The sequence below is a fragment of the Phenylobacterium glaciei genome, assembly GCF_016772415.1.
In the GTDB taxonomy this organism is placed as follows: domain Bacteria; phylum Pseudomonadota; class Alphaproteobacteria; order Caulobacterales; family Caulobacteraceae; genus Phenylobacterium; species Phenylobacterium glaciei.
The window spans coordinates 3,629,699-3,740,078 of sequence record NZ_JAGSGD010000001.1 but is presented as its reverse complement, the minus strand read 5'-3'; the positions used below and the strand labels follow the sequence as shown (position 1 = coordinate 3,740,078).

The following is a 110,380-nucleotide window of genomic DNA, read 5'->3' as shown; positions in this document are numbered from 1 at the left end:
TCGCTCAGGCCCTCCTCGGCGTCGATCAGCCCCACCTCTCGGATGCCTGGGGTGTCGAGCAGCAGGGCGCCGCCGGGCAGCAGGACCAGTTGCCGGCTGCTGGTGGTGTGGCGGCCCTGGTCGTCAGCTTCGCGGATCGCCGCGATGGTCATGCGGTCTTCGCCCAGGAAGGCGTTGACCAGGGTGGACTTGCCGACCCCCGACGAGCCGATCAGCACGCAGACCTCGCCCGGCGCGACCTGGGCCAGCAGGGGCTCGAGGCCCAGGCCGTCGCGCGCCGAAACCAGCAGCACCGGGGCGCCGGCCGCCAGGGCGATGATGTCGGCGGCGTCACCTTGCGGATCGGTGGAGAGGTCGGACTTGGTGAGCACCACCACCGGCCGAGCCCCGCTCTGCCAGGCGGCGGCGAGGTAGCGTTCGATCCGGCGGGGATTGAGGTCAGCGTTCATCGAGCTGACCACGAAGACCACGTCGATATTGGCGGCGATGACCTGCAGCCTGCCCAGGCTGTCGGCGGCGCGGCGGGTGAGCACCGTGCGCCGGGGCAGGACCGCCTCGATGACAGCCGCGCCCTCGGCGGGGTTGAGGGCGAGCGCCACCCAGTCGCCGACGGCGGGCGGCTGCGCCTCCTGGGCCTCGTGGTGCAGGCGGCCCGAGAGGTTGGCGCGCAGCTCGCCGTCGTCGGTGGCGACCAGGTAGCCGTCGCGGTGCTGGGCGATGACGCGGGCCGGGGTGAGGCCGGCCTGGGCATGGGCTGCGAAGGCCTGGGCCAGCGCGTCGGTCCATCCATATTGCGCGATCACGTCAGGGCTTTCCAAGCATCAGAGGCATGTACCGCCTTTCGGGCCTTAATTCCTCCCTCTTCGGGGGAGGGGGACCGCGTCGCGGTGGAGGGGGCTTGGGATGTGCAGGCGGCAAGGGCATAACCCCCTCCGTCTCGCAGGCCTTGCCTGCGATCCACCTCCCCCGATCCGGCCTGCGGCCTGGGGGAGGAATTGAAGGGTCCAACCCGGCTTCCCGCCACGTTACCAATCGACAAGCGGGCCAACCTCGGGTTTGCTGCACCGCCCTCGTTTTGGAGGGCCAAGACTCACCGAATTTGATTGGGGACGATTTTTCATATGGCTCGAATGTTGCCCGAACCCACGCCGGAGACCCGGCATTTCTGGGAGGGTTGCAAGGATGGCGAGCTGCGTCTGCAGCGCTGCACCGAATGCACCCACAGCTACTTCCCGCCCCGCCCGTTCTGCCCGAAGTGCGGATCGCGCGATGTCGAGGTCTATGCCGCCAGCGGCAAGGGCTTCCTCTACTCCTACGTCATCAACCACCGTCCGCGCCCCGACATGGGGACCGAACCGCACTCCATCGCGGTGGTGGAGCTGGATGAAGGTCCTCGCCTGATGACCAACATCGTGGGCTGCCCGCAGACGCCGGAAGCCCTGCAGCTGGACATGAAGGTCCAGGTGAAGTTCGAGAAGCAGACCGACGACATTTCCCTTCCCCTGTTCGAACCGGCGAAGGGCTGAGAGCGCATATGAAACCGAAATCCGTCGCGGTCGTCGGGGCCGCAGAAACCACCAAGATGGGCAAGATTCCGGACGTTTCCGTCCTGGGTCTGCACGCCGACGCCGCTCTCAACGCCATGAAGGACGCGGGGCTCAAGCCCTCGGACATCGATGGCGTCGCCACCGCCGGGGTCAGCCCCGTCGAACTGGCCCAGTATCTCGGCATCACGCCGACCTATGCCGACGGCACCAGTGTCGGCGGCTGCTCCTTCATGCTGCACGTCCGCCATGCGGCCGCCGCCATCAATGAAGGCCTGTGCAAGACCGTCCTGATCACCCACGGGGAATCGGGCCGTTCGCGCGTGGGCGCCGGCGGCTTTGGCCGCAACGCCACCTCGCTGATGGGCCAGTTCGAGATGCCCTATGGCGTCACCAGCCCGCCCACCATGTTCACGATCCCGGTGCTTCGCTACATGAAGACCTACGGCGTGACCGAGGAAGACCTGGCCATGGTCGCCGTGATCCAGCGGGAATGGGCGGCGCTGAACCCGCGCTCGTCCTTCAAGGACCCGATCACCGTCGACGACGTGCTGAACTCGCCGATGATCGCCTGGCCGTTCCGGATGCTGATGTGCTGCCTGGTCACCGACGGTGGCGGGGCCCTGATCCTCACCAGCGCCGACCGCGCCAAGGACTTCCCCAACAAGCCGGTCTTCGTGCTGGGCACCGGGGAAAGCGTCGAGACCCCGATGGTCAGCCAGATGGAGGACTTCAACTCCTCCAAGGCGTTCCGCGTCTCGGGCAAGAAGGCCTTCGAGGAAGCCGGCATCAAGCATGCCGACGTCGATCACTTGATGATCTACGACGCCTTTGCGCACCTGCCGCTCTACGGCCTGGAAGACCTGGGCTTTGTGAAGCCCGGCGAGGCCAAGGACTTCGTGCGTGAACGCAACACCGCCATCGGCGGCAAGCTGCCCATGAACACCAACGGCGGCGGCCTGTCGTACATGCACTCGGGCATGTACGGGATGTACGCCCTGATGGAGAGCGTCAAGCAGATGCGCGGCACGGCGGCGGCCCAGGTGGAGGGCGCCAAGATCAGCGTCTGCCAGGGCGTCGGCGGCATGTTCGCCGCGGCCGGCACGGTGATCTTCGGCAACGAAGGCTAGATCGTTTTCAACGACTTACCGCACCCCATGCTGCGCAGCATGGGGTGCAGCAATTTCGCCCTTCCCGGGAGACCGGGGAGGGCGTTTTTACGGACGGCGCGGGACTCCGCCCTGTCCCTGGGAGTCACCCAGCAGGCGCAGGACGGTCTCGGAAATGGATTGCTCCATCAGGGGGCGGTCGGTTCAGCCAGGGGGGTGTTGGCCGTGGTCGGCGGCGCGGCAGGCGGATCAGGATCATGGCCGAAGCTGGAGAGGCGCTGCGCGGCGACCTGGCGACGGATCTCGGCGTGGGCCTCCCGGGTGATCCGGTAGCCCATGCCCACCAGCAGTGGCGCGACATAGGCCAGGGGCACGAGGACGCCGGCCACCAGGCCCAGGCGGAAGACGATGTCGGGGTCGATAACGCCGGTGGTCTTGCCCACCGGCCATTGGATCACGTTCTGCAGCAGCAGGCCGCCGGCCAGGACCCCCACACCCGCCGTGGCCTTGGTGGAGAACGACAGGGCCGCGGCGAACATGCCCTCCTGGCGCTTGCCATTGCGGAGCTCCTGGGCGTCCAGGGAGTCGGCCAGCATGGAGATGAACATCACCCCCAGAACGGTGCCCAGGAAGGTCCGGAAGATCGTATTGGCCAGCAGCAGAATCAGCAGCGCTGGCTCGCCATTGGCCGGGAGCACCTCCAGCAGCCGCAGGCTGATCATGGTCACCCCGTCCAGCAGCAGCAGGCCAAAGCAGCCCAACATCAGGATCTTCTTGTCCAAGATCCGTTGCATGCGGGGGAGCAGGACGAAGGCGGCCGCTGCGCCGAAGAAGGCCAGGCTGAACCAACGCAGTTCCGCCGATCCCAGGCCCCAGAAGTAGGTCGACATGTAGATTTCGAGCGCGCTGGTGGTGCCCCCGATGCAGGCGCTGAGCAGTGCGCCCATGAAGAGGACCAGGAAGTCGCGGTTGCTCAGCATGCTGAACAGCTCGTCGATCATCCGGCGCAGGCTGAAGCTGCTGGCCGCCGCCGGCTGGACCAGGAACGGGATCTCCCGGCGGGTCAGTTGGGTGGCCACGAGGGCGGCGAGGCCGACGCAGACCGCCAGAACCGGGGCGAAGAGCACATAGTTGTCGGCGTTGAGCTGTCCCCTCGGAAAGGCCGGGGTGGCGGGGAAGATGAAGGTCCAGACCGAGAAGGTGAACGCCAGGCCGCCAATCCATCCCACGGCGTAGCGCCAGACCACAATCTCGGTGCGCTCGGCATAGTCGTCGGAGAGTTCGGCCATCAGCGCCGTCCAGGGCACGCTGAACAGGCTGATGGCGATGCCGACCAGGGCGGTGGTGGCGAAGATCCAGGCAAACAGGCCGTTGTGGTCGAGGCCGGTGGGGGGTGAGAACACCAGGTAGAGGCCCAGGACCAGGGGCAGGACCGAGGCGTACATCAGAGGGTGCCGCCGCCCGAGCCGGGACTTCAGATTGTCGGAGAACGACCCGATCAAGGGATCGACCGCGCCGTCCAGCACGGTGGTCAAGGCGATGGCGGTGGCCACCAGGACCGGCGGCGCGCCCAGCACCTGACTGTAGAAGAACAGCAGGAAGGTGTTGAACCCAAAGCCCTTGAACACGTCGGGCAGGGCGCCCAGGCCTTGAAAAAACTTGGTGGAGAGCGAAATGGGCCCGACTCGTGACGTCTTCCGAACGTAGATTGCGCCGACCATGCCGTCTCCCAGCGCAGACTTTGAACCCGCGTTCGCCGCGTAGCCAAGACAGCGTTGGCGCAAACCTCTCATGGGTGGCAGGCTCCGGCAAGACGGCGCCTTGGGTCTTCGTCTCCCCTGCCGTGGCGCCCTGTCGCACCCCGTGGAAGGTGTTCTTAACCCTCTCTGCGCACACTGGAAGCTGTCACGCGCCATGAGCGGAAGGACGGACCGGGGCTTCCCGGCTTGAAGGATAGCAATGGGTCTCAGCCCCGATTCCCGCGCCCGGTTCAACCTCGAGCGAGCCTCCGTGCTGCTACTGGAGGAATCGACGATGGGCATGAGCATCCTGGTGCAGATTCTCAGCGGATTCGGCGCCAAGGTCCTGCACCGCGCCGAGAACGTCGAGGAAGCCCAAAGCCTGGTGGGCAAGGTCGAACTGGACCTGGTGGTGGCCGACGCCCTGGGCGCGGGTGGTGCGGGTTATGACTTCGTGAGCTGGCTGCGCCGCTCGCGGATCGAACCCAACTGTTACGTGCCGGTGCTGCTGACCGCGGGACATACCCCGGGCGGCGCCGTGCAGAAGGCCCGCGACTGCGGCGCCCATTTCGTCATGACCAAGCCGCTGACCCCCATCGCCGTCCTGGAGCGCGTGCTCTGGATCGCCCGAGAGGGCCGGCGGTTCGTGGAATGCGACAGCTATATGGGCCCCGATCGCCGCTTCAAGAACGAGGGCGTTCCCGCCGGCCAGGTCGGACGGCGGCGCGATGACCTCGCCGGCGATGTCGGCGAGGCCAGCGAGCCCAACATGGAACAGGACAGCATCGACGGTATGCTGAAGACACGGCGGGTGCAGCTTTGAGCTCGGTAAAGATTCACGTTCCCGTTGTGCGGCTGGCCAAGCTGCTGCGCACCCCCGGCGGCCTGCCCGTCGCCGACGCCGTCAAACGGGCGGGGGCGGGGCTGGAGAGCCTGCGCGCCGAGTGCCTGGACGAACTGCGGGTGACCTTGGACCAGGCCGAGCTGTGCGCCAACCGCGCCAACGGCGAGTATGACGCCGCCGTCGCCGACGAGCTCTACGCCATCGCCAGCGCCGCCATCGGGGTGCCCACCGCCTGCGGGCTCGCGCCGATCGACACCGCCCTGGTCAGCCTGGCCGACCTCACCGATTATCTGAAGACCCGCAAGACCTGGGACGCCAACGCCGTGGCCGTCCACCTGCGCGCCTTCCGCCTGCTGCTGCACACCGAGGCGGGCAAGGACAGCAACGGCACCAAGGCGATCCTGGAAGGCCTGCGCCGGGTCAGCCAGCGCTACGCCAAGACCGCGGCGGACGCGCCGAGCGCCGCGGCGGGGTAGACCCTTTACGCCGGCCCCCGCAGCCGCTTCACTGCGGGCATGGCTGAAGACGATATCCGCGAACGCTCCCGCCGCACCCTGGAGCGCGCCCGATCGAACTATGAGCGAGATCCCTCCCTGCCCAACACCGTCTGGTACGGCCGGGTGCTGGGGTTCCGCTATCGGATAGACGAGGCCATCGCGGTGTTCAGCGAGGGGTTGGGGCGGTTCCCCGACTCGTTCGAACTCCTGCGTCAGCGCGGTCACCGCTATCTCTCGACCCGGAGGTTCGCCGAAGGCCTCGCCGACCTGACGCGGGCGGCGGAGCTGCTGGAAGGCCTGCTGGAGTGGATCGAGCCCGACGGCGAGGGCAGCGAGTTGCCGGTGCCGGCCACCAGCATCCAGTTCAACACCTGGTACCATCTGGCCCTGGCCCACTATCTGCTGGGGGACTGGGACGCCGCGGAGGCCGCCTACCGGCGCTGCCTTGAGTGGGTGCGCGCCGACGACCCCGACGGGCTCACCGCCTGCAGCGACTGGCTCTACATGACCCTGCGCCGCAAGGGCGACGAGGCGGCGGCCGATGAGGTGCTGGCGGCGATCCCGGCAGGGCTACCCGACACGGCCTTCGTCGAGGGGCCGTCCTACTATCGCCGCCTGCGGATGTACCGGGGCGAGTTTGCGCCGGAGGACCTGCTGACCCCGGACCTGGGCTCCCAGGTAATCCACGACCTGGAGACCCTTTACGCGACGCAGGGCTACGGGGTCGGCAACTGGCATCTCTACAATGGCGAGACGCAGCGGGCCCGCGAGGTGTTCGAGCAGATCCTCCGCGGCCGCAGCAAGTACGCCTTCGGCTACATCGCCGCCGAGCGCGACCTGCGGGAGATGGGGGCCGGCCCAGGGGCCTGAAACGGCCAGTCCGCGCTCGCTGGCCACACCGGCCCCCGCGGTTGACCCGCAAGGCCGGTGGGAGGCGGGGCAAGCCGTCGCGCTAGGCGGCGTACCCGAAGCATCCGCCTTAGGTAGATGGGCTCAGCACACGGGCGAGGAACTCACCGCCCAGGCGCAGGCCTGCGTCGTCGATGCTATGGGGGCGCCTGCTCTAGCGGGCAGCGGCGCCTACGGCCGTGTCGGCTTCCATGCGCTCGCCAGCCGCTGCGCCTCGGCTATCTCGGCCGGGGTCATCGAGGTGGTGATGACATCGCGAGCCTTGCCAGCGCTGGTGTCGCCCTGCGCCGCGGCGAGGTTGAGCCACATACGGGCCAGGACATAGTCCTGAGCCACGCCCTGGCCTGTGGCGTACGCAATGCCGAGGTTGGTCTGCGCCTCGGCGTCGCCCTGGTCGGCGGCTTTGCGGTACCAGGCGGCGGCGGCGGCATGGTCCTGGGGCGCGCCTTGGCCATTGTCGTAGAGTAGCCCGAGGTTGAACTGTGCGTCGGAGTGCCCCTGATCGGCGGCTTTGCGGTACCAGGCGGCGGCGGCGGCATAGTCCTGCGGCACGCCCTGGCCGGTGTCGTAGAGCAGCCCGAGATGGTACTGCGCGACGGCATTCCCCTGGTCAGCAAGCGGCCTCACGAGCTGAAGCGCTGTCATATAGTCGCCGCGAGCGAACGCGTCGTCCGCGTCCTCAGCCGGACCGGCCCATGCCACCCCACAGAGGCGCAGGGCAAGCACGGCGGCGGTGATGAACACTTTGGTCAGTCGCAGCATGGCAACGCCCGGCAGTTCAGGGCGCCAAGATGGTGGGCTACAGCCCGGGAGTCCAGCGCAGCGACTCTGCCATATCGTCTGTTATTTTATGTTTGCCGCAGGCGGTCTCCAGCCGACCTTTCGGCGCTGTTCTCGCGTGAGGTTACAGATCGTCAGATCGGCGGGCAGATGACGGGCGGCGCGACGTTGCGGAACAGGCCATGCGCCTCTGCACGCGACCCGTCGCGGCCAAACCGTCGTCACGCTCAGCGGGAAACGCCGTCCCGAATGCGCCCCCGCGACTAGCCTGCTTTCGGCCAATTCAAGCTCGCACCGAAGCCCAGCGGGAGGGCCGAAGGTGGGGCCGAAATGCTGAAAGTGGAATTTTTCCAATAAAATCAGGGATATTGGCGGTGAGAGAGGGATTCGAACCCTCGTTGGGCTTTCACCCAAACACGCTTTCCAAGCGTGCGCGATCGACCACTCCGCCACCTCACCGGCCGTCGCGAACCGCCCGGAGGCCGTTCGCGAAGGCGCGCAATATACTCAGGAAGGTTGGCGGGGCAAGCGGTGTCCGGCCGCCGCGGCAAGATGGTTGGGATCGAACAGGGAGCGGGCCTCGCGGCGGGTGAGGGCGGCCTCCAGTTTCATGCTGTCGGCGGACCATCTGGCGAGGTTTTCCCGCGCGTCGGGGCGGTCCTCGCGCAGGGCCTGGGCGATCCCGGCGAGGCGGGTGTCGGCGGCGCGCAGGCGGTGGCGGTCACCACGCAGGGCGGCGTAGCGCTCGTCGATCAGGCCCAGCCGGGCGCGGGCGGCGGCGATCATGACCCCGGCGGCGGGACGGTCGCCGCGGGCGGCCAGGGCGTCGGCGGCGGCCAGGGCCCGGCGGGCGTCGGACATCAGGGCCTTGACGGTGACGGGTTCGGCGCCCGCGCGGGGGCAGGCGGTGGGCGACAGGGCGCGAACATAGTCGATCAGGCCCGCCAGCACGGCGGGCGGCGGCTCGGGTCCATCGAACTCCTGGGTGACCAGGCCGTGGATGAAGGGGGGCAGGTCGGCGGGGGCGACCTTGAGGCCGGCGCGGGGGCCGCTCAGGTCGGGGATGGGGACCGGGTCGTCGATGCCGTCGCCACGGTGGGAGCTGAACAGGGACGAGGTGACGTCGGCGCTGCCCGGCGGCCCGGAGACGCCGGGGAACAGGAAGTCGGGATTACTCCGCCCCGAGCGGTGGCAGGTCTCGCAGGCGACCCCGGCGCGGGCCGCCTGGCCCCCCAGCACGGTCGGCGTGCGGAAGGCGGCGCGGCCGATCTCGACCGACAGACGGGCGTGCGGGTCGGGCTGCGGCGACAGGCATTCCGTCGGGGCGGTGGTGAGCACGCGCACCACGTCGGCCTGGGGCGCCAGCCAGCGCTGGGCGCGCAGGGGCGCGTCGGCGGCCGGCGCCGCCGCGATCCCGAGCAGGGCGAAAGCGACCGCTAGCTGGACGGTTCGTGGCCGGCGTCGACCCAACGGCGCAGCTCCTCGGCCTCGGCGCAGCCATAGGCGCAGATGCGGTCAAGCCTCGCCAGCATGACCCGGGCGCCCTTCAGGTCGCCGCGCTCCACCTTCAGCTCGCCGTAGTATTCGGTCGCGCCGCGATGCTCGGGCGCGATGACCAGGGCCTGGCGGTAGTAGGTCTCGGCCCGGTCGAACTGACCCTTCTTGCGCCAGGTGTAGCCCTGGTAGGTGAGGATGTCGGGGTGGGGGCCGAGCGCCTCGCGGGCGGCGGCCAGCGAGGTCAGGGCCTCGTCATAACGGTGCTCGTTGATCAGGCTGACGGCGGCGACATAGGCGCGGTCTCCGGCGGCGGGGCCGGCGAACAGCAGCGGGCCCGAGGCGGCGACCGCCGATCCGGCGATGGCGCTCTCGACGGCCTTGACCGCCGTGGCCAGGGCCGGGGCGTCGCCGCAGGTTCCGCAGGCGGTGGCGCGGGCCTTGAGCCAGTCCAGCTGCTCTTGCGCCTTGGCGTCCTTCAGGCCGCCCAGCGCCACGCCCAGGCCGCGGTGGGCCTCGATGTTGTCGGGTTCGAGCTTCACGGCCTTGTCGTAGGCGCGCTTGGCGCCCTTCAGGTCGTTCTGGCCGGCGTTGGCGGTCCCCAGCAGGCGCCAGGCCTCGGCGTTCTTGGGCACGGCGTCGACCACGTGGACCAGGGCGCGCTCGGCGGCCTTGTAGTCCTTGTCGTTGAGGGCCTGGATCGCCTTCACATATTCGGCGGCCGGATCGTATGACGGAGCCGACATCGACGGCATGTCGCCGCCGCCGCCTCCACCGCCGCCGGAACTCCAGGCCGCGCCCGTGAGGGTGAGGCTGAGCATCGCCCCCAGGAGCAGCGTCCCGCGCAGTCTGTCACCCATCATCGCCTCCCTGACGTTTGGCGTAACATTGTCATGCTTCGCGTCCGGCGTCAGCGGGTCTGGTGGGCAAAGGGCGCGCGCTCACCGTATGTTGAGGTCCGCAGCGACAAGGACCCTCATGACCCCCGGAGAGATCGACACCGCCTGCCTGGCCCTGACGGGCGCGACCAAGGTCGTGCAGTGGGGCGGCAGCGAGGTCTACAAGGTGGGCGGCAGGATCTTCGCCATCGCGGGTCTGGCGGGCGGCCTGATGTTCAAGGTCACGGACCTGGCCTACGAGGTGATGACGCAGAGCGGGATGGCCAGGCCGGCGCCCTATCTGGCGCGCGCCAAGTGGGTTTCCTTCGACGACCCGGCGGCGCTGGACCCCGATGAGGTGGTCGATTGGCTGAAGACCGCCCACGGCCTGATCGCCGCCAAGCTGACGCGGAAGCAGAGGGCCGAGCTGGGGCTCTAGAATTCCTCCCCCTTCCGGGGGAGGGGGACCGCGTAGCGGTGGAGGGGGCTTGGGCGTATCCAATCCAACGGGCTTAGCCCCCTCCGTCTCGCAGGCGCTGCCTGCGATCCACCTCCCCCGAAACGGCCTGTGGCCTGGGGGAGGAATTTGAGGAGGCTAGCCGCCCAGCAGCGCGCGGATGTCGCGGATCGCGCCGGCGGCCTTGGAGTGGCGCTGGCGCCAGATCAGCAGGCTGACGGCGCCAAGCGTGGTGACCAGGAAGGGGATGGGCCCGAACAGCCAGGCTGCCGCCGCGAGCGAGAAGTAGTAGCCCCGCACCCCGGCGTTGAAGGCCGAGAGCGCCGGGTTCAGCAGCTTCGCGGCCGCCGCGCCGTAGCGGTCCTTGAAGGCCTGGTCTTCGGTGTCGGGCGCCGCGCCCACCACGGCGATGCAGTAGTTCATCTGGCGGATGGCCCAGATGAAATCCAGCAGGCCGCGGGCCAGCGCGATCAGGACGAGCGCGATCTGGAACTCGAACAGGATGCGGGTGGAGGTCTTGATCACCACCAGGCTGGAGGCCGAGCGAAAGGTGCTCTCGCCGCCGAACAGCACGCTGGCCGCGCCGGCGATCAGGATCAGGTTGGAGGAGGCGAAGAAGGAGGCGGAGTTCAGCACGTGGCCGAACAGCTGGCCGTCCATGAACTTGTTCTCGCGGCCGGCCATGTTCTTCATCCAGGCCAGCCGGATGACGGTCATGTCGGTATTGATGGCGCCCTTGCCCCAGGCGGCGGCCTTCAGCAGCGGCTCATAGGCCAGCCACACCAGCAGGAAGACGACGAGGGCCGCCAGGTCCAGGGGCGAGAGCAGCAGGCGCAAGCTAGACCCTTTCCAGCTTAGAGCATGTCCGGGCGGCGAACCGGATCCCACTTGCGCCTGACATGCTCTAGTCCTCCGTGATCAGGCTGTGCTTGTTGGTGTTGCGCAGGGTGAGCGCCACCAGGAAGGCCAGGCCCATGGCCGTGGCGACATAGACGTAGAAGCCGCTCTCCATGCCCTCCTTCTTGAACCACAGGGCGACGTATTCCGCCGTGCCGCCGAAGACCGCGTTGGCGGTGGCGTAGGGCAGGGCGACCCCCAGGGCGCGGACGTGGGCCGGGAACAGCTCGGCCTTCAGCACCGCGTTGACGGCGGTGTAGCCCGACAGGATGAGGACCAGGGCGCACATCAGGGCGAAGGCCATCATCGGGTCCTTGGTCACCGCGATTTGGCTGAAGATCGGATAGGTGAAGATGGTCCCCAGCAGGAAGGCCAGGGTCAGGGTGGTCTTGCGGCCCACCTTGTCCGACAGCAGACCAAACAGCGGCTGGGCGAACATGTAGACCCCCAGCGCCGCGGCGGTGATGGCGGTGGCCGAGTCCTTGGTGAAGCCCGAGGTGTTGACCAGGAACTTCTGCATGTAGGTCGTGTAGGCGTAGAAGGCCAAGGAGCCCGCCGAGGTCAGGGCGAAGATGGTCGCCGTCTCCCTGGGGAACTTGGCGAACAGCAGCATGGTCCGGGAGCGCTCGGCGCCCTCGGCCTGGGCGGTCAGGTAGGACTGGCTCTCCTCCAGGCCGGTGCGGATCCAGAACACCACGATGGCCAGGACCCCGCCGATGGCGAAGGGAATCCGCCAGCCCCATTCCTCGAGGTCGGCCTGGGACAGCACGTTCTGCAACAGGATGAGCACCCCCAGTGCCGTGAGCTGGCCGAGGATCAGGGTCACGAACAGGAAGCTGGACCAGAAGCCGCGGCGCTGCTTGCCGGACATCTCGGACATGTAGGTGGCGCTGGCGCCGTACTCGCCGCCGAGGGAGAGGCCCTGGACCAGACGGGCGAGGACCAGGGCCACCGGAGCCGCGGACCCGATCATGCCGTAGTCGGGGATGATGGCGATGGCGAAGGAGCCGGCGCACATCATCGAGACCGAGACGGTCAGGGCCTTCTTGCGGCCGGCGCGGTCGGCGTAGAGGCCCATGAACCAGGCCCCGATGGGGCGGGCCAGGAAGCCCACGGCGAACACCGCGGCGGCCTGCAGCAACTGGGCGGTCTCATCGCCCTTGGGGAAGAAGTGCTTGGCGAAATAGAGGGTGAAGGAGGAGTAGGCGAACCAGTCGTACCATTCGACGAAGTTGCCGGCCGACCCGCCCAGGATGGCCTTGGCGCGCTGGATCGGGGTGAGGCCGGGTTTCACCGCCTCGGGCGGAAGTTCGCCGCCGCTTTCCGTAACCGTCATGCATCCCCCCGAACGATATTCGGGGGGATGCTAAAGGGTCTTGGCCCTTACGCGAAGGGCGCTTGCGCTATATCCGGCCCATCAGGACCAGGATCAGGACGATCACCAGGACCAGGCCCAGGCCGCCGGAAGGCAGGTAGCCCCAGGAGCGCGAGTGGCCCCAGGTGGGCAGGGCGCCCACGAGGGCGAGGACGAGGATGATCAGCAGAATCAAGCCGAGCGACATGGGTTAGCCTCCCTTGAGCCCGACGATCTGCCAGGCGTTAAGGCCGGAAAACGAGCGTCGCAGGGGAAGGTTGCGCGAGACCTTTCCCATGAGGAAAAGTCTCTTAGTTATTGGTGGTCGCGTGACGGCCGCCTGAACCGGTAGCCACTTCAGGCTGTCACGCTACCTGCCCTAGTCGGCCATGTCGGCGGTGTGCAGGTGGGCGTCCGAAGCCTTCACCTTGAGCGCGTAGAGCAGGCCGATGAAGGCGCCCTTCACCCGGGGCAGGATGACCAGCGTCGCCACCGCCAGGGGGATCAGGGTGGCGGGCAGCATGATCGCCGCCGGGGCCTGCCAGATGATCGGGAAGAACAGCAGCGGCGCCACCAGCAGGTGGCCGACGATCAGGATGGTGAAATAGGCCGGGCCGTCGTCGGCGGGGTACTGGGCGATGTCGTGGCCGCAGACCTGGCAGCGCGGCTCGACCTTCAGGTACTTCCAATAGAGCGAGCCCCGATCGCAATTGGGGCAGCGCCCGCGGAGACCGCGGATCATGGCCTGGACGAGGGTGGGACGTTCATGACGAGACATGATCGACATATGGGTATCGGGGCCTTGGGAGTCCAAGGTGACGGGCGGTCGCATAGGGAACATGGTCTTCGAAATCCCAGGCGGGGCTTGGAGTTCCCCAGGCAGGGCGCGTCGTTAGGTCCCACCGCGCCTACGGGAACGTATCCCCCGCGCAACCCATTGATGAGAAGACCCGGAGAAGATTCATGAATTCCGATCCTGCCACGCCCGTCCCCGGCAAGCCGGCGCCTGACACGGCGGCCTCCGGCAAACCGGTCCACGGCCATACCGGCCCCACCACCCTGGCCGAGGACAAGATGCGCGACGCCGGCCCGGCGGCCGCGCCACCGGGGGACAAGGCCAAGATCGCGGAGGCGGCCTCCCGGGAGGAGGACGCCTGACCTTCCGCCTAGCGCTTGGCGTCGTCAGCGGCGCCGCTGACCGCGCGGCCGGCGGCCGAGACGTCACGGCCCGCGCCGGAGATGGTGTTGCAGGCGGCGGTGAGCATCGCGGCGGCGGCGATGGCGAGAACCAGGGTCTTGCGCATTGGAGAACTCCTCAAGGACAGACCGGCGTCATAGCCAAGCTTGAGGGCGATTTCTAGGCGAGGGCGCGGGCCCCCGGCAAGGGGCTGGCATGTGGCGGTGCGCAGCTGGATGGATAGGCCCACCACCCACCGCTCGTCCCGGCGAAGGCCGGGATCCAGATCGTAGGTCCCGACCTCAACCAGGAACCCGAGAGCGGCAGATGTATCTGGGTCCCGGCCTTCGCCGGGATGAGTGGTTTGAGCCCTAGTCCGCGTCCATCTTCAGCGCGGCGATGAAGGCTTCCTGCGGGATCTCGACCTTGCCGAACTGGCGCATGCGCTTCTTGCCGGCCTTCTGCTTGTCCAGCAGCTTGCGCTTGCGGCTCATGTCGCCGCCGTAGCACTTGGCGGTGACGTCCTTGCGCAGGGCGCGCACGGTTTCCCGGGCGATGATGCGGCCGCCGATGGCCGCCTGGATCGGGATTTGGAACATGTGGGGACTGATGAGGTCCTTCATCTTCTCCACCATGCCGCGGCCCCGGGCCTCGGCGCGGTCGGCGTGGACCAGCATGGAGAGCGCGTCGACGGGCTCGGAGTTCACGAGGATCGACATCTTCACCAGGTTGCCGACCCGGTAGTCCTCGATGGCGTAGTCGAAGGAGGCGTAGCCCTTGGAGACGCTCTTCAGCCGGTCATAGAAGTCGAAGACCACCTCGTTGAGGGGCAGGTCGTAGACCACCAGGGCGCGGCTGCCGACGTAGCTCAGCTCCCGCTGCTCGCCGCGGCGGTCCTGGCAGAGCTTGATCACCGAGCCGAGATACTCGTCGGGCGTCAGGATGGTGGCCTTGATCCAGGGTTCGGCGATGGTGGCGATCTTCACCGGATCGGGCAGGTCGGCCGGGTTATGCAGCTCCATCTCCGAGCCGTCGTTGAGGCCGATCTTGTAGACCACGGACGGCGCGGTCGCGATCAGGTCGAGGTCGAACTCGCGCGACAGGCGCTCCTGGATGATCTCCAGGTGGAGAAGCCCCAAGAACCCGCAGCGGAAGCCAAAGCCGAGCGCGGCGCTGGTCTCCATCTCGTAGGTGAAGGAGGCGTCGTTCAGGCGCAGGCGGCCGATGGCGGCGCGCAGGTCCTCGAAGTCGGCGGCGTCCACCGGGAAGAGGCCGCAGAACACCACCGACTGGGCGACGCGGAAGCCGGGCAGGGCCGTGGCCGTCTGGCGCTTCTCGTCGGTGATGGTGTCGCCGACGGCGGCGTCGGCCACCTGCTTGATCTGGGCGGTGATGTAGCCGATCTCGCCGGGGCCAAGCTCGCTGGTCTCGGTCTGCTTGGGGGTGAAGACGCCGATGCGGTCGATCTGGTGGGTGACGCCCGCATTCATCATGCGCACCTTCATCCCGGCCTTCAGCACCCCGTCGAGGACGCGGACCAGCACGACGACGCCCAGATAGGGGTCGTACCAGGCGTCCACCAGCAGGGCCTTCAGCGGGGCGTCGCGGTCGCCCTTGGGCGCCGGCAGGCGGGTGACCACGGCCTCCAGGACGTCGGCGATGCCTTCGCCGGTCTTGGCCGAGCAGAGCACGGCGTCCGACGCGTCGATGCCGATGACGTCCTCGATCTGCTGGCGCACGCGCTCGGGCTCGGCGGCGGGCAGGTCGATCTTGTTGAGGACCGGGACGATCTCGTGATCGTTGTCGATCGCCTGGTAGACGTTGGCCAGCGTCTGGGCCTCGACGCCCTGGCTGCTATCGACCACCAGGATCGAGCCCTCGCAGGCGGCCAGGCTGCGGCTGACCTCATAGGCGAAGTCGACGTGGCCCGGCGTGTCCATCAGGTTCAGGACATAGGTCTCGCCGTCGCGGGCCTTGTATTCCAGGCGGACGGTCTGGGCCTTGATGGTGATGCCTCGTTCGCGCTCGATCTCCATGTTGTCCAGCACCTGCTCGGTCATCTCACGCTTGGTGAGGCCACCGGTCTCCTGGATCAGGCGATCGGACAGGGTCGACTTGCCGTGGTCGATGTGGGCGACGATGGAGAAGTTGCGGATGTGGGAAAGAGGCGTGCTCATGGTGGCGCAGCGTCTAGCACATTCCGGCGCGCCTGCGAGGGTCCCCCGGCCATCATGCTTAATCGGACGTTAAGCCGGACCGCCGCATTGATGGCGCCAGGGGATGGGAGGCTGCTTTCGCCTTCATTCGGGGACGTTCCATGGACCGCCGCACACTGATCGTTTCGGGACTCGCCGCGCTGGGCGCCGCCGAGGCCGCCAAGGCCCAGCCGCAGGGCCAGCCGGGGCCGTACCAGACGCCGAACTATCCGGCCGCGCCGCCGCCTTATCAGGGCCAGAACCCCAACTCTCAGGGTCAAAACCCCAACTATCCGGGCCAGCCCCCTCCGGCCGAGCCCTTCACCCGCGAGGAGATGGTCAACAACGTCTCCGACTTCCTGGGCGTGACGGCGGAAGCCGCCGGCGGCGCCATCGAGCGGGTGTTCCGCGACAACGGCCGTCCCACCGCCTATATCGCCGGCCAGGAGGCCTCAGGCGCGATCTCGATCGGCGCCCGCTACGGCAAGGGCCTGCTCTATATGAAGAACCGCGAGCCGATGGAGGTCTTCTGGCAGGGCCCCTCGGTGGGCTGGGACCTGGGCGGCAACGCGTCGCGCGTCTTCACTCTCTGCTACAATCTCCAGTACCCGGAGATCCTCTTCCAGCGCTTCCCGGGGGTCGAGGGTTCGGCCTATCTGGTGGGCGGCGTGGGGGTGAACTACCTGCAGTCCGACGAGGTGATCCTGGCCCCGATCCGCGCCGGCGTCGGCCTGCGCCTGGGGGCCAATATCGGCTATCTCGGCTTCAGCCGGAAGCGCAGGGCCTGGCCGTTCTAGGGGCGGTCCTCGGTTCGGACTGAACTCTCCCTGTCCGTCATCCTCGGGCTTGTCCCGAGGATCCATAAACACCGTGACGAAGACGGCCTTCCGCGGAGAGGTTCGCGTGACTTCCGGACAGGCGGAGATCATGGATCCTCGGGACAAGCCCGAGGAAGACGATCTTGCTGATCGGCCCGCGTTGGCCCAGCCGCCTAGTGCTTGTCGGTCTTGGACGCCAGCAGGTCCATCAGGGCCAGCATGACGCCGGAGACCACGAAGGTCAGATGGATGCCTACCATCCAGCCGAGCGTGCGGTCGCCGATCGGTTCGCCCTCGGACAGCCGCATGAAGGCCCGCAGCAGGGCGATGCCGGAGATCGCCACGATGGAGGCGATCAGCTTCATCTTCAGGCCCGAGAAGTCCACCGTGCCCATCCAAGCGGGGCGGTCCTCGTCGTCGCCGGTGTCGATCTTCGAGACGAAGTTCTCGTAGCCCGAGAAGATCACGATCAGCAGCAGGTTACCCGCCAGGGACAGGTCGATGAGCGACAGGACCATGAGGATGGCCTGCTCGGGGTTCATCCCGCCGATGTGGCTGAGCTCGTGCCAGGCCTCGTTGAAGAACACCACCACCAGCCCGGCCAGCGCCAGGACCAGACCCACATAGAAGGGCGCCATCAGCCAGCGGGACCGGAACAGTCCGGTCTCCAGCCAGCGTTCCAGGACGGGCTTGGGGGCGTGCGGTTTGGCGGGGTTCGGGACGGGCGTGCTCATGCCTGTTTTATGGGGCGGCGCAGGAGGGGTTTCAAGCAATCCTCCTGTGTCACCCCGCCCGAGGCCTTGCTGCGCAGCTTGGCCCCGGCCGCCACCTCGGCCCCCACCACGAAGGCGAAGTCGCGGCGAAGCGGCATCAGGGCTGATAGCTCCAGGGCCGGCTTGGTCTTGGTGGACTTCTTCTTGCCCTCTGGGAGGGCGTCGAGGTTGAGCTCGAAGGCCACCAGCGGGCCGTCGGCGCGCCCAGGCCGGAAGCGCCGCCGGTGATCACGGCGGAAATGCTGCTGTCGGGTTTCATGGCCTGGTTCCGTCCGATGCGCGACTTCGCCGGACCCCACAACCGTTTCCAGCCGCCGCCAAGATTCACCTGGCGGCAGGGGTTTGCAGGGAGCTCCGCGGGTTCAGCGCCCGCCCTTGCCGTCGGGGTCCCCGCAGCGCAGACGCCAGATATAGAGGTCGCGCTCATCCTCAGGCAGGAGCGGCGTCGCCGTCGAAGGCTTGCGATAGGGCAAGTGGGCGACCTCGTCCTGGCGCCAGACGGTCAGGGGCGCAGCGCGATATTGCGTCAGGTTCGGCCGCAACAGGGCGATGGCCCGCTGCTGATAGACTCCGATATCGTGCTCATAGCTGATGATGTAGCTGACGCCGCGGCGGCACAGCAGAGTCCGAGGGTCGGCTTCACCCAGCAGAACCTCGAGATAGGCCTTGTCACCGACCAGCCCCTCCAGCTGGGTGACGGGTCCCTGGTACTCTGCGGCGAACGAGCCGGCCCGGTCCCCCATCGCCACCCGGGCGCCCTTCAGCAGACCGCCGTACAACTGAACCGCCTGATGGCTCGACGCCGCAAAGTCGTTGTCGTGGCGGAACGGCTTGAGATAGGCCGCGATGGACCCCAGGGCTAGCAGGCCAAGCCCGCCGATCGCCAAGGCGAGGCCGGCCCGCTCCAACCCCGCCCTTGTGACATGGCTCGACAGGCGTATCGCCGCCGCGTCCATGTAAGGGGGCAGGATCAACAGGCCGGCGGCCATCGGCAACAGGATCGCGAAATTGTACCAGGGCCAGAGGATCCACGACGACAGGAACAGCAGCTTGGCCAGGTAGAGCGCCCCGCCGAGCGTGGAGGCGATCGCCAGGGCCCGGCCGATCGTCCCCGGTCTGGATAGGGCCACCAGCAAGGGAGAAGCGAGGAGCGCCAGAAGGGTCAGTCCGTAGAACCGGGCATGCTGGCGCGGATCAAAGGGCGACAATTGGGCCAGCATCGGGTGGTTGATCTGCAGGCCGCCCAAGGACTTGATCGAGCTCGAGATCGGCATGGCCACCCCAAAGGTCTTCAGGTTGTAGAGGGCGTAAGCCAAGCCCAGGACGCTCAGCACAGCGAACGCGGAGGCGCGCGCCGGGCGTCCGGTCGGCAGAGCAACGACCAGGGGAACCACGAAGAATGCCGAATCTATACGCGCTCCGATGCAGACTGCGGCCGCGAGGCCGATCCAGACCCCACGCCTGGGCTCGGGCGCGGCCCACGCGGCCACCGTGAGCAGCACCGCGAAGCAGAGGGACCAGAGTGCGACTTCCATGCCTTTCAGGCCGATGCTGCCGATCAACAGGGCGAAAACCCCGGTGAATCCGACTTGCGCCAAGCCATGCTCGCGGGGGGCCAGCCGCAGGAGCAGATAGAGCGCGCCGGCCAGCATCAGCGCCTGCAGGACCAAGATGGCGAACAGCGAGGTTCCAATCGTGAGGTGCTGCATAACCAGCGCGGCCAACCACAGGGGGTGATAGCCATTGGTCAGGGACTGGTGATCGAAGGTGCTCGCGCCGGTGGCCGCGAAATTCCTGGCCACGATGAGGTAGTAGTAGGCGTCGTCCTCAATATAGAGGCCGCCCGAGTGGCGTTTTCCAAGGATGGTGGCCAGGAAGAAGCCCAGGGCGACCAGGGCGCACAGGGTTGGCCAGCGACAGATGGCGGTCGTCCACCAGGGGCGGGGCGGATGTGCTGATCCAAGACGCATACTAGCTCAACCTATACGGGCTCGGTGCAGCGGTAAGGCGAAAGTCGTCTCGCCCCTTTGGACGCCACGCTACTCTAACCGGCAAGTCTATTGAACGGGACACCGTGATCGGGACACACCCGCAGGTGTGGATCGGCTGTTTTTCGCGCATGCGCCAGTCTGACTGTCTTTCAGCCTGGACACGTCGCCCGGACGTTGCAGGGTCCGGCGCCCCGCGGAGCCCTAGCCCCGCAGCTTGGCGCCCACCGCCTTTTCCGCCGCCGCCACGATCCTGGCCGAGAGGGCCTCGATCTCCGGCTCGGTCAGCGTCTTTTCGCGGGGCTGGACCAGGACCTCGATCGCTACCGACTTGGAGCCCTCCGGCACGCCAGGACCCGAATAGACGTCGAAGACGCGGGCGTCGGCGATCAGGGCCTTGTCGGCGCCGAGGATTGGGCGGACCAGGTCGCCGGCCGCCACCTCGGCCCCCACCACGAAGGCGAAGTCGCGGCTGAGCGGCATGAGGGCCGACAGCTCCAGGGCGGGGCGGGACTTGGTCGCCTTCTTCTTGCCCTCGGGGAGGGCATCGAGGTTCAGCTCGAAGGCTACCAGCGGGCCGTCTGCGTCCAGCGCCTTGAGGATGCGCGGGTGCAGTTCGCCGAACTCGGCCACCACGGTCTTGGGGCCAAGTTGCAGGCGGGCCGAGCGGCCCGGATGCCACCAGTCGGAGGTCGACCCCTGGACCAGCTGCAGGTTCGGCGCGCCGATCTCCTCCAGGATGGCCATCAGGTCGGCCTTGAGGTCGAACAGCGGGTCGGACTTTGCGCCGTCCCAGCGCCGGGGCGGGTGCGGGGCCATCAGGGCGGCCAGTACGGTGATCTGGTCCTGCGGTTCGTCGCCCCGATAGAGCGGGCCGATCTCGAAGGTCGCCAGGTCAGGGAAGCCGCGCCGGGCGTTGCGGCCTGCCGCCTCGATCAGGTTGGGCAGGATGGACGGACGCATGCAGTCCAGGTCCGAGGCAATAGGATTGGTGAGCACCAGCCTGGCGTCGCCGCCGCCGAACAGTTTCGCCGTCGCCTGGGCCGTGAAGCTCCAGGTGATGGTCTCGGCATAGCCGCGGGCGGCCATGGCGCGCCGCGCCACGCGGACGCGGCCCTGGCGGACGGTGAGCACGCCGCCGGCTGGGGGCGCGATCTGCGGCAGCGGGGTGGCGGGCAGGGCGTCGTAGCCCTGGATACGGGCGACCTCCTCGACGAGGTCGGCCTTGCCTTCCACGTCGCGACGCCAGGACGGCGGGGTGACCTGGTCGCCGGCGATCGCGAAGCCCAGCTTGGTGAGAATCTCGTCGATCCGGGAGTTTCCGATATCCAGGCCCGACAGCTGCTTCACATAGGTCCGGTCGAAGCTCATGGCCACGGGCGGGGCGGGCGCCTCGCCGGCCAGGGTCACCTCGGAGGCCTCGCCCCCGCAGAGTTCCAGAATCAGCTTCGTCGCCAGCTCCAGGCCGGGGACCAGGGACTGCGGGTCGACGGTGCGGGCGAAGCGGTACTGGGCGTCGGAATTGATCCCGGTCGAGCGGCCGGTCTGGGCCGTCAGGATCGGGTCGAACCAGGCGCTTTCCACGAAGACGTCGGTGGTGGTCTCCGAACAGCCGGTGCTCTCGCCGCCCATGACGCCGCCCAGGCCGATGGCGCCTGAGGCATCAGCGATGACGCAGATGTCGGGGGTGACGGCGTAGGTCTTGCCGTCCAGGGCCGGGATCTCTTCGCCCACCGCGCCCATGCGGGCCTCGATGAAGCCGCCGGTCAGCTTGGCGGCGTCATAGACGTGCAGGGGCCGGGCGCGGTCGTAGGTGATCAGGTTGGTGATATCGACGAGCGTGTTGATGGAGCGCAGGCCAATGGAGGTCAGGCGCTGGGCAAGCCATTGCGGCGACGGCCCGTTCTTCACGCCGCGGATCAGGCGGCCGGCGAAGGCCGGGCAGGCGTCGGGCGCGGGCAGGCGGATCTCGATGGGGTTGGGGGAGGTCCCGGGAACGGGTGCGACGGCTACGTCCTTCAGGGTCCCGAGGCCGGCGGCGGCCATGTCGCGGGCGATACCGACGACGCCCAGCCAGTCGGGGCGGTTGGGGGTGACCTCGAAGTCGATCACCGATTCCAGGCCCAGGGCCTGGGCGGCGGGCGTGCCGACGGCAAGATTGTCCGGCAGCTCCATGATGCCGTCGGACTCGCTGGCGGCCTCCAGCTCGGAGGCCGAGCACAGCATGCCGTTGGAGACCACGCCGCGCACGGGCTTTTCCACCAGGGTGACGCCCAGGCCCGGCACATAGGCGCCGATGGGGGCGTAGATGGTGGTCAGGCCGGCCCGCGCATTGGGGGCGCCGCAGACGATTTCCTTGCGGCCATCGACGGTGTCCACCTGGCAGACCCGCAGGCGGTCGGCGTTGGGGTGCTGCACCGCCTCGACGATCTTGGCGACGGTGAAGGCGGCGAGCTTGGCGGCTGGGTCGGCGACGTGCTCGACCTCAAGGCCCGCCATGGTCATGGCGTCCACCAGTTCGGCGGCGGTGGCGGTGGTGTCGAGGTGCTCGCGCAGCCAGGAGAGTGTGAACTTCATTGGTCGGCTCCTTCGCCGAGACTCTCGATCAGCCGGAAGCGCTCACACCAGAGCATCATGTCCGGGGCGTATCCGCCGTTGCGGGTGAAATAGGCGCGGTGGCCTTCGCGCCAGTCGTCCAGGGTCTCGTCGCCCTCACCCTCGGCGACGGCGAAAGCCAGGTCGATCTCATCGAATCGGCGCTGGTCGAGGGCCAAGGTTTCTATGACCGCGCGGGAACGGCCCTGGCCGTCCTTGACCACCCAGCGCTTGCCGGCCTGAGTCTGCTGGCCATCGGCGATCGACCAGCAGGTGGCGGTCTTCGCGCCGGAGAGCACGAAGGCCAGCAGCCGGTCGGCCATTTCGGGGCTGTCGCCGAAGCTGAAGCTTTCGAGCGAGCGCCAGTCCTGGGTCTCGACCATCACGACAGCCCCGTCGCCGGGTTGGGGGCGGCGAAGGGCGAGAAGCCGTAGTGCTGCAGCCAGCGGACGTCGGTGGCGAACATGTCGCGCAGGTCGGGCATGCCGTATTTCAGGACGCCCAGCCGGTCGACGCCGCAGCCGAAGGCGAAGCCCTGCCAGATGTCGGGGTCCAGGCCGCAGTTGCGCAGCACATTGGGGTGGACCATCCCGCAGCCGAGGATCTCCAGCCAGTCGGTCCCCTGGCCGATCTTCACCTCGCCGCCGGAGCGGTCGCACTGGACGTCCATCTCGGCGCTGGGCTCGGTGAAGGGGAAGTGGTGGGGACGGAAGCGGGTGACCACGTCCGGGGTCTCGAAGAACCGGCCGAGGAAGGTCTCCAGGGTCCACTTCAGGTGGCCCATGTGGATGGCCTTGTCGATCACCAGACCCTCGATCTGGTGGAACATCGGCGTGTGGGTCTGGTCGCTGTCCTTCCGGAACGTGCGGCCCGGCACGATGACGCGGATCGGCGGCTCTTGCCCTGAGGCGATCCACGGGGCGGCCGGCTTCTGGTTGGTGCGGTTCATGACGCGCACCTGCACCGGGCTGGTGTGGGTGCGCAGCACCTTGCGCTCGCCGTTCTCGTCCTCCGGCAGGAAGAAGGTGTCGTGCATCTCGCGCGCCGGGTGCTTGGGCGGGAAGTTGAGCGCGGTGAAGTTGTTGAAGTCGGTTTCGATGTCCGGCCCTTCGGCGAGCGAGAAGCCCATCTCGGCGAAGATGGCGATCATCTCGTCCATCACCTGCATGGTGGGATGGACCCCGCCCTTGCGGCGCGGCGGCGCCGGCAGGGAGAGATCGACGCCTTCGGAGGCCAGGCGGGCGTCCAGCTCGGCGGCTTCCAGGGTGGCCTTGCGCGCGGCGATGGCGGCGGCGACGCGGTCGCGCAGGCCGTTGATCAGCGGGCCCTGTTCGCGGCGCTCGTCGGGGCTCATGCCCCCCAGCGACTTGAGCAGGTCGGAGATCGCCCCGGACTTGCCCAGGGCCGAGACCCGGACGGCCTCGAGGGCGGTAAGGTCGGCGGCGGCCGCGATGGCGGCGGTGAGGTCGGCTTCGAGTTTGGCGGTCATGACACGGCGTTCTTAGAGGGGGTGACAGGGCGCGGGAAGAGGACAGCAAAAAGCCCTCCGGCGGTTCGGCCGAAGGGCTTTGAATGCTTTAGGAGCCGATAGCTCCCGGGCCTCAAGCCAGAGCGGCGCGAACCTTCTCAGCGATGGCCGTAAACGCGACCGGGTCGTTGCCGGCGATGTCGGCGAGGACCTTTCGGTCGATCTCGATCCCGGCCAGGTCGAGGCCGTGGATGAAGGTCGCGTAGGTCAGGCCTTCGATGCGAGCCGCGGCGTTGATGCGCTGGATCCAGAGCGAGCGGAAGTTACGCTTGCGGACCTTGCGGTCGCGGTAGGCGTACTGGCCGGCCTTGTCCACCGCAGCCTTGGCCGTGCGGATGGTGTTCTTGCGACGGCCATAGAAACCCTTGGCCTGCTCAAGAACCTTCTTGTGACGGGCGTGGGCGGTGACGCCCCTTTTAACGCGTGCCATCTGTCAGTGCTCCGATCAAAGGCCGTAGGGCAGGTAGGACTTGATGGTCTTGACGTCGGACGACGACATGACCTTCGTGCCACGGTTCTGACGGATGTACTTGGCGCTGTGGCTCATCAGCCGGTGGCGCTTGCCCGCGACGCCGGCCTTGATCAAACCGGACGCAGTGATTTTGAAGCGCTTTTTGGCGCCTGACTTGGTCTTCAGTTTCGGCATTTCTCTGCGGAGCGTGAGCCCCGTCCTCTGGCGTATTGATGAACCGTCCTGGCATGCCATTGGCCAGACGGTTCCGAAGGGGAGGGCGAATACGCGAAAGGGTGCGGGAAAGCAAGGGTTTGGGAGTCGCCAACAGTGGCTGGCGTGTTTAGCGCGCCGGATTCGGAGGTGATCCGTGCTAGTCACAGGCACCGGTGGCCGCGACAGCGCGTCTGGCCGGTTTCCCCAGGGCATTCCTATGACCGAAGGCCCGCTAGACCGGCTTCTCGACACGACCGAACTCGCCGCCGCTCTCGACAGCGATCAGTTCAAGCAGTTCCTCGATCAGGTGCCGGTCGCGATCGCCGTCGCGGAACTTAAGCCCAACGAGCACATCATCTACGCCAACCTGGAGTTCGAGCGGCTGACCGGCGAGACCGCTGACAAGATCGTCGGGGTGGCCTGGGATCAGCTGCCCGGCGTGGCCAGCGGCGCGGACGACGCGCGCGCCCTGGGTCTGGTGATCACTGACGAGAGGGACCACATCGGCGCCTTCACCATCCAGCACGACGGTGAGACAACCGAAGTCGACGCCTGGTCCAACCTCATCGCGGACGACGACGGCAAGCCCAGGTTCCGCCTTGTGGCCCTGGTGGAGCGCCTTTCGAAGGAAAGCTCCGAGGCTGCAGATCTTGAAGAGCAGATCGTCGCCAAGGACACGCTGCTGCGGGAACTGCAGCACCGGGTGAAGAACAATCTGCAGATGATCACGGCGCTGATCCGCGTCGAGTCGCGCGCCCTGCCCAAGGACGCGGGGGCCGGTGAGGGGTTTGATCGACTGGCGGGTCGTGTGGAGGCGCTTGGCCTGCTCTACAACACGCTGACCGAGGCCGCGCCGAGCGAAGCCGTGGACCTGGGTATCTATGTCAGCCAGATCGCCTCGGCGGTGATGCGCGCCCATGCCGTGGAAGGCATCCATCTGAACCTGCAGGTCGATACCTGGCCGGTGTCCCTCAACGTCGCCATGCCCGCAGGCCTGGTGGTCAACGAACTGCTGACCAATGCGCTGAAGCACGCCTTCAAGGGGCGGGATGGCGGCGCGATCACGGTCCAGTGTGTCACCGACTCCACCGGCTGCCGGGTCATCGTGGCCGACGACGGCGTCGGCCTGCCGGAGGGGACGGTCTGGCCGACCCAGGGCAAGCTCTCGGCGCTGATCGTGAAATCGTTGCTGCAGAACGCCAAGGCGGCGATCGACGTGCAGTCCTCGCCGGGCCGGGGTGTGCGGGTCATGATCTTCTTCGCCTACGTCGATGCGGCGCCGGCAGCCTGACCGGCTTCCCCGAGTCGGCGGATGGTCCTAGGTCTTCGGAAACGCCGGAGAGAAGCCCTTATGGCCCGTAAAGCCACCAAACCTCCCGCACTCAAGCCTCGCAAGAACCGGCCCATGGTGATCGGGGCGTTCCTGGCCCGGCCCAGGCTGCTGGCCGCGTTCAGTGTCGGCCTTGTGGTGTGGGTCGCCTGCGCTCACCTGACCAAGTTCCATTGGAGCACCAGCGCCATCCTCGGCTGGGACGCCTGCGCCCTGGTGTTCATCGCCGCCATCATCCAGTTCATGGTCGCAAAGTCGGCGGACCAGATTCGCACCCAGGCGTCGACCCAGGACCAGGGGCAGGTGATGATCCTGGCGGTCGTGATCCTGGCCGCAGCGTTCAGCGTGGCGACGGTGGGGTTCGAACTGTCCATCGCCAAGGCCGATCACGGCCTGGAGAAGGCCTGGCGGGTGGCCCTGGCCTTCGGGACGGTGGCCGCGTCCTGGTTCATGGTCCACCTGATCTTCGCCCTCCACTACGCCCATGAATACTACGCGCCCGACGAACCGCCAGCGGCGGGCAAGGTGGTGGGGGGACTGCTCTTCCCTGGGGGCGAAGACCCCGACTACTGGGACTTCCTGCACTTCTCCACGGTGATCGGGGTGGCGTCGCAGACGGCCGACATCGCGTTCACGTCCAAGCCGCTGCGGCGCATTGGGACCATCCACGGGATCGTCGCCTTCACCTTCAACACCGTGGTGCTGGCCCTGACCATCAACCTGCTGGCGGGCTTGTTCGGCGGGGACTAGCTGGTTGGCTGGATGTGTGGAACGCGCTTGATCACCTGCAGGGCCAGGATCATGGCCGGCACGATGAGGATGGCGGTGAGCGCGAAGGGGGCGCCGGGGGAGACCAGGCTGAACAGCTGGCCCGCATAGATCGGGCCGCCGATACGGGCGAGCGCGTTGTTGGACATGTTGAGGCCCAGCATCTCGCCCTGGCGGTCGGGTGGGGTGGCCTTGGAGATCAGGCCCACCAGGTTGGGGAAGCAGATCGACTGGCCAAAGCCGACGATGGCCAGGCCCAGCACGGCTTGGGCGGGCACCTGCGAGGTGAACTGCACCAGCATGCCGACGAACATCAGGCAAAGGCCCGCGATCAGCACCCGGGGCTCGCCGAAGCGGGCCACCAGCCAGCCGGTGGCGATGCCCTGGCTGAAGGCGCCGATGACGCCGATGACCATGAAGGCGAGACCAATCTGCTGCGGGCCCCAGCCGAACTTGGCGGACGTCCACAGGCCGTAGGTGGCCTCGATGCCGGCGAAGCCCGAGACAATGACGAAGGAGATGATCAGGATGCGGGAGACGACGGGATCGGCGAAGGCGTCGCGCAGGGCCGCCTGACGGCCGCGGGGGCGGACATCGGGAGTGCCCGGCCGGGTCTCGCGCACGAAGAACAGGACGCCCAGCGCCGAGGCCAGTCCAAGCGCGGCGGCGGCGAACAGCGGCAGCTGGAAGCCGATGGGGCCGAGGTTCGGATGGGCCAGCAGACCGCCCAGGGCCGGGCCGGTCATGAAGCCCAGGGAGAAGGCCGAGCCCATCACCCCCATGCGGCCGGCGCGCTTCTCCGGAGGGGTGATGTCGGCCATGCAGCCCTGCAGGGTCGAGATATTGCCCGCGAAGAAGCCGCCGGCGAACCTCGCGACGAAGGCCACCAGGATGTTGGGGGAGAAGGCCAGCGCCACGTAGCAGAGCGCGCTGACCGCGATGGTGACGATGAGCACCGGGCGGCGGCCGACCCGGTCCGAGAGCCGGCCCCAGAAGGGTTCGCCCAGGAACTGACCGGCCGAGAACATCGAAAACAGCAGGGCGATCTGCCAGGCCGGCGCGTTGAACGCCTTGCCGAAGAAGGGCAGCAGCGGGATCACCACCCCGAAGCCGGCGATGTTGAGGAACACCACCGAGAGCAGGATCACCAGCGCGCGGAGGTCCTGCTTCTCAGCGGAGGGCGTCACGGGGCCGTCTCGTTGAGCTTGCCCATGGCGATGGCCCGCCGGGTCGCCGACAGGGCCAGCAGGATGGCCGGCGTCACCACCAGGGCGCCCAGGATGAAGGGGCCGTCCCGCAGCAGCGGCACCATCAAACCGGCGCAGATCGGGCCGGTCACCCGGGCGAGCGCCCCGGTGGCGTTGTTGAGGCCCATGATCTGACCCTGCTTATGCGGATCGGCGGTGCGCGAGATGATCGCGCCGACATTGGGGAAGGCCACAGACTGGCCCGCCGCCGTCAGGCACATCAGGGCGATGGTCATGTAGCCGTTGATGGAGAAGATCTGCAGGGCCGCGGCGACGGCTGTCATGCCCATGCCGACGGCCAGCATCACGCCTTCGCCGTACTTTTCCGACATGCGGCCGGTGATCATGGTCTGGAAGAAGAAGGCCGTCGCGCCGGTGAAGGCGAAGCAGACGGCGATGTCACGCGGACCCCAGCCGAAGCGGGCCTGGGACCAGAGGCCGAACTGGCTTTCGATGCCGGTGAAGGCGAAGCCCACCAGGAAGGTCAGCAGCATCATGCGGCCGATCACGGGGTGACCCACGGCCTCGCCGATGGCCGACCAGCGGCTGGGGCGATGGCTGATGCCCTCCTCGCGAACGCGGCTTTCCTTGATGACGATGGCGATGGCGATAACGCAAAGGGCCGCCAGGCCCGAGGCGATGAACAGCGGAATGCGGAAGCCGGCTGGGCCCATGCCGGTGTGGGCGAAGAAGCCCCCCACCGACGGGCCGATGATCAGGCCGACGTTCCAGGCCGCGCCCTGGTAGCTCATCTGGCGGGCGCGTTTCTCCGGCGGGGTGACGTCGGCGATATAGCCCTGCACCACCGCCCCGTTGCCGGCTGCGAGCCCGCCCACCAGGCGGATGGCGAAGGCCACCCAGATGTTGGGGGCGAAGGCCAGCGCCAGGTAGCAGAGGCAGTTGCCCGTGATGGTGGAGATCAGCAGCGGCTTGCGGCCGTACTTGTCCGACAGCCGGCCCCACAGGGGTTCGCCGAAGAAGGCGCCCACCGAATAGGCTCCGAAGATCAACCCGATCTGCCAGGGCGCCGCGTCGAAGGACTTGGCGTAGAAGGGCAACAACGGGACGATGATCCCGAAGCCCAGCATGTTGATGAAGATAACGGCGATCAGCGACGCCGCCGCAAAACGCGGCGCCGGGGCCTTATACGGCTCGGATTCAGACATAATGGACCGGTGTTAGGCTGCCCTGTCCGGGGCGTAAAGACCTAGCGTGACGCTTGGTTGTCGCGGGGGCGCCCGACCCACGAAAAAGCGGCCGCCCCTGAGGGACGGCCGCCTTGATTCGCTTGGAGAATGACGCCTAGCGCGGGGCCAGGATCATGATCATCTGACGGCCTTCCATGCGGGGCTCGTACTCGACCTTGGCCACCGGCTCGAAGTCGGCCTTCACCTGCTGGAGAAGCTTCATGCCAAGTTCAGGGTGGGCGAGTTCGCGGCCACGAAAGCGCAGGGTGACCTTTACCTTGTCGCCCTCTTCGAAGAAGCGGTGCATGGAGCGCGCTTTGACTTCGTAGTCGTGGATGTCGATGTTGGGACGGAGTTTGATCTCCTTGATCTCCACCACCTTCTGGCGCTTGCGCGCCTCGTTCTTCTTCTTCTGCTCCTGGAACTTGAACTTGCCGTAGTCCAGGATCTTGCAGACAGGGGGATCAGCATTCGGCACGATCTCGACCAGGTCGAGGCCAGCTTCTTCAGCGGCCTCCAGAGCGGAAGAGGTCGGCATCACGCCCTGCTTCTCACCGTGCTGATCGATGAGCAGAACTTTTGGGACGCGGATGTCGTCATTGATGCGCGGTCCGTCTTTGACGGGCGGCGCCTGCATGGGGCGGCGAATAGGCTTTTGCTCCGTGAGCTATTTCAAGGCGAACGCACCGGCCGCGCGGGAGCGCTCCGGGGTGTTCAGCTAGTATATGACCCTGCGGCTCCCCGCGATCAAGCGCCGCCGGGGGCTGGGGCCAAAGCATTCGCCGCCTGTGCGACGCTCGCCACAGCCAAATCGCCCAGATTGTCGGCCTGCAGGACCGCCACATGGCCACGCGGGGCCGACAGGTTGGGGTCCGAGGCCCGCGAGAACAGCACGATGGTGGGCGCGCCGGTGGCGGCGGCCAGATGCAGGGGACCGGTATCGTTTCCCACCACCAGGGCGGCCTTGGCCCCCAGGATGGCGATGCGGGCGAAGTCGGTGCGCCCGGTGAGGTCGCGCGCCTTGCCCACATAGCGTTGGATCTGGCGGGCCTCGGCGCTCTCCTGGGGGCCGCCCAGGATGACGATGTCGAAGCCGCGGTCGTAGAGGATCTTGCCCAGCTCGCCGTAGCGGTCGACGGGCCAACGCTTGTCCAGCCGGTGGGCCGAGCCGCCGGGAATGAACAGCACATAGGGCCTGGGCATCACGCCGCCGGCCACGGGGCGCTCCTGCGGCGCCTTGCGCAGCACCCAGGACAGGTCCGGCGGCGGGGCGCTGCCGGGCTCGGTGGGGGCGTCAGGCCAGATGCCGGCAGACTTCAGCTGGTCGGCCTGGCGCTCCAGGGTGTGCATGGAATTGCGGCGGGGGTTTTTGTGCGGCAGGGCGCAGCCGAGCGCGATCCCCGACCATTCCGGCGGGAAGGGCCGCAGCATCTGGAAGATGCGGTTGGACGCCGAGGAGGTCTGCAGGTCGTAGACCCGGTCGTACTTGGCCTTCTTGATCCGCGCCCGCAGGGCCAGCCACTCGCCGGGGCCGTTGGGCTTGCCGTCGGTCTCCACGGCGTTGAAGTAGGGCGAGCTCTTGGCCAGCCCCTCGAACGGCGGCGTGGTCAGCAGGGTGATGTGGGCGCGCTTGTGCGCCTCGCGGATTTTCTTCATGGCCGCCAGCGCCAGGACGAAATCGCCCAGGGCCGACAGCTTGATCACCAGGATCTTCTTGATCTCACGCGCCATGGGCCCTCGCCGTCAGCACGCGTTCATAGGCTTCCATTGTGGCCGCGCACATGGCCTCGGCGGAATAGAGTTGGCGGGCGCGGGTCTGCGCCAGCTCCCCCATCTTGCGAAGTTCGACGGGCCCAAGCTCGATGGCGTGGGTCATGGCGGCGGCCCAGGCCGGGGCGTCGCCGGGGGCGACCAGCCAGCCGGACTTGCCGTCCAGCACGGTCTCGGTGGCGCCGCCGTGGCTGGACGCGATCACCGGGCGGCCCATGGCCTGGGGCTCCACGGCGGTGCGGCCGAAGGATTCCGGGACGGTGGTCGGCAGGATGGCGAGATCGCAGACCAGGCAGGCGGCCGGCATGTCGTCGCAGTGGCCCACCAGCTTGATCTCGGCCGAGAGGCCCTGGTCGCGGATTGAGGCCTCAAGCTCCTCGCGGTAGTCGGTGCGGCCCTGGTCGTCGCCGGCGAAGATGATCAGGAAATTCGACTGCCCGGCGGCCTTCATGCGGGCGGCCGCCGCGATGATGGTGGGATGCCCCTTGATGCGGGTCAGGCGTCCGCCCAGCAGAATCTTCACCCGGTTGTCGTCGGAAGCTACGCACCAGGCCTCGCGCAGAGCCTCGATCCGCTCGCGGGTCACCCAGGCCGGGTTGAAGCGGTCCAGGTCCACGCCGCGCGGGATGGTGACGATCTTTTCCGGCGGCAGGTCGTGCTCTCTCCGGACGTGATCGCGGGTATAGTCGGAATTGGCGATCACCAGGTCGCCGCGGGTCATCACCGCATTGTACCAGCGCTTCAGCTTGGTCTTGGCGTTGTAGATGCCGTGATAGGTGGCCACGAAGGGCGTCCCGGTGACCTGAGCCGCCCACAATGCGGAAAAGGCTGGCGCGCGGCTGCGGGCATGGACGAGGGAGACGTTCTCCTTACGGATCAAATCCACCAGTCGGGCGGCGTTGCCCAGCATCACCAGAGGGTTCTTCGACTGTACCGGCATCTGGGCCAGGCGGCCGCCGTCGGCTTCCAGGCGCGCGGTCATGCGGCCACCGCGGGTGGCCACCAGGGCCTTGCCGCCGACGCGCACGACGGCGTTGGCCACATCGATCGTGGTCTGTTCGGCGCCGCCGGTCTCAAGCTCGGGGACGACCTGCAGCAATGTGAAGTTGGGAGGCAGTGTCACGGCCATCTGCATAACGCACTGCGGGGGCGCGTAAAGCCCGTCGCACGCTGACGGACCTCCGCGCACGGGCTATTGATCAGGGATGAGCGAAGAGACGGGTTTCCTGGCGCGACCGGACGGCGAGCGGCTGGCGTGGCGCCGCGTGGCGGGCTCGGGCCCGACGGTGGTCTGGCTTGGGGGCTTCCGCTCCGACATGGCCGGGACCAAGGCGGAGGCGATCGCGCGGTGGGCCGCCGAGCGTGGGCGGGCCTATGTCCGCTTCGACTATTTCGGTCATGGCGAGTCCAGCGGCGACTTCACCCAGGGGACCATCACTCGCTGGCGAGAGGATTCGCTCGCGGTTCTCGACGAATTGACCGAGGGGCCGCTGGTTCTGGTGGGCTCGTCCATGGGCGGCTGGATCAGCTGCCTGGCCGCCGCCGTGCGTGCCGAACGCATCCAGGCCATGGTGTTGATCGCGCCGGCGCCGGACTTCACCGAGAAGCTGATGGCCCCGGAGATCGATGCGGCGGGACGCGAGGCGCTGGCCCGCGACGGTGTCTGGCTGCGGTCCAGCGACTATGGCGACCCCTATCCGATCACCGCCAATCTGCTGGAGGACGGCGCCCGCTGGTCGATCCTGCCCGGCCCCGTGCCCATCGAGGCGCCGGTGCGCATCCTGCAGGGCGGGGCCGATCCCGACGTGCCGTGGCGCCATGCTCTGGAGCTGGCCCAGGCGCTCAACAGCGACGACGTGGTGTTCAACCTGATCAAGGACGGCGATCACCGGCTATCGCGGCCGGCGGACATCGCGCGGCTGCTGGTGGCGCTCGACGAGGTCTGTCTGGACTGACAAACCGGCGTGTCCGGACAGGACTTTGGTTGCCGCGCGCCGAGGTCTGGGCGAGACCTTGGCTATGACAACTGAACACACCTCCAAGTCCGCCAAGGACGAGATGATCGAGATCATCAAGACGGTCGGCTACGCCCTGCTGATCGCCCTGGTGCTGCGGATCATCTTCTTCCAGCCCTTCACGATCCCCTCGGAGTCGATGGAGCCCGCCCTGCTGAAGGGCGACTACATCATCGTCTCCAAGTATGACTACGGGTGGAGTGCGCACTCCATCCCGTTCAGTCCGCCGATCTTCCACGGACGGATCATGAACAAGCTGCCCACTCGGGGTGACGTGGTGGTCTTCCACCTGCCGCGCGACAAATCCATCACCTACATCAAGCGGCTGATCGGCCTGCCCGGCGACCGCATCCGGGTGGTGGGCGGCCAGGTCTTCGTCAACGGCAAGGCGATCGCGCGCAAGCCGCTGGGGGTCACCGAGGACCCCGGCGATCGCGGGGTGCAGGTGATGCAGTACGCCGAGACCAAGCCGAACGGACGCAGCTACGTCACCTTCGACCGCGCGCCCGACCATGACGGCGACAACACCGACGTCTATGTGGTGCCGGAGGGCGAGTACTTCATGATGGGCGACAACCGCGACAACTCGCTCGACAGCCGCTGGCCGCAGGAGCTCGGGGTCGGCTATGTGCCCGCCGAAAACCTGGTGGGCAAGGCGCGCATCATCCTGGTGTCCTGGAAGGGCGGGGCCTCGATCTTCAAGCCCTGGACCTGGGTGACCCGCTTCGACGTGAGCCGCGCCTTCCACCCGCTGAACTAGAGCCTTTTAGGGCCAGATGGAATCATCTGACCTGTTCAAAAAGGCTCTAGATTCAAAAGTGTAGAGCGCGTCGGACGGGTTAACCGGCTGCCACTTAACCCTGACGCGCTCTAGCGGGCGGTGAACTCGGCTCGGCTGATCTGGCCGTCATGGTCGATGTCGATGTGGTCGAACTGGGCGGCGGCCATGCTGGGGCGGGCCAGCGACGGCAGGGCCGCGGCTCCCACCGCCGCGGCGATGGCGGCGCCGGCGATCAGGCGCCAGGTCTTGCGGGAGACGCGCGGCTTGGCGGGCGCCTCCAGCTGCTGGTCGATGAAGGCGCGCAGGGCCTCGCTGGCCGAGCGGCCGTCGGCCCGGCAACGGGCCATGAAGGCTTCCTTGGTCGGATACGGAATCCGAATCTCCAGGGATTCGCTTTTCTTCAGTCGTCTCGGCTCGGTCATGATGTGCGTCTTCAGAGGCTGTCGCGACGATAGCCAAGCCTATCTCGCGCCCGTGTGACAGGAAAAAGGTGTCCGAACAGCCGAGCTACCCGCTCTCGTTCGTTTATTTCGGTAGCCCGTCCTCATCGTAGAAGTCGTCATCCGTCAGCACAGGGCCGATAACCGGAGCTTCGCGAAAGCGCCGCAAAATCTCATCGACTGCCCTTCGCCGCCTGTCGATTTCGTTTCGATGATGGGCATCCAGAAGTTCAGTGCGCACGGCTATCGCCACCGCTTCCGTGAGGGTTTGGCCTGTGATGGCGGCCAGCTCCCGGATATCCCGCACCACATCGTCGCGGCTGATTTTTATGGAAGCGTTCATGGCAGAGGTGGTTTGCCATGATCATTTCGAGGGGGCTACCCACCGCCCGCCAGGATCGCGGCCAGGCCCTCGCGGTAGGTGGGGTACTGTGGCCGCCAGCCGAGTTCGGCCTTGACGCGGGCGTTGGAGACCCGCTTGGTCTCGGCGTAGAAGCGCCGCGCCGCGGGGGTCAGGGCGTCGAGGTCGAGGGCCTCTTCCGGCGGCGGCGCCATCCCCAGCAGGCGCGCCGCGTAGGCCACCACCTGGCTGTTGGGCGCTGGCTCGTCGTCACAGAGATTGTAGATCCCGCCGGCGCGGGGCCGGGCGATGGAGGCCTCCAGGCCCGCGGCCAGGTCGTCCACATGGATGCGGCTGAACACCTGGCCCGGGGCGGCGACACGGCGGGCGCGGCCCTCGCGCAGGCGGTCGAAGGCGCAGCGGCCGGGGCCGTAGATGCCGGGTAAACGGTGGATGGTGACGGTCAGGCCCATGCCGCGACCGACTTCCAGCCAGTCGCGCTCAGCGGCGACCCGGCGCGCACCCTCGGTGGACTGGGCGGCCAGCCGGCTCTGTTCAAACACCCAGCCGCCGCGCCGGTCGCCATAGACCCCGGTGGTGGAGAGATAGCCGATCCAATCGGGGAAGGCGCCGGCCCGCGCCATCGGCCGCACCAGGGCGGGCAGGGCCGGGCAGCCCTGGTCGGTTGGCGGGGCGGTGGTCAGGATGGCCTGGGCCCGACCCATCTCGGCGGCGATCGCGTCGGGGTCGGCGACCGGGACCGGCTCGATCCCCTCGGCCGCCAGGCGCGCCGCGCCGCCCTCATCGCGGAAGGTGGCGGCCACGGTCCAGCCCTGCGGGACCAGGCGCCTCGCCAGGGCGCGGGCCGAAAAGCCGTAACCGAAGACGAAGAGGCGCAAGGCTCCCGCCTCCTAGAGCAGGGCCTGGATCGCGGCCCGGGCGGCGTCGGCGAACTCTGGGCGGCGCAGGGCGAAGGCCACATTGGCCCGCAGCAGGCCGATCTTGTCGCCGCAGTCGTAGGTGATTCCCTCATATTCCAGGGCGTGGAAGGTCTGGCTCTTCATCAGCTGCACCATGCCGTCAGTCAGCTGGATCTCGCCGCCCGCGCCCTTGCCCTGGCGCTCCAGCAGATCGAAGATTTCCGGCTGCAGGATGTAGCGGCCCGAGATGAACAGGTTCGAGGGCTCGGTCCCGGGGGCGGGCTTCTCCACCATGCCGGTCATGCGGTTCAGCCGGCCGTCCTGGCCGTCGAGGGCGACGATGCCGTACTTGTGGGCCTCGCCGTCCGGGCAGGGCTCGACCGCGATGATATTGCCGCCAACCTTTTCGTAGGACGCCACGGCCTGGGCCAGGGCAGGCGTATCGGCGGCCATCAGCATGTCGGGCAACATGACGGCGAAGGGCTCGTCGCCGATGATGTGGCGGGCGCACCAGACGGCATGGCCGAGACCCAGCGGGGCCATCTGGCGCACGAAACTCATGCCGCCGGGGATGGGCAGGTCGGCGCGCACCTCGGCCAGGATGTCGGTCTTGCCCTTGGCTTCCAGGGCGTTCTCGATCTCGGGATTGGCGTCGAAATAGTCCTCAATGGCGCCCTGGCCGCGGCCGGTGACGAAGACGATGTGCTCGATCCCCGCGGCGCGCGCTTCCTCGACCACATAGGACAGGATCGGCCGGTCGAAGATGTTCAGCATGTTCTTCGGCGTGGTCTTGGCGCCCGGGAGCACCCGGGTCCCCAGACCCGCCACGGGAAGCACAGCCTTGCGCACAGGTTTCGTCATGCAGTCCTCCGTCCAACTCTGCCTAGAGGAGCCAACGCACGAAATCCATTACCGCCTGATGACGAGCGGTGGCGAAACCTGCGACTGCCCGCCGACTACTCGACGGTGACGGACTTTGCGAGGTTGCGAGGCTGGTCGACGTCGGCCCCCTTGAGCACGGCCACGTGGTAGGCCAGCAGCTGGATGGGCGCCGACATCACGAGGGGCGCGATCAGTGGGTCGCACCGCGGCGCGGTCACCACCACCCGGGCGCCGGGTGGGGCGTGACGCTCGCCCTCCGGATCGGTGATGAAGACCACCTGACCCCCCCGGGCCATGACCTCGCTCATGTTGGAGGCCGACTTCTCGAAGTAGCTGTCGAAGGGCGCGAGGATGACGATCGGCGTGTGCTCGTCCACCAGGGCGATCGGCCCGTGCTTCAGCTCGCCGGCTGCGTAGCCCTCGGCGTGGATGTAGCTGATCTCCTTCAGCTTCAGGGCGCCTTCCAGGGCCAGCGGATACATGGGGCCGCGGCCCAGATAGAGCACGTCGCGGGCCTTGGAGACCTCCAGGGCGACGCCGCGGACCGCCTCTTCCAGATTGATCGACTCGGCGATCAGCCGCGGCGCCTCCAGCAGCACGCGGACCAGGCGGCGTTCCTCGGCCGCGTCGATCTTGCCCCGGGCGCGGGCGATGGCGACGGCCAGGGTGGTGAGCACGCTGACCTGGGAGGTGAAGGCCTTGGTGGAGGCGACGCCAATCTCCGGTCCGCAGTGGATCGGCCAGACCACGTCGACTTCGCGGGCGATGGTGGAGTCCACCGCGTTGACCACAGCGGCGCTCTTCATCCCCTTGGCCTGGCAGTAGCGCAGCGCCGCCAGGGTGTCGGCGGTCTCGCCGGACTGGGAGATGGCGATTGCCAGGGACCCGGCGTTGAGGGCAGGCTCACGATAGCGGAATTCCGAGGCCACCTCGACGTCCACCGGCAGGTCGGCCAGCTGTTCGATCAGGTACTTGCCGATCAGGCCGGCGATATAGGCGGTGCCGCAGGCGACGATCTGGATGCGCTGCAGGGTGGCGAAGTCGATGTCGCCGGGCACGGCGGTGCGTTCGGCCAGGGTGTCCACATAGGCCGCGATGGTGCGCTGGCAGCCCTCCGGCTGGTCATGGATCTCCTTCTCCATGAAGTGGCGGTAGTTGCCCTTCTCCATGATCGCGCTGGAGGCGGCCAGGACCTTGATGGGGCGGATGGCCGGCAGGCCCGCCTCGTCGAAGATGCGCGCGGAATTGTGGTCGATGACCACGTAGTCGCCGTCCGAGAGATAGGCGACGCGATTGGTGAAGGGGCCCAGCGCCATGCCGTCGGAGCCGATGAACATCTCGCCGTCGCCATAGCCCACGGCCAGCGGTGGCCCGTTGCGGGCGCCCATGATCACCTCGCGCTCGCCGCCCACCAGGACGGCCAGGGCATAGGCGCCGCGCAGGCGCGCGATTGTCGCCTCGAAGGCCGCCAGGGGCGCCAGGCCCTCGGTCATCGCCTGATCGATCAGGTGGGCGACCACTTCGCTGTCGGTGTCGCTGGAGAAGACCCGGCCCTTGGCCTGCATCTCCGCGCGCAGTTCGGCGAAGTTCTCGATGATGCCGTTGTGGACCACCGCGACATTGCCGGCGATGTGGGGGTGGGCGTTGCGCTCGGTCGGCGCGCCGTGAGTGGCCCAGCGGGTGTGGCCGATGCCGGTCGTGGCGCGCAGCGGATCGGCGACCAGCACGGCCTCCAGTTCCCGCAGCTTGCCGGGCGCGCGGCGGCGCTGAAGCTTGCCGTCCACCTGGCCGGCGATCCCGGCCGAGTCGTAGCCGCGATATTCCAGCCGCTTGAGGCTCTCCACGAGGCGGTCCTGAACCGGGGCCGTCCCGACAATGCCGATGATCCCGCACATGGAAGTGGAGTTCCTTTTGCCGTAAGCCGAGGCCGGAATAATCTTCAAGCCCGCGCCGCCTTTAGCATTCGCAAACGCGGCGTCGACTAAATCTCAGTTTCGTTTCGTTTCGAGAGCCGCGCCCCATGACCAAGCGAGCCTATTTCGGCACCGACGGCATCCGCGGTCAGGCCAACAGCCATCCGATGACCGCCGAGGTGGCTCTGCGCGTCGGACTGGCGGCGGGCAAGCTCTTCATGTCCCAGGACGACCGCCGGCACATGGTTGTGATCGGCAAGGACACGCGGTTGTCGGGCTACATGGTGGAGCCGGCCCTGGTGGCGGGGTTCGCCAGTGTTGGCATGGACGTTCGCCTGCTGGGGCCGATGCCGACGCCCGGCGTGGCGATGATGACCCGCTCCCTGCGCGCCGACCTGGGGGTGATGATCTCGGCCTCGCACAACGCCTTCATCGACAACGGCATCAAGCTGTTCGGCCCTGATGGCTATAAGCTCTCGGACGAGCGCGAGCTGGAGATCGAGGCCCTGATGGACCAGGGGTTGGCCGACGGCCTGGCGGCGCCGACGGCGCTGGGCCGGGTCTCTCGCGTGGACGACAGCCAGGCGCGCTATGTCGAGATCGCCAAGGCCACCTTCCCGCGCCGCATGAGTCTGGCGGGCCTGCGGGTGGTGATCGATTGCGCCCATGGGGCGGCCTACAAGGTCGCGCCGGTGGTGCTGTATGAACTGGGCGCCGAGGTCATCAAGATCGGGGTCGATCCCGACGGCACCAACATCAACGAGGAATGCGGCTCCACCCATCCCGAGGCCATGGTCCGGGCGGTGAAGGAATACCGCGCCGATATCGGCATCGCCCTCGACGGCGACGCCGACCGGCTACTGATCTGTGACGAGAAGGGCCACGTGGTCGATGGCGATCAGATCATGGCCCTGATCGCCGACAACTGGGCCAAGCGCGACCGTCTGAGCGGCGGCGGGGTGGTGGCCACGGTGATGTCGAACCTCGGCCTGGAGCGCTTCCTGGCGGCCCGCGACCTGAAGCTGGAACGCACCGCCGTGGGCGACCGCGCGGTGATGGTCCGCATGCGCGAGGGCGGCTTCAACCTGGGCGGCGAGCAGTCGGGCCACATGATCATGTCTGACTTCTCCACCACCGGCGACGGCCTGTTGGCGGCCCTGCAGGTGCTGGCGGTGTTGAAGCTGGGAGACAAGCCGATGAGCGAACTGGCCCACCAGTTCGAGCCGGTGCCGCAACTGCTGCAGAACGTGCGCTTCGCCGGCGGCAAGCCATTAGAGGACGACCAGGTCAAGAAGGTCCTGGCCGCCGCCGAGCTCCGCTTGGCCGGCGTCGGACGCCTGGTGGTCCGCGCCTCGGGCACCGAGCCCCTGATTCGGGTCATGGCCGAGGGCGACGACGAGAAGCTGGTCCGCGACGTGGTCAAGGAGATCGTCGGCGCGGTGAAGAAGGCCGCCGCCTGAGCCGCAAGTCGCCCTGGTCTACACACGTATGTGAAGGCCGATGCCGCGCGGCAAGCTGAACCCGAGGGTTTTCTCGGGTGTTCAAGCCCCAGAATTCATGTCAGCTTCGTAATGTTGGTGCCGCTCGACCGGCCCGGACGAAGAAAAGAGTTCTGGGAGGACACATGCAGCGTAACCCCGTCATTGCGGGCGTGACGCGAGGACCGATCCGGGCGACCAGCTCGATCGCCTGCCTCGCCTTCGTCGCGCTCCTCGCCGTCGCCTTCTGGGCCGGCGCGCTCTGGATCGGAACCGAACTCTTCAACCTGCTGACCTAGACCGCCGCAGGTTGGTTGAGTCGTCCGAGCAACGCCCGACCGGGCGTCGCTCGCCTTCGTCCTGAAATCTACGCCCGCCCGATGGAGGCGTACTTGAAGCCCCGCGAGCGCAGGTCCTCGGGCTTGTAGATGTTGCGCAGGTCCACCAGCGTCGGGGAGATCATCAAGCTCTTCACGCGGTCGAGGTCCAGCGCCCGGAACTGATCCCATTCGGTGATGATCACCAGGACATCGGCGCCTGTGGCCGCCTCATAGGCGTCGGCCTTGAAGTCCACATCCGTCAGCATGTGCTTGGCCTCTTCCCCCTCGGGGTCGTAGGCCTGGACCTTGGCGCCCAGCTTTTGCAGCGCCGGGATGATGTCCAGGGCCGGGGCGTCGCGCATGTCGTCGGTATTGGGTTTGAAGGTCAGGCCCAGCACGCCCACCGTCTTGCCGGCCAGATCGCCGTCCAACGCCTTGGCCACCTTGGCCGACATGGCCTTCTTGCGGGCGTCGTTGATCTCCACCGTGGTCTCGATCAGCCGCACCGGGCTGCCGGCGTCGGTGGCGGTGCGCACCAGGGCCAGCGTGTCCTTCGGGAAGCAGGAGCCGCCGTAGCCGGGGCCGGCGTTGAGGAACTTGCCGCCGATCCGCTTGTCCAGGCCGATGCCCTTGGCCACCTGCTGCACGTCGGCGCCCAGCGCCTCGCAGAGGTCGGCGATCTCGTTGATGTAGGTGATCTTCAGGGCCAGGAAGGCGTTGGCGGCGTACTTGATCAGCTCGCTGGTGCGGCGGCTGGTGAAGACGATCGGGGTCTCGTTCAGATAGAGCGGGCGATAGAGCTCGGTCATCACCGGACGGGCGCGCTCGTCCTCCAGCCCCACCACCACGCGGTCGGGACGCTTGAAGTCCTCGATGGCCGCGCCTTCGCGCAGGAACTCGGGGTTGGAGACCACGGCGAACTGCGCGTCGGGGCGCTTGGCCTTGATGATGCGTTCGATCTCGTCGCCGGTGCCGACCGGGACGGTGGACTTGGTGACGATGACGGTGAAGCCGTCCAAGAGGCCGGCGATCTCCTCGGCGGCGGCGTAGACGTAGGAGAGGTCGGCGTGTCCGTCGCCGCGGCGCGAGGGGGTGCCGACGGCGATGAACACCGCGTCGGCCTTCTTCACCGCCGCGGCGGCCTCGGTGTCGAACGACAGGCGGCCGGCCTTGACGTTCTGGGCCACCAGCAGGTCGAGGCCCGGTTCGTAGATCGGGATCCCGCCGGACTTCAGGCGCTCAATCTTGCTCGCATCCTTGTCGATGCAGATCACATCATGGCCGAAGTCGGCGAAGCAGGCCCCGCTCACCAGGCCCACATAGCCCGTGCCAATCATCGTAACGTGCATCGTCTATCCCCGACTTCGTGCTGACCTGATCCAGGCCGGTACATCTTTTTGCAGCGCAGCAAAAGTGGCGCCGCGCGATCAGACTTCCTGGTTGTAGGCGCCGACCTCAGGCCGCTTGGCGAGGCGGGGCTTCACCTCCTCGCGGAACAGGGCGCGCATGTCGGCGTCGGACTGGGTGCTCTCCACCACGACGACGATCTCCGGCTTGTTGGAGGAGGCGCGCACCAGGACCCAGGAACCGTCCTCCAGCGCGACGCGGACACCGTTGACGGTGATGACCTCGACAATCCTGCGGCCGAGGATCGTCCCGCCGGCCTTGGCCAGGGCTTCGTACTCGGCCACCACGTCGTCCACGACGCCGTACTTCACCTCGTCGCCGCAGTGGGGTGACATGGTCAGCGAGGTGTAGGCGACCGGAAGGGCGTCTTTCAGGTCGGAGAGCTTCTTGTCCGGATTGCGGTCCATCATCGCCAGGATGGCGGCCGCCGCCGTCAGGCCGCAGTCGTAGCCGCGTCCCAGGGGATCGTTGAAGAAGAAGTGGCCGCTCTTCTCGAAGCCGGCCAGGGCGCCCAGCTCGGCGGTCTTGCGCTTGATGTAGGAGTGGCCGGTCTTCCAGTAGACAGTTTTGGCGCCGTTGGCGGCCAGGACCGGATCGGTGGCGTAGAGGCCGGTGGACTTCACGTCGACCACGAAGGTGGCGTTCTTGTGCAGGACCGACAGATCGCGGGCCAGCATCAGGCCGATCTTGTCGGCGAAGATCTCCTCGCCGGTGTCGTCCACCACGCCGCAGCGGTCGCCGTCGCCGTCGAAGCCCAGCGCCAGGTCCGCGCCGTGCTCGCGCACCGCCTTGGCCATCTCCTGCAGCATCTCGTGGTCTTCAGGATTGGGATTGTAGCGCGGGAACGTCCAGTCGAGCTCGCAGTCCATCTCAATGACCTCGACGCCCATGCGGCGCAGAGCCTCCGGCGCGAAGGCGCCGGCGGTGCCGTTGCCGCAGGCGCAGACCACCTTCAGCGGGCGCTTCACGGCCACGCGACGCACGATGTCGGCGACGTAGCGTTCCGGCACCCCAGTGACGTGGGTCAGCGAACCGCCGGGCTTCATCTTGGAGAGTCCGCCCAGGACGATTTCCTTCAGACGGCCCATCTCCACCGGGCCAAAGGTCAGGGGCCGCTGAGCGCCCATCTTCACGCCGGTCCAGCCATTCTCGTTGTGGCTGGCGGTGACCATGGCCACACAGGGGGCGTCCTGGTCGAACTGAGCGAAATAGGCGATGGGCGACAGGGCCAGGCCGATGTCCACCACCTCGCAGCCGGCGGCCAGCAGGCCCACGGTGAGCGCCTGCTTCACGCTGATGGAGTAGGAGCGGAAGTCGTGGCCGATGACGATCTTGGTCTGGCCCAGTTCCTGGATGTAGGTCCCCAGGCCCAGGCCCAGGGCCTCTATGCCCAGCAGGTTGATGTCAGGCCCCAATAGCCAGCGCGCGTCGTATTCCCGGAAACCGGTGGCCTTCACCAACGGATAGATTTCGTAATCGAGGGTGTTGGGAACGAGGTCGGCGCGCGGAACGGGAAGCATCAGGACTCCATCGTATGTCTTCGGCAGGGGTCTTAGAGGTCTTGAGACCTTAAGACCATGCAAACGCGAGCGTTGAACTTGTGTTTCGTGACGATTGCTAGACGCCTGCGCGGACCAGATCGTGAACGCGTAAGATTCCGACAGGCTTTCCGCCCTCGACCACGAACAGTACGGTGACCATCGGCAGGGGATCGCTCATCAGGGCGAGCGCCTCGCCAGCCAGCATGCCGGGCGGGGCGGTCTTCTTGGGGCCTGGCGTCATCACCTCGCCGGCGGTGTGGCTCATCAGGCCGTCGATGTGGCGGCGCAGATCGCCGTCGGTGATCACGCCGCGCAGGGCGCCGTCCGGGCCGGTGACGCCGACGATGCCGAAGGCCTTTTCCGTCATCACCAGCAGAGTCTGGGCCATGGGGGCGTCGAGGGACACCAGAGGCAGTTCGGCCGCTCCGTGCATCAGGTCGCCCACCGTCTGTAGCATGGCGCCCAGCTTGCCGCCGGGGTGGAAGGTCTTGAAATCCTTGGCCGTGAAGCCGCGACGTTCCAGCAAGGCGACGGCCAGGGCGTCCCCCAGTGCGATCTGCAGGGTGGTGGAGGTGGTGGGGGCCTTGACCTCGGCGGTCGCCTCGGCGGCGTCGGCCAGCTGGAGCACCACGTCGGCGGCCTTGCCCAGCGCGCTCAGCGGGTCGGCGGTCAGGGCGATCAGCGGGATGTGGAAGCGCCGGGAATAGGCCAGCACGTCGGCCAGCTCCTTCACTTCGCCGGACTTGGACAGGCAGAGCACCACGTCGCCCTCGGCGATCATGCCCAGGTCGCCGTGGCTGGCCTCGTTGGCGTGGACGAAGAAGGCCGGTGCGCCGGTCGAGGCGAAGGTCGCGGCGATCTTGCGCGCAACATGGCCCGACTTGCCGATGCCGGAACAGACGATCTTGCCCTTGGCGGCGTGCAGGATGTCGACGGCCCTGGCGAAGGCCTCGCCCAGGCCGTCGGCCTGCTGAGTCAGGGCGTCGGCCTCGGCGGCCAGCACCCGGCGGCCCACGGCCACGGCGTCGAAGTCGCTCATTGGGTCGGCGCTATGGCTTGGCTCTGCAGGTCGGAAACCGCCTGCCGGGCCTGGTTGACGCGCTGGTTGGCGGCCTTGGTTTCACGCTGCATGGCCGCCTGGACAGCGGGCGTCCGCTGGGTGGGGACATGGCCGAAGGGCCCCGGGGAACGGTCCCCCAGGCCCTGGGGCCAGACAAGGGCGATCACCACCATGGCCAGGGCGGTGAGGGCGATGACGGGGAAAAACAGGCGGTCGCGCATGGTCGAGCCGATATAGCGGCTCGAAACGCCCCTAGCCAGCGAACCCTTGACCTCTCCGCCTTCGACCCCTAGGCGCTGACCGCTCCGATCAGATCGGAGCGGCGCCTAGGTCTTTTCCTTGGTCGCGCATTCTGGCGGCGAACCGGCGGCCACTTCGCCTGAATGCGCTCGCGCCCGCCGGTTTGAATGGAGGTTTCCCAGTGCCCACCCTGATCCTGCTGCGCCATGGCCAGAGCCGCTGGAACCTCGAAGACCGCTTCACCGGCTGGGTGGATGTGGACCTGACGCCGGAGGGCGAGGCCCAGGCGACCAAGGGCGGGGAGCTGATCAAGGCCGCGGGCCTGCAGATCGACCGCGCCTTCACCTCGGTGCTCACCCGCGCCATCCGCACCTGCTGGCTGGCGCTCACCGCGGCGGGCCAGGTCTTCGTGCCGGAGACCAAGGACTGGCGGCTGAACGAACGCCACTACGGCGGGCTGACGGGTCTCAACAAGACCGAGACCGCCGCCAAGCACGGCGAGGACCAGGTGAAGATCTGGCGCCGGTCGTATGACGTGCCGCCGCCGCCGCTGGCGCCGGGCGGCGAGTTCGACTTCGCCAAGGACCGCCGCTACGCCGGCGCGACCCTGCCCGACACCGAGAGCCTGAAGACCACGCTCGACCGCGTGGAGCCCTACTGGACCGCGGAGATCGCCCCGAAGCTGGCGGCCGGCGAGACCGTGCTGGTGGCCGCCCACGGCAATTCCCTGCGGGCTATCGTCAAGCTGCTCTACGCCCTGTCGTCCGAGGCGATCATCGATGTGGAGGTGCCCACCGGCAATCCGCTGCTGATCGAGCTGGACGCCGCGCTGAAGCCGATCTCGGCCCGCTATCTGGACGAAAGCCGCGCGACGAAGCTGCCGACCTACGGGGCCTAGGACTAGCGGGCGGCGACGCGCAGCGCCTGGGCGATCTGGGCGTCGGTGCGGCGTATGGCGAGCAGCAGAATCGCGGCCACCAGGGCTGGGATCACCGCCCAGGGCTGACCGGCGGCGGCCAGGCCGGTGGCGCCGGCGAGGCTGGCGCCCACCACCAGCTCGGCCAGGGTGGAGAACCAGCTCGAGCCTCGGCGGCGGCGGAACTCCGAACGCTTGGCCGGGCGCTGGTACCAGATGTTGATCAGTCCGTTGGCGAGGGTCGCGGCGGTGCAGCCGGCGGCAGCCGCCAGGCCGACCCCGGGCTCCAGCGCTGTCAGGACCACCAGGATCGGCGCCAGCAGGATCGCCACCGGGATGAAGGCCGCCGTCAGCTTGGCCTGGCGCGCGGTAGCGATGGGGGTGGGAGCACACGCGATCAGGTCTGGCGCATCCTCCGCCGAGACCGTGATCCAGGCCAGGCTTGCGGCCACCTGTCCGGCCACGAAGGTCAGGGCCGCGGCCCCGCCCGGCAGGGCGACGAGCATGTGGCTGCCGGCGTTGCGCACCAGCAGGAAGGCCAGGGGCAGCAGGTACAGCACCCGCAGCATCACCTGGGACATCAGGGCTGCGTCGCGGCTCATCAGCCGCAGCTCCTTGCGTATGGTGGCGGCGAAGGCGCCGCCGGTGAAGGCCACCCGCCGGGTGCTGGCCTTGACCGCGCTGGCCTCTGCCCCGCCGGCGGCGGCGGAATCGGCGGCGAACCGGGCCCCCAGCCAGAGGTTCACACCGGCGAACATCGCGAGGGCCACGGCCAGGAGGATCAGCACCGCGACCGGATCGCCCAGCAAGGCGCGCAGGGGCAAGGCGGCGGCGGCGGGCGGGGCGAAGCGCGGGTCGGCGGCGGCGGCCATCAGGTCGGTCCAGATCGAGCCCGCAGCCTGGCCAAAGATATTGCGCGCCTGGGTCACCAGGAAGAATCCCGCCCCGATCAGGGCCGAGGCGACCTGGGCGATGGTCCGGGTCCGCCGGGGACCGATGGCGGCGAACATGGCCATGGCCACCACCAGGCCGCAGGCGGTGGCCGCGATGGCCACGCTGGCCAGGACCAGGAAGGCCGACAGCCAGGGCGGATGGCCGATCAGGGCGATGGGGATCAGGAACGGACCCAGGAAAGCCGAGAACACCAGGAACAGGTTCAGGGCGATGGCCGCGAACCGCACGGTCAGCACCTTTCGCGGGTCGATGGGCGAGGAGAACAGCAGGTCCAGGTCGCCGCGGTCGTAGAGGACGTCGGCCGCCGCCGAGAGGGTCTGGGACAGCATCAGGCTGAAGATCACCGCCAGGACGGCGTCGGCCAACAGGATGCCGGTGGGGCTGATCCCCACCTCCACCCGGCGCAGCATCAGGCCGATTGGCACGCCCCCGAAAAGGGCGACAAGCCCGACGCTGATCAGCGCGATCCAGCCACCGCGCCGATTCTCACCGCGCCGCGCCAGCAGGGTGCGCCAGCCCAGGCGCATCTCGTGGACCAGCAGCCACAGGGTCGATCCCGGCGCGGCGATCACGCGGGCGTGGCCTCGGTTTGGCCGGTCAGGTCGAGGAACAGGTCCTCCAGGCTGGCGTCGCCGTCGCCGGCCTGGGCCCGCAGTTCGTCGAGGCGGCCCTCAGTCAGCAGCCGGCCGTGCTGGATGATGCCGATGCGGTCGGCCATCCGTTCGGCCACCTCCAGGATGTGGGTGGTGAGGATCACCGTGGCGCCGGCCCGGGTGCGGGCGGTGAGCAGATCCTTCACCTGGCGCGCGGCCCCGGCGTCCAGGCCAGTGAGCGGCTCGTCGAGGATCAGCAGTTTCGGATCGTGGATCAGGGCTCCGGCCAGGGCGGTCTTCTGCTTCATGCCGCGGGAGAAGCCCTCGCAGCGGCGGCCGCGTTCCTCCCACAGGCCCAGCATCCGAAGCAGATCTTCCGATCGCGCGCTGGCGGCCTTGGCCTCCACGCCCCAGAGTCCGGCGACGAACTCCAGATATTCCAGGGGCGTCAGCCGGTCGTAGAGCATCGGCTCGTCCGGAGCCCAGGCGATCAGCCGCTTGGCCGCCAGGGGGTCGGCGAGGGCATCGACGCCGAACACGCTGATGGATCCGGTGTCGGGCTTCAGCAGGCCGGCCACCATCCGCAGGGTGGTGGTCTTGCCCGCGCCGTTGGGACCCAGCAGGGCGTAAAGTTCCCCCGACCGGACCGTCAGGTTCAGGTCGTCCACGGCGGGCGCCCGGAAGGTCTTGGCAAGGCCCCTGATCACCAATGCGTCGGTCACGAAGCTCTCCCGTTCCGGCCTGACTATGGGCGAGAGGGGAGGCCCGCTCAACCACGCGGGGTTGCGGGAAGGGCGGTGGGCGCGTCACAACCCGGACATGACCGACGAAGACCACATGCGCGCCGCCGTCGCGCTCGCCCGGACCAACCTCGGGAAGACCGGCGTTAACCCGTCGGTGGGCTGCGTGATCGTGGCTCACGGCGCGGTGGTGGGGCAGGGCGTGACCCAGGCGGGGGGGCGTCCCCACGCCGAGGAACAGGCCCTGGATCAGGCCGGCGACGCTGCGGTTGGAGCGACTGCCTATGTCACCCTGGAGCCCTGCGGCCAGCGGTCGACGGGCGCCGCCTCCTGCTCGCAACGGCTGGTGGCGTCTGGGGTGGCGCGGGTCGTCATCGCCTGCGAGGACCCCTCAACCTATGCGTCAGGGCGGGGCACGGATCGGTTGCGGGTCGCAGGGATTACGGTGGAGCTTGGCCTGCTTCAAGCCGAGGCTGGGAGCCTCTACGCCGACTACGAACCGCCGCAAGCTTAGCGATTCTTCACTCTGTTTTTTGCTAAGCTGCGGAAACAGCGTGTTAATTACGAGAACCTATTCTGGGGATAGTAAGTTCAGGGTCCCCCAGCCTCCCATGTCGCTTCAAACCGCAACCATTCAGGATCTCCACCCCCTCAGCCAGGCTGAGGCCGACGCCATCTGCGCCAAGCATGACCGGCTCTGGACCTCCAAGCCCGGCGGCGCCCGGGCGGTGTTCGCCTGGAAGAATCTCACCGGCCTGGACCTGCGCGGGCGCAATCTGTGCGACGGCGATTTCACCGGGGCGATCCTTGCCGACTGCCAGCTGCAGGGCGCCCGGCTCGACCACGCCAACCTGTTCGGCGCCGACCTGCAGAACGCCAATCTGACGGACGCCTCCATGCGGCGGGCCGACCTGCGCGGCGCCTGCCTGCGCAACGCCAACCTCACCGGCGCCGACCTCTTTGAGTGCGACCTGCGCGAGGGCTCCATCGCCTCGGTGGACCGCGTCCAGGGCCTCAAGGTCATGGAGCACCAGAACCGGGTGGGCGAGATGCAGGGCGCCATACTGGCCGGCGCCAACCTGGAGCGGTCGCGGCTGTCGGGCGTCATGGCCGTGCGGGCCGACTTCACCGACGCGGTGCTCAAGGACGCCAAGCTGGTGCGCGCCAATCTCAAGCAGTGCACCATGACCGGGGCCAACATGGCCGGCGCCGATCTCTCCGGCGCGGACCTGGCCGGCGCCGACCTGCGAGACTGCATCCTGGTGGGGGCTAAGACCTTCTCATGGAATGTCAGCCAGGCCGATATGCGGGGCGCGCTCACCGACCAGCCCTCGGGCAAGGCGGTCTCCGACCTGCCCTACAAGACCATGATCCGCGATCACGCCCGCTGGTGCGAGACCGGCGGCGCGGAGGGCGCCCCCAGCGTGTTCGACAACGCCGATCTGCGGGCGCTGGAGACGGTCCGCGGCTTCAACCTGACGGCGCTCTCGGCCAAGGGGGCGGTGTTCTACGGTCTCGACATGGAGGGGGTGCAGCTCCAGGGCGCCAATCTGGAGGGCGCCGACCTGCGGGCCTGCAACCTGCGCCGCGCCGACCTTCGCGGGGCGCGGATGACGGGCGCCAAGCTCGCCAGCGCCGACCTTCGCGACGCCCAGATGGGGCCGCTGCTGCTCGGCGGCGACCGCATCCTGCCGTGCAACCTGACCGGCGCCAGCCTGAAGAACGCCGACCTGGCCCGCGCCGACCTGCGCCACGTGCTGCTGGTCGACGCCGACCTGAGCCGCGCCAATTTCACCAACGCCCAGCTGCGCCAGGCCAACCTCACCGGCGCCCAGAAGTGGGGGGCGCGGGGCCTGGGCGAGACAATCTGATCACCCTGCGTAAACCTTAAGGGTTCGGTTGCATCTGGGGTCTAGACAAGCCTCAGAGATCACCGTTCGTCAAAAGCTCCGCCGCATGTCCAGCATCACCTTGTCCGGTCGAAGAACGCTGTCTCCAGGCGAGATCGAGATCATCGTCTCGGCGCACGAGAAGTTCATCGCCCGCAAGCCGGGCGGCAAGCGCGCCATCCTAAAATTCGTCGACCTGTCGGGCGCCGACCTGGCCGGTCGCAACCTGTCGGACGCCGACGTCTCGGCCTCGATCTTCGACGGCGCCAGGATGGCTGGCATCAATCTGGAGCGCGCCATCCTGTTCGGCTGCGATCTGCGCAAGGCCGATCTGCGCGGCGCGCGGCTGGTGCGCGCCGACCTGCGCGGCGCCTGCCTGCGCGGCGCCAACCTCTCCCAGGCCGACCTCACCCAGGCCGATTTCCGGGTCGGTCACGTGGCCATCCCGCACCCCTCCAAGGGGTTGGCCTCGGTGGTCCACGAGACGCGCGAGGGCCAGCTCGACAACGCTAACTTCGCCGGGGCGACCCTGGATGGCTCGCAACTCAACGACGCCTCGGTCTTCGCCTCGGACTTCACCGACTGCTCCCTGAAGGGGGCCAAGATGTCGGGCGCGAACCTGAAGGACGCCAACCTGTCGGGCGCCATGCTGGACGGTGCCGACGTGGCCAACACCAATTTCGAGGGCGCCAACCTCTCCTTCGCCACCATGACCGGGGTCGACGTCGCCCAGGCCCGCACCTACGGCGCCAACATGTCCGGCACGATGAGCGCGCCCAGCGAGGCGGTGATCGAGCGGGCGGAGGAATTGTTCGCCCTCGCCCAGGCCAACCACCTCTGGTGTCAGACCGGCGGCCGCGAAGGAAAGCCCGCCAATTTCGACAAGGAAGACCTGCGCCCCCTGGCCGATCGCCTGCGCGGCCTGCGGCTCAGCGCCATGAGCGCCAGGGGCGCGATCATGGTTGGGCTCGACCTCACCGGCGCGCACCTGCAGGGCGCCCAGATGGACGGCGCGGACCTGCGCGGCGTCCGCATGCGCGATTCCGACGCCCGCGGCGCGCGGCTGACCGGCGCCAATCTCACCAAGGCCGATCTGCGGGGCGCGGTCTTCTCGTCCCTGCCGCTCAGCGCCACCCGGCAGACCGCCGCCAGCTTCGAAGGCGCCAACCTCCGCTATGGTCTGGCTCAGGGCGCGGACATGGCCGGCGCGATCCTGGACGGGGCTGACCTGCGGGGTTGTGATTTCACCGACGCCCGGCTGTCGGGGGCCAGTGTCCGCGACGTGCAGCTGCACGCCACCCTCGGCTTCGAGCTGGCGCGGGCCGCCTGACATTCGCTGACGCGGCGTCAGCGGCGTAGCGTCAGCTCCTCAAACTTGAGAGGAGGCTCCCGTGCAGACCGTCAGTGTGGAAACCCGCGACCGGATCGCCATCGTCACCATCGAGCGGCCGGAGAGCCGCAACGCCGTCGACGCCCCCACCGCCCAGCAGCTTTACGAGGCCTTCAAAGCCTTCGACGCCGACCCGGACCTGGACGTCGCCATCCTGCAGGGCCGCGGCGGAACCTTCTGCGCCGGCGCGGACCTCAAAGGGGTCAGCGAGGGGCGGGGTAATCCGGTGCATCGCGAGGGCGACCTCGGCCCCATGGGCTGCACGCGGTTGGCGCTTTCAAAGCCCGTGATCGCAGCGGTGGAGGGCCACGCGGTGGCCGGCGGCATCGAGGTGGCGGCCTGGTGCGATCTGCGGGTCGCCGCCGAGGGGGCGATCTTCGGGGTGTTCTGCCGCCGGTTTGGGGTGCCGCTGATCGACCTGGGCACGGTGCGGCTGCCGCGGCTCATCGGCCACTCACGCGCCATGGATTTGATCCTCACGGGGCGCCCAGTGGAGGCCGCGGAGGCCTATGCCATCGGCCTGGCCAATCGTCTGGTTCCCAGGGGTCAAGCGCTGGCGGCCGCGCTGGAATTGGCCGAGCAGCTCAGCGCCTTCCCGCAGGCCTGCCTGCGCAGCGACCGCGCCTCGGCGATCGCACAATGGTCGATGGACTGGGAGGCGGCGACGACGAATGAGGCTGATCTCGGGCGCGAAACCCTGCGGTCAGGCTCGGCGGCGCAGGGCGCGGCGCGGTTCGCGGCCGGCGAGGGCCGGCACGGCAAGTTCTAGTTCGGTCGGGCCGCGCGCAATTCCTCGCCGGTCACGACGCCGCTCTTGTCGGCGTCCAGACGGGTGAAGCGGTCGCGAGTGTGGGTCTCGACATCGGCCAGGGTGATCTCGCCGTCGGTATCGGTGTCGGCGCGCATCAACCGTCCGCCGGCGCCCCAGCGTGGATTGGAGACGTCGCGATCGGCGCGGGCCTGCTCGAGTTCCTCGGTGGTCACCTTGCCGTCCTGGTTCAGGTCGGCGGCGGCGAACCGCTCCCGGGCGCGGGCCAGCATCTGATTCAGGGTCTGAGGCTTGGCAAGGCGGGCGGGGGTTGTGTCGGCCATGGCCGAGGTCTTCGGATCGATCGCCGCCACGGTCTTCTCGGCCGCCCTCGGCGCGCAGGCGGCCAGCAGGGCGGTGGCGAGAGCGGCGAGAACGAGGCTCTTCATGATGTCCTTCCGGATGTCGGCGCGCCTGGGAACCAAGAGGGCCCCACACCTATGGACTCATCGATCTGAGCCCAGGTTGAACGCGGAAGATCATCCTCGGTTCATCCTGTTTCATCTGTGAAACTCTTGCGTCTCGCGCAATACAACAGCGATCTTTGACCCGTCTTCCCCCACGGAAAAGGGCGGCGCGTCGCCGCGCCGCCCTTCCGGAGGGCCGTGCTAAGAGGGGGGCTTAGGCGGCCTTCTCGCCTTCGATCAGCGGGGCGGTCTCGCCCGTGGCGATGTCGATCCGGCGGGGCTTGAGGGCCTCGGGGAGTTCGCGCACCAGGGAGATGGCCAGCAGACCGTCGGAGAGCTTGGCCTCGGTCACCACCACATAGTCGGCCAGCTGGAACCGGCGCTCGAAATCGCGCTCGGCGAGGCCGCGGTGCAGGAAGCGGCGCTGGTCGTCATTGGCGGCCTTGCGGCCTTGGACGGTGAGGAGGTTTTCCTTCACCTCGATATTCAGTTCGTCGGACCGGAAGCCGGCCACCGCGATCTCGATGCGGTAGGCGTTCTCGTCGGTGCGCTCGATGTTGTAGGGCGGATAGCCGGTGGCGGCGTCCGCGCTGGCGGTTTCGAGCAGGGCCGCGAGCCGGTCGAAGCCGACGACGGAGCGATAGAGGGGGGAGTAATCGACAGTACGCATGTGGTCACAATCCTTCTTGGCTTAAGCAAGGTTGCAGGTCAGGGATGCAGGTTGAGCACGCACCGAAGTCTCGCGCCGCCTGGAAGGCCCAGAAATCCAGCGCCTTCGAGTGATTAGGTAGGGACCGGTTTTCGGCCCGCAAGGGGTTGTTCTGACGCAAACGTCATGGCGTGGCGGCTTGCCACGGAAGGCTTGGCCATTAGGGTCGCCGCACCTTCCCAACACCTTGAGGTTCACGATGTCCGCCCGCTCGCTCGCCCTGCTTTCCGCCCTCGCCATCATCAGCCTGGCGCCCGCCGCCCAGGCCGCGGAGGACGGGGTGCTGATGGCCGGGATCGACAACCCCACTCGTACGGAGGCCAACAGGGCCCGCGACGGGGCTCGCCATCCCTACGAGACCCTCACCTTTTGGGGTGTGAAGCCCAAGCAGACCATCATCGAGATCTCGCCGGGGACCGGCTACTGGCTCGAAATCCTGGGGCCTTACGCCAAGGCTACGGGCGGGACCTACATCGCCAGCGCCGCCGACCTCGACAATCCCAAGCTCTCGGAAGGAGCTCGCAAAGGCCGGGCCGCCTTTGAGGCCAAGTACGCCGACGTCGAACAATTCGGGAAGGTCAATTTCGTCAATTTCGGCCCGCAGTCCAAGCCCATGACGCCGGCCTCAGCCGACATGGTCATCACCGCCCGCAACATCCACAACTGGCTCTGGCAGCCGCCGATGCTCGACAAGGCCATGGCCGATTTCTACGCGGTGCTGAAGCCGGGCGGCGTTCTGGCCGTCGAGGAGCACCGCGCAGATCCCCGGCCGCAGAACGCCGACGCCCGCGACGGCTATGTGGCCACGGCCACGGTGGTCGCCGCCGCCGAAAAAGCCGGCTTCAAGCTGGCCGCCTCGTCCGAGGCCAACGCCAATCCCAAGGACACCAAGGACCACCCCTTCGGCGTCTGGACCCTGCCGCCGTCGCGCTACACCACGCAGGGGGGCAAGACCGAGGATCCCGCCTTCGACCGCGCTAAGTACGACGCCATTGGCGAGAGCGACCGCATGACCCTGCGCTTCGTCAAACCCCGCTAAGGCCGCGCGTTTTGACCGGGCGCCCGACTGAGGTTACTGCGGTGGGGCGCTTCGAGGGGTCGGCCATGCTTTCAGGGGTTTCGCTGTCGCGGCGCGCGATGATCGGTTCGACCCTGGCGCTCGCCGCCTGCGGCAAGAAGGCCGACAAGCCGCCCACCGCCAAGACCAGTCCCATGACCTTGGAACAGGTGGTGGCCGGCGCTTGGCGCGACCCCGCCGACAAGGCCCGTGACCCCTGGCGCCATCCTGTCGAGACCCTGGAGTTCTTCCGCCTGGCGCCGGGCCAGACGGTGGTGGAGTTCTGGCCGGGGGCCGGCTGGTACACCGACATCCTGGCGCCCTATCTGGCCGCCACCGACGGTAAGCTGTTCGCCGCCGATCTGCAGACCAACGATCCGGGGGAGCCGGCCGCCGCCGAGATCGTCGCGGCCTATCGTGGCAAGCTGCGGGCCAAGCCCAAGCTCTATGGCGACGTGGTGATCACCTCCTTTGGTCCCACCAGCGGCGCGGTGGCGCCGGCCGGGTCGGCGGACCTGGTTCTCTTCCTGCGCAACCTGCACAACTGGATGGCCGCCGGCATCGCCGAGAAGGCCTTCCATGACGCCTTCGTGGCCCTCAAGCCTGGCGGTGTCCTGGGCGTCGAGGAACACCGCGCTGACGCCGGCGCTGTGCAGGACGTGCTGGCCGGCGACGGCTATGTGCAGCAGGCCTACGCCATCACGCTGGCCAAGGAGGCGGGGTTCATCCTCGACAAGACCTCCGAGATCAACGCCAACCCCAAGGACACCAAGGACCATCCGTTTGGTGTCTGGACCCTGCCGCCGGTGCGCCGCTCCTCGCCGCGCGGCCAGCCCGACGACCCGACTTTCAACCACGCCAAGTACGACGCCATCGGCGAGAGCGACCGGATGACCCTGCGTTTCGTCAAGCCAACCTAAAGGCCCATCGCCATCGACATCTCCTCGACCGACTTCGCCGCCGCCGGCTGCGACGGCGCCCTGCACATCCGCGACCTGGCCACCGGCGCCGAGGTCGGCTTCGAGGCTGACCGTCCGGTTGTCCCGGCCTCGGTGTTCAAGGTCCTGGTGGCCCTGGAATTCTACGCGCGCGCCGCTGAGGGCGAGATCGATCCGGCCAAGCAGGTGGACCTGCGCCCGGCGGTGGTGACCCCCGGCCCGGTGGGGATCTCCAACTTCCAGGACCCAGTGCGGCTCTCCCTGCGCGACCTCGCCCGGATGATGCTGACGATCAGCGACAACGCCGCCACCGACCTGCTGATCGCCCGGGTCGGCCTCGACGCCATCAATGCGCGCGCCGTGATGTGCGGCTGCCGCGAGACCCGGATCGTCAGCGACCTGAAGACCCTGCTCGACACCATGGCGGTGGATCTGGCCTTCCGCTCCTACGCCGAACTGCTGAACGCCCAGGCCGGCAAGCTGGGACCCGCCGCCCAGGCCGGCAGCACCGACCCTGCCCGCATCGCCGCCATCGCCGCGCTGGATCCCGCGCGGGGTTCGCGAACGACGGCCCGCGACATGACCACCTTGCTCGCCGCCGTCTGGAACGACACCGCCGCCCTGCCGCCCGCCTGCGCCACCCTGCGCGATGTGATGGGTCAGCAGGTCACCCGGCGGCTTGAGCCCGCCATGCCGGATGGGGGATCGCTGGCGGCCAAGAGCGGCGGCCTGTTCGGCCGCGTGCGCAACGAGATCGGCGTCATCACCTGGCCCGACGGCGCGCGCTACGTTTTCGCCGTCTTCACGCAGGCGCACCAGCCCTTCGTCGGGACCGCCGCCATCAACGCGGCGATGGCGCGGGCGGTGAAGTCGGGGATCGAGGCGCTACGGGCCTAGAGCTGGGTCTGGTAGTCGGCCTGGATGACCTCTTCGGACACGGGGACCTTGCCCATGTCCAGCTGATCAAAGATGACCTCCGCCAGGGTGGGCAGGGCCGAGCGCTCGACCTGGGCGTCAGCGTCCCAAAGCCGTCCGCGCATGATGGCCTTGGGGCAGTGGAAGAAGGCCTCCTCCACGGCGACCGACAGCACCAGGCGCGGTGTTTTCCCGAACGCCACGAACTGAGCCAGCAGGTCGGGATCGGCGGTGGCGCTGGCCTTGCCGTTCACCCGATAGACGTCGTCGAAGCCGGGGATCATGAACATGAACCCGATGCGCCCGGGACCCGCCAGCAGGTTGCGGAGGGTGTCGAGGCGGTTGTTGCCGGGGCGGTCGGGCAGGAACAGGGTCTGCCCGTCGTCGCTGACATGCACGAAGCCCGGCTCCCCGCCGCGCGGCGACACATCGATCGAGCCGTCCGGGCCGGCCGAGGACACCACGCAGAAGGGCGAGAGCGCGATGAAGGCCTTGCCGTGCTTGTCGATGGCGGACAGCGACTTGTCGATCACCAGCTTGCCCGGCGGGCGGTAGATCTGGTCCAGGTCGGCGAGTTCGAGCGTCTTCATGGCGTCCTCGGTATTGCGAAGCGTTCTCAACTATGCGTGCCGCGTTCCCGATGTGCAAGATGAACGGGACCCGAAGCACCGGGTCAGAAATGAGCCACCTTGATGCGCTATTCTGTCAGCATCATTCGGGTCGAGAGCTGGAACATGTTGCGCATCCTTACTGCTGGACTGATCGCCTTGGCCGCCGCGGCGCCGGCCTTCGCCCAGGAATCCACCATCCAGCCGGGCTATTGGGAGGTGACCAACAAGGTCCAGGCGGTGATCAGCCAGACCAAGAAGGAGCGGCGCTGCATCACGCCCTCGGAGGTGGCCAAGTTCACTCTGGGTCCCAGCAACCGCCACTACAGCTGCACCTATCCGACCCGCATCTTCCAGAACGGCAAGATTACGCTCAAGGGAACCTGCGCCTCCAAGAAGGGCCGCCAGGTCGCCATCGAGGCTGCCGGGACCTACTCCCCCAGCACCTTCAAACTGGTGGCCGATGTGGACACCACCTATGCCGGCCTGCCGCTGGGGGGACGCTTCACCACCGATGCGCGGCGCTTGGGCGACGCCTGTCCCGCACCGGTCAAGGCGGGCTGATCGAAGGCGGCGGAAACCTCCCGCTAACCCTAGGAAAAGCGCCGCCGTTTACATCATTCGCCCGAGAGGCGAAGGTGCCCCTTTCATCCATCGGGAAGGGCCGAATCCTTGGCGAGCTTGCAGGAACTGACCGAACGGGTGCGGACGGGAGTTGGCGACGACTCCGGCCTGGGGAAGTCCGTGAAGTTCGACCTCAAGGGCGAAGGCTTCATCCACATCGACGGCGGGGTCGTCAGCAATGACGACAAGCCCGCCGACCTGACCATCACCATCAGCCAAAATGACATGAAGGCCATGGGCAAGCGCGAGCTCGATCCCATGACCGCGGTGATGCGCGGCAAGATGCGGCTCTCCGACATGGGTCTCGCCATGTCCCTGCAGCCCCAGGTCCAGCAGCTGTTTTCAAAGATGGTGGCCGACCATGGGTGAGGCCGCCCCCCTCGTCGCCATTCCCGCCGCCCCCGTGCCGACCGGCGGCGGCGCCGAATGGGTGGTCAGCTCCGGCGGTGCGAAATTGCGCGTCGCCCTGTTCGCGCCCAAGGGCGCCTCGCGCGGCTCGGTGGTGCTGAGCACCGGTCGCACCGAACACATCGAGAAGTACTTCGAGGTCGTCCAAGAGCTGATGGATCGCGGCTTCACGGTCCTGGTCCAGGAGTGGCGCGGCCAGGGCCTGTCCCACCGCGAACTGCCCGACCGCCTGAAGGGCCACGCCTACGGCTACCAGACCTTCGTCGACGATTACCGCGCTATCCTGGCCGCCTTCGAGGCGCGCCTGCCCAGGCCCTGGATCGCCGTGGGCCATTCGATGGGCGGCTGCCTGACCCTGCTGGCGCTCGCCAAGGGCGGGTCGCCGCGCTTCGCCGGCGCCGTGCTCTGCGCGCCGATGCTGGGCGTGCGGACTGGAAACACGCCGCTCTACCAAGCCAAGCTGATGGCCGCCTGGAAGAGCCTGACCGGCCGCGGCGGCCAATACGTGCAAGGCCCGCCCTCCGATCCGTTCAATGAAGTGTTCGAGGGCAATGTCCTCACCCACGATCCCGTCCGCTTTGCCCGTACCCGGGCGCAGGTGGCGGCCAATCGGGACCTGGCGCTGGGCAGCCCCACCTGGGGCTGGCTCGATTTCGCGTTCCGCGCCACCGCCTACCTGGCCAATCCCGCAAACCTGCGGAGCGTGAAGATCCCCGTGGTCATCGTTTCGGCCGAAGACGACAAGCTTGTCCTCGACGACGCACAACGATCGGTCGCATCACACCTGCCAGCGGGCGAATTCGTCAGCGTGGCCGGCTCCTATCATGAGATTCTTATGGAAACGAACAACAAGCGCTCCGGTTTCTGGGCCGCCTTCGACTCTCTGATTGGCAAGATCACCGGCGCCAAGCCCGCCCCGGCCAAGCCCGCCCCGGCCAAGCCCGCCGCCGCGGCTCCGGCCCCCGCGCCGACCCCGGCTCCGGCCCCCAAGCCGGCCCCCGTCGCCGCCGCGCCGAAGCCGGCTGCTCCGGTCGCCCCGCCCAAGCCTGCCGCCGCGCCGAAAGCCGCCGCCAAGCCCGCGGCTAAGACGCCTGCTGCGAAGCCGGCCGCCAAGGCTGCCGCTCCGGCCAAGGCCGCCGCCCCGAAGGCCGCCGCCAAGTCGGCTGCGAAGCCCGCCGCGAAGGCTGCTCCGGCCAAGGCGCCCGCCAAGTCCGCGGCGAAAGCAGCGGCTCCCTCCAAGGCTGCGCCGAAGCCCGCCGCCAAGCCCGCCGCCGCCAAGGCTCCGGCAAAGGCCGCTGCGAATCCCGCCGCCGCCAAACCGACGCCCAAGGCCGCTGCGCCCAAGGCGGCTCCGAAAGCCGCCGCGCCGAAGCCGGCCGCCAAGCCCGCTGCTGCGAAGGCAGCACCCAAGGCGGCCGCCAAGCCCGCTGCGAAACCGGCTGCGAAGCCTGCGGCCAAGCCGGCCGCCAAGCCTGCGGCCGCAAAGGCGCCCGCGGCGGCCAAGAAGCCTGCCGCGCCGAAGAAGAGCTGACCCACCCACCGCTCACCCCGGCGAAGGCCGGGCCCCAGATTCTAGGGCTCTGAGCTTCCGGGCAGGCTCTGGCGATCTATCGGGGCGCGCATCGCTTTACGAACTGGGTCCCGGCCTGCGCCGGGATGAGCGGATGCTAGTTATTGGCTGACCGCTTGAGGGCGACCAGGGCCTCGTCGAGGCAGGCCCGGTCGCCGGCGATGACGATCTGTCCGCCGTGCTGGCCCACGGGATCGCCGCGCCAATCGGTGACAATGCCGCCCGCCCCCTCGATCAGGGGGATGGCGCTCTCGATGTCCCAGGACTTCAGCCCCGCCTCGATGACCATGTCCATCGTGCCTGCCGCCACCATGGCGTAGGCATAAGCGTCGCAGCCGAGCCGGGCGAGCTTGGCGGCCGCACGGACCTGGGTCCAGGCGCCCAGCTCGGCGCCCGTGAAGCAGCCCTCGGGATCGGTGGTGGCGATGATGGCGTCGGTCAGTTTCGGGCAGGCGCGAACCTTCAGCGCCTTTTCCTGGCCGCGGGCCAGCAGGCGCGAGCCCCCGGCATGGCCGATATAGAGCTCGCCGATATAGGGCTGGCCGATGGAGCCCAGCACCGGGCGGCCATTGTGCCGAAGCGCGATCAGGGTGGTCCAGACCGGCAGGCCGGCGATGAACGCCCGCGTGCCGTCGACGGGGTCCAGAACCCAGACAAATTCCGCGTCCGGACGATCCTCGCCGTACTCCTCACCGATCACCCCGTGCTCCGGATAGTGTTCGGTGATGAGCTGGCGGATAGCCGCCTCCGCACCCTTGTCGGCGGCGGTGACGGGATCAAACCAGGTGGCGGTGCCCTTGTCCTCGAGCCCGTGATCGGCCCGGAACAACGGGGCGATGGCGGCGGCGGAGGCGCGGTTCAGGTCGATCAGAAAGCTATCGAGAGCAGCGAGACGGTCGGGAGCGAGCATGCACTCGCTTTATCCCGCCGCTCGCCCTCGCGATATCCCCCCAGATACTGAAGCGGGGGCTTTAGACGGCCTCGTGTTCGCCGTTGAGCGACTTGGCGAGGTCCAGCAGACGGCGGCGCGGACGCTCCCCCAGCTGGTAGTAGGCGCGGATCAGGTCGAGGGTTTCCTTGCGGGCGAACATCTCGCCCCCGCCGTCGCCTTCGTTGGCCGGTTCGCGCTGGGCCAGTTCCGAGAGGCCGTCATAGAAGTAGCCGACCGGCACTTCGAGGGCTTCGGAGAGCTGCCAGAGCCGAGCGGCCGAGATGCGGTTCGCGCCGCACTCGTACTTTTGGATCTGCTGGAACCGCACGCCGCAGGCGCCGGCCAGTTGTTGCTGGGTCAGACCCAGAAGACGGCGGCGCCGGCGAAGGCGCTTACCGAGATGAACGTCGATGTCGTTACCCATGGGATGCACCGCCCCCTTCTTCGTATCTGTTGGCGCCCGTCCCAAAGCGAGACGGTCTGGCCTGAAATGGGCAAGTCGCGCGCCAGGAGACTCCGGCTCGCGTTGCGCGGATCAGGGGGGGCGGTTAGGAGAGGGCCATGGCGGAGACGCGACCCTCCCTGGCCCAGCACGTCGTGTGGCGGCTCGAGGCCCTGGCCTATGACCTGGTCACCGGTCTGGCGCGGCTGTTTCCGATCGACGCGGTGTCGGATTTCGGCGCCTGGCTGTTCCGCCGGCTGGGCCCGCTCACCAGCACCCACAACGTGGTGCAGACCAACCTGCGCATCGCCTTCCCCCAGGCCGACGAAACCGAGATCGCCCGCCTGACCGACGAGAGCTGGGCCGAGGCGGGGCGGGTGGCCCTGGAATTCCCGATCCTCGACAAGATCATCGGCGACCCAACCCGGGTGCAGGTGGTGAACGGCGAGCGGCTGAAGCAGATCGCCGACACCGGTGAGTCCGTGGTGTTCATCTCTGGCCACTTCTCCTCGATGGAGGTGATGCCCGCGGCCATCGTCCATGCCGGGATCACCTGCCAGATCACCTATCGGGCGATGAACAATCCCTATGTGGACGCGAGCTTCCGCCGCAGCCGGTTCCGCTATGGCGTGCGGCTGTTCGCGCCCAAGGGGACCGAGAGCGCGCGGGAGCTGATCCGCGCCCTGGCGCGCGGCGAATGCGTCGCCCTGATGAACGACCAGAAGTTCAACGGCGGGGTGGCCGCGCCGCTGTTCGGCGTCACCTGCTACACAGCGCCGGGCCCCTCCAGCTTCGCCCTGCGCTTCGACGCGCCCCTGCAGCCGATGTCGGTGCAGCGCACCCACAAGGCCCGCTTCAAGGTGGTGGTGCACGACCCGATCCGGCTGGCCAATACCGGAAACCGAAGTGAGGACATCGCCGCAGGCGTGCGCAAGGTGAACGCCTTCATCGAGGACCGCGTCCGCGACCGGCCCACCGAGTGGTTCTGGGTCCACAAGCGCTGGCCCAACGAAATCTACAAACGGTCGCGCAAGTGAGCGTCGCCCTGAACGCCGTCGAGCGCATGGACGCCCTGGCGGAGGGGCAGGGCGGCTTCTTCTATCCCTGGACCTCGACCCTCGGCGCTGACGATGGCGAGGACGCCTACACGGCGCTGGTGGAGCGCCACCTGTCGCCGGACCTGAGCGTGCTGGAGGCCGGCTGCGGCCATGGCCCCGACGTCCTGCGCTTCGCGCCCCAGGTCGCCCGCTATGGGGGCTACGACTTCTCGGAGGGCTTCGTGCGCATCGCCGGCGCGCGCGCGGCGGCGGCGGGCCTCACCAATGTCGAGCTGATCTGCTCCAACTCCAGCGCAGGCGCCAATGACGGCCGGCCGCGCATCCCGATGCCCGACGCCAGCGTCGACATGATCGTCTCGCGGCGCGGGCCCACCAACTTCATCCTCGATGCGCCCCGGGTGGTGCGACCGGGAGGCTGGCTGATCCAGCTCAATCCCATGCCGTCGCCGCGCTATGCCTGGGACGACGAATTGCCGGAGGACCTGCGGTCCGAGCCGGCCCGCGACTTCGACATGGCGGGCCATATCTGCGGGCTACTGGCGCAGGCAGGCCTCGCTCTGCATTCCAGCTGGGCCTTCGACGTTCCGGAGTATTTCACCGACGCCCGTCAGCTCTACGCCTACCTGGCCTGGAACCAGTTCCACGGCCTGGGCCTGCGCGCCCAGCCGTTGGAAAGCGCCCTGCCGGCGCTGGAGGCGGTGATGGAAAGGCATGCGGGACCGGAGGGGCTGGACGTCCGGCGGCGGCGCTATCTGTGGAGCTCCCGGATCCTCTGACGGTGTCAGGGTGGCAGGCGGCGACGACCAGATCAAGCCAACCTATTGTGCTTTGCCAGGCCGCCCGGACCTCGCCGATTTTCCGGCCATGACCCCAGATATCTCAGGCGACTGGCACGGTGTTCTCGACACCGGCGCGGCGAAGGTGAAGCTCGGCATCCGGTTTGAGGGCGACACCGCGTGGATGAACCGGCGATCGGGCGCGGTGGACCCTCTGCCGCTGCGCCGCGATGGCGGAGGCGTCGCCTTTGAGCTTTTGCCCGTCGACCTGGCCTTCGACCTGCGCCCGGTCGGCGACTGGCTGGAGGGGAGCTGCTTCCACAGTAGCGTGGATTTCCCGGTGCGCCTCGCGCGGGGCGTGGCGCCGCCGGCCGTCCACGCGGCTCGCCCGCAGACGCTCGCGCCGCCCTTTCCGTACGAGGCCGAGGCGGTCGCCTTCATCGGCGCCGACGGCTCAAGGCTATCGGGAACCCTGACCCGCCCGCCGGGTCCGGGACCGCACCGCGTGATCGTTCTGTCCACCTGGCAAGGCCAAGTCGACCGCGACCAGACGGTGGCCGGGCACAAACCCTTTGCCCTATGGGCCGACCACCTCACCCGCCGCGGGTTCGCTACCCTGCGCTACGACAAACGTGGGACGGGGATTTCTGAGGGCAGGTTCGATACCGCATCCACCGGGGACTTCGCCGCCGATCTCGCCTGCGCGGTGGCGTTCCTGCGGACTCCGCCCGACCTTGGCGCCGTCGGCCTGCTGGGCCACAGCGAGGGTGGCCACATCTCCGCCGATGTCGCCGCCGCCGACCCCGCCATCGCCTTCTGCGTGATGATGACGCCGGCTGGCCTCCCCGACGACGACATCCTGGAGACCCACATGTTCGCGGCCGCGCGGGCCGTCGGTGGGGCGCCTCGCGACCTTCAACGTGCAGTCCGTATCGTGCGCGCGCTGGGGGAGGCGTCAAAGGCGCCCACCGCGGCGGAGACCCTGGCGCGGGCCCGCGCCATCCTCGCCGCTGAGGCCTTTCCGTCTGAGCATCTGGAGATGCGCGCTGCTATCGCCGCCGCGCCGTGGCAGCGTTACTGGGCCACCCATGACCACACCGCCGGCCTGCGCCGCCTGACCTGCCCGGCCCTGGTGGTGCTGGCGGGAAAAGACCTCCAGACGCCGCCGAGGGCGCACGCGGCGGTGCTGAAGACGGCTAACCCGGCGGCGACGATGGTGACCCTGCCGGGCCTCAACCACCTGCTGCAGCCTGCGGTCACCGGGGCGCCGTCCGAATACCGGGAGATCGAGACGAGCCTCGACCCGAGCGTGGTCGCGGTGGTGTGCGACTGGATCGCGGCCCTCTAGGCCGGCGTCCGCGCGCCCACCATCAGGGTGGGGTCCAGGTTCCGCCCATGCCACTTCATGCGCCAGCAGAGGTGGGGACCCGTCGCCCGGCCCTCCTTGCCCACGGCGCCGATCACCTGGCCCTGGGTCACCATCTGGCCGCGCCGCACGTCCACGCGGGACTGGTGCAGGTAGAGACTGATCAGGCCCTGGCCGTGGTCGATCATGGTCAGGCCGCCCTCGAAGTGCATGCCGGTCTCGGCGAAGGCGACGAGGCCCGAGGCGGGCGCGCGGATCGGGGTCCCGGTGGGGGCGGCGAGATCGGCGCCGTAGTGAGGCGTGCGGGGCTCGCCGTTCAGGATGCGCTGGCCGCCGAACCGGCCGCTGACCCGGTACTTCTCCAGCGGCCGGATGAAGCCGCCCTTGAAGCCGTCCAAGTCGGCGCGGCTGGCGAAGCCCTCGGCCTTGCGGGCGGCCTCTGCCTTGATGCGGGCCAGCAGGGCGTCGCCGCTGGGGTTCACCTGGTCATTGGCCAGGCCGTTGATCCGCTGGATGTCGAAATTCCCCGGCGCGATCTGGGCGATGTGGGTGGCCTCGCCATCGTCGTTGATCACCCGGATGATGGCCTGGGGCTGGGCGTCGCGGTCGAAGCCGACCACGAAGTAGCCAGCTTCGGAGGCCACGCCCTCGGGCTGGCCGTCGACGAAGATCTGGGCGCGGGAACTGGTCCTTCCCAGCGCGAAGCCGCCCTGCTGGTAGCGGCCGGTGAGCGAGAGGCCCGGCGGGGCGGCGCGCGCCGGGGTCCAAAGGCCAAGAGCCCCCAGGCCCAGCAGGGCGCCGCGCCGGTTCAGCGGTTTGTCGCCTGCCAGCGGGCCAGGCTCTCGGCCGGGCCGGCATAGGCTTCCTGCAGCGGCGCGCTCCAGTAGCGCAGGGCCTCCAGCGGCACCTTTACGCCGGAGACGGCGCAGACCACGTAGCGGCCCGGCTTCAGGACGACGAACTCGCCGTCGCCATAGTGGACGACAGCCAGGTCGGCGGTGGATCCGGAAAGGTCATGGGCGTTCATGGGGGCCATCCTAAACGAGGCAGGCCGCTCAGAACAGATCGCCCTGCGCGGAAGATGTCGAGGGCGGCTTGGTCGCGCGGACCGGACGCGCGGGCGCCGGCGGGGGTTCAGGCGCGGCTGCCGGCGTCCCGTCGATGGTGGCCTCGCGGGTGATGTCGGCGAAGACCAGGGACACGCCCTCGCCACTGCGCAGGGACGCGCCATCCAGGGCCAGCGACCCGTCAGCGCGGATCACCTTGGCGAAGCCGCGCCGGGGTGGCGCCTTGGGGTCCAAAGGCGTGAGCAGCTTGGCCTGATAGGCCAGCCGCTCGGTCATCCGCTCCAGGGTCCGCGCCAGGGCCGGCTGTAGGCGAACCGCGGTGCGGGAGAGCGCCTGCGCCTGCTGTTCCTGCGGCCGTCGCAGCAGGGCCGGGACCAAGCGGGCGGTGAGGCGGGTCAGCTCTGTGCGGTGGACGGCGATGTTGCGCGTGAGCCCCGCCGACAGCCGCGACGACACCCCGGCCAGCCGCTCGGTGCGCACCTGCTGCGGGCGTTGCAGCAGGCCAGACGTCAGGCGCGAGGCGGTTCGGATCAGCTGGCTGTCATGGACGGTGATGTTGCGGTTCAGCGCGGCGGCCAGGCGGCTGGCGGCCAGGTTGAAGCGCTGGGCGGCCATCTCCACCAGGTCGGGCACTCGGGCCAGCGCCCGGTCGGCGTTGGCCACCCGCTGTCGGCGATCCTCGACGATCCGGCCCCCCTGGCGATGCAGGCGGGAGGTCAGGTCACCGATGGCGGCGCGCAGCTCGGCCAGCACAGGGGTGGCGACCTCGGCGGCGGCGGTCGGGGTCGGCGCACGGCGGTCGGAGACGAAGTCGATCAGGGTGGTATCGGTCTCGTGGCCCACCGCCGAGATCAACGGAATGGTTCCGGCGGCCACCACGCGGGCCAGCCCCTCGTCGTTGAAGGCCCAGAGGTCCTCCACCGAACCGCCGCCGCGCGCCACGATCAGCACGTCGGGGCGCGGCACGGGGCCGCCTGGGGTCAGGGCGTTGAACCGCTGAATGGCGTTGCTGACCTGGGCCGCGGCGGCGTCGCCCTGGACCACCACCGGCCAGACGATCACCCGGCAGGGCCAGCGGTCGCGTATACGGTGCAGGATGTCGCGGATCACCGCACCGGTCGGGCTGGTGATCACCCCCACCACCATCGGCATGGCGGGCAGGGGCTGTTTGCGCGAGGTCTCGAACAGACCCTCGGCCTGCAGTTTGGCCTTCAGCCGCTCCAGCTGGGCCAGCAGGGCGCCGACCCCGGCGGCCTCCATGGTCTCGATGACGATCTGATACCGGGAGCCGGCGGGGTAGGTGGTGATCTTGCCGGTGACGATCACCTCCAGCCCCTGCTCGGGCCGGACCGACAGGTTCTTCACCGAGCCCTTCCACACCACCCCGTCGATGGCGGCGCGCTCGTCCTTCAGCGTCAGATAGACGTGGCCGTTGCCGTGGTGGGTGACCTTGGAAAGCTCGGCGCGCAGACGGACGAAGCCGTAGGCGTCCTCAAGCGTGCGCTTGAGCGCGAACGCAAGTTCCGAGACGGAGTAGGGCTGGGCGTTGGAGTCGGACGACTCTGCCAGGACATCGGTCATGGCCGGAGATTAGCGAGGGCTGGATCGAAACCCAAACCCTCGCCCGCTCTCCAAGCGTTAATCTAGATGTAACGGCGCAGCGAACGGGCCAGTTCGTTGGGGCCCGAGCGCTTCTTGGCCTGGGCCGGCTGATAGGCGACCCGGGCGTGTTCGGCGCAATAGGGGCCGTCATCCTGGCGGCGGCCGCAGAAGGTGAAGCCGTCCGTCGAGGGATCGCCGATCGGCCACTTGCACATGTGGGCGCCGAGGGTCAGCACGGTGGCCGAGCCGGGGGCTTCATCGATGTAGCGAACGGGGGCGGGCACGGGGGCCTGGGCCACCAGGGGCTCGGCGATGCGGCGCGGCGCGGCCGGCTGGGCCACGGCGCGTTGCGGACGCGGCGCCTTGAAGACCGGACGGGCCGGCTTGGAGGGGGTGGCGCGGCCCGACAGGCCTAGCCGGTGAACCTTGCCGATCACCGCGTTGCGGGTGACGCCGCCAAGCTGCTTGGCGATCTGGCTGGCGGACAGGCCGTCCTGCCAGAGCTTCTTGAGATTTTCGACGCGTTCGTCCGTCCAACCCATGGTCTTGCTCCGCGTGTCCTGGTTCCATCAGCCCCGCGCGGCAGACCCAGGATCAATATGTTGTGGCAGCGCGCTACTCACGACATCACCAACTACCAGATATCGTAAACAGATCCTTAAGACCCACAATAGGCGCCCCTGTCTTCATCCACAGGAACCACATATAGCGTCGGAAGGCCGCACCCTTGCGCTTCCCGCGGGCGTGGCGCACATGAGCGGGCATGAAGGATATGCCCGCTTCCGCCGCCGTCATGCCGCCCCAGCCCCGCGACTATCACGGGGTCAACTGGGCCGGCCTCAAGACCCTCTATCTCCGCGAGATCCGCCGGTTCTGGAAGGTGGGGATGCAGACCCTGGCCGCTCCGGTGGTCACGGCCCTGCTCTACATGATGGTCTTCGTGGTGGCCGCCCAGGGCGCCCGCGTCCCGGTCCACGGCGTGGCCTTCGCCACCTTCGTGGCGCCCGGGCTGATCATGATGCAGATCCTCAACAACGCCTTCGCCAACTCGTCCTCGAGCCTATTGCAGGCCAAGATGAACGGCCTGACCGGCGACTTCCTCACCCCGCCCCTGACGCCGCTGGAGCATGTGGCCGGTTTCGCGCTGGGCGCCGCCACCCGCGGCATCGTGGTGGGCGCGGTGACCTGGGTCGCCGTCCTGCCCTTCGCCCACCTGCCGATCAGCCACCTCTGGGCGATCCTCTATTTCGGGGCCGGCGCCTCGATGATCCTGGGCCTGCTGGGGATCATGGCCGGTCTTTGGTCGGAGAAGTTCGACCACATGTCGGCGGTGACCAACTTCGTCATCATGCCCATGACCTTCCTGTCGGGCACCTTCTACCTGGTGGAGCGCCTGCCCGAGCCGTTCCGCTCTGCCAGCCACTACAATCCGTTCTTCTATCTGATCGACGGGTTCCGCTACGGCTTCATCGGCCACGCCGAAGGCTCGCTGATCGCCGGCATGGGCATGACCGCCGGCCTGGTGATCGCCTTCACCTGCATCTGCCTCTGGATGTTCGAGACGGGCTACAAGCTGAAGACCTGAGAACCGTTTTCCTTCTCCCGCAAGGGGAGAAGGATACCTATGATCCTACCCGCCAGTCCGCCGCCGTCGCCGTGAACAGTTCGGCCGTGTCGCTCAGGCCCTGCCCCTGCACCGCGACGGTGTTGCGGCGCGCCAGGTTCACCTGCCGCTGAGCATCCACCACCGCCAACAGAGTCCCGCCGCCAAGCTCCATGGCCTTGCGCTCGTCGCGCAGGGTGGCTTCGGCCGCGTGTTGAGCCTTGGTCTGGGCGGTCAGGGCCGCCTGGTCGTTGGCCAGGTTGCTCATCACGTCCGACACCTGGACGAAGGCCCGCAGGACGGTCGCGTTGTAGCGGGCCTGGGCGGCCAGGGCCTCGGCCTCGGCGGCGCGCTGGCGGGACTTTAGCTGTTTGCTCGGCACGATGGGGCCGATCAGTCCGGCCATCAGGTTCCAGCCGCTGGAGTCCTTGCTGAAGATGTTCTCCGGCGCGATCGTCGCCTGGGTCAGGCCGGCGGTCAGGCGGATGTCAGGATAGCGGGCGGCCTGGGCCACGCCGATGTCGGCGGTGGCCGCATGGAACTCGGCCTCGGCCGCCAGGATGTCGGGCCGCTGGCGCACCAGGGCCGACGGCAGGCTGACCGGAACCGCGCCCGGCGCCTGGAAATCGGCGACGTCGAAGTCTGGGGCCGTCCATTTGGCGGGCGACTTGCCCACCAGCAGGGCCAGGCGGTGGCGGGCGGCGTCGAGCTGGCGTTGCAGGGGCGGCAGCAGCGCCTCGTCCTGGGCCTGCTGCGCCAGGCCGCCGGTGATGGCCGACGGCGCCTGGCCGCCGGCCTGTTGGGCGCGCCGGACCATGTCCACGGTCTTCTGGTCGTCGGAGATCATCGCCTGGACGGCATTGATCTGGGCGCGCAGTACGGCGATCTTCATGGCCTGCATCACCACGTCGCCGGTCAGGGTCAGGTAGGCGGCGTCGGCGCGGCGGGCCTCGGCCTGCGCGCGCGCCTGAGCGGCCTCCACCTTGCGCCGCTGGCCCCCGAACAGGTCCAGGTCATAGGTGACCGTGGCGCCCAGGGAATAGAGGTTGATGGTCGGGCTGGGGAAGCCGGTGAAGCCGAAGGCCTGGGTGTTGATCCGCTCGCGCTGGGCGCTGGCGACGCCCTCCACCTTGGGATTGCCCACGGCCTGCTGGGCCAGCGCACTGGCCTGGGCGCGGGCAAGCGTCGCATCGGCCTCGGCGATGGTGGGGCTGCCGGCCAGGGCCAGGCGGACGGTCTGGTCCAGCTGCGCCGAGCCGAAGGCGGTCCACCAGGGACCAGACACCCGGGCCTCCGGCGACAGGACGACGACGCGCGCGGCGCGATCACCGGCCATGGCGTATCCGGGTGCGGTCGGGGCGGCGGGTTGCTTGAAGTTGGGCCCCAGCGTGGTGCAGGCGGTCAGGGCTAGCAGGCTGACGCCGGTGAGACCGGCGCGCACCTTGCGATCAATCAACTTCGACATGGGGAGCGCCTCCGGCTGGGCCCTTGGGCTTTCGCATCAGCAGCAGCATGGGCATGCAGGCGATGGTGATGATCAGCATCAGTTTGAAGTCGTCGACATAGGCCACCATCGTCGCCTGCCGGGTGATCTCGCCGTTGAGCGACAAGAGGCCCTGGACGGTGGTTAGGTCAAAATGGCCGGCCATGCTCGAGGCGATCACCGGGTCGGTGGGATTGACCTTGTCGGCCAGCGACGCGTGCATGGTCTGTGTGTTGGAGACCACCAGGGCGTTCATGATCGAGATCCCGACCCCGGAGCCCAGGTTGCGGATCAGGGTGTAGACCCCCGACCCCTCCGCCCGCAGGGAGGGCGCGACGGTGGCGAAGGCGAGCGTCGAGAGCGGCACGAAGATCAGCCCGATCCCCAGGCCCTGGATGATGCCGGAGATCATGATCAGGTTGGAGTTCATGCTCAGGTCGAAGCCCATCATCATCCACAGCGCGACGGCGTTCAGCGACAGCCCGGTCATCAGGATGGCGCGGGTGTCGATGCGGCCGATCAGTTGTCCCACCAGGAACATGGCCACGAAGGAGCCCAGGCCGCGGGGCATGGAGACCAGGCCCGAGGTCAGCACCGGATAGCCCATCAGCCCCTGCATCATCGGCGGCAGCAGGGCCATGGTGGAGAACAGCAGGATGCCGATGAAGAAGCCGAAGACGCTGGCTGTCAGGAAGTTGCGGTCTCGCACCAGTGCGCGGTCGAAGAAGGGGTTCCTGGCGGTCATGGTGTGGACCACGAAGATCCACAGCCCCACGATCGCCAGCAGCAGTTCGATCCAGACCTCGTCGGAAGAGAACCAGTCCAGGCTGGGGCCGCGGTCCAGCATCAGCTGGATGGCGCCGATGAACAGCACCAGGGTCCCGAAGCCCAGGAAGTCGAACTTCTTGGCCCGCCCGCCCTTGTCTGGAGAGATGAAGATCCAGACCCCCAGCAGCGCCATGATGCCGATGGGCAGGTTGATGAAGAACACCCAGCGCCAGGAGAGGTGCTCGGTGAGATAGCCGCCGAGCGCGGGGCCCAGGATAGGCCCCAGGATCGCGCCGGCGCCCCAGATGGCCATGGCCTGGCCGTGCTTCTCCGGCGGGTTGATATCCAGCAGCACGGCCTGGGACAACGGGATCAGGGCCGCGCCGAACACCCCCTGCAGCAGGCGGAACAGCACGATCTCAACCAGGCTGTTGGAGACGCCGCACAGCATCGAGGCGATGGTGAAGCCGGCGATGGAGATGATGAACAGCGGCTTGCGGCCGATCTTGTCGGCCAGCCAGCCGCTCATCGGCGTCATGATCGCCGCCGAGACGATATAGGAGGTCAGGACCCAGGTGATCTGCTCGGGCGAGGCCGACACGCTGCCCTGGATGTGGGGCAGGGCGACGTTGGCGATCGTCGTGTCCAGCGAGTTCATCACCGTCGCCAGCATGATCGAGATGGTGATCGGCCAGCGGTTGGCGGCGTCGTGCTTGCTGATCATGGGGCTGCGCCTCAGGCGGGCTTCTTGCCTGGGGCGCGGACGTCGACCTTCACGTGGGCCGACAGGCCGGCGCGGCCGGCGGTTTCCGGCGGGACCTTGTCGAAGGCGATCCGCACCGGCAGGCGCTGGGTCACCTTCACCCAGTTGCCCGTCGCGTTTTGGGCCGGCAGGGCGGAGAACACCGAGCCGGTGCCAGGGCTGAAGCTCGCCACATGGCCCTGCAGCGGGTGCTTGGGGTCGGCGTCGATCTTGATGGTCACCGGCTGGCCGACCTTCATGTTCTCAAGCTGGTCTTCCTTGAAGTTGGCCTCGACCCAGGGCTGGCCGGTGATCAGCCAGAACACCGTCTGGGACGGGTTCACGTAGGCGCCGGGCTGTAGCTGTTCGACGCGGGTGACGGTCCCGTCGGTGGGGGCGGTCACCTGGCCATAGGACTGGTTCAGCTGGGCGCGCTGCAATTGGGCGCGGGCGGCCAGGACGGCGGGCTGGCGATCCACCGACATGCCGGGGTCGCCGTTGAGGTTGGCGAGCGCGGCGGCCACCTGCTGGCGGGCGACGGCGATCTGCTGGCGGGCCTGCTGGGCGGAGTGGACGGCCTCGTCATAGGACTGGCGCGAGGCGACGCCGGCCTCGACCATGGCCTTCTGGCGCAGGGCTTCCCGGGTGGTGAAGTCGAGAGTCTCGTTTGCCGAAGAGAGCGCGGCCTGCTGTTGCTCATAGTTGGCGCGCAGGGCGCGGACCTGGACCTCGGCCTGGGCCAGTTCCGCCACGGCCTGTTGGGTGTTGGCCTGGAAGTCGCGGGGATCGAGCCGGAACAGGGGCTGGCCCCGGCGCACGGCCTGGTTCTCCTTGACATAGACCTCGACGACCCGGCCCCCGACGCTGGAGGACACCGGCGCCTTGGCGATCTGCACATAGGCGTTGTCAGTGGTCTGGTAGTGCCCGCCGGTGAGAACAAAATAGAGCGCGACGACCAGGATGATCGCCGGACCGCCGATGATCAGAGGCCAGCGCCAGCGCCGCAGCCAGCTGTCGCGCGTACCGGCGCCGGCCGCCTCGACTTCGGCGTCTGCGATCGCTTGATAGCCTTCGGCGTCGCTCAATGGGCGCGTCCTTCTGCAAATTCATTCGGAGACGACAACGCGCTCGGGCTCCCTAAGCCCCGAGTGCGCTTTCGACACGTGCAGATAGGGGCGGCGGTCGGATGAGCAAAATGATATGTCGTCACAGGACGAATGAATGGTCTGCATATGACAGCTATCGATCTGAATCTGCTCAGGGTCTTCGACACCCTGCTGACCGAACGTAGCGTCACCCGGGCGGGAACGCGGCTGGGTTTGAGCCAGTCGGCGGTGTCCCACGCCTTGAATCGCCTGCGCTACGCCCTCGACGACGAGCTGTTCGTGCGCGGCCCCATGGGCATGACGCCCACCGCCCGGGCCCAGGAACTGGGACCCCAAGTCCACGCGGCCCTCTCTCAGCTCCAGGCCGCCTTCGCGCCGCGCGACTTCGACCCGGCGACCACGGAGCGGCGGTTTACGGTGGTGGCCGGCGCCTATGCCTGCGCCGTGTTGATCCCGCCCCTGGTCTCGCGCCTGGCGGAGGAAGCGCCGAACGTGGAGCTGGTGGTGGCCGACGCCGCGGTCGACGTGCTGGAGCAGCTGGACGCCCGGCGCGCCGACTTCGTGGTGGGCGCGGTGGTGGCCGGTCCCGCGCGGCTCTCGGTCTCGCCCTTGCTGACCGACAGCCTGGTCTGGACGGTGCGCGCCCAGAGCCCGCTCTCGGGCGCCCCCATCGGCCTGGACGAACTGCTGTCCCTGCAACACGTGGTGATCGCCAAGCAGCCCCAGCTCACCGATATGCAGCCCGGTCTGCTGATGCATGCCAGCTGGGAGGACCTGGGCGCCTTCGACGCGGCGCTCAAGGACGCTGGCCGCACGCGGCGCGTGGGCGTGGTGGTGCCCGATACCTATTCGGCGCTGGGCATCGTCGCTCGCTCCGACATGGCCGCCCTGATCCCGCGCCGGCTGGCCATGCTCTCGGCCCAGCGCGGCTTCATCCAGCTGGTGGAGCCACCCTATCCGGCCCCGCCCATCGAGCTCTCCCTGCTTACCCTGCGCGACCGCCTCGCCGACCCCGCCATCGCCTGGATGCACGACCTGCTCTGCGAAGTAGGCAGAGATCTCTGAAGCGCGGCCGTACGCGGTTCCCCATCCGTGCGAAATTGATCTCCATCAATGCCCGTAGGTTGAATCGGCTCAGGTCTGGGGGTGACATGCACTTTATCGCGGATGGGATGAACGTCGTGCAGGCAGACCAGTCACCGCGAGAGGACGGCGTCAGCGCTTCGGTCTGCGAAGACTGCAGCCTGCTGGTGGAGGCCGACCATCGCATCGCCAATCACCTGGCCATGTTGGGCGGCTATGTGCGCCTGAAGGCGGCGGGCGTGAGCGGCGAGGGTCGGCTGCTGCTGGAGACCATCGGCGCCCAGGTTGACGCCGTGAGCCGGCTGCATCGGGCCTTGGCCACCCATGGCCAGCATGGCGCGGTGGACCTCAGCGAACACCTCCGGGCGATCTGCGCCCCCTTCGCCACGGGATTGGCCGGCGCCGCCACGCTGATTCAGGACATCGCCACCGTGTGCCCGGTGCGGGCCGATCAAGTCCTGCCGCTAAGCCAGATCGTCTCCGAGCTGGTCACCAACGCCTTCAAATACGCCCATGCCGACGGGCGGGCCGGGGTCGTCCTGGTGCGATGCGGCGGGTGCAAGGCGGGCGGGGCCCAGATCGACGTGGTGGATGACGGGCCGGGTCTTCCGCCGGGCTTCAACCCCGCGACCGATGGCGGCCTGGGCTTTCGGTTGATCCGGGCGCTGAGCCGGCAGGTGGGGGCGACACTGGACTTCGGTTCCGAAGGCCAAGGTCTGCGGGTCCGCGTAACTGTGCCCCGTCACATCCCCGTTGCTCCCCAAGAATATTGACAGGACAGGGTTCGAAGACGAAAACGTCGAGCCTTCCTGTCCCCGCCGCCCAGCGCCGGGGACGCTTCTCTTTTGGGAGGTATCCCCAGTGACTGAAAAGACCGCGACGCAAGCCGCGCCCGTCCCCAGCGATCACATCATGGGCGTGTACAACCGCACCCCGCTGGCGTTCGAGCGAGGCGAGGGCGCGCGACTTTTCACCACTGATGGGGAGGCCTACCTCGACTGCATGGCGGGCATCGCCGTCAACGCGCTGGGCCACGCCAATCCTAAGCTGGTGGCGGCGGTGAAGGACCAGGCCGAGAAGCTCTGGCACGTATCCAACATCTTCACGATCCCGGGTCAGGAAAAGCTCGCCAAGGTGCTGACCGACGCCACCTTCGCCGACGAGGTGTTCTTCACCAACTCCGGCGCCGAGGCGATCGAGTGCGCCATCAAGACGGCGCGCAAGTATCACTGGGCCAAGGGAAACCCGGAGCGGATCGACATCATCGGCTTCGAGGGCTCCTTCCACGGACGGACCCTGGCGGCGGTGAACGCTTCGGGAAACAAGTCCTACCTGGAAGGCTTCGGTCCGCCGATGCCGGGCTTCGTCCACCTGCCCTACGGCGACCACGAGGCGCTGAAGGCGGCCATCGGCCCCACCACGGCGGCCATCCTCATTGAGCCCGTGCAGGGGGAGGGCGGCGCCCGCGCCCTGCCGGAGGTCTGCATGCGCGGCCTGCGCCAGCTGTGCGACGAGCACGGCATCCTGCTGATCTATGACGAGATCCAGTGCGGCCTGGGCCGCACCGGCAAGCTGTTCGCCCATGAGTGGGCCGCCGACGCCGCCCCCGACATCATGGCGGTGGCCAAGGCGCTGGGCGGCGGCTTCCCGGTCGGCGCGTGCCTGGCCACGGCGGAAGCCGGTCGCGGCATGACCGTCGGCTCCCACGGCTCCACCTACGGCGGCAACCCCCTGGCCATGGCCGTGGGTCTGGCGGCCATGGAGGAGCTCAACAGCCCCGAGCTGCTGGCCCACGTCCGCGAGGTCGCCGGCTATTTCGTGCAGCAGCTCTCGGGCCTGCAGGAACGCTTCCCCGATGTGGTGGAGGACATCCGCGGCAAGGGCCTGCTGATCGGCATCAAGCTGAAGACGCCCAACCGCGAGTTCATGCAGCATGCGCGGGATCAGCACATGCTGATCGCCGGCGGCGGCGACAACTGCGTGCGTCTGCTGCCGCCGCTCAACCTCACCCTGGAAGAAGCCCAGGAAGCGGTCTCGAAACTGGAAGCGTCCTGCGAAGCGGCGCGAACCCAGGCGAAAGCCGCAGCCTAACTTAACTCCGCTCATCCCGGCGAAGGCCGGGGCCCAGATAGGACTTCCCGCTCTCAGGCTGAACCTGGGCCCCGGCCTTGCCCGGGGTGAGCGGGATTTGGGGGATCCCCATGACCCAAGTCAGACACTTCCTCGATCTATGGCGGATTCCCCCCGCCGACCTGCGCGCCATCCTGGCCGACGCCAAGGCCCGCAAGGCCGCGCGCAAGGGCTGGACGCAAGGCCGGGTGGACGCCGACGCCCCGGGCGCCGAGCGGACGCTGGCCATGATCTTCGAGAAGAACTCCACCCGCACCCGCTTCTCCTTCGACGCGGCCATGCGCCAGCTGGGCGGCGACGTGATCATCTCCACGGCCAGCGACATGCAGCTCGGCCGCGGCGAGACCATCGAGGACACCGCCATGGTGCTCTCGCGCATGGTCGACGCGGTGATGATCCGCGCCAACCGACACTCGGACCTGGAAACCTTCGCCTCGGTGGCCACCGTGCCGCTGATCAATGGCCTGTCGGACAAGAGCCACCCCTGCCAGATCCTCGCCGACCTGCTGGCCTTCGAGGAGCGTTGCGGGTCCGTGGAGGGCAAGACGCTGGCCTGGATCGGCGACGGCAACAATGTGTGCTCGACCTTCATCCATGCGGCGCCAGTCTTCGGGTTCAAGCTGAAGATCGCCAGCCCCGCCAAGTACCACCCCGACCGCGTCGACCTCGCCCGCGCCGCCGACCTGCAGGCCCGCATCGAGGTGACCGACAGCCCGCTGGAGGCCGTCGCCGGCGCCGACTGCGTGATCACCGACACCTGGGTCTCCATGGGCGACACCGACCGCGACGACCGTCTGGCGGCGCTCGGCCCCTACCAGGTCACCGAGGCCCTGATGGAGAAGGCCAATCCCGGCGCCGTCTTCATGCATGACCTGCCCGCCCACCGCGGCGAGGAGGTCACCGGCGAGGTTCTGGACGGCCCCCGATCGCTGGCCTGGGACGAAGCGGAGAACCGCGTCCACGCCCAGAAGTCGATCCTGGCCTGGTGCTTCGGCAAGATCTGAGTTCCGGGCATTGAGGGGTGAAGCTCGCAACCTTGCCCCAGTCCCCCTATATGGCCCGCCCATGAGCATCGAAACCGCCACCGCCCCCGACGATCTCGTCGCCCCGTTCCAGATCGAGGGTGAGCCCGTGCGCGGCCGTCTGGCCCGGCTGGGCGCTGCTGTCGACGAGATCCTGGCGGCCCACGACTATCCCGAGCCCGTGGCCAACCTGCTGGGCGAGGCCTGCGCGCTGGCCGCCCTGGTAGGCTCGGCCCTGAAGTTCGACGGCCGGCTGATCGTCCAGGCCCAGGGCGACGGGCCGGTGCGCTACGTCGTGGTGGATTACGACACCGACGGCGCCCTGCGCGGCTACTGCCGCTATGACCCCGACGCCGTGGCCAAGGCGGCCAGCGGCTTCGTGCGGCCGGGCGCCAAGACGCTGCTGGGGGACGGGGTCTTCATCATGACCGTCGACCAGGGCGTCGACATGGACCGCTACCAGGGCATCACCACCATCGAGGGCGAGACGCTCGCCCTTTGCGCCGAGCAGTATTTCGCCCAGTCGGAACAGACCCCCACCCGGGTGCGCCTCGCCGTCGGCCAGGCCGACCTCGGTGACGGCCTGGCCTGGCGGGCGGGCGGCATGCTGATCCAGAACATCGCCGAGGACGAGAACCGCGGGCCCACCGCCGAGGCCTGGGTCCGCACCCAGGCCTTCTTCGAGACCATCGGCGAGGACGAATTGCTCGACCCCACCATCTCGGCCGAGACCCTGCTGTTCCGCCTGTTCCATGAGGACGGCGTCCGCGTCTTCGAGGCCAAGCCGCTGCGGGCCTTCTGCCGCTGCTCGCAGGACCGCATCGAGAGCGTCCTGACCTCGTTCTCGGCTCAGGAGCGCGCCGACATGGTCGAGGACGACGGGCTGATCAAGGTGACCTGTGAGTACTGCTCCAGCACCTATTCGGTCGACCCGGCGCGGCTGTCGGCCGAGGCTTAGCCGCTCTCACCGTGGGGAAGGGGCTGGTTCACCGGCTCACCGCCAGCGTGAAATACTCACGGTCGAACAGGCGATAGTAGAGCCAGGCGGGCAGCTTGTCGTAACCGGGCTGGACGTCGGCGATGACCTTGGCCTGGCTTAGGTGGACGTCCAGCAGGCGGCGCTTGGCGGCGGCGAAGCGGGCGATGGGCACGGCGAGCGTGGGGGCGGGGAGGCCGGCCCGCGGGTCGCTCGGATAGTTGTCGCGGAAGGCGGCCACCAGCTTGAGGGCCAGCTTGATCAGGGCCTTGGGCAGGGTCGCCTGGTAAAGCCGGCGTACGGAGTTTTCTTCCTGCGCCAGCTCACGGGCCCAGCGGCCGGCGGCCACGTGGTCGGGATGGCCGTAATAGCCGACCGTCTCATCGAAGCTGATCAGGACGCTGGGGTTCCAGTGGGCGATCCGTTCACGGAGCACGGCCTTGACGGCCTCGCCGTCGGCGGTCGCCAGGCCGCCATCGGGCCATTCAAACACCTCCACCGCATGGGCGCCGAGCGCGGCGCCGGCGGCCTGGGCCTCCAGGCGGCGGACCTCGGCGAGCACGTCGCGGCTGTAGCCTGTGTCGCGGGCGGCCTCACCCCGGGTCAGGTAGATCAGGACGACCTGGGCGCCCTCGCGGGCCAAGCTGGCGAAGGTCCCGGCGCTGGTGATCTCGTCGTCGGGGTGGGCCCAGATCGCCATGACGGTCTTGGGCGCGCCGGGAACCAGCAGGCTGGCGGCGACCGGCACGGCGCCGTCGTTCAGACGGCCGCGGACCACCAGGAACGCCGCGACCGCGAGAACCAGCAGGACGGCGGCGAGATCGAGGATCACGGCCGGAAGCAGTCCACCAGCTCGGCCAGCCAGGCCTTGAGGCCGTCGCGTTGTTCCGCCGGTGTCTTGCCGTGGCGGACCACCACCAGGTCGAGCTCGGGGACCACCAGGGTGAACTGACCCTCATGGCCGTTGGCGGAGAAGGAGCCGTCGCCACCCAGCCCCAGCCACCAGTGAGCGCCGTAAGCGCCTTCGGTGACACCCTCCTGCTGGAAGGTCGGGGTGCGCGCATAGTCGGCCCAGCCCTCGGGCAGCAGGCGCTGGTTCTCCCAGACCCCGCCGCGCAGATAGAGCAGGCCGAAGCGGGCGAAGTCCTGGGCGGTGGCGAAACAGAAGGACGAGCCGATGAAGGTTCCGGCCGGATCGAACTTGGGGATCGGGCTGGTCATGCCGAGCGGCTTGAAGAGCCGCTCACGCATGAAGGCCTCGAAGTCGGGACCGTAGGCGTCCAGCGTCCTGGCCAGGACCCGGGCGACGATGTTGGTGGTCCCGCTGGAATAGGACCAGTGGCGGTCGGGCGCATAGAGCAGCGGCTTGTCGGCGGCGTAGTGGGCGACATCGTCCTTCCCGACGCCCCAAAGCATGGCGATGGTGTCCGACGGCTGGTCCGGTTCATAGACCTCGGAGAACTCGAGCCCCGAGGACATGCGCAGCAGGTGGTCCAGGGTGATGGCCCCGCGCGGGTCGCCGCCGTCGCGCCACTCGGGCACATCGGCCGGGGCGTGGATGTCCAGCTTACCGTCGCCCACCAGCAGGCCTGCCAGGGCGTGGGTGATGCTCTTGGCCTTGGACCAGGACATACAGGTCTTGTCGGGGCCGTAGCCCTCGCCATAGCGCTCGAAGATCAGCCGGCCTTCCTTGACGATCACCACGGCGTGGGCCTCGCCGAAAGCCAGCTGGTCGAACTGCTCGGCCATCAGGTCGTCGAGGCGCAGGCGGTCGAAGCCGGGCGGGAACAGGCCAAGCGGCCACTCCTCCGTCGGCCACGGGGTTCCGGCAGGCTGGGTGGGCAGGGGCGGCAGGCTCATGGGGAGAGACTGTCCCCAAGCGGCCCCCTTCATCAAGAGCTAGAACTGCATGCGCAGCTTGAGGGCGGCGGTGTCGTCGCGGTAGCGGTCGCCCTGGCGGGTTTCGTACTCGACGCGGATCGCGCCCTGGTCGAAGTCGGCTTCCAGGCCGATGGCGGCGCGGTTGAGCTGTTTCGGCAGCTCGGTCTTCACGGTGAAGTCGGGCGCGGCGGCCGGTGCGCTTTCCAGTCGCGCGGTGACGTCCCAGGTGTTCTCGGAGAAGCGGGTGACCCCGACATTGGCGTAGGGCCGCAACACGACGCCCTTGGCCGTCACATGGGTCGCGCCGATCTCCAGGTTGGCCGTGCCGGAGGTGAAGGATTGGTCTCCGTCCCTGACGATCAGGTTCAGGCCGGGCGCGCCGCTTTCCCGGTAGCCCTTGAGGCCCAGGTGATAGGCCTCGCCCTCGATGGAGGGCCGCACATAGAAGCTCTGGCCCTGGGCGGTATAGGCCGCGCGCAGGCGCAGGGACGCCAGGTCCGTCACGGGCTTGCTGTTGGCCGAGACCAAGGCGATCGGGAAGTTCACCGTCCGCGACAGGTCGGCGCGGCTGTACTGGTAGCTGGCGGCGGCGGCCAGCAGCAGGGGACCCATCTCGCGTTTGATGACACCGCCGGCCTGGACGCGGCGGGCCCGGGAGTGGGCCGGAGCGACGCTATCGAAGTGGCTGTCCTCCAGGCCGAGGGACAGGCCGCCGAACCAGCCGGGCTGGCTGAGTGCGAACTGGCCGCCGGCCTGCAGGCGCATGGCATGCTGCTGGTAGCCGGGTTCGGTGGCGCTGGACTCCATCCGGCTGGAGCCGCCGCCGGCCTTGGCCCAGTAGCAGGCGCCTTCGTGCAGGACATCGGTGGCGCCCTCGCCGCCGGGGCAGCTCATCAGGCCGCCGACGAAGGTCAGCGACGACATCAGCGGGGTGACCCCCTGGGTCGGCGCCGCGCCGGGATCGAGGATGTTGACCCGCGAAACATAGGCCGGGCGGTTCTTCTGATAGGCCAGCTCGTCCAGCAGCGGCTCCTGGGCGGGCGTGCCGCCGGCGGCCCAGCTGGCCTGAATGTGCCGGGTGATCGCCACCTGGTTGGGGCTGAGGCCCGCCAATACGAAGTCGACCTTGTCGGTCCCCACCTGCAGCTCGGTGGCCGTGGCCCGCAGGCCGTAGTCGATCACCAGGGTGTCGCTGTTGTTGGCGGTGATCCCGTTGTTGGTCAGGGAGGCGGCCGACAGCACCGTGAGGAACTTGCCGGGGATCAGGTCCAGCACGTGGTAGGGCTCAAGCAGCACCTGGCCGGCCAGGGCCGCGGACCCCGAGACGTTGATGCGGTCGGAGGTCCCGGCCTTGTAACGGGCGTCGATCTGCAGGGCGCCGGTGGCGCCTTGGGTGAAGGTCCCCAGCAGGGCGGTGGTGGCCAGGACGCCGGTCCCATTGGGCGAGACGACGCCGGCGTTGGCGAAGGTCCCGCCATTCAGGGCGATGACCCGGGCGCTTTCCACCACGCCGGCGGCCCGGTTGGTGAAGCTGTTGGCGCCGCCGCCCAGGCCGATCTCGCCGATCACCCGGCCGGAGTTGTCCACCGCGTCGTCGCCGTCGGAGCCGAGGATGGCCAGGTACGACTTTGCGCTGACCACGCCGCCGCCGATGGTCAGATGGTTGTCAGCCCCGCCGGATAGAAAAATCCCGGCCCCGCCCTTGGCGCCGCCCTGGATCGCGCCGCCCACGGTGATGTTGATATCGCCGCCGCGGCCGTTGGAGCCTGCGCCGCCGACGCTCTGGGCCAGGATGCCGTGGGCGCCGTCGCCGAAGGCCTTGATGTCGCCGGTGTGGATGATGGTGATGGCGCCGGCCGTCCCCTTGTCGCCATTGGAGCCGGAGAGCGCGATGGCCGCCGGGAAGGTGTTGGCGCCCGTGCCGCCGATGCCGCCGCCGCCGCCGACCGACTGGGCGTAGATGCCGTGCGCGCCCTCGCCGGTGGTGGTGATGGCGCCGCTGGTGGTGACCTTGATGGCGCCGCCGTTCCCGCCCTTGCCGCCGCCACCGCCCATGCCGAGGCTGGCCACGGAATAGGGGATGCCGGTGTCGATCTTCACCAGGCCCAGGGGGTCGACCCCGAACACCAGGGTGGCCGGGACCACCCCGCCGCCCAGGCCCCCGCCGCCGCCCACGCTTTGGGCGAGCACGCCATAGGCCGCCTTGCCGGAGGTGGCGATGGAGCCCTTGACCGAGACCTCGACGTCGCCGCCGTTGCCGCCGGAAGTCCCTGAGCCGCCTAGGGCGACGTTCAGATAGTTGGACGCATTGGCCGCGCTGCCGATGCCGCCGCCGCCTCCGATGGACTGGGCGAGCACACCCGCCGAGCTGGCGCCGAAGGTGACCACGTCACCCTCCTGGGCGACCTTGACCGCCCCACCGTTGTCCACCGAACCGCCCTTGCCGCCGATAGACAGCGAGAAGGAATAGCCGCCGCTGATCTCGCCGGCGCCGGTGCCGCCGATGCCGCCGCCGCCGCCGACGCTCTGGGCCAGGACCCCGTAGGAGAGGTCGCCGAGGGTGGAGATCACGCCCTTGTTCGTGACGGTCACCGAGCCGCCCGCGCCAGAGGCGCCGCCGGCCCCGCCCAGGCCGCCGCCGATGCTCATGTCGCCCGTGGCGCCGCCGTCCCCGCCGCCGCCGGAGCCCCCGCCGCCGCCCACGCTCTGGGCGAAGACGCCCGAGGACATGAAGCCGGCGGTGAGGATCTCACCGGTGTTGCTCAGCACGACCTCGCCGCCCTTGCCGGCCGCGCCGCCATAGCCGCCGACCCCGATGGAGATGGCGATGCTGTCGGGGGCCTTGCTGGTCTTCTTGCCGACGTCGCGGGCCAGGTTCTTCCCGAAGGAGCCGGGGTTGGAGAGGATGCGGGAGAACTCTCGCTTGAAGGTGGCGTACTTGTCGGTCGCCTTCTTCTTCAGGCTGGTGTTGTTGTCCTCGTTCTTGCCGTCGGGCAGCACGGTGGGGATGTCGATCCCCTCCAGCAGGGAGCCCATCGAGCCCGCGCCGCCATTGCCGCCGCCCCCACCGACGCTCTGGGCGGTGACGCCGTTGGCGCTGGCGCCCAGGGTGACGATGGCGCCTGAGTTGACGACCTTGACCAGAGCCCCGTCGCCGGCCGCCCCGCCGTGGCCGCCGACGGCCACCTTGATCTCGGCGCTCTTCACCTGGCCGCCGACATTGAAGGCCGCCGTGGTGGCCGAGGCGTCGCCGCCGGCCCCGCCGCCGCCGCCGACGCTCTGGGCGAAGATCCCCGTCGAGCCGTCGCCGTAGGTTCGGACTATGCCAGAATTGTCGACATTGACGATGTCGCCGGCCCCGCCCCTGCCGCCGGAGCCGCCCACGGCGACCGCGACATTGACCCCTGTCCCCTTGCCGCCCGCCGCGGTGATGGCCGTGGCCGAGGCGTCGCCGCCCCGCCCGCCGCCGCCGCCGACGCTCTGGGCGAAGACGCCCATGGCGTTGAAGTCGTAGGTGGTCAGCGCGCCCGTATTGGCGACATCGACCCGCTTGCCGGCCCCGCCGTCGCCGCCGGAGCCGCCCACGGAGACCGAGATGGCGACCGCCACCTTGTCGCCGCCGGCGATGGCCACCGAGGTCGCCTGGCCGCCGGCCCCGCCGCCGCCGCCGACGCTCTGGGCGAAGATGGCGTTGGCGAAGTCGCCGGCCGCCTCGACGGCGCCGGTGTTCTTCACATTGACCGTGGAGGCGTCGCCGCCGGAGCCGCCGGAGCCGCCCACCGCCACCGAGGCCGAGACGAAGGCCCCGACGCTGATGGCCGTGGCCGAACCGCCCTTGCCGCCGCCGCCGCCGACGGACTGGGCGAAGATGGCGTCGGCGCCCAGGCCCGAGCTCTTGATCAGGCCATTGTTCTGCACGACCACCTGACCGCCCTTGCCGCCGGCGCCGCCCGCGCCGCCCACGGCCACCGAGGCGAAGGCCCCGGCCCCGAAGGCGTCGCCGCCGTTGCCGCCGCCGCCGCCGACGCTTTGGGCGAAGATCGCCGAGGCGCCCTGGCCTGAGACCGTAAGGCTGCCGTCCTTGCCGTTGATCGCGGTGACCAGGCCGCCATTGCCGGCGTCGCCGCCCGAGCCGCCCGAGACGCTGATCCACCCGCCGGCCGATCCGCCATTGCCGCCGCCGCCGCCGATGCTTTCCAGGAACAGGGCGTGGGCCCGCGCGCCTTCGGTGGTGATGGTCCCCATGTTGCTGAGGGTGACCGCGCCGCCGTTGGGGCAGACGAAGTAGACGCGGCAGCGGGCCGACTCGGCCGTGCCGCCATTGCCGGCGTCGGAATAGAACACCCCATCGGAGGAGCCGCCGTCGCCGCCGACCCCGCCCAGGCTCTGGCCGAACATGCCGTAGGATTCCAGGCCCTTGGTGGCGATGGTCCCGGTGTTGGTCATGGTGATGACGCCGCCGGGGGCCGAGGCTCCGCCCTTGCCGCCCTGGCCCACGAAGATCGAGTCGCCGTCGCCGCCATCGCCGCCCTTGCCGGCCAGGGACTGGCCCAGCATGCCATAGGCGCGGTCGCCGGAGGTCTTGAGCACGCCGGCGTTGGTGAGGGTGACGTCGCCGGTCAGGCCGCCGTCGCCGCCGGTGGCCCCGGCATAGGCGTTGTTGCCGCCGCCGCCCTGGCCGCCCTGGCCGCCGAGGCTGAATCCGGCCACCGCATGCGCCCCCGCGCCCGAGGTTGTGATGGCGCCGCCCGAGGCGATGTCGACGCGCACCGCGCCGGAATCGCCGCCGCGGCCGCCGGCGTTGGAGCTGTCATCGACGCCGGAGGCGCTGTCGCCCCGGGACCCCTCGCCGCCCAGGCTGCGGGCGAGCACGCCATAGGCCTTGGCGCCGGTGGTGACGATGGCCGCCTTCACGGTGACCAGGATGCGTCCGGCGACGCCGCCGGTGACATTGGGGCTGTCGTTGATCGACCGGCCGCCGATGCTCTCGGCCAGCACGCCGTGGGCCCCGGACCCGGCGGTGGTGAGGTTCCCCGTCGTGGTCACGGAGACATCGCCGCCACGGCCGCCCTGGACGCCAAGGCCGCCGATGCTGAGCGCGGCGATGGCCGGCGAGCTGACGCCGCCCGTGGTGATCGCCGCGCGGTTGTCGACGGTCACCGGGCCGGCCGCGCCGCCGTTGGTGTAGATGGGGATCGTGAAGAGCCCGACGTTGATGCTCCAGACCCCGGTCCCGCCCACCGACTTGGCCAACAGGCCGGCCGAGTAGTCGCCGGTGGAGCCGACGGCGGCGGTGTTGGTCAGTCTTACGGTCCCGCCGGGTTCGCCGTCGCCGCCGCCGAAGGCTCCGCTGCCTTGGCTGATCGCCCGGACGGTCCCAGTCAGGGTGTCGAGCATCTCTTCCGGCTGCGGCGCGGCGTCGAGATAGGTCAGGGTGTTGGTCTGGACGGCGATGTAGCCCAGGACGTAGGGCGCGAGCCGTTGCTTGTCCGGCGGCCCGCCGAACAGACAGGCGCCCAGATTGACCTGACAGTTGAACAGGAAGAGCGACTGGGTCGCCGTGGCGCTGGTGTCGCCGTTGATCGCGGCGAGCGCGCTGGTTCCGAAGTCCAGGCGGCGCTGGGCGTTGTTGCGGTCGCCGACCCGGTTGAAGGTCACGGCGCGGGACTGGGCGACCAGGCCGCTGGCGGCGGTGGCGGGGGTCGCGTTGGTGATGTCGAGATTGACCCCCGGCGCGGCGGCGGCCGACAGCGGGCTGATGGCCTCGATGATCAGGGCCACAGCTGCGGCGCGCGCGATCAGCCGGCGCGCAGTCTCGTCCAGGCGCCGCGCGCGGCGGGCGGCGGGGCGGGAGATGGCGACTACGTTGTCGGCCGGCAGGCTCCGGGCGGCGAGCTCCAGGGCCTCCAGGGCGAGATAGAGCCGCTGGGTGGCCTCGCTGGCGGGGCTGTCTCCCACCAGGGTGCGGAGGCTGGAAAGCTCGGCCAGCGTTCCGGAAAATTGCCGGTGCAAGGCAGCGGCGGTCGTCGGATCTGCGGCGTCGGCCAGGAGGCGTTCTCGCAGACCCTCAAGCGCTTGCGCCAGGCGCAGCAGCTTCTGCGTCCGTTCCGACATGAAGCAAATCCCCGACACGCCATCCAAGGGGAGTCCCCAAGACGGGTACATCTAACCGTGTTACTCAACAGCTTGGCTTCGCTGCGGACAATTGGCGAATTTTGGGAAGGGATTCGCTCGCTGGCGTTGTGGAGCTTCGCGTCATAGGCGAGTTGAGAGGGCGGGGATGGCGACCAGCAATATCTTCGAGGACCCATTCGACCTGGGCGGATGGCCGCCGCGGCTGAGCCTCGAAGAGATCGCGGCGATGCGGGCCCATCCCAATTTCAGGGCCGCCTTCCTGGCCGCGGAACGCACGGCTCAGCCGGCCCTGAACCTTGGGCCGCTGAGGAGTCTGTTCAAGGATCGCGGCAGCCAGACCATCGGGACGCTGGCCATGTGCCTCTACGACACCGAGGAGGGCCTGACCGCGGGCCGCCTGACCCGGATGTGCGTGGAGTCGGGCACCTGCAGCGCCGGCCGGGTGGAGAGCTATCTCGCCCTCATGCGTCAGCGCGGCGCGCTCATTCCCCTCGCGAAGACCTCGGGCCTCTCGGTCCGCTACGGCTTCAGCGAGGACTATGTCAGCTGGTATCGGGATTATCTGCGCCATGGCCTGCTGGCGCTGGCCCTGGTCGATCCCCCGTCCGCCGCGGTGTTGCCGCTGATGGACGGCGCCGACTTCTTCCATTTGATCCGCCGCACCCTGGCCAGCGCCAGCGTCAACCCGCCCCTGACCCATCCGGGCCTGGGTCCTGAACTGCTGCTGTTCGCGCAGCGGGACGCCGGGCTGGCGATCCTGTCGGACCTGGTGGGCGCCCAGGTGGTCTCGGAGACTGGGGCCGCGCCGGTCTCGGTCGCCGACCTCGCCCGGCGCCACGGGGTGTCGCGAGCCCATGTGCTGAAGCTGCTGCGGGACGCCCACGAGGCCAAGGCCTTCGACTGGCAGCCGGACAAGCGCACCGTCACCGTGCCGGCCTGGATGCTGGACCGGCTGGAACATGGGGTGGCGGTGACCCTGCTGAACCGCCGCTACGCCGCCCACGCCGTGCTGGCCGCGCCGCGCGGGGCGCTGGCCATCCGCCCCGCGACGCCCGCCGACGTGGGGACGCTGCGCGCCCTGATGGAGCAGGCGATCCGCATCCACCTGGCGGCCTATCTGCCGCCGGAGGGGGTGGCCGCCTCCTTCGAGATCATGGGCCTGGACACCCAGCTGATCGCCGACGGCACCTATTTCGTGGTGGAGGCCGACGGCCAGATCGCCGGCTGCGGCGGCTGGAGCCGGCGCGCCACCCTGTTCGGGGGCGACCACAGCGCCGGACGTGACGCCGCCCTGGTGGATCCGGCGACGGAGCCGGCCCGCATCCGGGCCATGTACACCCATCCCGACTTCGCCCGCCGCGGGGTGGGCAAGCTGATCCTGGACACCTGCGAGGCCGCAGCCTCCGCCGAGGGCTTCAGCCGCTGCGAGATGGCTGCGACGCTCTCGGGCGAGCCGCTCTATCGCGCCACCGGCTACAAGACCATCGAGCCCTTCGAGGCCGACACCTCCAGCGGATTCAAGGTGCCGCTGATCCGCATGGGCAAGGTGTTGGCCCGCGCCTGATCGGCGAAGATCGCCCACGAAAAAGGGCGGCCCGTGACGGCCGCCCTTCCACGCTCTCCTGAACCCTCGGTTAGAAGGTGTAGGTCACGCGGCCGTAGTAGTAGCCGCCGTTGATGCCGAAGGGCGAGTAGCTGGGATAGACCCCCACGCATCCGGCCCCGGAGGCGACGCAGGCGGCCTGGAAGGCGGCCGACAGCTTGTCCGGGTACTTGTTGAACAGATTGTTGGCGCCGATCGAGACGGTGACGGCGTCGACGAACTTGTAGGAGACTTCCAGGTCGGTGATCGCCGTGGTGCCGATGCTGGTGTTCTGCAGCGGGCCAGAACCGGGGTCTGCCAGGGAAGAGGACTTGCCGTAGACGGTCTCGGTCAGGTTCACCGTCAGATCGCCGAAGGTGTAGAGCCCGTTGAGGCCGATTTTGTACTTCGGCGAGGCGGTTTCCAGCAGGGTCTTGGCGTTGCCGGCGAACAGAGTCTGGCCGGCGGGGTAGGGAACGCTGGGGGTGGTGAGAGCCGCCGGCGGCGCCTTCACCTTGGTGACCTTGGTGGTGTTGTAATTGCCGCTCAGGCTCCAGTCGATCCGGCCGTAGTCGCCCAGGTCGGTGGGATAGGAGATCACCATATCGACGCCGCGCGAGCGGGTATCGAGGCCGTTGGAGAAGATGTTGATCCCGGTGGTGGTGACGGTGGGGTCAAGCACGTTGCCGTTGGCGAGGATCGCCGCCAGCACCTGGGGCGAGGCCAGGACGCCGTTGCGGGTGCCGTAGAGCGAGCTGGAGCCGAAGATCCGGTCCTTCAGTTCGATCTGGTACGCGTCGAGGGTCAGGGTCATGGCCGGGATCGGGTGGGCCACGATGCCGACGCTATAGTTGGTGGATTTTTCAGGCTTCAGCGTGTCGATGCCCAGCAGACGGGCGGCGGGCGAGTTGGGCGCCAGCTGCACGAAGGCCGAGGTCGGCGACACGTTGGTGGCCGAATAGTAGCTCTCCGCCAGGGTCGGAGCGCGGAAGCCGGTGCTGGCCGTGCCGCGGACGGCGATAGCGTCGTTGAAGTCGTAGCGGCCGGTCAGCTTGGCGACGGTGGTTTCACCGAAATCGCTGAAGTGCTCGTAGCGGATGGCGGCGTCGACCTGCAGGGCCTCGATGGGCGAGACCGCCAGGTCGGCATAGATCGCCCAGCTGTCGCGGCTGTGCTTGCCGGCGTCAGTCAGGGCGAAGCCCGGATAGGACTGCGAGCCTTCCTTGTAGCGCGAGGCGGCGTCGCCGGCGCCGATCTCGTAGGTTTCGTGACGGTTTTCGAAGCCGAAGGCCGCGGCCAGTGGCGTCGCCATGCCGACATCGAACTCCTTGGAGAGGTCGAGATTGTTGGTCAGCTGGGTGGTGGACCAGGACCCGGCGTGGAACGAGGTGGGGGTGAAACCTTTGGCGGTCAGGGTCGAGGTGTCGCGATAGAGACTGGCGTTGGCTGCATCTTCGACCCGAACCTCGATGTCATCGACCCCGTAGGTGGAGCTGAGGTCGAAGTTCCAGCCGCCGAGCACGCCCGAAATGCCCAGCGTGCCGGCATAGTCGTCCTCGATAATGCGCTCGCGCGGGCTGAAGCCCCGCGGGAAGGGCCGATCGGCCGCGCCCTGCACCCCCTGCACGCGGTTGTAGCGGCGATAGTTTTCGTAGGCCGAGGCGTCCTTGTGGCCGTAGGAGCCGAAGGAATAGACCTGAAGGTCGTCGGTGATGTCGACGCCGGCATTGTAGCCGAGGTTGCTCAGCCGATATTCTGCGTCGCCCGAGATCAGGTTGAAGTTGGGGAAGCCGGGCAGGGTGCTTTCGTAGGCGAAGTTGGTCGCCGAATAGGAGGGGCTGGCGGGATTGCTGACGCGTTGGTCGCCGATGCCGCGGTTGCTGAAGCCGTGGTACTTGGTCTCGGCCGTCAGGTTCAGGTAGCTGTTCTCGGTCGGGGCCGTGCCGATGTTCATCGAGAGCGCGGCGGTCTTGCCGCCCTCGTCCATGTACTCGCCGCCGGTGGCGGAGATGGAGCCGCCCTCGTTGGCCTTCTTCAGGATGACGTTGATGACGCCCGCGATGGCGTCGGTGCCGTACTGGGCCGCCGCGCCGTCGGTCAGGACTTCGATCCGGCCGATGGAGGCCATGGGAATGAAGCTGAGGTCGGTGGCCGCCGCGCCCTGATAGGCGCCCGACAGAACGGCGAAGTTGGCTGTGGTGTGGCGGCGCTTGCCGTTGATCAGCACCAGGGCGTGGTTGGGCGACAGGCCGCGAAGGCGGGCCGAGAGGGTCAGGTTGGCGGTGTCGCCGCCGAAGGCCTGGGCGTTGAAGGACGGGACCAGGTTGGCGAGGCCGACGCGCAGGTCGGTCTGGCCGGTGCGCGTCAGGGCGGCGGTGTCGACCACCTGGACCGGCGCGGCGCTGTCTTCGACCTTCAGCCCGGTTTGGCGCGTGCCGGTGACGATGACTTCATCGACCTCGGCCGTCCCGGCGGCCAGGGTCTGGGCCGAAGCGGCCCCTGCGATCAGGACGGAGGCGAGCGAGACGCTCGCCAGCCATGCGTTGCGGGTCGTGGTTTTCATCTTGAGAGGCCCCCTCATCAGTCGCGGCCAGATCGGCCGCAAGGTTCCCCACGCGCCTCTGTGCACAGGCGGCGGGATGTGACAGACGCTCCAGAGCTGGGCTTTGGCCCTTAGTCTCCGGTATTCGCCCAGAATTGTTGGATTGGTTTACTCAATATCCGCGTAGAAGGCCGCGAGACGCCCGACCATAACGGTCGCATCAGAGTGATAAGCTGTATTTTTGACACTCATACCGATGAACTCACGCAGAAATTGAGATCGCCCGGCTGATCGTTTCCTGGTTGGTGTTCTTATTTTTCACTACGCCAAACTTAGCCCCCACGACTTCTTCGGGAGGATTAATCCGACAGTAAGAGGTCCACATGAATCCTTTTTAGTGTCAACGCGGCGCGCCGAACTCGCCGCAATGTCGACCAGGTTGCGATGTTAGGCGCAGGAAATGCGCGATAATCGGGCATCACATCGGACGCCTTCGCCATTTTTCCGGCCATGGAGTCTTCGAAGACCTTGATGGACTCACGCCCATTCAACGATAACTGAGGATTAACTGTGCGTCACATGCTTGTCATTTAATCAACCAGGACATTTTTCGGGCGATATGGGGCCTGCGGCGTGATCGGAGCGCGCGGCGGGAACAACGGCATGGCTTGAACATCACCGCCCGCCTGACCCAAGGTGGCGACGACCCGCCGACCGCCGGCGCCCACATGAAGGAAGACCCCCGATGCGCAGACTGATCCTGGCCGCCCTCCTGCCTGTGCTGGCCGCCGCCGCCGTGCCCGCCTCCGCCGCCGACGCCATCGTGCGCGTGGGACCGCCCACCGCCGCCATCCTGCAGGGCGCGGTCGTGCCGGCCGGCTACGACATCTTCTATGTGAGCGGCCAGACCCCGCCGCCGCTGAACGCCGGCGCGCCCGCTGGGACCCCCGTGGAGTTCGGCGACACCAAGACCCAGACCATCGGCATCATGAAGAAGATCGACGCGGTCCTGAAAACCCAGGGCTACACCATGGGCGACGTGGTGATGATGCGGGTCTACCTGGTCGGCGACCCGGCCAAGGGCGGCAAGATGGACTTCGCCGGCATGATGGAGGGCTACACCCAGTTCTTCGGGTCGCCCGATCAGCCCAACAAGGTGGCCCGCGTGACCATGCAGGTCGCTGCCCTGGTGGCGCCGGGCATGCTGGCCGAGATCGAGGTCCAGGCCGCCAAGAAGAAGTAGGCGCCTAACAAAAACGCAGCGCCGCCCGTGTCATGCGGGCGGCGTTTTGCTGCGCGCTAGACCGCGCCGCCGGCTTTGAGGGCGGAGATTCGCGCCGAGTCGTAGCCGAGGCCCGCCAGAATCTCGTCGGTGTGCTGGCCAAGCGTCGGCGGCGGGGCCAAGATCGACGCCGCCGTCGAGGCCCTGGGCTTCGTCATGTGCCCCAACAAGGCCTAAGACGCTCGGCGGACGTAGGGCGTCAGGCGGCCTGAGGGAGCAGGGCGGCGGCCGCGCGTGTGATGGAGACGCTCACCCCTCCGTCGGACTGAACCTTCATCTTCGCGCCGAGCTGCTTGACCAGGGCTTCGACGATCACCGTGCCGAGACCGCCCTGCTTGCCGGGCGCCAGATCTGGCGTCTTGCCGACACCATTGTCGGCGACCGTCAGGGTCCAGCCGTCGCCGGCGCTCTTGTAGGTCACCAGCACCCGGGCGTCGGGCTTGGCGGTGGGGAAGGCGTACCTCACGGCATTGATCATCAGCTCGGTGACGATCAGGCCGATGCTGACGGCCTTGTCTGAGCCGATCTCGCCGTCGTCGGCGACCACCTCCAGGGCGATCGGATGGTCCTCGCCGATCATCGACTTGGCCAGGCCGCCGCAGAGCTTGGTGAGGTAGCCTCGCACTTCGATCTTGTCGACCCCGCCCGAGGCGTGGAGGTGGGCCTGAACCTCGGCCACCGACATCACCCGCTGGTGGGCGTCGCGCAGGTGCTGACGGGTTTCCTCGGAGCCCACGGCGCGGGCCTTCAGCATCAGGATGCTGGCGATGATCTGCAGGCTGTTGGCGACCCGGTGCTGCATCTCCTGCAGCAGGGTCTGCTGTAGGGCCAGAAGCTCCTTGGTATGCTCAAGCAGCTCCTGTTTCTCCCGCTCGATCAGCCGCCGGGCGGTGATGTCGGTGAAGGCCAGCAGGATGGTGGTGTTGGTGCTGCGCTCGTAGATCACCTTGCGGGCGTTGAGCAGCATGGTGCGTTGGCCCAGGCCCGGGAAGTCGTGCTCCACCTCGAAGCCGTCCATCGCCGTACGCTCGGGGATGATGGTCTCCAGCAGCAGCCGCAGGGCCGGAATGTTCCATTGGCCGTCGCCGAGGGAATAGAGCGTCCGGCCCATGGTGTGCTCGGGATCGACCTGGAAGGTTTCGTAGAAGGACCGGCTGGCCGCGAGCACGCGGAACTCCGCGTCCAGAACCAGCAAGGGCTCATGGATCGTATCGACGATCGCTTGGGCGAGCGTCTGTGTGTCTTCGATTCCCTGAAGAGACGTCGGCATGGGCGAGGAAACAGGTCCGATCCCGGGCGCCAGGATTCTCTACGTTCGGCCGCGAAAGCGAGCCAACGCTCAGGGTGTACGCGCAATGCGATCGACTGTCGTGAACTCGTTTTGTGTGTCGGTCGCAAGACTTAGCGGCGAGATCGGACTCAGGTGCGGGTCGACCCTCGCCGAACGCGCGGCCAAAGCGTGAATCAGGCTCTAGGCGGTCAGGGCCAACAGGGCGAAGCTCGCCAGCCAGTGCTCCCCCATATAGTCGCCGGCCACGTGCGGCAGGCTGACCGCCAGATGGCGGTTGGCGGCGTCGTGCGCCACGGCGCGCAGATGATCGTCGGGATCGAGGCTTTCGGAGATCGCTCGCCAGCACCAGGCGCGGCTGAGGTTCAGGCCATCCAGGTGGGCGATCTTGCCGTCGCTGCGGTCGCTGACCGTGGCGGGGCTGAACAGGCTGGCGGGCAAGCCCTTGGCGGCGTCCGGCAGGAACTCCGCGAACCAGGCCCGGAACTCTTCGACGGGAAGCAACCGCCGCATGGCCTCTGCCTCCATCAGGGTCGGAGACAGGAAGTCGTCGCCCGAGGGCTCCCAGGCCGCGGCGTTGCGGTCGGCGCCATACCAGGCGCGCGCCCTGTCCCGGAGCAAGGTTTCGAGGGCGGCGTCCTCCGTCCCCTTGGCGTAGTCGGCGGCGAGCGCCAGGGCGAAGGCCGTCGAGTTATGGACGCCCGTCCGCACGGGATAGGTGGCCTTGGGCAGGTAGGTGCGGAGCCGCTCGGCGAAGGCCTGCGCCAGCGGGGCCAGGCGCCGCGCCCAGACCTGGTCGTCGTGGCGCATCAGCTCGGCCTGCAGCATCAAGAGCCAGGCCCAGCCGTAGGGGCGCTCGAAGCCCCGGCTGGACGGGCGGTCGAGATAGGCCCGCTCGGTCTCGACACTCCCTGGGGTGAAGGCGCCTGCGAACAGGTCGTCGATGGCGGCGGCCTCGGGGATTTCCGGGTGCAGGCGGCGTACGGTGGCGAGCGTCCAGTAGCCGTGGACGCAGGAGTGCCAGTCGAAGCTGCCGTAGAAGATCGGGTGCAGGTCGCGGGGACCCACCACGTCGCCAGGACCGTCCAGGACGTGGTCCATCTTGTTGGGATATTCGCGAGCGACGTGGCCCAGGGCGATGCGGGCGAAGCGCGAGGCGATCTCGGGCGTCAGGTCAGCGGAAGGCGAGGACATACATCAGCACCATGTTGGCGAGCAGCAGGGGGGCGGCCGTGGGGATCTGGGCGGCGATCACCGCGTGGCGATCCTTCAGCTCCAGCAGGGCGGCCGGCACGATGTTGAAGTTGGCGGCCAGGGGCGTCATCAGGGTGCCGCAGAACCCCGACAGCATGCCGATGGCGCAGACCACCGCCGGATCGCCGCCGAACCTCACAATCAGGAACGGCAGGCCCACTCCCGCCGTCATCACCGGGAAGGCCGCAAACGCGTTGCCCATGATGATGGTGAACAGCGCCATGCCCAGGCAGTAGACGGCCACCGCCGCCAGATGTCCGTCCATGGGAATCGCAGTGGTCACCAGGTCGCCCACCACCTTGCCTACCCCGGCGAGCGCGAAGACCGCGCCCAGGGCCGCTAACATCTGCGGCAACAGGCCCGCCCAGCCGACGGTGTCCATCAGCCGGCGGCCCTCCTGCAGGGGGCTGATCACCGGTTGACGCAGCAAAACGAGCGCCGTGATCACCGCCAGCACCGCGCCGAGTGCGAGCGAGATCAGGGTCGCCTGCTTGGCCTGGAACAGCGGCGTTCCGCCGACGGAGATGTGCTGCAATGCCAGGGTCCCGATCAATACGGTGGCAGGGATCACCAGGGCCGGGATGAACAGCCTGTTCCCCCACTTTTCCGCCGAGAGCTTGCGGGCCCCTGGCGAGCCGTCGGGCTCGCCGCGGCCCAGGCCGCCGAGGCCGGAGATCAGGGCCATGCACAGCACCAGGACCCCGTTGCCCAGATCCCCCAGCCAGTCGCCGGCCAGGAAGCTGACCGCGAACAGGCCCCAGAAGCCGGTGTTCATCCAGCGCTTAGGGTTGGTGGCGTCCCGGCCGCTGAGCACCGCGAAGGCGGCGAAGACCAGGCCGGCGAGAATGTAGACGAAGCCCAGCTTGATCACGCGTCGCGCCCCCTCAACTTGCGTTCAAAGAGCACCAGGCGCAGCGAATGGATCACGAAGGCGACGATGGCTGACGGGATGGCCCATAGCGACAGGTGCAGGGGTTCGATGACGATGCCGCTCTGGGCCAGGAAGCCCACCATCAGCAGGATTGAGCCAATGGCCAGGAAGATGTCCTCGCCGAAGAACAGGCCGATATTGTCGGTGGCCGCGGCCATCGCCCGGACCCTCTGGCGGTCCTCGTCGGGCAGGTCGCCGGCCTCGCCCTCAGCCGCCGCCTCGGCCATGGGGGCGACGATGGGGCGGATGGTCTGCGCCTGGCCGGCGATGGAGGTCAGGCCCAGGGCTGCGGTGAGCTGGCGGAACAGCAGGTAGCCGATCAGCAGCTTGCCCAGCGTGACGGACCTGAACCCCGCGATCAGGGTCCGGGCGCGTTCCTGCAGGCCCGCCCGCTCCAGCACCCCGATGACCGGCAGGACCAGCAGGGCGGCGCTGACATAGCGGTTCTCGTTGAAGGCCTTACCGAAGGCGGCCAGCACCTCGAGCGGCGCCAGGCCAGCCGCCATGCCGGTGAGCACGGCCGAGACCATCACCACGAGCAGCGGATTGAAGCCGGCTGCGAAGCCCGCCACCACCACCGCCACCCCCAACAGGATCAGCATCCGCGCCTCCGGTGCGACTCATCGCGAGGGACAAGTCGTACCGGAAAGGCGATCGCGCGCCAGCGGCTGGAGACTTCCACCACGAAGGCCAGCGAACTGTCTTCAGCGGCGCAGCCTTGGAACAGGCCAAGCCCAACGCCCTTAATGGCCCGCGCCCCGACAGCATCAGCCGGCAGGGTGGCTGTCAGGGGCCAGAGGGCATGACGGCCAGGATAGGGCCGGCTCGCCCGTGGACGCCGGCCGGCTATTTCATCAAACCCGCCTTGCGCAGGGCGTCCTCGATCACCGTGCCGATGGCCGAGACATTGGGCAGGGTGGGCTTTGCGGTCGGCTTGCGCGCTGGCGGCAGGCCGATTGCGCCCGGCGCCCGCGCCCGCGCCAGCTTAGCGGCCAGCGGAATCTCCGCCTCGTCGATCAGGCCCCAGCCGGCGGCTATGGCGCGGGTGGAGGCCAGGCCCACGTCCAGCATGTAGGCGCCGCTGACGCCGCCGCCGGCCGAGCCATCCGGCTTCAGCGGCACGCCGTGGCCCATGCCGGCCACCAGGTTGTGCTCCAGCAGGGCGCGGCCCTTGGCGTCGCGCCAGGTACGGCGGGTATGGCCGGCCTCTATCTCTGTGTGGCTGGGATCTGGGTCCAGACCGTGGACACCACGCCATTGCGCCAGCACGGCCTCTCCGTTCGACGGACTGACCGTATAGTCGGCTGAACCATGCCAGACCGAGACGCTGGGCCAGGGGCCCTTGTGCGGACTGGCCTTGCGGATGGCGGTCGCTAGGGCCGCCTCGCTCGGGCCGCCATAGCCGCGCATGCGGTCGAAGGCCTCGGGCACGGAGGCGGCTGCCCCGAAGGGCAGGCCGGCGATCACCGCACCGCCTGCGAACACCTCCGGATAGGTCGCCAGCATGACGCTGGCCATCGCGCCGCCCGCCGACAGGCCCGTGACGAAGACCCGGCGGCGGTCCAGGCCGTGGGCGACGATCATCGCCTCGGTCATCTGGCGGACGGAGGCGGCCTCGCCCTTGCCGCGGCGGCTATCGCCCGGCTCGTACCAGTTGAAGCAGAGGTTGAAGTTGTTGCCCCGGACCTGCTCGGGGAAAAGCAGGGCGAAGCCGGCCTGCTCGGCCAGGGCCGACCAGCCGGCGCCGAGGTCGTATTCCGAGGCGGTTTGGGTGCAGCCGTGCAGCACCACCACCAGCGGCGCACTCCTTGGCAGGCGCTCGGGAACGTAGGCGAAGGCGCGCAGGGCGCCGGGATTGCCGCCAAAGCCAGTGAGCTCCGTCAGGCGCTGGGAGCCGGAGCGGGTTCCAATGGCGGCGCCCGCCTCGCGCAAGGCGGTCAGCCGCAGCAGGGTGTCGGAGAGGGGACGCATGGGGAGCCTTTCGCGCCAAGGCCGAAGGGCGCTGACCTAACGGAAACGCAGGTGCAGCATAGATCGTTGCTGCAACGCAGCAAAGACTCCCGTTCGCCGAACTCAACGCGCTCGTCGGCGCTCGGCGAGTCGCCCGGAATCCAGGCGTGAGATGAGCAAATCCAGATCCGTGCCGTCGCCGGGCTTGCCGGGGCCAGGGTGGGCCGAGCGGCTGCGGCCGACCTCCTGCTGGATCAGGGAGACGAAGTCCTTGAGCGCGTCCTCGGCCACCAAGGCGAGTTGGGCCTGCTCGCCCGCGTCGGCCTGGGGCAGGCGCAGGGCGACGTTGTGGGCGGCGATCAGCTTGTCGAGGATCTGCGGGCGGCGGCCGCGATAGGCGCGCGGCTTCTCGCGTCCGAACGGTCCGTCGGCCTGGTTGCGGAAGAACAGCCGGCCCTGCTCGGTGAGCACCGAAGTGGCGAACACGATCTGCGTCAAACGCTCTCGCGCGGATTCCGCGGGAATCTGATCGGTGCGCAGGCTGGTGAGCAGGACGAGGGACTGCAGGGCGTCGATGGCCCGGTCGGCCCAGGCGTGGACATCGTCACGGCGCAGGGCCTGGTCGCGCCAGCGCAAACCGCCGCCGATCAGGGCGAGGACGGCCACGAGGGCCGAGGCGATGGCGGCCAGGGTGGTGGCGTCGGTCATGAGCCGATCAAAGCCGGGATCGGCGCGGGGGGCTAGGGAGTTCGCGTGGGCGGCTACTCGGCTTCGCGCAGCCGATTGTGCAGGGCGGTGGCGGCGATGGCGGCCTCGCCCTGGGCGGTGCTGATCTGGTTGAGGCCGCGCACCAGGTCGCCGGCGGCGTAGAGGCCGGCCACGGTGGTCTGCTGGTGCTCATCGACGATCAGGCGGCGGTCGTCGCCCAGCCGGGCGCCGGCCTGGACGGCGAGCTCCGTACGCGGATCGACGCCGAGCGCGGTATAGACCGCGTCGAATTCCAGCCGCCCATGGTCGGTGAAGGCCAGCGCCGTGAGCCGGTCGTTGTCGAGCACCACTTCTTCGATAGATCCCTCGATCAGGCGCGCCCCGGACTTGGCCAGTTTACGCCGGTCATCGGCGGTCAGGGCGTCGGCGGCCCCGGTGTGGATCAGGGTGACGTCGTCAGAATAGGTCTGCAGGAACAGGGCCTCACCGGCGCCGAGCGCGCTGTCGCCGATCACCGCCACCGCCTGGCCGGTGACCTCGAAGCCGTCGCAGATCGGGCAGATGCGCACCAGAGAGCGGCGCACTGCGGCCTCGACGCCCGGCAGGTCGGGCAGCCGGTCGACGACGCCGGTGGCGAGGATCACGGCGCGGGCGGTGAGCGTGCGGCCTGTTGTGGCGATCTGGAAGCCGTCTCCCTCCACCATGAGCCCGGTGACCTGCGCGCTCTCGATCCGCGCCCCGAACGCCTCGGCTTGGCGGCGGATGCGGTCCAGCAGGTCGGTTCCGACGATCCCGCCCGGAAAGCCTGGATGGTTGTGGCTGCGGGGAATCCAGGCCGCCCGGCTATCGCCGTCGTGCAGCACCAGGACCTGACGGCGGAAGCGGGCGAGATAGATGGCGGCGGTCAGGCCGGCAGGCCCGGCGCCGATGACGATGGCGTCGAGGGGCTTGGGCATCGCCTAGACCCTTTCCGGGTCAGGTTGAATCAACCTGACCCGACAAAAAGGGTCTATCTCCTTGAAGTTAGAGCATGTCCGGGCGGCGAACCGGTTCCCACTTGCGCCTGACATGCTCTAGCCCTTGGTCTGCTCGATGGTGAAGCTCTGGCTGACCAGGTCGGCCTTGCCGAAAATGGTCATGAAGGCGATGTCGGCGGCGTCCAGGCCGGTGGCGACCCGAACCAGGCCGTCGATGGGGGCCAGGCCGGTGGCGTCGATCAGCCGCCAGCGTCCGCCCAGATAGACCTCGGCCACGGCGTGCAGGTCCGGCGGCTCCAGCTTCCAGGCATAGGCGCTGACGGCGCGGGCCGGGATTTCGGCGGCGCGGCACAGGCTGATGGCCAGGTGGGTGAAGTCGCGGCAGACGCCCGCGCGGTCCACGAAGGTGTCCATGGCGGTCGTCGTGGCGTCGCTGACGCCGGCCTCATAGGCCAGGTGCCCGCCGATCCACTCGACGATGGCGGCCACCTTGTCGCCGCCCTGGAGGTGGCTGAACTCCGTGCTGACAAAGGCCTCGAAGCGGTCCGAGGGGCAGTAGCGGCTGGCGCGAAGATAGCGCAGGGCTTCGCCGGGCAGGTCGCGGACCCGGGTGGTGGCGGCGCCCTTCAGATTGGCGTCGCGGGCCAGCAGTTCGACCTTGGCCGTGTAGGAGATCGCCACCTCGCCGTGGCCGGTGAACACCGCGCGGCGTTCGCCGGTGACGCTGTCGTCCAGGCGGGCGATCTCGGCGGCAGGGCTGAGGCTCAGGCGCTCGGAATGGATCGCCTGGTCGGGCGCGCGGGCGGCCTCCAGCAGCAACAGAACCTCGGAAGGGTGCTCGAAGTGGTAGGTCAGGTCGGCCTGGATCGACAGTCGCATGGGAGCCCTCCGCGCGGCCCAACGCGCGGGAGCGACAGACGTTGCTACAGCAGCAGGTCGTCCTTGCGAAGAGCCAGTGGGGTCAACGGCGCCGGGGCCGCCGGCGGGATCGGCGGGCGCAGCAGGCGGGCGACCCGGGCCAACAGCTGGCTCTCGTTGAAGGGCTTGGTCAGGTAGTCCTTGGCGCCCAGGGCGACGGCGCGGCGAACGTCGTCGGGGGCATGGCGCGCGGTGAGCATAAGGGTTGGTGGAAACTTCAGCTCGGGCCTCGCCCGCAGCGCGGTGAGCACCCCGAAGCCGTCCAGCTCAGGCATGTTGATGTCCAGCACCAGACCCTGAGGCTTGAGCTCAAGCACCCGCTTCAACGCCTCCACGCCGGTCCGGGCTGTGTGGGTCTCGTAGCCCGCCATTTCCAGGCGGGTGCGGATCACGTCGCGGACCCCGCCGTCGTCCTCGGCGACCAGGATGCGGGGCCAAGCCGGCATGGGCCGCGCTCCACGGCTGGGGGGTGAAGTCTGAGGCGCGCGCCACCGCGGCGATCAGGACGCCGGGCTGCAGAGGCTTGGCCACGACATCCTGGAAGCCCGCGGCCAACAGCTGGCTTTCGTGCTCGGCATCGGCGGTGAAGGCCAGGATAGGTGTGGCGTCATTCGGGCCCGGCGCGGCGCGGATGGCCCGCAGAGCGCCGGGGCCGTCGAGGCGCGGCATGCGGATGTCCATGAGGATGACGTCGAAGGGTTGCTCGGCGGCCAGGGCCACGGCCTCCTCGCCGTCACAGGCCTCGGTGACCTCGGCCCCGACGCCGGCCAGGAACAGCCGGGCCAGCTCACGGTTGGCCGGGTGATCGTCCGCCACCAGCACCCGGACGCCGACGAAGGTCGGCTGGGTCGCGGCCGAGCCGTCCAGGGTGGCTTGCGGCGCTTGGGCCAGGGGCGCGGGGATGGTGAACCAGAAGCGGCTGCCCTGATCCACGACGCTGTCGGCGCCGATCTGGCCGCCCATTGCCTCCACCAGGCCCTTGCAGATGGCCAGGCCCAGGCCCGTGCCGCCGTGGGCGCGGGTGAGGGCGCCGTCGACCTGGGAGAAGCGTTGGAACAGGCGGTCCTGCTTGTCGGACGGGATGCCGGCGCCGGTGTCGATCACCTCGACGCGCAGGGTCCCGCCGTCGTAGCGGGTGCGCAGGGTGACGCCGCCGGACTGTGTGAACTTCACGGCGTTGCTCACCAGGTTCAGCAGAATCTGGCGGATGCGGTCGGGATCGACGGACAGGGTCAGGTCGGCGGCCTCGCCGTCCAGGGTGAGCGCCAGGTCCTTGGCGCCTGCCTGGGGCGTGAACAGGTCCAGGGTCGCCCGGGCGAGTTTGGCCAGCGACACCGGTTGCGGCTGGATGTTGACCTGGCCGGCCTCCAACTTGGAGAAGTCGAGGATGTCGTTGACCGTGCAGAGGAGGGCGCGGCTGGCTCCGCTGACCCGCTCGACATAGGTGCGCGTCAGCGGCGCGAGGTCAGGCTGCTCGCCGGCCAGGCTGGTGAAGCCGAGGATGCTGGTGAGCGGGGTGCGCAGTTCGTGGCTCATATTGGCCAGGAATTCGGTCTTTACCGCCGTGGCGGCCTCTGCGTCGGCCTGAGCCAAGCGAAGTTCCGCTTCCAGCGCTTTGCGGGAGGTGACGTCGCGCATGACGTCGGTAAGGCCCACGTAGCGGCCGCTTGCGGGATCGGTGACGAAGGTGGGTTTGGACTCCATCCATAGCTCTTCGCCGGCCTTGCCGTAGGCGCGGTACTCCACCGACCAGGGCTCGACCTCGCCTCGAGACTCAAAGACCACCCGGCACATTTCCAGCACGCGGGCCGCGTCTTCCGGGTGCATGAAGGACGAGGGCTTGCGGCCGATCATCTCCTGCGGCGCGAAGCCCAGGATCGCCAAGCTGGCGGGCGAGACATAGGTCAGCGTCCCGTCGAGCCGCATCTCGCTGATCATGTCGGGCGCGTTGGTGGTCAGGGTGCGGAAGCGGCGCTCACTCTGGGCCAGGGCCGCCTCGATTTCGTGCCGGGCGGTGATGTCGCGCAGGACGGTGACGACCTCCACCACCTCCCCGCTCTCATTCCGGACCAGGCTGGGGCTACCCTCAAGCCAGACCACACGGCCGTCTTGGGTAAGAATCTCGTGTTGCCGGGGCGCCGATGTGTCGATTTCGGCGCCGCTGAACAGGGCGGCGAGGAGGGCGGCGGGATGTTGCTCGCTCTCGGCAACCATCAGGCGGGCGATAGGACGCCCCACCTCTTCGTCGGGATCAAGGCCCAGTCTGCGGCAGGCCGGCGAGATATAGCGGATCAGGCCATCGGGGCCGAAGCGCACCAGGATATCGGTCGAGTGCTCGGCCAGGGCGCGGTACTTGGCCTCGCTCTCGGCCAGGGCTATCTCGGCCTCGTGCTGGCGCGTGATGTCCACCGAGGTGCCCACCAGGGCCAGGATTTCACCGTCCGGCCCGCGCTCGGACCGTGAATTGTACGAGAGGTAGCGAACCTCTCCATCGCGGAGAATGCGGGTGATGGCGCCTTCAACCGACTCGCCGGTGAGAAGCTGGCGCGCGATCCGCGCCGTGCCCAGCGCGACGTCGTCGGGGTGATAGAGGGCGAGAACCGCCTCCGGGTTCAGCGGCGCGTCGGGCGACAGGCCGTAGATCTCGTACATCTGCGGCGACCAGGTCAGCTCGCGGGTGCGGACGTCCAGGCGCCAGTTGCCGAGGCGGGCCACCGACTCGGCGGCCTCCGCGCGGCGGACCAGGGTCTCCAGGTCGCGTAGGGTCTGCGTCTGCTGTGTCACGTCCTGGAAGACGCCCTGGAGGCCGATCACCTCGTCCCTGCCGCCGCGGATGCACTCTGCCTTGCAGAGAACCTCGCGCACCTCGCCGTCGGGGCGCCGAAGGCGGGCGTTGAGCTTGAACCCTCCGCCGGTGCGAAGGGCTTCGCCGACTTCCTGATCGACCCGCTCGCGATCGCCGTCGACGTAGAAGTTGACGGCCTCGCCATAGGCCGGATCGAAGTTTTCGCGGGTCACGCCGTGGATCTGGTAGACCTCATCGGACCAGGTTATGTGCCCGGTGTCGGACCGATAACGCCAGTTGCCGACCGCGGACATGCGCTCGGCCATAACCACCAGGCGCTGGTTCTCCTCGGCCTGGCGCTTGGCGCGGCGCAGTTCCAGCTCATCGACGACGATGCTGGCCAGGATCTGCAGGCGCCGAAGGTCTTCAGGGTCGGGCGCGGGGCGGACCTTCGTGTCGATGACGCAGAGGGTGCCCAGGCTATGGCCGTCGCTGCCGGTCAGGAGCGCGCCGGCATAGAAGCGGATGCCGAGTTCGCCGGTGACCAGGGGATTGGCCTGGAAGCGCGGGTCGCGGGTGGCGTCCTGCACCACCAGGGTCGAGCCGGGCGCCAGGGGCAGGGCGTGGGCGCAGAAGGCCTGGGACCGCGGGGTCTGGGTGGCGTCCAGGCCGTGGCGGGACTTGAACCACTGGCGCTCGGCGTCCACCAGGGACACCAGGGCGATGGGCGCGCGGAACAGATCTGCGGCAAGCGCCGTCAGCCGGTCGAAGGCCGCCTCGGGCGCGCTGTCCAGCACGTCGTAGTCGTCCAGCGCCTGGAGCCGCGCGGCTTCGGAGGGATCGATCATGATCGGCAGGGTCACGGATCGAGATGGCGATTGCGTTACCGCCACCGCGACATAGCGGCGCTATTTGAAATTATTTCGAATCCGGCGCGGGACCTTCGCGCATCAGAAACGCCAGGATCTCGGCGACGGCCAGGAACAGCCGTTCGGGGATCTCGGTGTCCAGCTCGACCTTGGACAGGGCCTCTGCCAGCAGGGGATTATGTTCCAGAGGCACGCCATGGGCCTCGGCGGCGGCGATGATCCTCTCTCCCACCAGGCCGCGGCCGGCGGCCACCACCCGCGGCGCTCCGGGAGCTTCGTACTGGAGGGCCACTGCGAGGCGGCGGTCGTTGCTCATGCCGACTGATCCAGCAGGCGGCCGGCGCTGGGGAGCGGGGCGGGGGGCGGCCCGGAATGGACGGCCAGTTCCAGCTGCAGGTTGGCGGCGGCCAGCGCCTGAGCCAGCAGCGGCTGGGCGGCGCGCAGGCGCTCGGCGGCCTCAGTGCGGAGGACCCACAGGCTGACGCGGGCCAGGTCGCCCTCGAAGGCCACCTGCGCGTCGATGGGGCCGACCGGCTCGAAGTCCACCGAGAAGCGGGCGCGCCATAGGGGCTCGCGCTCCTCGTCGCGGGCGCGGCCCTGGCTGTCGCGGCTGATCTCGAACTGGGCGACGCCCGGACCCTGCGGCGTCTGCAGCGGGGTCTCGAACATCCATCGGGTGGGGTCGTTGGGGCGGTCGGGCTCGGGCAGGGAGGCGAGCTGCAGCAGGTCCAGGTGAGCCAGAGCGCCTTGCGTCTCGGCGGCCAGGGCCTCGCCGATGGCGCCGGCGCTGGCGTCCAGGGGCAGGCTGGGCATGGCCGCCTTCTGGGCCGAGGTCGGGGCGCCGCCATAGGGCGGGCGTGGCGTGGCGCCGGGCGGGCGCCGGGTGGCCGGGCCGAGCGCCTGACGCAGGACCAGCAGGGCGGCCTTCAGGTCGCTGCCGAGGGGAGATTTCCCGGGCTCGGCGGCGAGGTTGGCCTCCAGGAACAGGCCGGAATTCTTCAACGCCCGCTTGATGTCGGCGCCGCGCACCTCGGGGTCCAGCGGCAGGAGCTGGGCCAGCATCTGCATGGCGGCGGCCCGTGCCGGTGGCGACAGGACCTGGGCGCGAAGGGCCTGGCTGAGATCGGCCATCAGCGGCGCCAGGCCGCTCTGGCGGGTGAGGGCCGTGCGCAGGGCGGCGGCCATCGCCTGGGCCGGCGTCTGGGGCAGGAGGGGGGCGAGGCCGGGCAGGGACGAGGTCTTGGGCTGCCGGCTGGGCGCCTCGACGGGGAGGGCGGTGTCGACCGCGTCGGCCTCGACCGCCCGCTGCATCTCCCGCAGCAGCTGGCCGCCCTGCACCCGGGCGACCGGGCGCACGGGGGCGAGCGCCGGCACCTGTGCGGCGGTGGGGATCGTCCCCACGGGGGCGACCTTCATGGCGCGGCCTGTCTGGACACGCCCTGATTCTAAGGGCTGCGGGTGAAGCGGTCCTTAAGGAAGACCTACTCGGCGGCGACCAGGACCCGGACCGGGGGCTTGCGCACCGCCGCGGCGAAGCGAGCGTGGTACTCCGGGTGCTCGGTGCCCATCCAGCGGTCCCACCAGGTGAAGTAGAGGCCGTAGTTCTTGCCCCGCTCATGGTGCATGTCGTGGTGGGTGACGCTGGTGATCCAGTCGAACATCGGCTTGCCGTCAGCTGTGGCGGGCATCAGCTCGTAGCCGCAGTGGGCCATGGTGTTGCGGGCCAGCTGGTGGGCCATGAACAGGCCCAACACCGGCCAGGGTGTCGGCACGGCGATCACCCACAGAGGCACGAAGATGGCCATCACCGCGGCCTCCCCCAGGTCGAAGCTGTAGGCGGTGAAGGGCGAGGGGTTGTGGCTGCGGTGGTGACGCCGGTGGAAGGTCCAGAACAGCTGGGGCCGGTGCATGATCCTGTGCGCCCAGTAGAACCAGGCGTCGTGGGCCACGATCATCAACAGCAGGCAGGCGCCGAACCAGACCGGGCCCCAGCTCGCCGCCAGCTTCGGGCCATACAGCCAGCCCATGTGGTTGGAGATCACGATGATCATCGAGATGGTGGAGAAGATCAGGATCGTGCGCATGGAGATCAGGAACTCGACGATCATCTGGCGGACCGGCGGCTGGTCTCCGCGGATCTTGCGGCCGGCCAGGACGCCGGCCAGCAACACCCAGATCAGCATCCAGGCGCCGATGGCGAAGACCACATAGCGCTCGAGATCGAGCAGCATGTTCGCCGTCCAGTGTTGGCCCATGTGCAGGAGCCAGCGTTCCAGGTGGTCCATCTTCGCCTCCGTGTTGATGCCGGCCTGGATGGCGGGACACGGGGCGTGGCGCTCGCCGGATGCGGAAATCGGCGAGGCTTTGCGGAATCGGCGAGCGATTTCAGGAAATCGGCGAGGTTTCGCCTGTCGCCTGCCGGCGGAAGTCGGTGGGGGTCAGGCCGGTGGCGTCCTTGAACGCGCGGTTGAAGGGGCCGAGCGATGCATAGCCCAGGTCAAAGGCCAGGGTGGAGATGGCCACGCCGGGGGCCGCGCTGAGGAAGGCCCTCGCCGCCTCGATGCGTCGGGCGTTCAGGAAGGCCGCGAAGTTCCGGTGACCCAGATGAGTGTTGATCAGCCGGCGCAGACGGTGCTCGGGCACGGCTACTTCGCGGGCCACGTCGCCGATGGTCAGGCCTTCGCGGCGCCAGATCTCGCCGTCCTGCATGAGGGCGTTGAGGCGGTCCAGGGCGACCCGATCCTGCGCCTTCAGGCCGTCGTCCACCGCGCTGGGGGTGGCGCGGCGGGTCGAGGTGAACAGGGCCGGCGGGGCCTGCAGGAAGGCGGCCGATCCCGCCAGGCAGAACAGCGCCAGGATCACGGCGCCGGCGAAGGAATTGTCGACGCCGTAGCCTTGCACCGGCGCCCCGAGATTGGCGCTGAGGTTCAGCCAGGACTGCAGGGTGGCGTAGAGGGCGACGATGGCCAGCAGGGGCCCGCGCAGGCGGCGACGTTGCTCCACCAGATCGCCGCGCCAGCCGCGCCACAGGACGGTCAGCAGGGCCAGGCAGATCGTGGCCCGGACCAGGTCACCCAAGATCCAGACCGGCTGGCAGTCGGGAGGTGGGATCAGCATGGCGGTGGCGGTGACGGCCAGCAGCACAAGGGTCGGGGCCAGGGTGCGCAGGCTGACCCGCCGGTCCTCGAACAGCACCGCGCAGAACAGCCACAGCGCGCCGGGCGTGATGCAGGACAGCAGGACGAACAGCGGAACCGGCCTGTGATCGGTGTTCAGGGCCGGGGCGGAGTTCAGTGCGAAGCCTGTGACGCAGGCCAGGAACAGGGCGCCCGCGATCTGGGCGTCGCGGCTGGCCCCGCCCTGCCGCCAGCCGATGATGGTCGCCGCCAGGGCGCCGACCGCCAGGCCGCGCAGCAGCATCTCATAGAGGATCAGGTCGCCGGTCATCGTGTGGCGAAGCTACCATCATCTCGGGCGTGGGCCAGGGGCCGTTGAAGGCTCAGGCCGCCGGCGCGCGGTAGGGCAGGTAGCCGCGCTCGACCATGCGGCGCATGGCTTCGTAGGCCTCGGCCAGTTCCTCATAGGCCTGCCGAAGGCGGCCCAGACGGGAGATCTGCTCGTGGCTGGGACTGATGGTCTCGCTCAGCGCCAGGGCCTCCTTGACCCACTGGGCCCGGGCCATGGCCGCGGCCACCGCCATCCGTTGGAATTTCTGGCTGTCGGCGAAGCCGAGCACCGCGCCGATCACCTCCTTGTTGGAGGCGAAAGCCGTGTAGTCGATCTGCTCCAGCTGACCGCGCATGCGACGCTGGGCGTGGGGATCGTCGTCTGTTCCCTGCGGCTCGAAATGGTCGATCGCGTGCCGGTGGAAGCTGGATGTACGGGTCGCCATGGCGGGCTCCCTTTCCTGTTCAGCCGCCATCCTAGACGGCCCAGGCCTTCGAAGCTGTTAAGAGCCCAAGTCGACATGGCGGGACACACTACCCCGGCGCGCGGCTCACCGAGAGTGGCGCCGAAGTCACGCCGGCGGCCGGACCACGGCCAGGACGATCAAGTTTCGGCTCTATTTTGGCGATCGGATGGAGGCCTTCTCGAGGTGGTCATGGGCATAGGGCCCCTGGGCACGGGCGGTGGCTGGTCCCGAACTTCTCCACTGGCGCGGAACGAGACCTTGGGGCCTTCTTCGGCCGGGGAACCAACATGGGGGAATCGGCCATGACCGCCGCCAAGCGTCTAAGCCCGGGCTTCATCGTCGCCATCTGCTTCTGTATCGCGGCGCTTGAAGGCTACGACATCCAGGCCTTCGGGGTCTCGGCGCCGCATCTGGCGCCGGAACTGCACCTCAATCCAGGCCAGATGGGCTGGGCCGGCAGCGCGGCCATGATCGGCCTGGTGATCGGCGCGCTCACCGGCGGCCTGTTCGCCGACCGGGTGGGACGTAGGCCGGTGCTGGCGGTTTCGGTGGCGACCTTCGGGGTGTTCTCGGTGGCCACCGCCATGGCTCATAATTTCGAGGCCCTGACCCTTTCGCGGCTGCTCACCGGGATCGGCTTCGGCGGCGCCATGCCCAACCTGATCGCCATCGCCACCGAGATCAGCACGCCGGCCAAGCGGGCGGCCACCACCACCAGCATGTTCTGCGGCCTCCCGGCCGGCGGGTCCCTGGTGGCCCTGCTGGCGAGTAACGGCGGCGAGACCCTGGATTGGCGTACCATCTTCCTGATCGGCGGAGCTCTGCCGCTGCTGCTGACCCCGGTGATCCTGTTCCTGCTGCCGGAGACGCGGCCCCAGCATGATCCCGCCGCCGATCGCGGCCTGGCTCGTGGGCTGTTCTCCGAGCGCCGCGCGCTCACCACCCTGCTGATCTGGATCGTCTTTGGCCTGGACCTGCTGGTGACGTACCTGCTGCTCAACTGGCTGCCGACCCTGGTGGTGGCCAAGGGCTTCACCGCCGCCGACGGCGCCGCGGCTTCGCTTTGGTTCAACGGCTTCAGTGTGATGGGCGCCCTGTTGCTGGGCTGGCTGGCCGACCGGGTCGGCTTCCGCTGGCCGCTGCTGGCGGTGTTCCTGGTGCTGGCTGGTGCCATGTACGGCCTGGCGCAGGCCGTGACCCTGCCGGCCATCTTTGGCTTCGCAGCGGCGGCAGGCTTCACCGTGGTAGGCGGCCTCTACGTGCTCTATGCCCTAGCGCCGATCTACTACCCCGTGCACGTCCGCGCGGCCGGCGCCGGGGCGGCCATCGCGGTGGGACGCCTCGGCTCCATCGCCGGTCCCCTGATCGCCGGTGAACTGCGCGGCGCGGGCTACAGCGCCGGCCAGGTGTTCCAGTCCATGGTCCCGGTGGTGTTGGTGGGGGCGGTCGCCGTCTTCGCCCTGATGAGCGTCGGCAGGCCGGTGAAGGACTAACCCCGGATCGCCGCCATCGCCGCACGCTTCACCGCGTCGGGCAGGGTGCTGAACCAGGCCTGGGGCGACAACCGCTCGGCCACCATCCGCCGTCCGTTCTCGGCCAGCCGGCGGCCCAGTTCCGGCGTGGTGCGCAGGCGCTGCAGCGCCTCGGCCGCCGCGGCGGTGTCGGGCTCAGCCCAGGTCTGGCCGGCATAGATTCCCTGGCTGTCGCGCACCGGCACCTGGTGCGAGCCGATCAGCATCGCGCTGTTGGCATCCATGAAATCCAGGTTTCCCGACCAACCGGTGGCGATCACCGGGGTTCCCAGCGCCATGGCCTCGGCCGGGGTCAGGCCGAACCCTTCGGCCCGGTGCAGGGAGATCAGCACGTCGGCGCCGGCGATCAGACTCTTCACCTGTTCATAGGGCCAGACGGCGTCCTCGATCGTCACATTGGCCGGCGCGAGCTGGCGCAGGCGGGCCAGGTGGTCGTGGAAGAGGTGGCCGTTCTGGGTCTTCATCAGCAAGCGGACAGATGCGTCCTCGCCAAAAGCCTGGGCGAAGGCGGAGATCACGCCCTCGGGGTTCTTGCGGGCTGCGGCGGAATTGAAGTCGAACAGGCTGACGGCCAGGAACTCCGCCGCGTGCGGCGTGGGGACCACGTCGCGATAGTCCTCCAGGAACAGCGGATGAGGCACCACCCGCACCGGCGCCGCGGCGCCCGCCAGCGCATCGGCCGTATAGCTGCTGGGGGCCCAGATCCCGTCCACCAGGGCGGCGTCCTTCAGCCAGAGATCGGGCGCCCTGGGCAGTTCCCAGGCCCAGTAGCCGTAGCGTGGGCCCAGCACCCTTTTGGGACCGAGATAGGCCAGGGCCGCCAGCAACTCCGGGGCATTGAGGTGGAAGATCCAAGGACCCGGAACCGGGGCCGCGCCCGCCTTGCCGATCCAGTCGAGCTGGGCCTCCGAGACATCGACCTTCTCCACCGGCACGCCGAGGGCCTCGAAGGCGCGGACGGCCAGACGGGCCGAGGCGGCGATGCCGTGGGAACCTTCGAAGAACCCCACCACCCGGATCGGTCCGCCCACGGTGTCGGCGGCGTGCGGGGCGCGGGCGGAGACCCGGACATAGGCCGACAGCGCCCGGGCCAGCACCGGCTGGGCGGCAAGGCGCAGGCTCTTGGGGACCAGGCCGCGCCAGATGCGGCGGGCGGTGGCGACGAGGCTCATCGGCGCGCCGTGCGCCAGGCCACCCTATGGGCCAGCAGGGCGATGGCGTCGGCGGGGCTGAGGTCCTGCGCGGTCATAAACACCACCTCACCGACCTGGGCGGGCGGGACCATGGGCTCCCCGGTGGCGGTGCGGAAGGCGCCGGTGGCGGCCTCGAAGACCGGGGCGCCGGTGGTGTCGATCCATCGTTCCATCACCACCAAGGTCTCGCAGTCGCCGGTGGCGGCAATGCGGCGCGGGATGGCGGGCGTGCGGCGCACGCTGAGCCGGGCCAGGCGGAAGACCGGATGGTTGCGCACGTCGGCGGGCAGGGCGGCGAGATCGATTCCCGCCTCCGCCAGGCCGCCGCCGATCAGCCAGCGAAGGAAGGCGAACCTCTGGCCGAAGCTGGCGAGCGGGAACAGCCGTTGGAGGTCGCCGCGGCTCTCCCACAGGGCCAGGAACAGCCGCGGGAAGGGCAGTCCCTGGGCGAGGTGGGGCACGGGCGCTTTGAGCGTCGGATCGATGAGGCCCGCAGGCCACCCGGCGCGATCGGCCAGGCCATAGGCCGAGACCTGGAGATCGGGGGTCTCGCCAAGCGCGTAGCCGACGGCTCGGCCGACGATGTCGGCCCCGACGCCGGCCAGCAGGCGGGCGTCGAAACGGCCGGCCAGGGCTTCGGGGCCCAGCAGCCAGGCCCGCAGGCCGATGGGGTCGGTGGTGAAGCGATCGCGGAGGTCCTTGCGGGCGGCCCGCATGGCGTTGATCGCCAGATCGGGCTTGGCCGTCAGCCAGGGCGCCAGGGCGTCGGAGGCCGCCAACCAGGGGCCGTCCGGCGCGCCGACAGGCTGCCTCACAGGCCCGCCCCGCGGCGCCAGCAGCCAGGTCTCGGCCGCCGCCGTCAGGCCGCCGCCGAAATCCTCTCCGCCGCGCGCCGCCGCCAGCATTCGGCGGCGCTGGTCGGGCATGATCAGCCGCCCTGACGGGAAGGCGCGGTGGCCGTAGGGCGTGGCCTTGGCCTGTGCATGGCCGTTACGCAGCAGGTCGGCGGCATAGTCTTTCAGCAGGTCCGCCAGGGCCGATCCCGCCAAGATCTTGATACGGTCCTGGTGCTTGGAGAGCAGTTCGGGGCGGGCTGGATCGAAGCCCGAGAAATGGAAGAAGCCCAGGCTCTCGCCGTCCACCCGCCAGCTGTCACCGTCCCTGGTGAGCTCGCGGCCCTCCAGGTTCCAGTAGGCGAGGTTGAGGGCCGGCGTGCGCAGCAGGGCCAGGTCGCTGACCAGGCCGGGCGCCAGGTCTATCCACTTCTGATCGGTGAACAGGCCGGCCGCGAAGTCGACCCGGCAGTCGAACTCCAGCTTCTCCGCCCACCACTCCAGCAGGGTCTCGATCTGCGGCTCATTGCGCACCGCCATGAAGCCGAGGTTGTACGAGCCTGAGGTCAGGATGACGTGGTCGTTGGGATTGGCTGCGCCCCGCAGCGGCCGGGTCATGTGCGGGGTGAGGACCAGGGGTGCGCGGGCCAGGCCTTCGCGGACCTCGGCGAGCGGCCGGTAGACGAAGATGTCGGGGTCCAGATAGACGACCGAGCCGACGCCGGCTTCGGCCAGCAGGGCGCGGAAGGCGTGCGGCTTGACCGCGGTGTTCAGCTCCAGGGCGTCGTAATAGGCGCACATGGCCGCGAAGTTCGCGACGATGCCGCCGGCCTCGATCACGCGTATGCCCGGATCGGCGAAGGCCATGGGTCCGTCGGTGGCGATGACCACCCGGGCCACGCCGGGCTCGGCCACGGCCAGGCTCTCCATCAGCGTCGCCGCCTGGGCTTGGTAGTTGCGCGAAACGATGGTGAAGACGACGTCCAAGATACTTAGCGCCCAGCCCCTGATGAGGTTTGTCTAGCAGGCGTCGGCGTGCACGTCAGGCGTCGGCGAGCAGGTCGTCCAGGTTCTTCACATGGGTGACAGGAGACGCGACGCCGCCCTTCATCACCATGACCTTGTTGCAGTAGAGGCGGATCAGCTCGATGTCGTGTGACGCCAGGACCAGGATGCCGGCCCGCTCCATCAGCGACAGCAACCGCTTGTGGGCGATCTTCTGGAACTGGGCGTCGCCGACAGCG

The 110,380-nt window shown here is 68.7% G+C and carries 107 protein-coding genes and 1 tRNA gene (2 of these 108 cut by a window edge); 37 read left to right on the top strand and 71 right to left on the bottom strand.

Going from position 1 to position 110,380, the window contains the following annotated elements; all coding sequences use genetic code 11:
* Positions 1 to 803 carry the 5' portion of a ribosome small subunit-dependent GTPase A gene (gene rsgA / locus JKL49_RS18440; protein ID WP_215342496.1) on the bottom strand. Its footprint begins 271 nt before the window's first position, so the window shows 803 of its 1,074 coding nt (coding positions 1–803); it begins with the start codon at positions 801 to 803; its stop codon lies beyond the left edge, outside the window.
* 327 nt (positions 804 to 1,130) lie between these two features.
* Here rsgA and JKL49_RS18435 point away from each other — a divergent pair, with 327 nt between their 5' ends.
* Positions 1,131 to 1,526 carry a Zn-ribbon domain-containing OB-fold protein gene (locus JKL49_RS18435; RefSeq protein ID WP_215342494.1) on the top strand — a complete coding sequence of 132 codons (396 nt, stop codon included), beginning with the start codon at positions 1,131 to 1,133 and terminating at the stop codon, positions 1,524 to 1,526.
* Between the two features lie 8 nt (positions 1,527 to 1,534).
* Complete coding sequence (locus JKL49_RS18430; protein ID WP_215342492.1) at positions 1,535 to 2,674, top strand: thiolase C-terminal domain-containing protein; 1,140 nt, start codon at positions 1,535 to 1,537, stop codon at positions 2,672 to 2,674.
* 167 nt (positions 2,675 to 2,841) lie between these two features.
* On the opposite strand, the gene JKL49_RS18425 is transcribed toward JKL49_RS18430, so the two are convergent.
* Positions 2,842 to 4,374: an MFS transporter gene (locus JKL49_RS18425; RefSeq protein WP_215342490.1), complete on the bottom strand. Its 1,533-nt coding sequence runs from the start codon at positions 4,372 to 4,374 to the stop codon at positions 2,842 to 2,844.
* A gap of 238 nt (positions 4,375 to 4,612) precedes the next feature.
* Between JKL49_RS18425 and JKL49_RS18420 the strand changes: the two genes are divergently transcribed.
* Genes JKL49_RS18420 through JKL49_RS18410 form a run of 3 tightly spaced genes read left to right on the top strand, consistent with a single transcriptional unit; the run spans position 4,613 to position 6,603 of the window.
* A complete protein-coding gene (locus tag JKL49_RS18420) occupies positions 4,613 to 5,215 on the top strand; it encodes a response regulator (protein WP_215342488.1) in 603 nt (200 codons plus the stop codon).
* 26 nt (positions 5,216 to 5,241) lie between these two features.
* Positions 5,242 to 5,712, top strand: a complete 471-nt coding sequence (locus JKL49_RS18415) for a hypothetical protein (RefSeq protein ID WP_215342486.1) — start codon at positions 5,242 to 5,244, stop codon at positions 5,710 to 5,712.
* Between the two features lie 39 nt (positions 5,713 to 5,751).
* Entirely contained in the window at positions 5,752 to 6,603 is an 852-nt protein-coding gene (locus tag JKL49_RS18410; protein WP_215342484.1) for a tetratricopeptide repeat protein, read from the top strand.
* A gap of 210 nt (positions 6,604 to 6,813) precedes the next feature.
* On the opposite strand, the gene JKL49_RS18405 is transcribed toward JKL49_RS18410, so the two are convergent.
* The 4 genes from JKL49_RS18405 to JKL49_RS18390 all read right to left on the bottom strand — a co-directional run bounded on the left by JKL49_RS18405 (position 6,814) and on the right by JKL49_RS18390 (position 9,776).
* Positions 6,814 to 7,404 (bottom strand): tetratricopeptide repeat protein, encoded by a 591-nt coding sequence (locus JKL49_RS18405; protein WP_215342482.1) that lies wholly within the window; start codon positions 7,402 to 7,404, stop codon positions 6,814 to 6,816.
* 387 nt (positions 7,405 to 7,791) lie between these two features.
* A tRNA-Ser gene (locus JKL49_RS18400) sits at positions 7,792 to 7,881 on the bottom strand.
* Between the two features lie 48 nt (positions 7,882 to 7,929).
* Complete coding sequence (locus JKL49_RS18395) at positions 7,930 to 8,892, bottom strand: hypothetical protein (protein ID WP_215342480.1); 963 nt, start codon at positions 8,890 to 8,892, stop codon at positions 7,930 to 7,932.
* Entirely contained in the window at positions 8,859 to 9,776 is a 918-nt protein-coding gene (locus JKL49_RS18390) for a tetratricopeptide repeat protein (protein WP_215342478.1), read from the bottom strand. Before JKL49_RS18390 ends, JKL49_RS18395 begins: the two co-directional genes overlap by 34 nt.
* A gap of 118 nt (positions 9,777 to 9,894) precedes the next feature.
* On the opposite strand from JKL49_RS18390, the gene JKL49_RS18385 reads away from it, so the two are divergent.
* Positions 9,895 to 10,233, top strand: a complete 339-nt coding sequence (locus tag JKL49_RS18385) for an MmcQ/YjbR family DNA-binding protein (RefSeq protein ID WP_215342476.1) — start codon at positions 9,895 to 9,897, stop codon at positions 10,231 to 10,233.
* Positions 10,234 to 10,389: 156 nt separating this feature from the next.
* On the opposite strand, the gene JKL49_RS18380 is transcribed toward JKL49_RS18385, so the two are convergent.
* From JKL49_RS18380 to JKL49_RS18365, 4 genes are all read right to left on the bottom strand, one after another.
* Positions 10,390 to 11,088, bottom strand: a complete 699-nt coding sequence (locus JKL49_RS18380) for a DUF599 domain-containing protein (RefSeq protein WP_249778113.1) — start codon at positions 11,086 to 11,088, stop codon at positions 10,390 to 10,392.
* A gap of 67 nt (positions 11,089 to 11,155) precedes the next feature.
* Complete coding sequence (locus tag JKL49_RS18375; protein WP_215342475.1) at positions 11,156 to 12,484, bottom strand: MFS transporter; 1,329 nt, start codon at positions 12,482 to 12,484, stop codon at positions 11,156 to 11,158.
* Positions 12,485 to 12,551: 67 nt separating this feature from the next.
* Positions 12,552 to 12,710: a DUF3309 family protein gene (locus tag JKL49_RS18370; protein WP_215342474.1), complete on the bottom strand. Its 159-nt coding sequence runs from the start codon at positions 12,708 to 12,710 to the stop codon at positions 12,552 to 12,554.
* A 171-nt stretch (positions 12,711 to 12,881) separates the two neighbouring features.
* On the bottom strand, positions 12,882 to 13,280 hold the full coding sequence (locus JKL49_RS18365; protein WP_430700828.1) for a DUF983 domain-containing protein: 399 nt from the start codon (positions 13,278 to 13,280) through the stop codon (positions 12,882 to 12,884).
* A gap of 185 nt (positions 13,281 to 13,465) precedes the next feature.
* On the opposite strand from JKL49_RS18365, the gene JKL49_RS18360 reads away from it, so the two are divergent.
* On the top strand, positions 13,466 to 13,660 hold the full coding sequence (locus tag JKL49_RS18360) for a hypothetical protein (protein WP_215342471.1): 195 nt from the start codon (positions 13,466 to 13,468) through the stop codon (positions 13,658 to 13,660).
* Between the two features lie 8 nt (positions 13,661 to 13,668).
* Here the strand turns inward: JKL49_RS18360 and JKL49_RS18355 are convergent, their stop codons facing one another.
* Both JKL49_RS18355 and lepA read right to left on the bottom strand, forming a co-directional pair.
* Positions 13,669 to 13,806: an entericidin A/B family lipoprotein gene (locus tag JKL49_RS18355; RefSeq protein ID WP_215342469.1), complete on the bottom strand. Its 138-nt coding sequence runs from the start codon at positions 13,804 to 13,806 to the stop codon at positions 13,669 to 13,671.
* Between the two features lie 244 nt (positions 13,807 to 14,050).
* Positions 14,051 to 15,856: a translation elongation factor 4 gene (gene lepA, locus JKL49_RS18350; protein ID WP_215342467.1), complete on the bottom strand. Its 1,806-nt coding sequence runs from the start codon at positions 15,854 to 15,856 to the stop codon at positions 14,051 to 14,053.
* Positions 15,857 to 15,996: 140 nt separating this feature from the next.
* Here lepA and JKL49_RS18345 point away from each other — a divergent pair, with 140 nt between their 5' ends.
* On the top strand, positions 15,997 to 16,671 hold the full coding sequence (locus JKL49_RS18345; protein ID WP_215342465.1) for a DUF1134 domain-containing protein: 675 nt from the start codon (positions 15,997 to 15,999) through the stop codon (positions 16,669 to 16,671).
* Between the two features lie 194 nt (positions 16,672 to 16,865).
* Here the strand turns inward: JKL49_RS18345 and JKL49_RS18340 are convergent, their stop codons facing one another.
* The 8 genes from JKL49_RS18340 to rpmI all read right to left on the bottom strand — a co-directional run bounded on the left by JKL49_RS18340 (position 16,866) and on the right by rpmI (position 24,222).
* A complete protein-coding gene (locus JKL49_RS18340; protein ID WP_215342463.1) occupies positions 16,866 to 17,426 on the bottom strand; it encodes a TIGR00645 family protein in 561 nt (186 codons plus the stop codon).
* Positions 17,423 to 17,650 (bottom strand): hypothetical protein, encoded by a 228-nt coding sequence (locus JKL49_RS18335; protein ID WP_215342461.1) that lies wholly within the window; start codon positions 17,648 to 17,650, stop codon positions 17,423 to 17,425. The genes JKL49_RS18340 and JKL49_RS18335 overlap by 4 nt, the downstream gene beginning before the upstream one ends.
* A gap of 177 nt (positions 17,651 to 17,827) precedes the next feature.
* Positions 17,828 to 19,435, bottom strand: a complete 1,608-nt coding sequence (locus JKL49_RS18330) for a hypothetical protein (protein ID WP_215342459.1) — start codon at positions 19,433 to 19,435, stop codon at positions 17,828 to 17,830.
* Positions 19,436 to 19,657: 222 nt separating this feature from the next.
* Positions 19,658 to 22,030, bottom strand: coding sequence for a phenylalanine--tRNA ligase subunit beta (gene pheT / locus JKL49_RS18325; protein WP_215342457.1), 2,373 nt, complete (start codon positions 22,028 to 22,030; stop codon positions 19,658 to 19,660).
* On the bottom strand, positions 22,027 to 22,431 hold the full coding sequence (locus JKL49_RS18320) for an ASCH domain-containing protein (RefSeq protein WP_215342455.1): 405 nt from the start codon (positions 22,429 to 22,431) through the stop codon (positions 22,027 to 22,029). Before JKL49_RS18320 ends, pheT begins: the two co-directional genes overlap by 4 nt.
* Positions 22,431 to 23,537 carry a phenylalanine--tRNA ligase subunit alpha gene (gene pheS / locus JKL49_RS18315; RefSeq protein WP_215342453.1) on the bottom strand — a complete coding sequence of 369 codons (1,107 nt, stop codon included), beginning with the start codon at positions 23,535 to 23,537 and terminating at the stop codon, positions 22,431 to 22,433. Before pheS ends, JKL49_RS18320 begins: the two co-directional genes overlap by 1 nt.
* 112 nt (positions 23,538 to 23,649) lie before the next feature.
* Positions 23,650 to 24,006, bottom strand: a complete 357-nt coding sequence (rplT, locus tag JKL49_RS18310; RefSeq protein ID WP_215342452.1) for a 50S ribosomal protein L20 — start codon at positions 24,004 to 24,006, stop codon at positions 23,650 to 23,652.
* Positions 24,007 to 24,021: 15 nt separating this feature from the next.
* Positions 24,022 to 24,222: a 50S ribosomal protein L35 gene (gene rpmI / locus JKL49_RS18305; RefSeq protein WP_215342450.1), complete on the bottom strand. Its 201-nt coding sequence runs from the start codon at positions 24,220 to 24,222 to the stop codon at positions 24,022 to 24,024.
* 238 nt (positions 24,223 to 24,460) lie between these two features.
* On the opposite strand from rpmI, the gene JKL49_RS18300 reads away from it, so the two are divergent.
* Together JKL49_RS18300 and JKL49_RS18295 are read left to right on the top strand one after the other, a co-directional pair.
* Positions 24,461 to 25,534 (top strand): sensor histidine kinase, encoded by a 1,074-nt coding sequence (locus JKL49_RS18300; protein WP_215342448.1) that lies wholly within the window; start codon positions 24,461 to 24,463, stop codon positions 25,532 to 25,534.
* Between the two features lie 60 nt (positions 25,535 to 25,594).
* Positions 25,595 to 26,323, top strand: a complete 729-nt coding sequence (locus JKL49_RS18295) for a DUF1345 domain-containing protein (protein ID WP_215342447.1) — start codon at positions 25,595 to 25,597, stop codon at positions 26,321 to 26,323.
* On the opposite strand, the gene JKL49_RS18290 is transcribed toward JKL49_RS18295, so the two are convergent.
* From JKL49_RS18290 to JKL49_RS18270, 5 genes are all read right to left on the bottom strand, one after another.
* Positions 26,320 to 27,528: an MFS transporter gene (locus JKL49_RS18290; RefSeq protein ID WP_215342446.1), complete on the bottom strand. Its 1,209-nt coding sequence runs from the start codon at positions 27,526 to 27,528 to the stop codon at positions 26,320 to 26,322. The two genes, JKL49_RS18295 and JKL49_RS18290, sit on opposite strands and share 4 nt — an antisense overlap.
* Positions 27,525 to 28,754 (bottom strand): MFS transporter, encoded by a 1,230-nt coding sequence (locus JKL49_RS21080; protein WP_215342445.1) that lies wholly within the window; start codon positions 28,752 to 28,754, stop codon positions 27,525 to 27,527. The genes JKL49_RS18290 and JKL49_RS21080 overlap by 4 nt, the downstream gene beginning before the upstream one ends.
* Positions 28,755 to 28,890: 136 nt before the next feature.
* The gene (gene infC, locus JKL49_RS18280) at positions 28,891 to 29,412 is read right to left on the bottom strand and encodes a translation initiation factor IF-3 (RefSeq protein WP_215342444.1); all 522 of its coding nucleotides are present in this window, start codon (positions 29,410 to 29,412) and stop codon (positions 28,891 to 28,893) included.
* Between the two features lie 110 nt (positions 29,413 to 29,522).
* Positions 29,523 to 30,506, bottom strand: coding sequence for a glycosyltransferase family 9 protein (locus JKL49_RS18275; protein ID WP_215342443.1), 984 nt, complete (start codon positions 30,504 to 30,506; stop codon positions 29,523 to 29,525).
* Positions 30,496 to 31,674, bottom strand: coding sequence for a glycosyltransferase family 4 protein (locus JKL49_RS18270; RefSeq protein ID WP_215342442.1), 1,179 nt, complete (start codon positions 31,672 to 31,674; stop codon positions 30,496 to 30,498). Before JKL49_RS18270 ends, JKL49_RS18275 begins: the two co-directional genes overlap by 11 nt.
* A 76-nt stretch (positions 31,675 to 31,750) precedes the next feature.
* On the opposite strand from JKL49_RS18270, the gene JKL49_RS18265 reads away from it, so the two are divergent.
* Both JKL49_RS18265 and lepB read left to right on the top strand, forming a co-directional pair.
* Positions 31,751 to 32,500 carry an alpha/beta fold hydrolase gene (locus JKL49_RS18265; RefSeq protein ID WP_215342440.1) on the top strand — a complete coding sequence of 250 codons (750 nt, stop codon included), beginning with the start codon at positions 31,751 to 31,753 and terminating at the stop codon, positions 32,498 to 32,500.
* 64 nt (positions 32,501 to 32,564) lie between these two features.
* Positions 32,565 to 33,320, top strand: coding sequence for a signal peptidase I (gene lepB, locus JKL49_RS18260; RefSeq protein WP_215342438.1), 756 nt, complete (start codon positions 32,565 to 32,567; stop codon positions 33,318 to 33,320).
* Positions 33,321 to 33,430: 110 nt separating this feature from the next.
* On the opposite strand, the gene JKL49_RS18255 is transcribed toward lepB, so the two are convergent.
* The 5 genes from JKL49_RS18255 to glmS form a co-directional block, all read right to left on the bottom strand.
* Entirely contained in the window at positions 33,431 to 33,763 is a 333-nt protein-coding gene (locus JKL49_RS18255; RefSeq protein ID WP_215342436.1) for an EF-hand domain-containing protein, read from the bottom strand.
* A 103-nt stretch (positions 33,764 to 33,866) separates the two neighbouring features.
* Positions 33,867 to 34,124, bottom strand: a complete 258-nt coding sequence (locus JKL49_RS18250) for a type II toxin-antitoxin system VapB family antitoxin (RefSeq protein ID WP_215342434.1) — start codon at positions 34,122 to 34,124, stop codon at positions 33,867 to 33,869.
* Positions 34,125 to 34,159: 35 nt separating this feature from the next.
* Complete coding sequence (locus JKL49_RS18245) at positions 34,160 to 35,020, bottom strand: SDR family oxidoreductase (RefSeq protein ID WP_215342432.1); 861 nt, start codon at positions 35,018 to 35,020, stop codon at positions 34,160 to 34,162.
* 12 nt (positions 35,021 to 35,032) lie between these two features.
* Positions 35,033 to 35,902, bottom strand: coding sequence for a UTP--glucose-1-phosphate uridylyltransferase (locus JKL49_RS18240; protein ID WP_215342430.1), 870 nt, complete (start codon positions 35,900 to 35,902; stop codon positions 35,033 to 35,035).
* Positions 35,903 to 35,997: 95 nt separating this feature from the next.
* Positions 35,998 to 37,818, bottom strand: coding sequence for a glutamine--fructose-6-phosphate transaminase (isomerizing) (glmS, locus tag JKL49_RS18235; RefSeq protein ID WP_215342427.1), 1,821 nt, complete (start codon positions 37,816 to 37,818; stop codon positions 35,998 to 36,000).
* Positions 37,819 to 37,943: 125 nt separating this feature from the next.
* Here glmS and glmM point away from each other — a divergent pair, with 125 nt between their 5' ends.
* On the top strand, positions 37,944 to 39,296 hold the full coding sequence (glmM, locus tag JKL49_RS18230; RefSeq protein ID WP_215342425.1) for a phosphoglucosamine mutase: 1,353 nt from the start codon (positions 37,944 to 37,946) through the stop codon (positions 39,294 to 39,296).
* 164 nt (positions 39,297 to 39,460) lie between these two features.
* Entirely contained in the window at positions 39,461 to 39,613 is a 153-nt protein-coding gene (locus JKL49_RS18225; RefSeq protein ID WP_215342423.1) for a hypothetical protein, read from the top strand.
* 68 nt (positions 39,614 to 39,681) lie between these two features.
* Here the strand turns inward: JKL49_RS18225 and JKL49_RS18220 are convergent, their stop codons facing one another.
* The 4 genes from JKL49_RS18220 to JKL49_RS18205 all read right to left on the bottom strand — a co-directional run bounded on the left by JKL49_RS18220 (position 39,682) and on the right by JKL49_RS18205 (position 43,863).
* Positions 39,682 to 40,983, bottom strand: a complete 1,302-nt coding sequence (locus tag JKL49_RS18220) for a UDP-glucose dehydrogenase family protein (RefSeq protein WP_215342421.1) — start codon at positions 40,981 to 40,983, stop codon at positions 39,682 to 39,684.
* Between the two features lie 78 nt (positions 40,984 to 41,061).
* Entirely contained in the window at positions 41,062 to 42,561 is a 1,500-nt protein-coding gene (locus JKL49_RS18215; RefSeq protein WP_215342419.1) for a phosphomannomutase/phosphoglucomutase, read from the bottom strand.
* A gap of 97 nt (positions 42,562 to 42,658) precedes the next feature.
* Positions 42,659 to 43,621, bottom strand: coding sequence for a KpsF/GutQ family sugar-phosphate isomerase (locus JKL49_RS18210; RefSeq protein WP_215342417.1), 963 nt, complete (start codon positions 43,619 to 43,621; stop codon positions 42,659 to 42,661).
* Positions 43,618 to 43,863: a hypothetical protein gene (locus JKL49_RS18205; protein ID WP_215342415.1), complete on the bottom strand. Its 246-nt coding sequence runs from the start codon at positions 43,861 to 43,863 to the stop codon at positions 43,618 to 43,620. The genes JKL49_RS18210 and JKL49_RS18205 overlap by 4 nt, the downstream gene beginning before the upstream one ends.
* Before the next feature lie 200 nt (positions 43,864 to 44,063).
* Here JKL49_RS18205 and gpmA point away from each other — a divergent pair, with 200 nt between their 5' ends.
* The gene (gene gpmA, locus JKL49_RS18200; RefSeq protein ID WP_215342413.1) at positions 44,064 to 44,780 is read left to right on the top strand and encodes a 2,3-diphosphoglycerate-dependent phosphoglycerate mutase; all 717 of its coding nucleotides are present in this window, start codon (positions 44,064 to 44,066) and stop codon (positions 44,778 to 44,780) included.
* Positions 44,781 to 44,782: 2 nt separating this feature from the next.
* On the opposite strand, the gene JKL49_RS18195 is transcribed toward gpmA, so the two are convergent.
* Both JKL49_RS18195 and JKL49_RS18190 read right to left on the bottom strand, forming a co-directional pair.
* Positions 44,783 to 46,324: a hypothetical protein gene (locus tag JKL49_RS18195; protein WP_347340408.1), complete on the bottom strand. Its 1,542-nt coding sequence runs from the start codon at positions 46,322 to 46,324 to the stop codon at positions 44,783 to 44,785.
* A complete protein-coding gene (locus tag JKL49_RS18190) occupies positions 46,321 to 47,067 on the bottom strand; it encodes an ABC transporter ATP-binding protein (protein ID WP_215342411.1) in 747 nt (248 codons plus the stop codon). Before JKL49_RS18190 ends, JKL49_RS18195 begins: the two co-directional genes overlap by 4 nt.
* Before the next feature lie 97 nt (positions 47,068 to 47,164).
* Between JKL49_RS18190 and JKL49_RS18185 the strand changes: the two genes are divergently transcribed.
* The 4 genes from JKL49_RS18185 (at position 47,165) to JKL49_RS18170 (ending at position 51,133) form a co-directional block, all read left to right on the top strand.
* Positions 47,165 to 47,599 (top strand): bifunctional diaminohydroxyphosphoribosylaminopyrimidine deaminase/5-amino-6-(5-phosphoribosylamino)uracil reductase RibD, encoded by a 435-nt coding sequence (locus JKL49_RS18185; RefSeq protein ID WP_215342409.1) that lies wholly within the window; start codon positions 47,165 to 47,167, stop codon positions 47,597 to 47,599.
* A gap of 97 nt (positions 47,600 to 47,696) precedes the next feature.
* On the top strand, positions 47,697 to 48,956 hold the full coding sequence (locus JKL49_RS18180; RefSeq protein WP_215342407.1) for a pentapeptide repeat-containing protein: 1,260 nt from the start codon (positions 47,697 to 47,699) through the stop codon (positions 48,954 to 48,956).
* 85 nt (positions 48,957 to 49,041) lie between these two features.
* On the top strand, positions 49,042 to 50,304 hold the full coding sequence (locus JKL49_RS18175) for a pentapeptide repeat-containing protein (protein WP_215342405.1): 1,263 nt from the start codon (positions 49,042 to 49,044) through the stop codon (positions 50,302 to 50,304).
* Positions 50,305 to 50,365: 61 nt separating this feature from the next.
* On the top strand, positions 50,366 to 51,133 hold the full coding sequence (locus JKL49_RS18170) for a crotonase/enoyl-CoA hydratase family protein (protein WP_215342403.1): 768 nt from the start codon (positions 50,366 to 50,368) through the stop codon (positions 51,131 to 51,133).
* On the opposite strand, the gene JKL49_RS18165 is transcribed toward JKL49_RS18170, so the two are convergent.
* Both JKL49_RS18165 and JKL49_RS18160 read right to left on the bottom strand, forming a co-directional pair.
* Positions 51,130 to 51,561 (bottom strand): EF-hand domain-containing protein, encoded by a 432-nt coding sequence (locus JKL49_RS18165; RefSeq protein WP_215342874.1) that lies wholly within the window; start codon positions 51,559 to 51,561, stop codon positions 51,130 to 51,132. The genes JKL49_RS18170 and JKL49_RS18165 overlap by 4 nt on opposite strands.
* A 232-nt stretch (positions 51,562 to 51,793) precedes the next feature.
* On the bottom strand, positions 51,794 to 52,249 hold the full coding sequence (locus JKL49_RS18160) for an Hsp20 family protein (RefSeq protein WP_215342401.1): 456 nt from the start codon (positions 52,247 to 52,249) through the stop codon (positions 51,794 to 51,796).
* Positions 52,250 to 52,487: 238 nt separating this feature from the next.
* Here JKL49_RS18160 and JKL49_RS18155 point away from each other — a divergent pair, with 238 nt between their 5' ends.
* The 3 genes from JKL49_RS18155 to JKL49_RS18145 all read left to right on the top strand — a co-directional run bounded on the left by JKL49_RS18155 (position 52,488) and on the right by JKL49_RS18145 (position 55,180).
* Positions 52,488 to 53,327, top strand: coding sequence for a class I SAM-dependent methyltransferase (locus JKL49_RS18155; protein WP_215342400.1), 840 nt, complete (start codon positions 52,488 to 52,490; stop codon positions 53,325 to 53,327).
* Positions 53,328 to 53,392: 65 nt separating this feature from the next.
* Positions 53,393 to 54,265 (top strand): class I SAM-dependent methyltransferase, encoded by an 873-nt coding sequence (locus JKL49_RS18150; RefSeq protein WP_215342398.1) that lies wholly within the window; start codon positions 53,393 to 53,395, stop codon positions 54,263 to 54,265.
* Between the two features lie 6 nt (positions 54,266 to 54,271).
* Positions 54,272 to 55,180: a serine hydrolase gene (locus JKL49_RS18145; RefSeq protein ID WP_215342872.1), complete on the top strand. Its 909-nt coding sequence runs from the start codon at positions 54,272 to 54,274 to the stop codon at positions 55,178 to 55,180.
* Here JKL49_RS18145 and JKL49_RS18140 read toward each other — a convergent pair.
* Entirely contained in the window at positions 55,177 to 55,788 is a 612-nt protein-coding gene (locus JKL49_RS18140; RefSeq protein ID WP_215342396.1) for an MSMEG_1061 family FMN-dependent PPOX-type flavoprotein, read from the bottom strand. The genes JKL49_RS18145 and JKL49_RS18140 overlap by 4 nt on opposite strands.
* A 102-nt stretch (positions 55,789 to 55,890) precedes the next feature.
* Here JKL49_RS18140 and JKL49_RS18135 point away from each other — a divergent pair, with 102 nt between their 5' ends.
* The 3 genes from JKL49_RS18135 (at position 55,891) to JKL49_RS18125 (ending at position 58,369) form a co-directional block, all read left to right on the top strand.
* Positions 55,891 to 56,370: a DUF3617 domain-containing protein gene (locus tag JKL49_RS18135; RefSeq protein WP_215342394.1), complete on the top strand. Its 480-nt coding sequence runs from the start codon at positions 55,891 to 55,893 to the stop codon at positions 56,368 to 56,370.
* Between the two features lie 108 nt (positions 56,371 to 56,478).
* On the top strand, positions 56,479 to 56,799 hold the full coding sequence (locus JKL49_RS18130) for an SCP2 sterol-binding domain-containing protein (protein WP_215342392.1): 321 nt from the start codon (positions 56,479 to 56,481) through the stop codon (positions 56,797 to 56,799).
* Positions 56,792 to 58,369 (top strand): alpha/beta fold hydrolase, encoded by a 1,578-nt coding sequence (locus JKL49_RS18125; RefSeq protein WP_215342391.1) that lies wholly within the window; start codon positions 56,792 to 56,794, stop codon positions 58,367 to 58,369. Before JKL49_RS18130 ends, JKL49_RS18125 begins: the two co-directional genes overlap by 8 nt.
* Positions 58,370 to 58,505: 136 nt before the next feature.
* Here the strand turns inward: JKL49_RS18125 and hisN are convergent, their stop codons facing one another.
* Together hisN and JKL49_RS18115 are read right to left on the bottom strand one after the other, a co-directional pair.
* Positions 58,506 to 59,318: a histidinol-phosphatase gene (hisN, locus tag JKL49_RS18120; protein WP_215342389.1), complete on the bottom strand. Its 813-nt coding sequence runs from the start codon at positions 59,316 to 59,318 to the stop codon at positions 58,506 to 58,508.
* A 61-nt stretch (positions 59,319 to 59,379) separates the two neighbouring features.
* Positions 59,380 to 59,763: a helix-turn-helix domain-containing protein gene (locus tag JKL49_RS18115; protein WP_215906474.1), complete on the bottom strand. Its 384-nt coding sequence runs from the start codon at positions 59,761 to 59,763 to the stop codon at positions 59,380 to 59,382.
* A 137-nt stretch (positions 59,764 to 59,900) separates the two neighbouring features.
* Here JKL49_RS18115 and JKL49_RS18110 point away from each other — a divergent pair, with 137 nt between their 5' ends.
* The 3 genes from JKL49_RS18110 to JKL49_RS18100 all read left to right on the top strand — a co-directional run bounded on the left by JKL49_RS18110 (position 59,901) and on the right by JKL49_RS18100 (position 62,963).
* Positions 59,901 to 60,818, top strand: a complete 918-nt coding sequence (locus tag JKL49_RS18110) for a lysophospholipid acyltransferase family protein (protein ID WP_215342385.1) — start codon at positions 59,901 to 59,903, stop codon at positions 60,816 to 60,818.
* Positions 60,815 to 61,615 carry a class I SAM-dependent methyltransferase gene (locus tag JKL49_RS18105; protein WP_215342383.1) on the top strand — a complete coding sequence of 267 codons (801 nt, stop codon included), beginning with the start codon at positions 60,815 to 60,817 and terminating at the stop codon, positions 61,613 to 61,615. The genes JKL49_RS18110 and JKL49_RS18105 overlap by 4 nt, the downstream gene beginning before the upstream one ends.
* Positions 61,616 to 61,703: 88 nt before the next feature.
* A complete protein-coding gene (locus JKL49_RS18100; protein WP_215342381.1) occupies positions 61,704 to 62,963 on the top strand; it encodes an alpha/beta hydrolase in 1,260 nt (419 codons plus the stop codon).
* Here the strand turns inward: JKL49_RS18100 and JKL49_RS18095 are convergent.
* From JKL49_RS18095 to gcrA, 4 genes are all read right to left on the bottom strand, one after another.
* Complete coding sequence (locus JKL49_RS18095; protein ID WP_347340407.1) at positions 62,960 to 63,625, bottom strand: M23 family metallopeptidase; 666 nt, start codon at positions 63,623 to 63,625, stop codon at positions 62,960 to 62,962. The genes JKL49_RS18100 and JKL49_RS18095 overlap by 4 nt on opposite strands.
* A 164-nt stretch (positions 63,626 to 63,789) precedes the next feature.
* Positions 63,790 to 64,008, bottom strand: coding sequence for a DUF2093 domain-containing protein (locus JKL49_RS18090; RefSeq protein WP_215342380.1), 219 nt, complete (start codon positions 64,006 to 64,008; stop codon positions 63,790 to 63,792).
* 28 nt (positions 64,009 to 64,036) lie between these two features.
* Complete coding sequence (gene xseA / locus JKL49_RS18085) at positions 64,037 to 65,629, bottom strand: exodeoxyribonuclease VII large subunit (RefSeq protein ID WP_215342378.1); 1,593 nt, start codon at positions 65,627 to 65,629, stop codon at positions 64,037 to 64,039.
* 62 nt (positions 65,630 to 65,691) lie between these two features.
* Complete coding sequence (gcrA, locus tag JKL49_RS18080) at positions 65,692 to 66,192, bottom strand: cell cycle sigma 70 cofactor GcrA (RefSeq protein ID WP_215342376.1); 501 nt, start codon at positions 66,190 to 66,192, stop codon at positions 65,692 to 65,694.
* A gap of 221 nt (positions 66,193 to 66,413) precedes the next feature.
* On the opposite strand from gcrA, the gene JKL49_RS18075 reads away from it, so the two are divergent.
* A complete protein-coding gene (locus JKL49_RS18075; RefSeq protein WP_215342374.1) occupies positions 66,414 to 67,235 on the top strand; it encodes an ABC transporter permease in 822 nt (273 codons plus the stop codon).
* 37 nt (positions 67,236 to 67,272) lie between these two features.
* Here the strand turns inward: JKL49_RS18075 and JKL49_RS18070 are convergent, their stop codons facing one another.
* The 3 genes from JKL49_RS18070 to JKL49_RS18060 are packed head-to-tail and all read right to left on the bottom strand — an operon-like array spanning position 67,273 to position 71,331.
* Positions 67,273 to 68,718, bottom strand: coding sequence for an efflux transporter outer membrane subunit (locus JKL49_RS18070; protein WP_215342372.1), 1,446 nt, complete (start codon positions 68,716 to 68,718; stop codon positions 67,273 to 67,275).
* A complete protein-coding gene (locus tag JKL49_RS18065) occupies positions 68,702 to 70,228 on the bottom strand; it encodes a DHA2 family efflux MFS transporter permease subunit (RefSeq protein WP_215342370.1) in 1,527 nt (508 codons plus the stop codon). The genes JKL49_RS18070 and JKL49_RS18065 overlap by 17 nt, the downstream gene beginning before the upstream one ends.
* An 11-nt stretch (positions 70,229 to 70,239) precedes the next feature.
* Entirely contained in the window at positions 70,240 to 71,331 is a 1,092-nt protein-coding gene (locus tag JKL49_RS18060; protein WP_215342368.1) for an HlyD family secretion protein, read from the bottom strand.
* Between the two features lie 147 nt (positions 71,332 to 71,478).
* Between JKL49_RS18060 and JKL49_RS18055 the strand changes: the two genes are divergently transcribed.
* From JKL49_RS18055 to JKL49_RS18035, 5 genes are all read left to right on the top strand, one after another.
* Positions 71,479 to 72,417, top strand: coding sequence for a LysR family transcriptional regulator (locus JKL49_RS18055; protein WP_215342366.1), 939 nt, complete (start codon positions 71,479 to 71,481; stop codon positions 72,415 to 72,417).
* Positions 72,418 to 72,503: 86 nt separating this feature from the next.
* Positions 72,504 to 73,208 (top strand): sensor histidine kinase, encoded by a 705-nt coding sequence (locus JKL49_RS18050; RefSeq protein WP_215342364.1) that lies wholly within the window; start codon positions 72,504 to 72,506, stop codon positions 73,206 to 73,208.
* A 139-nt stretch (positions 73,209 to 73,347) separates the two neighbouring features.
* Entirely contained in the window at positions 73,348 to 74,526 is a 1,179-nt protein-coding gene (locus JKL49_RS18045; protein WP_215342868.1) for an aspartate aminotransferase family protein, read from the top strand.
* A 110-nt stretch (positions 74,527 to 74,636) separates the two neighbouring features.
* Entirely contained in the window at positions 74,637 to 75,569 is a 933-nt protein-coding gene (gene argF, locus JKL49_RS18040) for an ornithine carbamoyltransferase (protein ID WP_215342362.1), read from the top strand.
* A 61-nt stretch (positions 75,570 to 75,630) separates the two neighbouring features.
* The gene (locus JKL49_RS18035; RefSeq protein ID WP_215342360.1) at positions 75,631 to 76,545 is read left to right on the top strand and encodes an Hsp33 family molecular chaperone; all 915 of its coding nucleotides are present in this window, start codon (positions 75,631 to 75,633) and stop codon (positions 76,543 to 76,545) included.
* A gap of 28 nt (positions 76,546 to 76,573) precedes the next feature.
* Here the strand turns inward: JKL49_RS18035 and JKL49_RS18030 are convergent, their stop codons facing one another.
* From JKL49_RS18030 to JKL49_RS18020, 3 genes are read right to left on the bottom strand one after another with little or no spacing between them, the layout of a single operon-like run.
* Positions 76,574 to 77,395, bottom strand: coding sequence for a PIG-L deacetylase family protein (locus JKL49_RS18030; RefSeq protein WP_215342358.1), 822 nt, complete (start codon positions 77,393 to 77,395; stop codon positions 76,574 to 76,576).
* Positions 77,392 to 78,423 carry a serine hydrolase domain-containing protein gene (locus JKL49_RS18025; protein WP_215342356.1) on the bottom strand — a complete coding sequence of 344 codons (1,032 nt, stop codon included), beginning with the start codon at positions 78,421 to 78,423 and terminating at the stop codon, positions 77,392 to 77,394. The genes JKL49_RS18030 and JKL49_RS18025 overlap by 4 nt, the downstream gene beginning before the upstream one ends.
* Positions 78,424 to 78,462: 39 nt before the next feature.
* A complete protein-coding gene (locus JKL49_RS18020) occupies positions 78,463 to 84,558 on the bottom strand; it encodes an autotransporter outer membrane beta-barrel domain-containing protein (RefSeq protein ID WP_215342355.1) in 6,096 nt (2,031 codons plus the stop codon).
* A gap of 1,102 nt (positions 84,559 to 85,660) precedes the next feature.
* On the opposite strand from JKL49_RS18020, the gene JKL49_RS18015 reads away from it, so the two are divergent.
* Positions 85,661 to 86,143, top strand: a complete 483-nt coding sequence (locus tag JKL49_RS18015) for a GNAT family N-acetyltransferase (protein WP_249778336.1) — start codon at positions 85,661 to 85,663, stop codon at positions 86,141 to 86,143.
* Between the two features lie 70 nt (positions 86,144 to 86,213).
* Here the strand turns inward: JKL49_RS18015 and JKL49_RS18010 are convergent, their stop codons facing one another.
* Positions 86,214 to 88,724 carry a TonB-dependent receptor plug domain-containing protein gene (locus JKL49_RS18010; protein ID WP_215342353.1) on the bottom strand — a complete coding sequence of 837 codons (2,511 nt, stop codon included), beginning with the start codon at positions 88,722 to 88,724 and terminating at the stop codon, positions 86,214 to 86,216.
* 724 nt (positions 88,725 to 89,448) lie between these two features.
* Here JKL49_RS18010 and JKL49_RS18005 point away from each other — a divergent pair.
* A complete protein-coding gene (locus JKL49_RS18005; RefSeq protein ID WP_215342351.1) occupies positions 89,449 to 89,946 on the top strand; it encodes a RidA family protein in 498 nt (165 codons plus the stop codon).
* 56 nt (positions 89,947 to 90,002) lie between these two features.
* Here the strand turns inward: JKL49_RS18005 and JKL49_RS18000 are convergent, their stop codons facing one another.
* The 16 genes from JKL49_RS18000 to JKL49_RS17920 all read right to left on the bottom strand — a co-directional run bounded on the left by JKL49_RS18000 (position 90,003) and on the right by JKL49_RS17920 (position 105,557).
* Positions 90,003 to 90,143, bottom strand: coding sequence for a hypothetical protein (locus JKL49_RS18000; protein ID WP_215342349.1), 141 nt, complete (start codon positions 90,141 to 90,143; stop codon positions 90,003 to 90,005).
* Between the two features lie 41 nt (positions 90,144 to 90,184).
* Positions 90,185 to 91,255, bottom strand: coding sequence for a sensor histidine kinase (locus JKL49_RS17995; RefSeq protein WP_215342347.1), 1,071 nt, complete (start codon positions 91,253 to 91,255; stop codon positions 90,185 to 90,187).
* Between the two features lie 201 nt (positions 91,256 to 91,456).
* The gene (locus tag JKL49_RS17990; RefSeq protein WP_215342346.1) at positions 91,457 to 92,467 is read right to left on the bottom strand and encodes a DUF2891 domain-containing protein; all 1,011 of its coding nucleotides are present in this window, start codon (positions 92,465 to 92,467) and stop codon (positions 91,457 to 91,459) included.
* Entirely contained in the window at positions 92,448 to 93,398 is a 951-nt protein-coding gene (locus JKL49_RS17985) for a DUF979 domain-containing protein (protein ID WP_215342344.1), read from the bottom strand. Before JKL49_RS17985 ends, JKL49_RS17990 begins: the two co-directional genes overlap by 20 nt.
* Complete coding sequence (locus tag JKL49_RS17980; RefSeq protein ID WP_215342342.1) at positions 93,395 to 94,060, bottom strand: DUF969 domain-containing protein; 666 nt, start codon at positions 94,058 to 94,060, stop codon at positions 93,395 to 93,397. The genes JKL49_RS17985 and JKL49_RS17980 overlap by 4 nt, the downstream gene beginning before the upstream one ends.
* Positions 94,061 to 94,304: 244 nt before the next feature.
* Positions 94,305 to 95,429 (bottom strand): extracellular catalytic domain type 1 short-chain-length polyhydroxyalkanoate depolymerase, encoded by a 1,125-nt coding sequence (locus JKL49_RS17975; RefSeq protein ID WP_215342340.1) that lies wholly within the window; start codon positions 95,427 to 95,429, stop codon positions 94,305 to 94,307.
* Positions 95,430 to 95,531: 102 nt separating this feature from the next.
* Positions 95,532 to 96,116 (bottom strand): hypothetical protein, encoded by a 585-nt coding sequence (locus JKL49_RS17970; protein WP_215342337.1) that lies wholly within the window; start codon positions 96,114 to 96,116, stop codon positions 95,532 to 95,534.
* Positions 96,117 to 96,169: 53 nt separating this feature from the next.
* A complete protein-coding gene (locus JKL49_RS17965; RefSeq protein ID WP_215342335.1) occupies positions 96,170 to 97,072 on the bottom strand; it encodes an NAD(P)/FAD-dependent oxidoreductase in 903 nt (300 codons plus the stop codon).
* A 117-nt stretch (positions 97,073 to 97,189) separates the two neighbouring features.
* Positions 97,190 to 97,972: a transglutaminase-like domain-containing protein gene (locus tag JKL49_RS17960; protein WP_215342333.1), complete on the bottom strand. Its 783-nt coding sequence runs from the start codon at positions 97,970 to 97,972 to the stop codon at positions 97,190 to 97,192.
* A 44-nt stretch (positions 97,973 to 98,016) separates the two neighbouring features.
* Positions 98,017 to 98,403, bottom strand: a complete 387-nt coding sequence (locus JKL49_RS17955; RefSeq protein ID WP_347340421.1) for a response regulator — start codon at positions 98,401 to 98,403, stop codon at positions 98,017 to 98,019.
* On the bottom strand, positions 98,321 to 101,659 hold the full coding sequence (locus JKL49_RS17950; protein WP_347340406.1) for a PAS domain S-box protein: 3,339 nt from the start codon (positions 101,657 to 101,659) through the stop codon (positions 98,321 to 98,323). Before JKL49_RS17950 ends, JKL49_RS17955 begins: the two co-directional genes overlap by 83 nt.
* Positions 101,660 to 101,714: 55 nt before the next feature.
* The gene (locus tag JKL49_RS17940; protein WP_215342329.1) at positions 101,715 to 101,981 is read right to left on the bottom strand and encodes an EscU/YscU/HrcU family type III secretion system export apparatus switch protein; all 267 of its coding nucleotides are present in this window, start codon (positions 101,979 to 101,981) and stop codon (positions 101,715 to 101,717) included.
* Positions 101,978 to 103,081 carry a flagellar hook-length control protein FliK gene (locus tag JKL49_RS17935; protein ID WP_215342327.1) on the bottom strand — a complete coding sequence of 368 codons (1,104 nt, stop codon included), beginning with the start codon at positions 103,079 to 103,081 and terminating at the stop codon, positions 101,978 to 101,980. The genes JKL49_RS17940 and JKL49_RS17935 overlap by 4 nt, the downstream gene beginning before the upstream one ends.
* Positions 103,082 to 103,146: 65 nt before the next feature.
* Positions 103,147 to 103,950, bottom strand: a complete 804-nt coding sequence (locus tag JKL49_RS17930; protein WP_249778112.1) for a sterol desaturase family protein — start codon at positions 103,948 to 103,950, stop codon at positions 103,147 to 103,149.
* 100 nt (positions 103,951 to 104,050) lie between these two features.
* Positions 104,051 to 105,112, bottom strand: a complete 1,062-nt coding sequence (locus tag JKL49_RS17925) for an AraC family transcriptional regulator (RefSeq protein ID WP_215342325.1) — start codon at positions 105,110 to 105,112, stop codon at positions 104,051 to 104,053.
* Positions 105,113 to 105,164: 52 nt separating this feature from the next.
* Positions 105,165 to 105,557, bottom strand: a complete 393-nt coding sequence (locus tag JKL49_RS17920) for a hypothetical protein (protein WP_215342323.1) — start codon at positions 105,555 to 105,557, stop codon at positions 105,165 to 105,167.
* 323 nt (positions 105,558 to 105,880) lie between these two features.
* Between JKL49_RS17920 and JKL49_RS17915 the strand changes: the two genes are divergently transcribed.
* Positions 105,881 to 107,071, top strand: a complete 1,191-nt coding sequence (locus JKL49_RS17915) for an MFS transporter (protein ID WP_215342321.1) — start codon at positions 105,881 to 105,883, stop codon at positions 107,069 to 107,071.
* Here the strand turns inward: JKL49_RS17915 and JKL49_RS17910 are convergent.
* The 3 genes in view from JKL49_RS17910 to JKL49_RS17900 are tightly spaced (at most 55 nt apart) and all read right to left on the bottom strand, a layout consistent with a single transcriptional unit that may run on beyond the window.
* On the bottom strand, positions 107,068 to 108,282 hold the full coding sequence (locus JKL49_RS17910) for a glycosyltransferase family 4 protein (RefSeq protein ID WP_215342318.1): 1,215 nt from the start codon (positions 108,280 to 108,282) through the stop codon (positions 107,068 to 107,070). The two genes, JKL49_RS17915 and JKL49_RS17910, sit on opposite strands and share 4 nt — an antisense overlap.
* Positions 108,279 to 110,123 carry a hypothetical protein gene (locus JKL49_RS17905; RefSeq protein ID WP_215342316.1) on the bottom strand — a complete coding sequence of 615 codons (1,845 nt, stop codon included), beginning with the start codon at positions 110,121 to 110,123 and terminating at the stop codon, positions 108,279 to 108,281. The genes JKL49_RS17910 and JKL49_RS17905 overlap by 4 nt, the downstream gene beginning before the upstream one ends.
* A gap of 55 nt (positions 110,124 to 110,178) precedes the next feature.
* Positions 110,179 to 110,380, bottom strand: the 3' portion of a protein-coding gene (locus JKL49_RS17900) for an ABC transporter ATP-binding protein (protein ID WP_215342314.1). Its footprint extends 554 nt past the window's final position; the window shows 202 of its 756 coding nt (coding positions 555–756); its start codon lies beyond the right edge, outside the window; the stop codon is at positions 110,179 to 110,181.

What these genes read in the sequence shown, in the direction of transcription:
- argF (WP_215342362.1), top strand. Translation starts at nt 74,637, where the DNA reads ATGACCCAAGTCAGACACTTCCTCGATCTATGGCGGATTCCCCCCGCC.
- JKL49_RS17975 (WP_215342340.1), bottom strand. Translation starts at nt 95,429, where the DNA reads ATGCGTCCCCTCTCCGACACCCTGCTGCGGCTGACCGCCTTGCGCGAG.
- JKL49_RS18370 (WP_215342474.1), bottom strand. Translation starts at nt 12,710, where the DNA reads ATGTCGCTCGGCTTGATTCTGCTGATCATCCTCGTCCTCGCCCTCGTG.
- hisN (WP_215342389.1), bottom strand. Translation starts at nt 59,318, where the DNA reads ATGCTCGCTCCCGACCGTCTCGCTGCTCTCGATAGCTTTCTGATCGAC.
- JKL49_RS17915 (WP_215342321.1), top strand. Translation starts at nt 105,881, where the DNA reads ATGACCGCCGCCAAGCGTCTAAGCCCGGGCTTCATCGTCGCCATCTGC.
- JKL49_RS18100 (WP_215342381.1), top strand. Translation starts at nt 61,704, where the DNA reads ATGACCCCAGATATCTCAGGCGACTGGCACGGTGTTCTCGACACCGGC.
- JKL49_RS18265 (WP_215342440.1), top strand. Translation starts at nt 31,751, where the DNA reads ATGAGCGAAGAGACGGGTTTCCTGGCGCGACCGGACGGCGAGCGGCTG.
- JKL49_RS18000 (WP_215342349.1), bottom strand. Translation starts at nt 90,143, where the DNA reads ATGACGAAGCCCAGGGCCTCGACGGCGGCGTCGATCTTGGCCCCGCCG.
- JKL49_RS18025 (WP_215342356.1), bottom strand. Translation starts at nt 78,423, where the DNA reads ATGAGCCTGCCGCCCCTGCCCACCCAGCCTGCCGGAACCCCGTGGCCG.
- JKL49_RS18015 (WP_249778336.1), top strand. Translation starts at nt 85,661, where the DNA reads ATGGAGCAGGCGATCCGCATCCACCTGGCGGCCTATCTGCCGCCGGAG.
- JKL49_RS17960 (WP_215342333.1), bottom strand. Translation starts at nt 97,972, where the DNA reads ATGCGACTGTCGATCCAGGCCGACCTGACCTACCACTTCGAGCACCCT.
- JKL49_RS18210 (WP_215342417.1), bottom strand. Translation starts at nt 43,621, where the DNA reads ATGAGCGACTTCGACGCCGTGGCCGTGGGCCGCCGGGTGCTGGCCGCC.
- JKL49_RS18150 (WP_215342398.1), top strand. Translation starts at nt 53,393, where the DNA reads ATGCTTTCAGGGGTTTCGCTGTCGCGGCGCGCGATGATCGGTTCGACC.
- JKL49_RS18410 (WP_215342484.1), top strand. Translation starts at nt 5,752, where the DNA reads ATGGCTGAAGACGATATCCGCGAACGCTCCCGCCGCACCCTGGAGCGC.
- JKL49_RS18365 (WP_430700828.1), bottom strand. Translation starts at nt 13,280, where the DNA reads ATGTCTCGTCATGAACGTCCCACCCTCGTCCAGGCCATGATCCGCGGT.
- JKL49_RS18250 (WP_215342434.1), bottom strand. Translation starts at nt 34,124, where the DNA reads ATGAACGCTTCCATAAAAATCAGCCGCGACGATGTGGTGCGGGATATC.
- JKL49_RS17930 (WP_249778112.1), bottom strand. Translation starts at nt 103,950, where the DNA reads ATGGACCACCTGGAACGCTGGCTCCTGCACATGGGCCAACACTGGACG.
- JKL49_RS18330 (WP_215342459.1), bottom strand. Translation starts at nt 19,435, where the DNA reads ATGCGTCTTGGATCAGCACATCCGCCCCGCCCCTGGTGGACGACCGCC.
- JKL49_RS18425 (WP_215342490.1), bottom strand. Translation starts at nt 4,374, where the DNA reads ATGGTCGGCGCAATCTACGTTCGGAAGACGTCACGAGTCGGGCCCATT.
- JKL49_RS18240 (WP_215342430.1), bottom strand. Translation starts at nt 35,902, where the DNA reads ATGACGAAACCTGTGCGCAAGGCTGTGCTTCCCGTGGCGGGTCTGGGG.
- JKL49_RS18275 (WP_215342443.1), bottom strand. Translation starts at nt 30,506, where the DNA reads ATGGCGCGTGAGATCAAGAAGATCCTGGTGATCAAGCTGTCGGCCCTG.
- pheT (WP_215342457.1), bottom strand. Translation starts at nt 22,030, where the DNA reads ATGAAGTTCACACTCTCCTGGCTGCGCGAGCACCTCGACACCACCGCC.
- JKL49_RS18435 (WP_215342494.1), top strand. Translation starts at nt 1,131, where the DNA reads ATGTTGCCCGAACCCACGCCGGAGACCCGGCATTTCTGGGAGGGTTGC.
- JKL49_RS17970 (WP_215342337.1), bottom strand. Translation starts at nt 96,116, where the DNA reads ATGACCGACGCCACCACCCTGGCCGCCATCGCCTCGGCCCTCGTGGCC.
- lepA (WP_215342467.1), bottom strand. Translation starts at nt 15,856, where the DNA reads ATGAGCACGCCTCTTTCCCACATCCGCAACTTCTCCATCGTCGCCCAC.
- JKL49_RS18020 (WP_215342355.1), bottom strand. Translation starts at nt 84,558, where the DNA reads ATGTCGGAACGGACGCAGAAGCTGCTGCGCCTGGCGCAAGCGCTTGAG.
- JKL49_RS18140 (WP_215342396.1), bottom strand. Translation starts at nt 55,788, where the DNA reads ATGAAGACGCTCGAACTCGCCGACCTGGACCAGATCTACCGCCCGCCG.
- JKL49_RS18115 (WP_215906474.1), bottom strand. Translation starts at nt 59,763, where the DNA reads ATGGGTAACGACATCGACGTTCATCTCGGTAAGCGCCTTCGCCGGCGC.
- JKL49_RS18125 (WP_215342391.1), top strand. Translation starts at nt 56,792, where the DNA reads ATGGGTGAGGCCGCCCCCCTCGTCGCCATTCCCGCCGCCCCCGTGCCG.
- JKL49_RS18005 (WP_215342351.1), top strand. Translation starts at nt 89,449, where the DNA reads ATGCGCAGACTGATCCTGGCCGCCCTCCTGCCTGTGCTGGCCGCCGCC.
- JKL49_RS17990 (WP_215342346.1), bottom strand. Translation starts at nt 92,467, where the DNA reads ATGTCCTCGCCTTCCGCTGACCTGACGCCCGAGATCGCCTCGCGCTTC.
- JKL49_RS18430 (WP_215342492.1), top strand. Translation starts at nt 1,535, where the DNA reads ATGAAACCGAAATCCGTCGCGGTCGTCGGGGCCGCAGAAACCACCAAG.
- JKL49_RS18065 (WP_215342370.1), bottom strand. Translation starts at nt 70,228, where the DNA reads ATGATCAGCAAGCACGACGCCGCCAACCGCTGGCCGATCACCATCTCG.
- JKL49_RS18165 (WP_215342874.1), bottom strand. Translation starts at nt 51,561, where the DNA reads ATGAAGAGCCTCGTTCTCGCCGCTCTCGCCACCGCCCTGCTGGCCGCC.
- rpmI (WP_215342450.1), bottom strand. Translation starts at nt 24,222, where the DNA reads ATGCCGAAACTGAAGACCAAGTCAGGCGCCAAAAAGCGCTTCAAAATC.
- JKL49_RS18155 (WP_215342400.1), top strand. Translation starts at nt 52,488, where the DNA reads ATGTCCGCCCGCTCGCTCGCCCTGCTTTCCGCCCTCGCCATCATCAGC.
- JKL49_RS17925 (WP_215342325.1), bottom strand. Translation starts at nt 105,112, where the DNA reads ATGACCGGCGACCTGATCCTCTATGAGATGCTGCTGCGCGGCCTGGCG.
- JKL49_RS18355 (WP_215342469.1), bottom strand. Translation starts at nt 13,806, where the DNA reads ATGCGCAAGACCCTGGTTCTCGCCATCGCCGCCGCCGCGATGCTCACC.
- JKL49_RS18270 (WP_215342442.1), bottom strand. Translation starts at nt 31,674, where the DNA reads ATGGCCGTGACACTGCCTCCCAACTTCACATTGCTGCAGGTCGTCCCC.
- JKL49_RS18010 (WP_215342353.1), bottom strand. Translation starts at nt 88,724, where the DNA reads ATGAAAACCACGACCCGCAACGCATGGCTGGCGAGCGTCTCGCTCGCC.
- JKL49_RS18035 (WP_215342360.1), top strand. Translation starts at nt 75,631, where the DNA reads ATGAGCATCGAAACCGCCACCGCCCCCGACGATCTCGTCGCCCCGTTC.
- glmS (WP_215342427.1), bottom strand. Translation starts at nt 37,818, where the DNA reads ATGTGCGGGATCATCGGCATTGTCGGGACGGCCCCGGTTCAGGACCGC.
- gcrA (WP_215342376.1), bottom strand. Translation starts at nt 66,192, where the DNA reads ATGGGTTGGACGGACGAACGCGTCGAAAATCTCAAGAAGCTCTGGCAG.
- rplT (WP_215342452.1), bottom strand. Translation starts at nt 24,006, where the DNA reads ATGGCACGCGTTAAAAGGGGCGTCACCGCCCACGCCCGTCACAAGAAG.
- JKL49_RS18050 (WP_215342364.1), top strand. Translation starts at nt 72,504, where the DNA reads ATGCACTTTATCGCGGATGGGATGAACGTCGTGCAGGCAGACCAGTCA.
- JKL49_RS18215 (WP_215342419.1), bottom strand. Translation starts at nt 42,561, where the DNA reads ATGCTTCCCGTTCCGCGCGCCGACCTCGTTCCCAACACCCTCGATTAC.
- JKL49_RS18110 (WP_215342385.1), top strand. Translation starts at nt 59,901, where the DNA reads ATGGCGGAGACGCGACCCTCCCTGGCCCAGCACGTCGTGTGGCGGCTC.
- JKL49_RS18420 (WP_215342488.1), top strand. Translation starts at nt 4,613, where the DNA reads ATGGGTCTCAGCCCCGATTCCCGCGCCCGGTTCAACCTCGAGCGAGCC.
- JKL49_RS18090 (WP_215342380.1), bottom strand. Translation starts at nt 64,008, where the DNA reads ATGAACGCCCATGACCTTTCCGGATCCACCGCCGACCTGGCTGTCGTC.
- JKL49_RS18180 (WP_215342407.1), top strand. Translation starts at nt 47,697, where the DNA reads ATGTCGCTTCAAACCGCAACCATTCAGGATCTCCACCCCCTCAGCCAG.
- JKL49_RS18185 (WP_215342409.1), top strand. Translation starts at nt 47,165, where the DNA reads ATGACCGACGAAGACCACATGCGCGCCGCCGTCGCGCTCGCCCGGACC.
- JKL49_RS18405 (WP_215342482.1), bottom strand. Translation starts at nt 7,404, where the DNA reads ATGCTGCGACTGACCAAAGTGTTCATCACCGCCGCCGTGCTTGCCCTG.
- JKL49_RS17935 (WP_215342327.1), bottom strand. Translation starts at nt 103,081, where the DNA reads ATGAAGGTCGCCCCCGTGGGGACGATCCCCACCGCCGCACAGGTGCCG.
- JKL49_RS18135 (WP_215342394.1), top strand. Translation starts at nt 55,891, where the DNA reads ATGCGCTATTCTGTCAGCATCATTCGGGTCGAGAGCTGGAACATGTTG.
- JKL49_RS18070 (WP_215342372.1), bottom strand. Translation starts at nt 68,718, where the DNA reads ATGTCGAAGTTGATTGATCGCAAGGTGCGCGCCGGTCTCACCGGCGTC.
- JKL49_RS18055 (WP_215342366.1), top strand. Translation starts at nt 71,479, where the DNA reads ATGACAGCTATCGATCTGAATCTGCTCAGGGTCTTCGACACCCTGCTG.
- JKL49_RS18345 (WP_215342465.1), top strand. Translation starts at nt 15,997, where the DNA reads ATGGACCGCCGCACACTGATCGTTTCGGGACTCGCCGCGCTGGGCGCC.
- JKL49_RS17920 (WP_215342323.1), bottom strand. Translation starts at nt 105,557, where the DNA reads ATGGCGACCCGTACATCCAGCTTCCACCGGCACGCGATCGACCATTTC.
- JKL49_RS18205 (WP_215342415.1), bottom strand. Translation starts at nt 43,863, where the DNA reads ATGCGCGACCGCCTGTTTTTCCCCGTCATCGCCCTCACCGCCCTGGCC.
- JKL49_RS18295 (WP_215342447.1), top strand. Translation starts at nt 25,595, where the DNA reads ATGGCCCGTAAAGCCACCAAACCTCCCGCACTCAAGCCTCGCAAGAAC.
- xseA (WP_215342378.1), bottom strand. Translation starts at nt 65,629, where the DNA reads ATGACCGATGTCCTGGCAGAGTCGTCCGACTCCAACGCCCAGCCCTAC.
- lepB (WP_215342438.1), top strand. Translation starts at nt 32,565, where the DNA reads ATGACAACTGAACACACCTCCAAGTCCGCCAAGGACGAGATGATCGAG.
- JKL49_RS17965 (WP_215342335.1), bottom strand. Translation starts at nt 97,072, where the DNA reads ATGCCCAAGCCCCTCGACGCCATCGTCATCGGCGCCGGGCCTGCCGGC.
- JKL49_RS18175 (WP_215342405.1), top strand. Translation starts at nt 49,042, where the DNA reads ATGTCCAGCATCACCTTGTCCGGTCGAAGAACGCTGTCTCCAGGCGAG.
- JKL49_RS18340 (WP_215342463.1), bottom strand. Translation starts at nt 17,426, where the DNA reads ATGAGCACGCCCGTCCCGAACCCCGCCAAACCGCACGCCCCCAAGCCC.
- JKL49_RS21080 (WP_215342445.1), bottom strand. Translation starts at nt 28,754, where the DNA reads ATGTCTGAATCCGAGCCGTATAAGGCCCCGGCGCCGCGTTTTGCGGCG.
- infC (WP_215342444.1), bottom strand. Translation starts at nt 29,412, where the DNA reads ATGCAGGCGCCGCCCGTCAAAGACGGACCGCGCATCAATGACGACATC.
- JKL49_RS18045 (WP_215342868.1), top strand. Translation starts at nt 73,348, where the DNA reads ATGGGCGTGTACAACCGCACCCCGCTGGCGTTCGAGCGAGGCGAGGGC.
- JKL49_RS17995 (WP_215342347.1), bottom strand. Translation starts at nt 91,255, where the DNA reads ATGCCGACGTCTCTTCAGGGAATCGAAGACACACAGACGCTCGCCCAA.
- JKL49_RS17940 (WP_215342329.1), bottom strand. Translation starts at nt 101,981, where the DNA reads ATGAGCAACGACCGCCGCCTCGCAGTGGCCCTCCAGTACGAAGCTCCC.
- JKL49_RS17910 (WP_215342318.1), bottom strand. Translation starts at nt 108,282, where the DNA reads ATGAGCCTCGTCGCCACCGCCCGCCGCATCTGGCGCGGCCTGGTCCCC.
- glmM (WP_215342425.1), top strand. Translation starts at nt 37,944, where the DNA reads ATGACCAAGCGAGCCTATTTCGGCACCGACGGCATCCGCGGTCAGGCC.
- JKL49_RS18220 (WP_215342421.1), bottom strand. Translation starts at nt 40,983, where the DNA reads ATGCACGTTACGATGATTGGCACGGGCTATGTGGGCCTGGTGAGCGGG.
- pheS (WP_215342453.1), bottom strand. Translation starts at nt 23,537, where the DNA reads ATGACCGCCAAACTCGAAGCCGACCTCACCGCCGCCATCGCGGCCGCC.
- JKL49_RS18300 (WP_215342448.1), top strand. Translation starts at nt 24,461, where the DNA reads ATGACCGAAGGCCCGCTAGACCGGCTTCTCGACACGACCGAACTCGCC.
- JKL49_RS18075 (WP_215342374.1), top strand. Translation starts at nt 66,414, where the DNA reads ATGAAGGATATGCCCGCTTCCGCCGCCGTCATGCCGCCCCAGCCCCGC.
- JKL49_RS18375 (WP_215342475.1), bottom strand. Translation starts at nt 12,484, where the DNA reads ATGACGGTTACGGAAAGCGGCGGCGAACTTCCGCCCGAGGCGGTGAAA.
- JKL49_RS18225 (WP_215342423.1), top strand. Translation starts at nt 39,461, where the DNA reads ATGCAGCGTAACCCCGTCATTGCGGGCGTGACGCGAGGACCGATCCGG.
- JKL49_RS18385 (WP_215342476.1), top strand. Translation starts at nt 9,895, where the DNA reads ATGACCCCCGGAGAGATCGACACCGCCTGCCTGGCCCTGACGGGCGCG.
- JKL49_RS18390 (WP_215342478.1), bottom strand. Translation starts at nt 9,776, where the DNA reads ATGGGTGACAGACTGCGCGGGACGCTGCTCCTGGGGGCGATGCTCAGC.
- JKL49_RS18255 (WP_215342436.1), bottom strand. Translation starts at nt 33,763, where the DNA reads ATGACCGAGCCGAGACGACTGAAGAAAAGCGAATCCCTGGAGATTCGG.
- JKL49_RS18160 (WP_215342401.1), bottom strand. Translation starts at nt 52,249, where the DNA reads ATGCGTACTGTCGATTACTCCCCCCTCTATCGCTCCGTCGTCGGCTTC.
- JKL49_RS18320 (WP_215342455.1), bottom strand. Translation starts at nt 22,431, where the DNA reads ATGGTCGAGACCCAGGACTGGCGCTCGCTCGAAAGCTTCAGCTTCGGC.
- JKL49_RS18360 (WP_215342471.1), top strand. Translation starts at nt 13,466, where the DNA reads ATGAATTCCGATCCTGCCACGCCCGTCCCCGGCAAGCCGGCGCCTGAC.
- JKL49_RS17980 (WP_215342342.1), bottom strand. Translation starts at nt 94,060, where the DNA reads ATGCTGATCCTGTTGGGGGTGGCGGTGGTGGTGGCGGGCTTCGCAGCC.